We start from the raw sequence: 114,273 nt of genomic DNA on the forward strand, positions 1-114,273 counted from the left end.
AAACAAGGAGCAGAGCAAATTGAAGCGATTCTTGCTTCCTTCAGACAAAATCCGCCTCAGAAAATGGCGGGCAAACAGGTTGTCACAGCAGAAGATTACGCTGTAAGCAAACGGACGCTTCTGACTGAAAGCAAAGAAGAAGCCATCGACTTGCCAAAATCAAATGTATTGAAATACTTCCTTGAAGACGGGTCTTGGTTCTGTCTTCGTCCTTCAGGAACTGAGCCGAAGGTGAAATTTTATTTCGCCGTAAAAGGGTCATCTTTGGAAGACAGTGAACAGCGTCTTGCCGCCCTTTCTGAAGATGTAATGAAGACGGTGGATGAAATTGTTGAGTCGACAGCAAAATAATTCAAGTATGAGCTGGGTCATTGTAAATGATCCGGCTTTTTCTTTTTCTCATCCAAAAGTCTGAAAGAAAATCATCCTACAAGTGAAGTAATGAAATACAAAAAACTGGTATAATCTTAAATACAAGATCAATGCCGGAGTGAGAAACGTGAGCAAAACGAGGATGGAAAAATTAAAAACGCTGAAAACGATTGCGGAAACCTTAAATCAAGGGCACGATATCAAAGCAACACTGGATGAGGTTTTAAAAGAGTTGCTGAGTCTGACAAACCTTCAATCCGGATGGATTTTTCTGATCGAAGAAGATGGATCTTATACGTTAGCGGCCGACGCTTATCTGCCCCCGGCTTTAAGCCGCAAGGAAAAAGTGCTGATGTGTGAAGGCGAGTGTTACTGCCTGACGAAATTTAATAACGGAGGGCTTAGAAAGGCTGCAAATATCATGAACTGCAAACGCATCGAGTCAGCAGAAAACCTGCATTGTTTTGACACAGAAGGGATTACGCATCATGCAACTGTGCCTTTAGAAGACGGGGACAGAAGATTCGGATTGTTAAATGTAGCGGCGGCCGGAAAAACCATGTTTGATGAGGAAGAGCTGCATTTACTCGAGTCTGTCGCCTTTCAGATCGGAACGGCAATCCAGCGTATGAGGCTTTCTGAATATCAACAAAAAAATGCTCTTTTAATGGAGCGTAACCGCCTCGCTCAGGAGCTTCACGATTCAGTCAATCAAATGCTGTTTTCCGTCAGTTTAACTGCCAAAGCTGCGAAGACACTAACAAAAGATGAAAATTTACAGCAGATGATTGATTTCATCCAAAACCTATCACAGGACGCGCTCGCAGAAATGAAAGCGTTAATTTGGCAGCTTCGCCCCGGAGGATTGGAAAAAGGGCTGGCTGAAGCCATTAAAAGCTATGGTGCGCTCATTGGATTGAAGATCATTTTTACACAAAAAGGCTGTCCTGTTCTGACTGATGAGCAGGAGCATATGCTATGGCGTGTCGTACAGGAAGCTTTAAATAACTGCAAAAAGCATGCCGGAACGGATACGGCGTATGTTAGTCTGACTGCTTCTTTGTGCCATGCGGAGCTGGATATCATCGATCATGGGGCAGGATTTCGCTATGAAGCGCATGCCGGTCTGCCTTCACTTGGCATCAAGGGTATGAAAGAACGAGCGGAAAAAGCCGGAGCTAAGTTTTGGATTGAGTCAGCGCTTGGAACTGGAACAAAGCTGTCCATCAGGCTTCCGCTAACAAGCCGAAAAGGAGGGGCGGTATGAAAATTGTCATTGCTGATGATCATCATGTTGTCAGAAAGGGTCTGCGTTTTTTCTTTGCCACCCAGGATGATATTGAAGTTGTCGGAGAAGCTGCAACTGGAATAGAAGCTCTCCGTGTCATCGAAGAGACAAAGCCGGATCTTGTGCTAATGGATCTGTCTATGCCCGAGATGGACGGCATTCAAGCCATTAAAAAAGCAGTACAGCAATTTCCGGAGACGAATATCATTGTGCTGACGAGCTACTCTGATCAGGAGCACGTCATCCCCGCGCTTCAGGCAGGCGCGAAGGCGTATCAATTAAAGGATACGGAGCCCGAGGAATTAGTGAAAACACTAAGACAAGTGCATGGTGGCGAATACAAGCTTTCTACAGCTATTATGCCCCATGTGCTGACACATATGAAAAATCAGCACGACCCGGAAAAAGAAAAATACTATCAATTAACTAGAAGGGAAAAAGACGTTCTGACTGAAATAGCGAACGGGAAAAGCAATAAAGAAATTGCAGCATCCTTGTTTATTTCAGAAAAAACAGTAAAAACCCATGTATCGAATCTTTTAGCAAAACTTGAAGTGGCCGATCGCACGCAAGCAGCGCTTTTTGCAGTGAAATATAACCTGAATGGAGAGATCTTAAAATGAACATGTTAGTCATAAATGGCACGCCTAGAAAACATGGCAGAACAAGAATTGCAGCATCCTATATTGCAGCTCTGTATCACACGGATTTGATTGATCTAAGCGAGTTTGTATTGCCGGTTTTTAACGGTGAAGCGGATCAATCTGAACTGTTGAAGGTACAGGAGCTTAAGCAACGCGTTACGAAAGCGGATGCGATTGTATTATTATCGCCTGAATATCACAGCGGCATGAGCGGCGCTTTAAAAAATGCATTGGATTTTCTAAGCAGCGAACAATTCAAATATAAGCCCGTTGCATTATTGGCAGTAGCGGGAGGCGGAAAAGGCGGCATCAATGCGCTGAACAATATGAGAACTGTGATGCGGGGTGTCTACGCCAATGTCATTCCGAAGCAGCTGGTGCTTGATCCGGTGCATATTGATGTTGAAAATGCTACAGTGGCTGAAAACATTAAGGAAAGCTTAAAAGAGCTTGTCGAAGAACTCAGCATGTTCGCAAAAGCAGGAAATCCCGGCGTCTAAACGCCGGGATTTGTTTATGTGAGAAGGGCTATTTGATCTTCATAAGTCAGCTCTGTGGCATGATCAATATAACGGAGAAGGGAATACAGCATCTTTTCTAAAACGGCGTAATCCTGTTCAAAATGATACGCATGCAGAAAATGCTCAATTCGTTTTGATAACAAATCGTCCTCTGTACGCACCATTAAAATTAATAAATTATCCCATTGAGAACGATGGGTGTAATAAAGCGCTTTATCGTAATCGGCATAATCCATGAATCGCTTCTCCTTTCTTGGGTGAGAAGTTCATGATTAGTTTATGCCGCATCTTCTGTTATTGACGGGGCAAAACTTGCCGTCTGCGTCAGTAAAGGGGTAGCAATATGAGGGAGACATAAAATCAAAATGCCTGAATGAAGATATCGCTTTTGGTAAACCTATGAGGGAACATATTCTGGGTACAGGAGACTGAAAAAATGAAATCTCTGCCGTATACCATTGCGCTTCTTTTTTGCGGATTGATTATCGTGTCAATGGCTGCAAAAGGTCATTCAACGGACACAAACGAGTCCGTTCAAAAGTGGGAACAGCTTGCCTGGAGCAAAATTCAGGATGAATATAAGGGCGCTTCATTTTCTGATTATGCTTATATGGGGCGTACAGAGGTGAATGATCAGCAGACGAAAGATGTCTTTCGGGTGACAGTCAGACAGAAAGATGACACTTTTTCTGTTCGGGCCGAAGTCTATTTTCATCCGGTGACAAATCATATGATCAGCATCAACGTCTTTAGGCTCTAATAAAAAACTGTACAGCCGTTAAGGCCGCACAGTTTCTGTTTTTAGAAATATCGTTTTGCACCGAGATAGCGCTGTTTCCAGTAAGAGTTATTCATATTGGAAATGACAACTCCGGAATCGTTGGCATTTATGAATTCCCCGTTGCCTAGGTAAATTCCGACGTGGGAAGGGCCGGCTTTATATGTTGTAAAGAAAACGAAATCTCCGACAGCAGGCTGGCTAACTGATTTCATTGTGTTCCAATATCCTGCTGCCGTTAATCTAGATACGGATGTGACTTTGTTCAGTACATAGTAAATGAATCCGCTGCAGTCAAACCCGGACGGTGTCGTGCCTCCCCAGCGATACGGAACCCCAAGCTGCGCTTTAGCGGCCGAAATCATTGTGTTAATCTTCGCACTCGTTGAGCTGGTGGTGTTTGAAGAACCGGATGAAGACGATGATGAAGCTTTTCCGGAAATGACCAGCTTTTGGCCAACCTGCAAGACATCCGTTTTTAAATTGTTTTTCTCACGAATCTGCTGAGCTGTTACATTAAATTTTTGAGCAATCACCCATAAGGAATCACCGCTTTTCACCGTGTATGTAGTCGTCGTGCCGGAGCTTGCATTTGACGAAGAAGACGACGATGATGAAGAGCCTGAAGATGCTTTACCTGTCAGCTTTAATACTTGTCCAACGTACAGCACATCTGATTTCAGATTGTTGATATTACGGATTTGCTGTACAGTCAGGTTATAGTTATTTGCGATCTTCCAAAGTGAATCACCGCTTTTAACGGTATATTTAGTTGTTGCTGAAGTTTGGTTCGATTTGGATGAATTGTCTTTAGAAGACGTATCAGAGCCGCTTGATTTTGTTTTCAACACCTGATTCACGTAAATGGTGTCTGATTTTAAGTTGTTCAAGACCTTCAATTCAGCGATGGACATATTGACTTTGTTTGCAATTTTCCAAAGTGAATCTCCAAGCTGCACCTTATATGTTCCCGTAGAAGATGAAGAACTTGAACTCTTATTAGTACTGCTTTTTGAACTGGAGCTTGAACTCTTATTGGAACTGCTTTTTGTACTGGAACTTGAAGAAACAGTACCGGACACCTTTAATTTCTGCCCAGCACGAATTAAATCGCTGCTTAGTCCGTTTAATTTTTTCAGTTCCTGCACCGTCATTTTAAACTCATTTGCGATCAGCCAAAGTGAATCACCGCTTTTCACTGTGTAAACAGAACTTCCGCTCTTCTTGGTTGTTGAGCTTGAAGTAGATGAAGAAGTGCTGGAATTGCTGCCTGGAATAGTAAGCGTCTGGCCGATCGACAGAACAGTAGTCGAAAGATGATTGGCGGATGTGAGGGCCGCCACACTTGTGTTATAGGTTTGGGCCAGTTTCCATAAAGAATCTCCGCTTTTGACCTTAATCGTTGCTGCTTCAGCTGGTGTCACTACTAAAGTTGTGCCGACAATCGCAGATGCTGTCAGCCCTGCTGCTAATTTCTTTTTCATCTTAGCTCTCCTTTTTCCCCCAATGATTTTGCATTTGCTGTTTCTTTTTTATATCGGCACATTTGTCTCATCGTTTTGCCTTTTTATAAAAATAGCCAAATTATCTTAACAATAAGGGGGAAAAAGGGCATAAAAAAAGAAGGAATCTTGATCTATTCCTTCATTTTTAAAAGCTTCATGATATCTTCTTTGTTTTTGACGAGGTCGCGCAGTGTGTATTTGTCTAAAACTGCGAGGTAGGCCAAAAGCGCTTCATTCAGCACATGTTTTAAGCCGCAAACCGGGGAAATAACGCAGAGATTCTTGTTCGCATCAAAACATTCAACAATATTAAAATCGTCCTCCGTTTTTCTGACAACCTCACCGATGTTGATGTCTTCAGGTTCCATGCCTAATCGTATGCCGCCGCCCCGTCCGCGTATCGTTTCTACGTAGCCGAGCTGGCCGAGCCTGTATATGACTTTCATGAGATGATTTTTTGAAATAGAATACGTTTCGGCAATCTGTTTTATATTTGAAAGTTCTCCGGGACGCTCTGCAGCCAGAAAAATCAACACTCTTAATGAATAATCTGTATAATTGGTTAACTTCATAATAAGACCTCAGAATAAGACATTTTCTATATCTTATCATAATCGATTGAAAAATGAAAAAAAAGGAATTAAAAAACATGCACCCAGCTGGGTGCATGTTTTTTGCTTACATGTCATTCGGCGGATTTTGGTTTTTACGGTTTTTTTCGATTTCTGTGTTTTGCATTTTGCGTTCAAATGTAGACAGATAACGTGATGCAAAATCCTTACCGCCAAGGCCGAAGGATAAACCAAAAGCGAGTGCGAAGCCGCTAAGTACGATGATGAACGCGGAATTGACGATTGTCGCAGCGACACCAAGCTGATCCAGGGCCATAAAGAAAGCAAGTGCGATAATCGTATATTTAGCAATAGGTGCTAAAGACTTGAATTCCTGACCTTTTATCATGCTTGCGAGCACTTTTCTCACCAATTCTCCTGCGTAAAGGCCGAGTCCGAGAATGAATACTGCGACAAGGACATTCGGCAGATACGCGATGATGCCGGTGGCAATTTCTACGAGGAAGTGCAGCCGAACAATTTGAAGCGCCTCAGCTGTAAAGAGCAGAATGACAATGATTTGCGCAATCATACCGACAACTTGAGACAAGGACAGCTTTGCAGGCGTTCCGGCTTCCATGCCCATTTTCCCTAAGACAGAATCAAAGCCTGCGCGATGGAGCAGTCCGGACACCATGGATTTCACCCATTTTCCTGCCCAGATACCCGCTAATACAAGCACGATGGCAATCATGATGTTCGGAAGCATGTTTAAAATCGTATTCAGCATAGAGACAGCTGGTTTTGAAATGCCGGCGACATCCAGCTGATCAAGCGCTGAAATGACCACCGGAATCATAATGAGCACATAAGCGATTGTTCCGATGACTGCTGAAAGGCTTGTGTCTTTTAAGTAAATTGATAAACCCATACGTGCCGCGAATCTTTCCGTGCCGATGCTTGCAAGGAAATTCGTAATGATATCACGGACAAGGCGGGCAACAAGCCAGCCGATTAATACGATAAGCGCCGCTGCAAATAATTTCGGCAGAAAAGCGAGCACGCTTTCCATCATATTTGTAAAAGGACCTGAAATGCCGCTGATTTTCAAAGAAGATAAGACCCCTGGCAGAAAAACAAGCAGCACGAGATAAAAGACAATTTGTGAAGCGGTATTGACAGCCTGGTGAATATCTTTTCCTTCAGACACCAAATTCCACTTGCGCAGTTTGTCACTCGTGTTCAGCTTCATCCCGATTTTTTTGACAAGGAAGCTCAAAACAGAGGCTGCAGCCCATCCTAACAGCAGAATGAGTCCGGCTTTCAGCACGCTTGGGATCGCAGCTGCAATCGCCGAAAGCATACTGACAAACGGCGATGCCACTGTTGTCAGGTGCAAAATGTTAAAGAATAAAATAAAGACGATGATCAATGCGATAAAATAAACGACCTTGCTTATGACTTTTTCCGAGGAATAGCGTGAAGGCTTTTTCCCAGCAAAGAGCTTGTCGTCGATTTTTGTTTTGCTGAGTCCTTTGTATACCGCTTTTTCAATGATTTTAGCAATAGCCCAGCCGATTAATAAGACGAGTAAAGCAATGATTACGTTTGGCAGCTTACTGAGATAAGAAGAAAGCACGTCTGCTACATTCAATTGGTATCGCTCCTTTTTCGTAGTATGGTGTGTGTTTACCCACTGATCCAATAAGCAAACAGATGAATGTGCCGGGGGAATTTTTTCTTGCCCGAGTGAGACTATCATCTTTTGTATGGCGGGCTCATACATTATAGATAAGTCCAAGTAGGGGGGATTCGGTTGAACGCGGAGGAGAAGAAGGGATTACAGCGGGCAATTGAGGAAATTACCGAAATTGCAAAAGGATTCGGCCTTGATTTCTACCCGATGAGATATGAAATCTGCCCGGCTGAAATTATTTATACATTTGGCGCGTACGGGATGCCGACAAGATTCAGCCACTGGAGCTTCGGCAAGCAGTTTCATAAGATGAAGCTGCACTATGATCTAGGGTTAAGTAAGATCTATGAGCTGGTCATTAACTCAGATCCATGCTACGCTTTTTTGCTGGACAGCAACTCACTGATCCAAAATAAATTGATTGTCGCACACGTTCTTGCCCATTGCGATTTCTTCAAAAACAACTGCCGTTTCCAAAACACGAAGCGCGATATGGTGGAAAGCATGGCGGCAACGGCTGAACGGATAAAACACTATGAGCAGGTTCACGGGATTAAAGAAGTGGAATCTTTTTTAGATGCGATCCTTTCGATTCAGGAGCATATCGATCCGTCGTTGGTCCGACCAAAGCTCCAATGGAGTGTGGATGATGAGGAAGAGGAGATTGAAGAGGCAGCCACGCCTTACGATGATCTATGGTCTTTGGATGAAAAGAAACCGAAAAAACAAGTGAAAAAATCGAAAAAACCGTTCCCGCCTCGGCCTGAAAAAGATATCCTGCTTTTTATCGAGGAGCATTCCCGAGAGCTGGAGCCATGGCAGCGTGATATATTAACGATGATGAGAGAGGAAATGCTTTATTTCTGGCCTCAGCTGGAAACCAAGATTATGAATGAGGGCTGGGCTTCCTATTGGCACCAGCGAATTATACGTGAGCTTGATTTAACCTCTGATGAAGCGATCGAGTTCGCCAAGCTGAATGCAGGTGTCGTTCAGCCGTCCAAAACAGGCATTAATCCTTATTATTTAGGGCTAAAAATATTTGAAGACATTGAGGAGAGGTACAACAACCCGACGGAGGAAATGAAGAAAATGGGCGTGCAGCCTGACTCCGGCCGGGAGAAAATGTTTGAGGTCAGGGAGATTGAATCCGATATCTCTTTCATCCGCAATTATTTAACCAAAGAATTAGTTATGCGCGAGGATCTTTATTTGTTTCAAAAACAGGGCCGAGATTATAAAATCATCGATAAACAGTGGAAGTCGGTACGCGACCAGCTCGTAAGCATGCGGGTAAATGGCGGTTTTCCATATTTGACAGTAAACGACGGCGATTATATGAAAAATAACGAGCTCTATATTAAGCATTGGTATGAAGGAATAGAGTTAGATTTGAAATATTTGGAGAAAGTGCTCCCTTATTTATTCCAGCTTTGGGGAAGAAGCGTGCACATTGAGTCTGTGCTTGAGGATAAGGAAGTCATGTTTTCGTACGACGGAAAAGGTGTTCACCGCAGATATTTATAAAAAAGAGGATGCAGCGTTCTGCATCCTTTTTATTTTCCAGTTTTTAAAATCTTAAATATGATGTTTGCCTGGTCCGTATTGTTAATCAATCCGCGGAATTTTTCTTTTCCGGGGCCGTACGCGTATACCGGTACTTCTTCGCCGGTATGATCGGTACTCGTCCATCCGCTGTTGGAGCGAGTATTAAAAATCTTGATGATGGCTTTGTAGGCCCCTTTGCTTTTGTCAGCCTGTGCAGCTGCTTCAACGCTTTTGATTTCTTCAGATGTGACTTTCAGATTGCCATAGCGGGCGAGCACATCTTTAACCGGCTTGCCTTCACTGATTTTTTTGGCCATGAATTCAGGTGTTTTCTTAGCGGAGAGAATCGGTTCTGCGTGCCAATTCTTTTCCCCGTTTGCGCCAATGGTAAAGCCGCCGGTTGTATGGTCAGCAGTTGCAATCACAAGTGTATGTTTGTCTTTTTTCGCAAATTCAATCGCGGCTTTATAGGCCTGTTCAAAATCTTTAACCTCGCTCATGGCTCCTACTGTATCATTGTCATGGGCCGCCCAGTCAATCTGGCTCCCTTCGACCATCAAGAAAAATCCTTTTTTATTTTGGTTCAAGCGATCAATCGCTGAAACAGTCATTTCTTTGAGAGACGGTGTTTTGCTGTCACGGTCGAGCGCTTTAGCAAGCCCTCCATCTGCGAAAAGCCCGAGCACCTGTTGATCTTTATTTTTTTTCAATGCTTGTTTCGTTGTCACATAGCTGTAGCCGGCTTGTTTGAATTCCTTTGTCAAGTTTCTGTCCTTGCGGTTAAAATAAGATTTTCCGCCGCCGAGCAGCACGTCTATTTTATGTTTGCCTTTTATTTTGTCATCCATATAGCTGTTGGCGATTTGGTCCATGTTTTTCCGTGATTCATTGTGGGCGCCATATGCGGCTGGAGTGGCGTGGTTAATTTCAGACGTGGCGACAAGCCCTGTTGACTTGCCTTGCTGTTTGGCCTCTTCAAGTACAGATTTCACTTTTTCCCCGTTTTTATCGACGCCAATTGCATTGTTATATGTCTTAACGCCTGTTGCTAATGCTGTTCCGGCTGCTGCTGAATCTGTAATATTATAGTCAGGGTCATCCGGATGCGTCATCATCATGCCTGTCAGGTTCCGGTCAAATTCTGTTAACTTCGGGTTATTCGGTGTGTCACCGTTATTTTTCATGGAACGGTAGGCTCTTATGTAAGGCGTCCCCATGCCGTCGCCTATCATCACAATGACATTTCTGATCTCAGCTTTGTCTTGTTTTTTGGCGCTGGCCTTTTCTGTTTGCTGCAGCTCAGCTCCGGCAAAGATTCCAGCTGTAAGGACAGAAACAGCGGCGATTGGCAGAAGTTTTGATTTCATATTTTGAAACAAACTCATTTTTTTCATGCCTCCTTTAATGTATTCCGTTTATCATATTAGGGAAATTTTGTTAAATGCGGCTGTTGATCATGTAAACAATAAGTAAAGCCTTGTAAGGAAATGAAAAAACGCTTTTCGTTATCTTTCCTTATTTGATGTAAAGCATTCATTTTTCAGAAAAATCTTTACCTCTCTGTCTTTGCATGATATGTTTGTTTAAATAAAAAAACTGCGGATAACCGCAGCTCTCCTCGAATATTCTTTATCACTCATTTTTCCGATATGTGAGCCGACCCCGAAAGTTTTTCATTTATTTCCTTTATGTTGAAAAACATCCCATAAAACATGACAAAAGCACTCGTTTTTTGTCACCTTTGCAACGAAAATGAAATATTTAATACCCTTAAAAACTTTTTTTTTAGAACGAATAATTAAGAAATTTGTCACATGAAGTCAAGACTATTTCTGATGGGAATCTATCCTTATAATAGAAATCAATAAGATTAATTTAAAAAAAGAGATACATATATAGAGAGTTAACATTTGGGGAGGAAAATATGAAAAAGCAAATCATTACAGCTACGACAGCAGTTGTTTTAGGATCGACGTTATTTGCAGGAGCGGCATCTGCACAAAGCATTAAGGTGAAAAAAGGCGACACGTTATGGGATCTTTCAAGAAAATACGACACAACGATCAGTAAAATTAAATCAGAGAACCACCTTCGTTCAGACATTATTTATGTGGGACAAACTTTATCGATTAACGGCAAATCTACAAGTTCAAAAAGCAGCAGTTCTTCTTCCTCTTCCTCTACATACAAAGTAAAGAGCGGGGACAGCCTTTGGAAAATTTCAAAAAAATACGGCATGACAATCAATGAACTGAAGAAGCTGAATGGCTTAAAATCAGATTTGCTTCGTGTTGGACAAGTCCTGAAACTGAAAGGTTCAACTAGTTCAAGCAGCTCCAGCTCATCAAAAGTGTCATCGTCTTCAACGTCTACTTATAAAGTGAAGAGCGGAGACAGCCTTTCTAAAATTGCGAGCAAATACGGCACTACGGTTAGCAAATTAAAAAGCTTAAACGGCTTAAAATCAGATGTAATCTATGTCAACCAAGTATTGAAGGTGAAAGGAACAAGCACAAGCAGCTCAAAACCTGCTTCATCTTCATCATCTTCAAGCAGCAAAACGTCATCTACATCACTTAATGTGAGCAAACTGGTTTCTGATGCAAAAGCGTTAGTCGGAACGCCATATAAATGGGGCGGAACGACAACTTCCGGCTTTGACTGCAGCGGATTCATTTGGTACGTACTGAATAAACAAACAAGTGTGGGCAGAACAAGCACTGCAGGATACTGGAGTTCTATGAAGAGCATTGCCAGCCCGTCTGTTGGTGATTTCGTCTTCTTCACAACATATAAATCCGGCCCTTCTCACATGGGGATTTACATTGGAAACAACAGTTTCATTCATGCAGGATCTGACGGCGTACAAATCAGCAGCCTGAACAACAGCTACTGGAAGCCTCGTTACCTCGGTGCGAAAAGATTCTAATTTTTAGAGAAAACCCGTTCATTGGAACGGGTTTTTTTCATTAGACGGAGCACAGGCGTTTTGGTTGCTCCTAAAAATGAAAATGTGATAAAAAATCCAAGAATTTTTTTTCTTTCTTATTTTCATAAAGGGCAATCGCGTAAGCGCCGGCATAGGGCAGCTGTACAGACTGATAAGGAATTCTGATCATCTGTTTCTCTGCTAACTCACGCTTTACTGTAGATAAAGGCAGAAATGAAACTCCGAGTCCTTCCTTGATAAACCGTTTCGTTATATGTGTTTGAGTGACCTTCATTGTTCTCACAAATGGAAATGTCATTCTGACTTGACGGAGCAAGTCGTCCCAGTAATCAGGATGATTGTGGGTCAAAAGCAGGTATTGTTCGAGCACCTCTTTGGCATCAATTTCGTTGTCTTCTATGAAACGCTTATCGGGCGGGGCAACAAGGACGACAGGGTCTTTGTATAAGCAGTGGCAGCTTAAAGAAGAAGACTGTACCTTTAAACAGCTTAGTCCGATATCTGCTTCCCCGGCTTTAATCAGTGACGCGATTTCCGCTGATTCGAAAATCGTAACCGCCATTTCTGTTTCCGTATTCATTGCTGTGTACCGCTTCATGACAGAAGGAAGCACTGTATCTGCAATAAGCGGAGAAACCGCGAGCTGTAAGGTTTGAGAGTAGCCTTGTCTCACTCTGTGAAGCTCTGCCATGCTGTTTTCATAATCATCAAGAAGCCTGAGCGCATACGGCAAATACGCCCTGCCTTCATCAGTCAGCTGGATTTGCCTGCCTTTACGTTCGAACAGCTTGCAGCTGATTTCTTTTTCTAATTGCTTGATATGTACGGTCACAGTGGGCTGAGATAAGAAAAGCGTTTCCGCCGTTTTTCGGAAGTTTTCATATTTTGCAGCGGTCACAAAGGTGTGAAGCCATTTGAAATCCATTTCTATTCTCCCTCTGATTAATATTTTTAATTAATTCCCTTTAAAATATTCATTATTTTTTAAATATTATATTTACTATAATAACAGAAAAGGATAGGGGGAATACAAATGGTACATTACGGATTAAAGGGAATTACATGTGTGGAAACATCCATCAGCCATATTGATGGTGAAAAAGGGCGTCTGATTTACAGAGGACATCATGCAAAAGACATCGCACTGAATCACAGCTTTGAAGAAGCGGCTTATTTGATTTTATTTGGAAAACTGCCTTCAACTGAAGAATTGCAGGTATTTAAAGATAAGCTGGCTGCGGAACGGAACCTTCCGGAACACATTGAGCGTTTGATTCAATCACTGCCAAACAACATGGACGATATGTCGGTGCTGAGAACGGTTGTTTCAGCATTGGGGGAAAATACGTACACATTCCATCCGAAAACAGAAGAAGCAATCCGGCTGATTGCAATCACGCCTTCCATCATTGCATACAGAAAAAGATGGACGCGCGGTGAACAAGCAATTGCACCTTCTTCCCAGTACGGACATGTCGAAAACTACTATTATATGCTCACAGGTGAACAGCCTTCAGAGGCAAAAAAGAAAGCGCTTGAAACCTATATGATTCTGGCCATGGAGCACGGCATGAACGCATCCACTTTTTCAGCACGAGTCACGTTATCTACAGAGAGTGATTTAGTGTCAGCCGTCACGGCTGCTCTCGGCACGATGAAAGGTCCGCTGCACGGAGGCGCTCCTTCTGCGGTGACAAAAATGCTTGAAGACATTGGAGAAAAAGAACATGCTGAAGCATATCTGAAAGAAAAACTCGAAAAAGGAGAGCGCTTGATGGGATTCGGCCACAGGGTGTACAAAACAAAAGACCCGCGGGCAGAAGCTTTGAGACAGAAAGCAGAACAGGTGGCCGGCAATGACCGTGATCTTGATCTTGCGCTGCATGTAGAAGCAGAAGCGATTCGTTTGCTTGAAATCTACAAACCGGGACGAAAGCTGTACACAAATGTTGAATTTTACGCGGCTGCAGTGATGAAGGCCATCGATTTTGACGATGAATTGTTTACTCCGACCTTTTCAGCAAGCCGAATGGTAGGGTGGTGCGCCCATGTGCTGGAACAGGCAGAAAACAACATGATTTTCCGCCCGTCAGCGAAATATACCGGTGCCATTCCCGAGGAAGTTCTTTCATAACATATTTTGGCGTTTATTCATTTCTGTCGTGTGGTAACGTTCAGTATCAACCACATGTCTAGGAGTGATGAATGTGAACCCAATGGACAGACAAACAGAAGGACAAGAACCGCAGCATCAGGACAGACAGCCGGGCATTGAGTCAAAAATGAATCCGCTGCCGCTGTCAGAGGACGAGGATTATCGAGGAAGCGGAAAACTGAAAGGAAAAGTCGCGATCATTACTGGAGGCGACAGCGGAATAGGGAGAGCAGCAGCTATTGCCTTTGCTAAAGAGGGGGCTGATATCTCCATTCTATACTTAGACGAGCATTCGGACGCAGAGGAAACACGTAAACGGATCGAAAAGGAGAATGTCCGCTGCCTGCTTATCCCGGGAGATGTCGGGGACGAGAACCATTGTGAACAAGCTGTGCAGCAAACAGTGGACCATTTTGGTAAACTCGATATCTTAGTGAACAACGCCGCTGAACAGCATCCCCAGGACAGCATTCTTAATATTTCAACAGAACAGCTGGAAAAAACCTTTCGCACAAATATTTTTTCCATGTTTCATATGACGAAGAAAGCTTTGCCTCACCTGCAAGAGGGGAGTGCCATTATTAATACGACATCGATTACCGCTTATGAAGGGGATACGGCGTTAATTGATTATTCCAGCACAAAGGGTGCGATTGTCTCCTTTACGCGTTCCATGGCGAAGTCGCTTGCAGATAAAGGCATCAGAGTGAATGCGGTGGCGCCCGGTCCGATTTGGACACCGCTTATTCCGGCGACATTCCCTGAGGAAAAAGTGAAACAGCACGGCTTGGATACCCCAATGGGAAGACCGGGACAGCCGGTTGAGCATGCAGGCGCCTATGTTCTGCTTGCGTCTGACGAATCTTCCTATATGACAGGGCAGACCATTCATGTGAATGGCGGCCGTTTTATTTCAACGTAATCAACGAAAAACCAGCTCTAGAGCTGGTTTTTTTGTGTGGTAAAAAAATTCAAAATAAAAAATTTGTCGATTTTTCTAACAATTTTGTTTTCATTTTTGCAATTTTATATATAATATTGAGTAGGAGAAAGGAATGATTTGCGACCAGTACAAATATAGTAGAAAAACAGAAAAATGACCATTGTTGCTCATGAATTCAGAAAATTCAAATAAAATATATAAAAATAGATGATCGGGAGTTGAAGGGGAATGAAAGGGAGCGTATTTAGAAAGAAAAGCATTCAGGATTTAATCGCTGCGACGAGCGGTGAAAAGTCTTTAAAAAGAGAATTAGGGGCATTTGATTTAACGTTGCTTGGAATCGGCGCCATTATTGGTACAGGAATTTTTGTTCTGACGGGAACAGGTGCAGTCACGGCAGGTCCCGGACTGACCATTTCATTTGTTGTGGCGGCGCTGGCTTGTTTATTCGCCGCCCTGTCTTACGCGGAATTTGCGTCAAGTGTGCCTGTTTCAGGTTCGGTGTATACATTCACTTATGCGACATTGGGAGAGCTTATGGCCTTTATTATCGGGTGGGATTTAATTTTAGAATACATGCTGGCGGTAAGTGCAGTGTCGGTCGGCTGGTCTGGTTATTTCCAATCGTTTTTATCAGGGCTCGGCATTCATCTTCCGGTTGCTTTAACAGCGGCACCGGGCGCAGTGAAAGGCACTTTTACCCTGTTTAATCTTCCTGCATTCGTCATTGTAATGGCAATCACATATTTGCTTTATTTAGGCATCAAAGAATCAAAAAGAGTCAACAATATCATGGTTATCTTGAAGGTACTGGTTGTTCTGCTGTTTATCGCGGTGGCAGCCGTTTACGTGAAGCCGCACAACTGGCAGCCGTTTATGCCGATGGGCTTTGGCGGCGTGTTCAGTGCAGCGGCGCTCGTATTCTTTGCTTTTATCGGATTTGACGCTGTTTCCTCTGCTGCGGAAGAGACGAAAAATCCCGCGAAAGATCTGCCAAAAGGCATTATTTTCTCTTTATTGGTCTGCACGATTTTATATGTCACCGTATCAGCAATCATGACTGGGGTTATCCCGTTTGCTCAATTTGCGGGTGTGGATCATCCGGTTTCTCTAGTTCTTCAAAGCGCAGGGCAAAACTGGGTGGCTGGCATCATTGATATTGGCGCCGTGCTGGGAATGACAACAGTTATGCTCGTGATGCTTTACGGGCAGACACGCGTCATGTTTGCCATGTCGCGTGACGGACTTGTGCCGGGCTCACTTTCTAAAGTGCATCCAAAGCACAAAACACCTTATGTAGCCACTTGGTTTTTCGGAACGATGTCGGCGCTTCTCGGCTCACTTGTTCCGCTGGATGAACTTGCAAAGCTGGTAAACATCGGGACGCTGTCGGCATTTGTCCTGATTTCTGTGGCAGTTATCGTTTTGAGAAAGAAACAGCCTGATCTTCCGAGAGCTTTTAAATGCCCGGGAGTTCCCGTGATCCCAGGCCTGGCGATTCTGTTCTGCCTGTTCTTGATTTTAAATCTGGGATGGGTGACGATTGTCCGCTTCCTAGTGTGGCTGTTAATCGGTTTGGTAATTTATTTCCTGTATTCAAGAAAGCATTCAAAATTAAATCAATGAATAACCTTTTGATAAAGAGAGCGGCCATACAGGCCGCTCTCTTTTCTGTTCCTGGCAAATGAATCTATAGAAATGAAGACAAAAATAAGAGATAATATAGGCTGGAAAGGAAGTGACGTTTATTGTCTGAGCAAAAACCAGTCCAATGGACTTCGAAAATCGGTTTCGTCATGGCAGCGGCCGGCTCGGCTATCGGCTTGGGCGCGATTTGGAAGTTCCCTTACGTAGCGGGGACCAATGGGGGAGGAGCCTTTTTTCTTATCTTCGTGTTATTTACCATCCTCTTAGGCTATCCGCTTTTGGTGGGGGAATTTATTTTTGGAAGACGGAACCAGACGAATGCCATTGATGCATATAAAAAAGAAGCGCCGCGATCAGCTTGGTTTCTTACGGGGTGGATCGGCGTAGCCGCGTGTTTCTTAGTGCTGTCGTTTTACAGTGTAATCGGGGGATGGATTTTGCTGTATATCGTAAAAACGGCGTCAGGCTCACTGTCCGGGCTTTCTCAAGCACAGTATGGCGCTCTTTTTGCTTCTATTATCCAAAATCCGGTGCAGACGCTCGCGGCTCAGCTTGTCTTTATGGTACTTACTGTCATCGTTGTCGCAAGAGGGGTTCAAAAAGGGATTGAACGGGTAAGCGCGGTGATGATGCCGATTTTGTTTTTATTGTTTATTCTGCTCGTTCTTCGGTCTCTTACGCTTAATGGTGCAATGGAGGGCGTAAAGTTTCTGCTTGTGCCTCATTTCGGCGATCTGACTCCGGAATCCATATTATTCGCGCTGGGACAGGCCTTCTTTACGTTAACACTGGGGGTTTCGGTGATGGTGACCTACAGCTCCTATTTGCCGAAAACACAAAATATCCCTCGTTCGGCAGCCTCCATTGTCTTGATGAATATCATTGTGACACTCTTGGCAGGTTTGGCTATTTTTCCGGCGGTTTTTTCATTCGGTTTTCAGCCAAATGAAGGACCGACACTGCTGTTTACAGTGCTTCCGGCCGTTTTTGAACAGCTTCCGTTCGGCACGTTGTTTTTTATCGGTTTTCTCGTTGCGTTTTTATTTGCAGCCTTAACCTCAGCATTTTCGATGGTTGAAATTATCGTTGCCACAATCGGAAAAGGGGACGAAAAAAAGAGAAAAAAACTGTCATGGACGAGCGGGCTTTTGATCTTTTTGGTCGGAATCCCATGCTGCTTGTCTTATGGCGTTTTGAGTGATGTTCACCTATTTGGCAAAACGTTTTTTGATATTGCCGACTTTACCGTCAGCAATGTTTTGATGCCTTCAGGCGCTCTGTTAATTTCTCTATTTATCCCGCTGAAAATTTCGAAAAGCGAACTCTTGGCTGAAATGCGAAATGGATCAAATGCAGGTAAAGCATTCTTTTACACATGGTTTTATTTGCTTCGTTTTATCGTGCCGCTTGCCATTATTATCGTGTTCTTAAATTTAATCGGAATTTTATCATTTTAAAAAAACAGGCTCCGTTTCCGGGGCCTGTTTTTTATTTAATAAGATGATATCAACGGTGCCCATGCCGTTTTCAGTTTTTGGATGCCGAGCCTGATGTCCTCTTCTGACAAACCGCCATAACCGATTAAGACAGAAGCAAAAGGCGTCTGTTCTTTATATGAGGGAGACACGGGATAGATGGTTACACCGTGGTCTGCGGCTGCTTGTATTGCTTCTTCCTCACTTGCTGGAAACAAAAGGCGCAGCAGAATGTGAAGCCCCGAGTTCTTACCGAGAATCTCAACGGTGTTTCCCAGTTCAGAGCGAATGGCTTCTAACAGGATAGCGTGTTTTTTTCGGTATAAGCTTCTCATTCTATTTATGTGTTTCTGCCACTCTCCGGTTTCGATGAAGTCTGCCAGTGCCAATTGCGAGTGGGCAGAAACGGTCTGCTTCATTAACTGAGCATTGTTTTGGATCGGTTCCATGAGTTCAGGGGGCACAATCATGAAGCTGAGCCGCAAGGAAGGCAGAAGTGACTTTGAAAAAGTGCCCAGATATATGACTCTGCCATTCGGATCAAGACCCTGTAAAGACGGAATGGGATGGCCGCTGTAGCGAAATTCTCCATCGTAATCATCTTCTATAATGAATGAATTTGTTTCTGCCGCCCATGCCAGCAGCTCCTGTCTGCGGGTAATCGTCATAATGGTCCCAATCGGAAACTGATGCGAAGGAGTCGTATACATGAGATAAGGATTCTGACGGTAGAGCTCATCCGGCAGGGCGCCTTCTGCATCAGAACAAATCGGAGTGACATCCATGTGATTTGCTTCAAACATCCTTCTTGAACGGTGAAAGCCTGGTTCTTCAAAACCGATTTTTGTACCTGGCTTTAGCGAAAGGCAAAGAATTTGCAGAAGCACGGTGGTTCCTGCGCCGATGATAATCTGGCCGGGTTCGCAATTTACTCCCCGAGACAGCCTGACGAATCGGGCAATCATGTGCCTGAGTTCGTATTCTCCTTGAGGGTCGCCAGAGGTGTGAAACGATCCGGAATAGCGATCAAGACTTTTTACTATGCTTTTTCTCCATGCGTTAAAGGGAAAGAGGGTCGGATCAACGCTGCCCTGATGGAAGTCAATAGCAGGTGCGTTCTTTTCATATAATCCCGGCTGTACAGACTGCTGAAAAGGCTCAGGAGCTGTCGGGAATCCTGGTTCTACTTCCGCCGCGAACCAGCCGATTTTCGGCTTGCTTTTGACATAGCCCTCAGCAGTTAATTGCTCATAAGCCCGTTCTATAGTTGCCGTGCTGACATCGAGCAAGCTGGAGAGCCTGCGTTTTGACGGAAGTCTTGTTCCCTTTGTGATTCGCGCATGTGAAATTTCTTGTTTAAAAAAGGTATAAAGCTGTTCATACAGCGGTGTTTTGCTCTTTTTATCAAGAAACGGCGTAATATCCATCTCATGTCTCCTTTGTAGCTGGCATGGTCATTTTTTCTGATATTGGCTATTTGGCAAATGCCATTTATTAGCTATGATCATTGTAACGAAAGGAAAGGGGATTGGGAAGATGATCCATATGAAACAATTAACCTCGAAAGAAGAATGGGCTGAGTCGTATCCGATTATGAGTGAATTGAGAACAGAACTGGATATAGAGACGTATTTACAAAGGCTTGAAGCCTGTGTGCAGAAAGAATCGTATATGCTGTTTGCCTTATATGAAAATACAGCAATCAGAGCGCTGTGCGGGGCTCAGCCGAGAGTTTCCATTCATAAAGGAGAGCACTTGTGGATTGCGGATCTTGTTACAACGGCACCTTGCCGATCAAAGGGATACGGCAAAATGCTTTTGGATTATGCCTCAGACTGGGCAAGAAAAGCCGGACTCGGTTTTGTCAGTCTTTCATCTGGCCTTCAGCGTAAAGACGCACATCGATTTTATACAGATAAAATGGGTTTTACTATAGAAAGTTATTTGTTCCGAAAACCGGTATAACGAAAAAAAAGACGCCTGAAAAGGCGTCTTTTTTAAAAGCCAAACTGTAAATTCGTATCTACAGATACAATGGTATACACACAAATAATCACAAAGAGATTAAGGATAACGCCGAGCAGGCCTGGACCTGTGCGCCCTCTCTTGATGAAGAGTTCAACAACGCCGAACGGAACGGCAGCCATGGCGAACGGAAGCATTTGATAGGAATAAAACGTGACGTTGCTGATAATGGCCAAATTCAGCAACAGCAGGGACAGAACCGCTGTCCCGACAGAGATCCAGCCGAATACATTGTGTTCTTTAAAAATTCTTACCAGTTCCATAATTCCACCTCGCCGACATTCGCTGATTTTACAGATTTATTTTTCAGCATGCGCTGGATTTCCTTGGTTGGCCCTGTAACGACCGAACCGTATACATTGACACCGTTTTTCTCTACATAATCTAATCGGTTATCTACATTCAGGTCTTTCCGTTTTGAAATGACCTGAGCCCATTTTTCGTGTTTGGACATGAATTTCAGGGCGTTGATAAACTGATCGCCATTCGACTTGCCTTTTGTATTAAGGGCGGCCAAGAACTTTGAATCCTTTCCAGGATAGCCAAGAGGTTCTGTGGAAGCTGTCTTATTTGTGTTTTTCTCTGTTTCGATTGCGTTCCACAAAAAGCTCACATCATAGCCTTTGAATTTGTTATACACGTCTTTTGTCGGATATGCACGGTCATATGAAAGGTAGACCTCTGAAACCGTTCCTTCAGGCAATGTGCTTAACGTTTTTTCTGCTTTTGCGGTCGTTTGTTCAGACTTGTTTGAAGGATGTGTAAAGTAATGGCCGGTTTTATTCACTTCTAAGTCATAGTAGTTTACTGCCGGCGCTTTTACTTTGTTATAAAACATTTCAACCCGTTCATTCCCTACGGCAGCCGTCTTCGTGCCAATCTGCTTTTGCAGCGGGAATTCCGTATTCATTCCAAATAGCTTCACTTGGCTTTTCAGTCCGGAAGTATCAACAAGAACATTCGGCATGGTCAGGGCTACAGTGACTGCGGCAGTTTCCATAAACTCATTGCCGGTGCTGTGTTTCCCACCCATACCGTAATAGAGGTAGCTTCCCAGCGTACAAAGCGGCAAAATCATCAATGTCGAAATGACGGCAAGCACAGAAATTCGCAAATAAGACTTGCGTTTGCCGTAGGCTAAAATCGCTTTTTGTTTTTCAGGACTGATGCTGAGATCCCAATCGTTATCGTCCTCTAGTTCGCTGTCAATCAGTTCCTGATATACTTCGAGCTTCTCAAGTTCTTCCTCAAATGCAGTCATTTCCTGGTCGCTCATTTCCCCATTTTTATATTGATCAAAACGCTTTTTAAATTCTTCATTCATCATTAACACCTCTATTATAAAGTGCTTTCAGCCGCTGTCTGGCACGAAATAAAACACTTTTAAAATTCGCCTCTGAAATATTCATAATATGGGATGCTTCTTTGTAGTTTAACTCTTTTAAATAATATAGCGTTAAGGCCTCCCGATAATTATCGGGGAGCTCGGACATATAACCAGTCAGCACTTCCTTTATCTCTACCTGATGGGCAGGACTTTGAACAGCATTTTGAAAGAGGCTTCCGATTAAGTCATCAGAAATGGTTACCTCTTTCTTATGTTTTCTGACGTAATCAATGAAGGCGTTTCGCGCCACTTGAAAAAGCCAGGGCTTTACTTTGCTGTGATCATAGGAGTGAATGTGTATGTATGCCCGCATAAAGGTTTCCTGCAGCAAGTCTTCAGCAAGATGCTTGTCTTTTGTCATGGAGAGCAGGAACCTGTAAACATCATTCATGTACATTTGGTAAATTTCATCGATCGTCACTGCCTTTTCTCCCCTCTATGTTATACACGCATAAGAAAGGTTTAAAGTTGCACATTACATGCAAACGGCTTTTTTATACCTAATCAAACACCATTACTATATAGTACCCAAAAATGGCCCCAAAAGATAGTGCGGAGAAATGTTTAACATTTTTTCCAGAGGCGAAAAGATAGTGAAAAAGTGAAGGAGTGGCACAATGGAATATACCAGTATAGCAGATACAGGAATAGAAGCCTCCAGAATCGGCCTCGGCACATGGGCCATTGGCGGAACGATGTGGGGAGGCACTGACGAAAAAACATCGATTGAAACAATCCGCGCCGCTCTTGATCAGGGGATTACACTGATTGACACCGCGCCGGCTTACGGCTTCGGGCAGTCCGAGGAAATCGTCGGAAAGGCAATCAAAGAGTACGGCAAAAGAGACCAGGTGATTCTCGCAACGAAAACGGCTCTGGACTGGAAGAACAACCAGCTGTTCCGCCATGCGAACAGAGCGAGAATTGTAGAGGAAGTTGAGAATTCTTTGAAGCGGCTTCAAACAGACTATATTGATCTTTATCAGGTGCATTGGCCCGATCCGCTTGTGCCAATTGAAGAAACGGCTGAAGTCATGAAGGAATTATATGATGCGGGAAAAATCCGGGCGATTGGCGTCAGCAATTTTTCAATTGAGCAAATGGATACATTTCGCGCCGTCGCACCTCTCCATACGATTCAGCCTCCATATAATCTGTTTGAAAGAGAGATGGAAGAGAGTGTCCTTCCTTATGCGAAAGATAACAAGATGACAACATTATTATACGGCAGTTTATGCAGAGGGCTGTTAACAGGCAAAATGACTGAAGAATATACATTTGAGGGCGATGATCTGCGTAATCACGATCCAAAATTCCAGAAGCCCCGCTTTAAAGAGTATCTTTCTGCTGTCAATCAATTGGATAAGCTGGCGAAGACACGTTATGGAAAATCAGTGATTCACTTGGCTGTCAGATGGATCTTAGATCAGCCGGGAGCGGATATCGCTCTTTGGGGAGCAAGAAAGCCTGGGCAGCTTGAGGCCCTATCTGAGATTACAGGCTGGACGCTGAACAGTGAAGATCAGAAAGATATCAATACTATATTGGAAAATACGATATCAGACCCTGTCGGACCGGAGTTTATGGCCCCGCCGACCAGAGAGGAAATATAACAAAAGCTGAGGGCGAATCCTCAGCTTTTTGGCGTTTTAACGGGAGAAATCTTAAAAATTAGTACCAGGTAATAAAAAATGTTGTTATAATAGATGACAGAAAGAATCATTGATTACGACAAAGGAAGTGCGATATGTATAAGTTTTGTGCAAATGCTTTAAAAGTTATTCTTTCTCTTCGCGGAGGAGTGAAGGTGTATAACAAAGAAAACCTTCCGGCCGATTCAGGTTTTGTCATCGCGTGTACACATTCCGGCTGGGTTGATGTGATTACACTCGGAGTCGGGATTCTTCCTTATCAAATACACTACATGGCGAAAAAAGAGCTTTTTCAAAATAAATGGATCGGTTCGTTTCTGAAGAAAATTCATGCCTTTCCGGTAGATCGGGAAAATCCCGGGCCAAGCAGTATTAAAACGCCGATTAAGCTGCTGAAAGAAGGAGAGATCGTCGGTATCTTCCCAAGCGGAACAAGAACCTCTGAGGATGTGCCTTTGAAAAGAGGTGCGGTGACGATTGCGCAAATGGGGAAAGCGCCGCTTGTCCCCGCTGCATATCAGGGCCCTTCAAGCGGAAAAGAATTATTCAAAAAAGGAAAAATGAAGCTGATTATCGGTGAGCCTCTTCACCAGGCTGATTTTGCCCACCTGCCTTCAAAGGAAAGACTTGCAGCAATGACAGAGGCTTTGAATCAGCGGATTAAAGAACTAGAGAATAAACTTGATCAGCTATAAGGCGTTCTGAGAGATTGCCCTGAAACTGTGAAAATAAGAAAAGCACCTTATACAAGGTGCTTTTCTTATTATGCTTCCTGCTGGTTAGCTGTCTCCAGAAGTTCTTCTTCTTGAAGCTTTTTCACTTCAATATATGCGACGTGGTGGCCGTCAATTTCATTAATGATGAATTCGCAGCCCTCTTCGATGATGGAATCATCTTTTTCAACATCGTATTTTTGAGTAAGGAACCAGCCGCCGATTGTATCGACTTCTTCGTTCTCTAAATGAATGCCTAGCAGGTCGTTTACTTGGTCAATTAACACTTTTCCGTCAAGAATATAATGGCCTTCGCCGATTTTGCGGATTTCGCTAATTTCATCAATATCAAATTCGTCGCGGATTTCGCCGACAATTTCCTCAATGATGTCCTCAACCGTCACAAGCCCGGCAGTACCGCCGTATTCATCAGACAAAATGGCCATGTGGACCCTCTCTTTTTGCATTTTGACAAGCAGGTCTTGGATCGGCGCAGATTCAATGACATGAATGATAGGGTTGACGAATTGAGAAATGGTGGAATCAACAGATACCTCACCGCTGATGCAGGCGGTCAGCACTTCTTTAATGTTAATAACCCCGATAATGTTATCTTTATCGCCCTCTTCCACAGGGTAGCGGGTATATTTTTCAATCTGAATGATGTCCATCATTTCAGAAATCTTGATATCATGCGGAAGGCTGACAATTTCGGTCCGCGGAATCATAATTTCTTTCGCGAGCCTGTCGTCAAATTCAAAGATTTTATTCACATATTTAAACTCTGATTGGTTGATTTCACCGCTTTTATAGCTTTCAGACAAAATGATTCGCAGCTCTTCTTCTGAGTGTGCCAGTTCGTTTTCTGAAACGGTCTCCAGGCCAAATGCTTTGGTCAATAACCGTGCGGAATTGTTCAAAAGCCAAATGAATGGGAACGCGATGCGGTAAAACCAAATCAGCGGTTTCGCAAACAGCATAGACACTGCTTCCGCCTTTTGGATAGCGACTGTCTTAGGTGCAAGTTCTCCGACAACAACGTGTAAGAACGTGATAATGGCATACGCAAAAATAAACGATATGACATGTGAAAGGGAACCTGGAACGTTCATTTGGACGAAAAGCGGGTGAAGCAGCCTTTCGATCGTTGATTCACCTAAAACCCCTAATCCGATGGAAGTCAATGTAATTCCGAGCTGACACGCAGATAAATATTCATCAAGATGCGTGGTCACTTTTTTTACGGCTATTGCTGCTTTATTTCCTTCCGCGATCAGCTGATCGATCCGTGAGCCTCTGATTCTGATAATGGCAAACTCAGATGCCACGAAAAATGCCGTCAGGGCGATTAAAACAGCAACTAAAATCAAATTCACTATGTCCAATTAGAACCTTCACTCTAGCAATGAGAATGAAGGTAACACCTCCTGTTAGATAAAATGGTTTTAACTTAACAGCAGCATAAATGATTGGAACACGGCGAGCTTTTCAGGCGGGAGTTTGCTTTTCAGCTTGTCACGATCCTCGGGCTTCAGCCGTTCAAACCGATGCAAGATTCCGGAGATGTTTTGATTCATATGATCAATTTCTAATGCCAGATTTCCAATTTCATCATCAAGTTTAGCTGAAGAGGGAAACTGGTTCTCCAGTCGATCTTTAATATCGGACAGGGCCAATCGCTGCTTCTTGCAATCTACAATAAATATAAGTCGTTTGAGTGCATTTTCGTCGTAGTAACGGTAATTTGAACAGGATCTGGCCGGCGTAAGCAGACCGAGATTCGTATAATAATCAACTGTCCGTTTCGTTACTCCGGCGAGTGCCGCTAGTTCACTGATGCGATAAGTCTCAGCCCCATCTATATCCCTCCCAACCATCACGTTATAGTTATGAGAATAGTTTAATATATGAACGGTGTCTTGCACAAGTTTATTGTTTTTTTCAGACCGGAATTGGAAGTTGTGGAATTCATCATCTGATTGAAGTAACATAGGAAGATAGAATTTTCAAATTTTTATATGCGGAAGGGACAGATGAAATTGGCTGGGTTATCCCGGGAAGTTGAAGAAAATTTAAATAAAGGATCATGGATTCGCAAGCTGTTTGATGAAGGTGCAAGGCTGAAGAAGGAGTTCGGGGAAGACCAGGTATTTGATTTTTCACTCGGCAACCCGATTGTTGAACCGCCTGAAGCTTTTAAGAGAGCGTTAATAGAGGAAGCTGAAAAAGGCAGCCACGGATACATACAAAATCAAGGGCTTCCTGCAGCGAGAGAAAAAGTCGCGCAATTTCTGGGGTCACGTTTTGAAGCTGATTTCTCAGCGGAGCGTATCGTCTTGACGGTGGGTGCGGGAGGCGCTTTGAATGTTGCGTTAAAAAGCATCGTAAACCCTGGGGAAGAGGTCATTATTCTCGCACCTTATTTTGCCGAATATAAGCTGTATATTGAGAACTACGGGGGAAAGGCCGTCAGCTGCCCGTTGACAAGCCGGTTTGAGATCGACATTGAAGCGGTAAGGCAATCGATCACTCCACAGACGAAAGGGCTGATCCTCAATACTCCGCATAACCCCACAGGCACGGTTCTCAGCCAGAAAAATATAGACGATTTAGGCGCTTTATTAAAAGAAATAGAAGAGAAGAGCGGCCAGACGATTTATGTGCTGTTTGATGAACCGTACAGTCAATTAATCTATGATGAAGAGCTTGCAAATCCGTTTCAATCGTACCATCGTGTGATATTGGCCAGCTCATTCAGTAAAGATCTCGGCATAGCCGGGGAGCGGCTGGGGTATATCGGGTTGGACAGCCGAATGCCGAATGCGGACCTTTTGATCAACGCTTTTGTGTATTGTAATCGAACGCTTGGATTTGTGAATGCCCCTGTCATGATGCAGCGGGCTGTGGCACGAATGGATGATTTAAGAGTAGACGCGAGCGCTTATAAAGAGCGCCGGGATTTAATGGTAGACATTTTAAAAGAAGCCGGTTTTGAATTTGAAATGCCAAAGGGAGGTTTCTTTGTTTTTCCAAAATCGCCGATTGAAGATGAAGTTGCATTTTGCGTGCATGCCGCCCAAAAATACAAATTATTAATTGTGCCGAGCAGCGGTTTTGGAATGAGCGGGCATTTCCGATTATCCTTCAGTGTGCCGATCGAGCAGATTAAAAACTCACGGGACATTTTCATTGCTTTATATAAAGATTTTGCTTAAGAAGGCAAAGAAAAGAAAACAGTTTTCAAGGCTGTTTTCTTTTTATATCCGCAAAAACCTTCCTCTTCCAATCCAGACAGGCGCAGAATTGACAAGCAGGCATGCAGTTAAGGCTTTCTTCATGATAAAAGTCTAAAAATTAAAAATCATTTTTGGAATGAGTTGTGTTACAATAAAATATACAATTTATAATCAAACTTTGACTTTTGGAGGTGGTATGATGGGGCCCTCTGCTTAGGCAACAATACACCGCGTACCTCAATGTTAAGGAAAAATGATTATATCAGGAGGTGACTCCTTATCCTTTGTTGAGAGGATAGGGTTAAATGGACGATATTGACAGTCTGATTTTAATTGGCGTGCTCATTGCTTTAACCGCGTTTTTTGTTGCAAGCGAGTTTGCAATTGTTAGAGTAAGGAGATCCAGAATAGATCAGCTTATCACAGAAGGAAACAAACGGGCGATACTCGCAAGGCGTGTCATTACAGATTTGGATGAATATTTATCCGCATCCCAGCTAGGCATTACATTGACCTCAATCGGGCTTGGCGTACTGGGTGAGCCGGCCTTTGAACGGCTGCTGCATCCACTGTTTGAACCGCTCGGCTTGCCGGACTCGGTTTCACATGCAGTCTCTTTTGCAGTCGCGTACGGCTTGATCACGTTCCTGCACGTTGTTGTAGGTGAACTGGCCCCGAAAACGGTCGCGATTCAAAAGGCAGAACAGCTGACTTTACTGATAGCGGGCCCTTTGCGTTTATTCTATTTGCTCCTGTTTCCGTTTATTTGGATCCTCAATGGATCGGCGCGGCTTTTATGCGGGATGTTCGGTTTGAAGCCTGCGTCAGAACATGATGGTTCCCATTCTGAGGAAGAACTCAGGATGCTGTTATCTGAGAGTTTAAAAAACGGAGAGATTAATCCGTCTGAATATAAATATGTGAATAAGATTTTTGAATTTGATAATCGGATCGCCAAAGAAATTATGATACCGCGGAAGGAAATGGCTGCTGTGTCAACTGAGATGACGATGGCCGAGATGCTCGAAGTCATGCTGAAGGAAAAATACACGCGCTGGCCAGTCACAGATGGAGACAAAGACAGTGTGATCGGTTTGGTCAATACGAAGCATTTGTTTTCTGATTTGCTGTTTATGACAGAAGAAGAACGAATGAAGATGACGATCCATCCGTATGTGAGGCCGGTCATCGAAGTGATTGAAACGATCCCGGTTCATGACTTGCTGATTAAAATGCAGCGCGAGCGCATTCATATGGCTATATTGTCGGATGAATACGGAGGAACCTCGGGACTTGTGACGACAGAGGATATTCTTGAGGAAATTGTCGGAGAGATCAGAGATGAATTTGATGAAGATGAACAGCCGCTGATCCAAAAGCTTGGCGACGGCCATTATGTGATGGATGGAAAGGTTCGGATCGATCAGGTGAACAGCCTTCTTGGCGCATCGATTCAAGAAGACGTCGATACGATCGGCGGGCTGATATTAAAAGAAAACATCGATATTGAGGCTGGTGAATCCATTCGCATCGGTTCATATACGATAAAGGTGCTGAAGATGGACGGCCGATTAATCAAGCAAATCGATATAAAAGAAGAAGCCGGCAACACAACCGGGATTACGGCGCACCACAAGCTGCCGCTGACTGAGCCTGTGATGCTGAACAGTGCAACCTTGAGCGAGAAATAAGCTCAAGGTTTTTTTATATTGTGATTGTCCAGCCGCACCAAAATGCCAAAAACGACCCGCAAAGTGTCAGGGCGATGTACAAGATGCTTTCTTTTACACGTTTGGCCATAAGGAGTTGAATACTTTCAACGCTGAAGGTGGAAAAGGTCGTAAAGGCGCCAAAAAACCCCGTGCCAATGATAAGCGAGACCGAAGCATTTGCAACGTGAAGTCCTGTAAATATTCCGAGCCCGAGAGCACCGAGAATATTGACTGTCAGTATGCCAATGGGCAGGCTCAGACCTTTGGTTTTGGCGGTTATGACATTGCCAAGCCAGAAGCGAAGCATTGCGCCAAGTCCGCCCCCTATGAAAATACCCGCTAGTGTCATCTTTCCTGCAGCCCCTTTCTTTGCTGAATGCCTGCTATGCGCCGTCCCGCAAAAACACCAATCAGTGCAAATATGATCCCTGATATCAATGAGGCTGCCACATATAAAAGAGCCAATGAGGGTTGTCCTTGCAAAAGCATCACTGTTTCCTTAGTAAACGTGGACATTGTTGTGAAGCCTCCGCAAAAGCCGGTGCCTAAAAAAGCCGACAGCAGAGGCCGTTTTGCCCCGATCATAAAAAATCCGGTCAAAATGCCTAATAGAAGGCTGCCTGCCGCATTTTCCAGCCAGGTTGACGCCGGGAACTGCCCGTTGTGTATCCATAAGTTTAATCCGTATCGGAGGCAGGCGCCAAGCGCGCCTCCGATAAAAACCGCGCTATATATTTTCATGTTTGCCATCCTTTATGATGAAATCCGGGTAATCTGTAACGATGCCGTCCACGCCCATGGCTTGTAATTTTGCCGCTGTCTTTTGATTGTTGACAGTCCATGCAAATATGTTTAAGCCATTTTTATGGACGGAGCCGATCATCAGACGGTTGAGCCGTGTGTATTTTATATTGACATAGTTTGCAAAAGAGCGGAAGGCCTTCATCTGATTTCTGGACAGCATGCCAAAGTTGGGCCTTGTAATGACCGCTGTCGGAATCGAAGGATAAAGCTCGCGGAACCTTTGGACGGAGCGGAACTGAAAGGATTGAACAATATTATTGATAGAAAAAGAAAATTGCCCTAATAGCTGTCCCACCTCTTCTTCAATTCCGACTTGAGACGGATGGCCTTTTAGTTCAATTAAAAGGCCGATTTTTTTGTGGTAGCGCTTGAGCACCGCTTCCAGGGTCGGAATACGCTCTCCTTGAAAAGCGGGACCGTACCAGCTTCCTGCATCGAGTTTCTGCAATTCCTCCAAGGTAAAATCCTTAACAAAGCCCGATCCGTTTGTTGTTCGGTCAACCCTGTCATCGTGTATCACAACAATCTGCCTGTCTTTTGTAAGCTGGACATCCAGTTCGATCATATCTGCATTCATTTTCACCGCAAGGTCAAATGCGGCAATCGTATTTTCCGGAGCGTAGCCGGATGCTCCGCGATGGGCAATGATGTACAAGCTAAGTCAGCTCCTCGTATGGGCATTTCTGTTATTGTATCAAATCCATATATGCACCGCGATACAAACTGGTGAATTTTTTCTGCCATATCGGAATGGTCCGGGCTGAGGAATGCGTATAACTAAAAAAAGACACTCAGCGTATCAGAACACATTTCGTCAGAAAATTAGGTCTTTCGACATGTTCACAACAAAATATGATCCTTTATAATAGCAAAAAAGGAGGCGAGATCATGGGAAAAGGGAGAATCAGAGTGGAGGAAAGAATTAAAGCCGAAACGGATGCTGAAATGCAAAAAGCAACTCTCCTTGATCAGACACAAACGAAAAAAGGTAAGTGACTGTCCCTATTGAATCTGGCTGATAGATGAATTGAGAAATGACCCCGGCGTTTCGCCGGGGTTTTGTGCTGCAAAAGACATTTAAATGAACATCTTTACGAATATTTTAGTATAATAAACAATTGATTGGGATAGAGGGGAGACAGTCATGCCGGATTATCTGCAGCAGTATTTTACGCTTGATAACATCATACAAATCGGCATCAGCTTGGCGATTTTGCTGGTGTTTCTTATACTTAGAAAATTATTCACAAGATATTTCTTTAACCTGCTTTTTAATTTGACAAACCGGCCGAAAACAGAAATTTTTAAACAGGTGGTTCTGGCGTTTGATAAGCCGGCCAGATGGTTTTTTGTTGCCCTTGGGCTGTTTTTAGCGATCCGGTATTCACCGTTTTTAGATGAGCAAATGCCGGTCATCAGCAAAATATACCGCTCACTGATTGTGGCGCTCTTGTGCTGGGGTCTTTGTAATTTGACCGCAACATCGTCGTTTATCTTCCATAAGGTGAATCAGCGCTTCGAGCTTGACATGGATGACATTCTGGCCCCGTTTTTATCCAAATTGCTCCGTTTTGTGATCATTGCGCTCAGTGTCAGTGTGATCGCTCAGGAATTCAATTATGATGTCAACGGATTTGTAGCGGGCCTAGGTCTTGGCGGACTGGCTTTTGCGCTTGCCGCGAAGGATACCATCAGCAACTTCTTCGGCGGTATTATTATTATTACTGAAAAGCCGTTTACAATTGGTGACTGGGTGGAGACGTCGACAGTAACAGGATCAGTCGAGGATATTACCTTTAGGAGCACGAGATTCAGAACAGCACAGGGGGCGCTTGTAACGGTGCCGAACTCTACGCTGTCGATGGAAGCGATCACGAACTGGACAAGAATGACCAAACGCCAGATTACGTTTTCCATCCATGTGTCCTACGCTACGCCGATTGAGAACCTTGAACGCTCCATTCATTCTCTCAGAACAATGCTCTTAGAGCATGAGGGCGTTGATAATGAAACAATCATGGTCAACTTCGATACGTTTGCCGACAGCTACTACAATTTATTTTTTAACTTCTATACAAAAACGACAGTTTGGGCTGAAAACCTTAATATTAGAGAGGATATCAACTATAAAATTATTGAGATTTTAGGTGCAGAAGGTGTCCAGTTTGCATATCCCGGCCAAATGGTTGTTGTCAAGCAAAAGCACGAAAGCGACCCATTCCAGGTGAATCTAAATAAAGAGGAAAAGGAACGGGCTTAAAAGAGAGACTTCGTCTGACAGAGGCGGAGTCTTTTTCATGGTAAAATAAGAGAAAAAGGCGGTGTTGAGTTGGAAGCATTCAAAAGTATTCTACATGAAGCACAGCGAATTGTTGTGCTGACCGGAGCGGGAATGAGCACAGAATCAGGGATTCCCGACTTTCGTTCAGCAGGGGGCATTTGGACGGAAGATGCCTCAAGAATGGAAGCGATGAGCCTTGATTATTTTTTAAGTCATCCGCGTCTGTTTTGGCCCAAATTCAAAGAATTGTTCCAGATGAAAATGAGCGGCAGCTTTGAACCGAATGAAGGACACTTGCTTTTAGCTGAGCTGGAGAAGCAAGGGAAGCAGGTCGATATTTTCACGCAAAACATTGATGGTCTTCATAAAAAAGCGGGGAGCAGGCATGTATACGAACTGCATGGTTCTATCCAGACAGCAGCTTGTCCGGCATGCGGCGCCCGATATGATCTTCCCCATTTGCTGGAGCGGGAGGTGCCGGAGTGCACGGCGGCCGGAAACAATGGGGACATTTGCGGAACGGTATTAAAAACCGATGTTGTTCTCTTTGGCGACGCCGTCATGCACTTTGACACCCTTTATGAAAAGCTGGATCAAGCAGATCTTTTATTGGTTATCGGCACGTCTCTCGAAGTGGCTCCGGCTAGATTTGTGCCTGAGGATGCAAGTCTGATTCCCGGCATGAAGAAAGTCATCATAAACCTTGAACCAACGTATTGTGACAGCTTGTTTGACATGGTCATCCATCAAAAAATCGGCGAGTTTGCCCGAAGTTTGGGCATAAAAAAGTGAGCCGCCTTATGCGCCTCACTTTTTTATTCATGAACAGGAACCATTGTGTCCTCTAACACTCCGAAGGAATAGCCTTTTTCTTTTAATTTATTGATTAGTACCGGCAGCGCGTTTACGGTAGCGGGAAGATCATGCATGAGAATCACATTCGGGCGGCCTGAAGAGCTGTGTTCCATATTTTCAAGCTGCTCTAACACGGCCGTCACATACTTTGAATTTCGGTATTTCCAGTCCATGCTGTCAATCGTCCAATCCCAGTACACAAAACCGTCTTTCTCAAGATTGCGGATTTGTGAGGGGGTTAGTGACGGCTTGCTTCCGTAGGGCGTTCTGACAAGAGCGGTTTTATATCCTGTAATGTCCTGCAGCGTGTCACGCGCCTCCTGCATTTCTTTTAGCGGAGATGTCGGTGTTTGATAGAACAATCTGTTATTGTGGGTAACGCCATGTAAACCGAGTGCGTGGCCTTCCTTTTCTGCTCTTTTCACAGCTTGTTTGAATTCGTTCATCCGCGGTGACAGCATAAAAAACGTCGCTTTTACATCAGCGCTTTTCAGTACATCGAGCAAGCGGTTTGTAGAGGCTGACGGGCCGTCATCGAAGGTTAAGTAAACCGTTTTATCTCCCATGTCCTGCTTTGTCTGCAGATGTTTTATCAGCAGATCGGGGGAGTCGTTTTTCAGCTTAAGGCTTTCCTTCTCATCTCGAAGCTGTCCGTTAGTTGTGACAGTGACTTCCTTTGCTTTCGTTGAACTGTTGGAATAACCCAAAATCACCATAAGCAAAAGCAGCACACATAAAACTGCTAAACTTGCAAATTTAAAAGCAAGCGAAACTGCAGAAGGAGAAGCTTCTCCTCTCGTTTGTCGCATAACAATCTCTCCATTGGCATAAAATCTCTACATAATGCTGTACAGCAGGCAGCTTATGAAGATGCCTTATGTTTACAACCTATGTATTACCAGTCAAGTATACAGGAATAAAACTGGAAAGCACATAGAAAAGTTGTCGAAATGTCAGATTTTAAGGAAAAAATAAACTCCTTTCCGCTATAGATCTCTTGATCTTTCTGTTTTTCAGCTTGTCCAATATGGTAGAATTAGTGACAATGACAGCTTGAATGACATCAAGGACATCTCGAAAAGGGAGGGCTTTTATGAAGGTTTTAGTCAATGGCCGGCTGATTGGGCGCAGTGAAGCATCAATCGATTTGGAAGATCGCGGTTATCAGTTTGGTGACGGCATCTATGAAGTGATCAGGGTGTACAAAGGAGTATTGTTCGGTTTACGTGAGCATGTAGAGCGTTTTTTCAGAAGTGCTGCTGAAATCGGAATTTCACTGCCATTCAGTATAGAAGATCTCGAGTGGGACCTGCAAAAGCTTGTACAGGAAAATGCGGTCAGTGAGGGAGCGGTATACATTCAGACAACAAGAGGTGTGGCCCCGCGAAAACACCAGTATGAAGCCGGCCTCGAGCCGCAGACTACTGCTTATACGTTTACGGTGAAAAAACCGGAGCAAGAGCAGGCATACGGAGTGGCGGCCATTACAGATCAGGATCTTCGCTGGCTAAGATGTGATATCAAGAGTCTGAATTTACTGTATAATGTCATGACGAAGCAAAAGGCCTATGAAGCGGGAGCATTTGAAGCCATTTTACTTAGGGACGGCGTTGTTACGGAGGGTACATCCTCTAACGTTTATGCCGTTATCAACGGCACGGTGCGAACACATCCGGCTAACCGGCTCATTCTCAATGGAATTACACGGATGAATATTTTAGGACTGATTGAAAAGAATGGGATCAAACTGGATGAGACTCCTGTCAGTGAAGAAGAGTTGAAACAGGCGGAAGAGATCTTTATTTCGTCAACGACGGCAGAAATTATTCCGGTCGTGACGCTCGATGGACAATCGGTCGGAAGCGGGAAACCCGGACCGGTGACCAAACAGCTTCAGGCTGCTTTTCAAGAAAGCATTCAACAGGCTGCTAGCATTTCATAAATGAACGAAGAAAAGAGCCCGCTTTATACAGCGGAGCTCTTTTTATTTTTTAACAAATCCAATCAAAATGGAGATCATCGGCGATATATAGAGGAAGAACGTAAACGGGATGTAGTCTATGACTGGAACACCAAGTGCGCTCGCCATAAATGCGCCGCTGACGCCCCAAGGAATCAATGGGTTAATTAATGTTCCGCCGTCCTCTAATGACCTTGTCAGAAATTTTCGCTGGATGTTTTGTTTGTCATATAAGGATTTAAATGATTGTCCTGGTATTAATATCGATAAATACTGTTCGCCGGTTGCCAAGTTGACGCCGATGCTTGAGCAGACAGTTGCTGCAACAAGACGGCCTTTTGAGCGGATGCCTTTCATGACGCCTTCCAATAGTGCAGAAATCAATCCGATTTTCTCCATCAATCCGCCGAGCGCAAAAGCAATCATAATGAGAGAGACAGAGCCCATCATGGATTGCAGTCCGCCTCTGTTGATAATTTTAGCGGCTGCCTCATTGTCAGTTTCGAAAGTTGTGCCATTTTGCAAAGCTGTCATAAACGCCTGCAGGCTGCTGTCGGGTACAAAAATAGCAGTCAAAATTCCCGAGGAAATAATTCCGGCAGTCAGAACGGGGATTACTGATACCCGTTTCATTGCCAGCAAAACGACTAAGAGCGGAGAAAGAAGGGCCCACGGTGTCACGTTTGCGGCATCTTTTATTCCGGTTATCACCTGCTGAATATTATCGGTTGAAGCAGCGTCCGCTGACACTGATGAACCGAGAAAATAAAACAGAACGACAGTGATGAGCAAAGCTGGAATGGTTGTGCCCATCATATGGCGAATGTGTTCAAAGATCGGTATTTCGCCTATTCCGGCTGCAAAGTTGGTTGTGTCCGACATCGGCGACATTTTATCCCCAAAACAAGCGCCGCATATGACTGCGCCTGCTGTCCATTCAAGCGGAACGCCGGCCGCGCTCGCCACGCCGATCAGCGCTACTCCGATTGTGCTTACAGTTGTCAGGCTTGAGCCAACAAGTGTGCTGATGATCATACATGAAAACAAAGCAGTCAACAGAAGGTGGCTTGGTTCAATAAAGGATAGGGCATAAACTGTCACAGTCGGTATTGCGCCGCTGTACATCCAGGCGCCGATTAAGATGCCGATCAGCGCTAGAACAATAATCGGCTGTACGCCGTTTTTGATCCCATCTACAATCCCTTTTTCAATACTCTTCCAGGAAAATCCAAACCATAAAGCTGCTGCTGAAAGCATGACAACACTTAAAAACAGCGGGATATGAGGTTCTACATGAAGCAAGAATAAGCAAGAAATAATAATGCATAACATGAATATAAATAAACCGACGGCTAACGGAAACGTCAGCTTTTTTTGAGAATCCAAAATAACACCCCATATTTATCTTTAATGCTTTTGTGCTTTTGGGCACGAAAGCATTATAACAGAAAAAAACGAAAATCTATGTTTTTTCACAATTATGAATATAAAAGAAGTGAGCACAGGGCGTGCTCACTTTACAATCAGGACGGGTATATCCGATTTTGCTGAAAGCTTTTCACTTACACTTCCGAATATTAGCTTTTTCAGCCTGTTTTGGTCTCTGCTTCCGGTTACGATCATATCGGCAGAAATGCGGTTTGCATGCTCGATAATTGATTCAGCCGGATCGCCTTCTAATATATCGATATCTCCATCTGCCTGCTGTTCATTCAGCATCATTCTGGCTTCGGCGATGACTTCTTCCGTACGGTCTTCATAGATCATTGGCTCAGGTGATGTTACATCCGATATCAGCGGATCAGGAACACTTGTCATGCCTCCGCTGATATAGCTTGCCTCAGCTGCGGGTCTGGGCGGGTCGATGACGGTCTGATTGTCTTTCATATCATGTGAATGGGCGACGGTAATAGCGGCATTTAAGGTTTTAGCAAGATCAATGGCTGTCTGAAGCGCTTTCTTACTATTTTCACTTCCGTCAAACGCAACAATGATACGGTCAGCATGGAACATCCTTCTCACCCTTTCAAAGCGTCTTACAACACTACTACCCGAATTTGAGCACAATTAACCTTTTCCTATTCAAGTAATGATTGACAATAAAAGGTTTTGTTTATATGATGATAAAAAGATGAAATCAGAATGGAAGGAGGGTTTGCTATGCCAAGGAATTTGCGTGTTTATCAAACAGTTTCATATTGGCGCGGCAAACCTTTTGTTCTGTTTTCGTGAACGGTTTTTTAGGTCGGACCGCGCGCTGAAAAGCGCTGTGCGTAACATATCGGTTAAAAAAGGCATGGAGCTGACGCTTCATGCCTTTTTTATATACAAAATCTAAGGAAAGACAGGTGTATGGGATGTGAAGACCAATACAGAGGCGAGGGCTGTTCGTGCCAAATTGGATGAAAAAAGCTGCAAGGAAAAAATAGAAGGCGGCTGATGAGGAGATGGGGATAGATGTTTTCAGTTTTGAAAAAGCTTGGCTGGTTTTTTAAGGCGTACTGGCTGCGCTATACGATTGCGATTGTCCTTTTATTAGCAGTCAATGTCATTGAAATGTTTCCGCCTAAGCTCTTGGGGAACGCCATAGATGATATGAAAGCAGGGGCATTTACTGCGGAAGGGCTGCTGTTTTATATCGGTATCTTTTTTGTGCTGACGGCGGTCGTGTATATCATGTCTTATTTTTGGATGCATCAGCTGTTTGGCGGAGCGAATCTGATGGAGAAAATTCTTCGTACGAAGCTCATGGGGCATTTGCTGACTATGTCGCCGCCGTTTTATGAAAAAAACCGAACAGGCGATTTAATGGCACGAGGGACAAATGATCTTCAGGCCGTCAGTTTAACCACAGGGTTTGGCATCTTGACGTTAGTTGATTCTACGATGTTTATGATGACGATCTTTTTGACAATGGGGTTTTTGATCAGCTGGAAGCTGACCTTTGCCGCCATTATCCCGCTTCCAGTCATGGCGATTGCAATCAGTCTTTATGGAAGTAAAATTCATGAGCGGTTTACTGAGGCCCAAAACGCGTTCGGGGCGCTGAATGACAGAGTGCTGGAATCTGTTTCAGGCGTGCGGGTGATTCGCGCGTATGTTCAGGAAACAAACGATGTTCGCCGGTTTAATGAAATGACCGCTGATGTTTATCAGAAAAATATGAAAGTGGCTTTTATTGATTCACTGTTTGAGCCGACGGTGAAACTGCTTGTCGGCGCAAGCTATCTGATTGGGCTCGGCTACGGAGCGTTTCTTGTATTCCGGAACGAGCTGACGCTTGGAGAGTTGGTGTCCTTTAACGTTTATCTCGGCATGATGATTTGGCCGATGTTTGCAATCGGTGAACTCATTAACGTGATGCAGCGCGGCAATGCGTCATTAGACCGGGTAAATGAAACTCTTTCTTATGAAACGGATGTGACAGATCCAAAACAGCCCGCTGATCTTAAAGAGCCTGGAGATATCGTTTTCAGTCATGTCAGCTTTACATATCCAAGCTCAACAAGTGACAATCTTCAGGATATTTCATTTACGGTGCGAAAAGGGCAGACTGTCGGGATTGCAGGTAAAACCGGGAGCGGAAAAACGACAATTATTAAGCAGCTTTTGCGCCAGTATCCTCCAGGTGAAGGGAGCATTACATTTTCAGGTGTACCGATTCAGCAAATCCCTCTTGACCGTCTCCGCGGATGGATCGGATATGTGCCTCAGGATCATTTACTGTTTTCACGGACTGTAAAAGAAAATATTTTATACGGAAAACAGGATGCAACTGATAAAGAGGTTCAGCAAGCCATTGCCGAAGCACATTTTGAAAAAGATTTGCACATGCTTCCGTCCGGTCTGGAGACAATGGTCGGTGAAAAAGGCGTGGCACTGTCAGGCGGGCAGAAACAAAGAATTTCGATTGCGAGAGCACTCATGGCGAATCCGGAAATCTTGATCCTGGATGATTCGCTTTCCGCTGTAGATGCCAAAACAGAGGCTGCAATTATCAAGAACATCAGAGAAAACCGCAAAGGAAAAACGACATTTATTTTGACGCACCGATTATCCGCGGTAGAGCACGCTGACCTGATCCTTGTGATGGACGGCGGCGTCATTGCTGAGAGAGGCACGCATCAAGAACTGCTGGCCAATAATGGGTGGTACCGGGAACAATATGAAAGACAGCAGCTGTTCACGGCCGAAGAAGGGGGAGCAGGGGCATGAAAATAGGAAAAACGTTATGGAGATACGCACTTCTTTATCGAAAATTGCTGATCACGGCCGTCCTATTGCTAGCTGTCGCCGTCGGTGCAGAACTGACCGGGCCGTTTATCGGCAAGAAAATGATAGACGACCATATCCTCGGTATTGAGAGAACATGGTATGAAGCTGCGGAAAAAGATAAAAATGCCGTTCAGTTTCACGGCGTCTCATATGTCAGAGAGGACCGAATGCATGAGCCTGTTTCAAAAGCAAAAGAAGCGCATATTTATCAAGTGGGAATGGCGTTCTATTTTGTTGATCAGGCTGTCAGCTTCGACGGGAATAGAACGGTTTCTGACGGGAAGCTGACGATCACAAACGGAGACAAGAGCCGGGCATATGCTGCCGAAAAGCTGACTAAGCAGGAACTTTTCCAGTTCTATCAGCCGGAAATAAAGGGAATGGTGTTACTGATCTGCCTGTATGGGGGCTTGCTTGTGTTTTCGGTATTCTTTCAATACGGACAGCATTATCTGCTGCAGATGAGCGCCAATCGGATTATTCAAAAGATGAGGCAGGACGTGTTTTCTCACATACAGAAAATGCCGATTCGCTATTTTGACAACCTTCCGGCCGGAAAAGTCGTTGCGCGGATTACCAATGATACGGAGGCTATCAGGGATTTATATGTCACAGTGCTTTCAACATTTGTGACAAGCGGAATCTATATGTTCGGGATATTCACGGCTTTGTTTCTGCTTGATGTGAAGCTTGCGTTTGTATGTCTGGCAATTGTGCCGATTATCTGGCTGTGGTCTGTCATATACCGGAGATATGCGTCGTATTACAACCAAAAAATCCGCTCGATCAACAGTGACATTAACGCAAAAATGAATGAATCAATTCAAGGCATGACCATTATTCAGGCTTTCCGCCATCAAAAGGAAACAATGAGAGAATTTGAGGAATTAAATGAATCACATTTTTATTTCCAAAACAGGATGCTGAATTTAAACTCCTTAATGTCCCATAATTTGGTCAATGTCATCCGCAATCTTGCGTTCGTCTGTCTGATCTGGCATTTTGGCGGTGCGAGCCTGAATGCGGCCGGGATTGTTTCTATCGGTGTGCTGTACGCGTTTGTCGATTATTTGAACCGGTTATTTCAGCCGATCACAGGCATCATCAATCAGTTTTCAAAGCTGGAGCTTGCAAGGGTCTCCGCCGGGCGTGTTTTTGAACTGCTTGAAGAAAAGAATACGGAAGAAGCGGGTGAACCGGCGAAGGAGCGCGCGCTGGGGCTGGTTGAATTTCGTGATGTGTCATTTGCGTATCAAGAAGGTGAAGAGGTATTAAAGCATATTTCCTTTACTGCGCAAAAAGGCGAAACCGTAGCGCTCGTCGGCCATACCGGATCAGGAAAAAGCTCGATTTTGAATCTTCTGTTTCGTTTTTATGATGCGCAAAAAGGTGATGTCTTAATTGATGGAAAAAGCATTTACAACATGTCAAGACAGGAACTCAGATCCCATATGGGCATTGTGCTTCAGGACCCGTACTTATTCTCGGGTACAATCGGATCTAACGTAAGTCTGGATGACGAAAGAATGACTGAAGAAGAAATAAAAAATGCACTGCGGCAAGTCGGTGCTGAGCCTCTTCTTAAGAAGCTTCCTAAAGGCATTAATGAGCCCGTGATTGAAAAAGGCAGCACGCTATCCTCTGGAGAGCGGCAGTTAATTTCTTTCGCAAGAGCTTTGGCGTTTGATCCCGCGATCTTGATTTTAGATGAGGCAACGGCGCATATTGATACAGAGACAGAGGCCGTGATCCAGAAGGCGCTTGATGTCGTCAAACAAGGACGCACCACCTTCGTCATCGCTCACCGGCTTTCAACAATTAGAAATGCTGACCAGATTTTGGTTCTTGATAAAGGAGAAATTGTTGAGAGAGGGAACCACGAGGAACTGATGGCATTAGAAGGCCAATATTATCAAATGTATGAACTGCAAAAGGGACAGAAACATTCCATTGCATAACGCTCAAAAAACCCAAAACAATCGTGTTTTGGGTTTTTGGTTTATGTAGTCAATAAGCCAGTCCGACACGGTATCCGACATACTTACCTGTAACAAGCTCACGATATAAAAAGTCCGCAGTATCGCCGACCGAAATGCTTGTGCCGCCCTCAGGCAAAACGTTACGCTCCGTACGATATACGCCGGTTGCTGTTCCGTCCGGGAGGTAAGTGGGGCAGATGATTGTCCAGTCTAATGATGATTCTTTAAGCATTTCGTATACTTTTGCATGCTCCTTGGCTGCGCGGGTCTGCTTTCGTTTCGATTCATTTGTTTCAAACCGGTATTTTCCCGGTTCATATCGGGAATCTAGGATCCCTGCGGTGCCGATCGTAATAAGCCGTTTGATATGCTGTTCCTCCATAGCGGAGAGAATGTGTGCCATAGCAGTTGACAAGGTATCATCACCATCTGTGCCTAGACAGCTGATCACGATTTCAGCATTCTCCATTATTTTTTTCACATCTTCTAAGCGGCGGGCGTTCCCCATGACGGTTCTGTCTTTTGAAAGGGGAAGATCAGCATGTTGAGATCTGATCAGAGCGAAAATATCAAATCTTTCATCTGCTGCAGCTTGTGTTAAAAAGGCTTGTCCGACGCGGCCGCTGGCTCCTAATAAAGCGATTTTCATCAAAAAACCTCCTCGCCTTTCATTATAAAAGGATGTTCTCAGTTTGAACAGCGCGGGAAATAAACAGAACGATGGGAAACATATTCATGAATCATGGATACACTTACGAATTGAACCAGCTCCCAATTCACAATGGTGATGAATGACACCCCGATTCCCTCCCTTTTTTTCTAGGATATGTGGAGCAGGAAAAAAGGGTGACAAAATAAAGAGAGCGCGGAAACCGCGCCCTCTATAGCCATATATTGAATTGTTATTGAACTCTGCCGCCCATTTGCTGCTGAGCGAAAGATACTAAACGTTTTGTGATTTCTCCTCCGACAGAACCGTTAGCGCGAGAAGTTGTGTCCGCTCCAAGGTTAACGCCGAATTCAGAAGCGATTTCAAGTTTCATTTGATCGATAGCCTGAGCTGCGCCAGGAACTAGTAAGTCATTTGAAGAGTTTTGGTTAGCCATGTGTAAAATCTCCTTTTTATTTAGTATGGTTGGGTTAACTGGAGTTGCACCAATCTGTGAACCCTTCTCGGGTGTCACTGCCGCCTCGGCGTAACCCAATGCTTTGCCGGCTTGTTACTACGTATTATGTTAAAATGGCCGGAAACTCATGCGGAGAATTGTGTGGTAAATCTTGAGAAATAAAAAAAGCTTAGCCGTTTAGGCTAAGCTAGTCATAAATATGAAAAAGCATCAGTTCATGTATCTCGTTTGTAAGAGCAGGCTCGTCAGCGCGGGCGGGAAACAAGTCTCCCCATTCAATCTCACCGCTCTTATGATAGATGCCTTCATAATGGGTCCCTTTATAATAAAATGAAATTTTCCATCCGGGCAGCTTTTCTTTTGGGAACAAAGGTTTCCAGCTGAAATGAGAAATCATTACGGCCACGCTCCTTACATTTGGTATCAATTGACCTAAATAAAAACGGCTTATGTTCATTGTATCATTGTTTCAGAACATCATTGAAGAGACCTTAATATGCAGTTTGTCCCAGCTTTGGATAAAGATAAGCCCGCTTTATTAAAAAAGCGGACAGGTTACGAAGGCCACAATGCTTCAGGAGATGTGATTGCCTTCTCAGATAAATATGACGCGTATTCAAAGCTTCTTCGTTTTGTAAGAGAATCAACATGATGCAAATTTGGATGAGAAAAAATGCTTCGGCCTGGGCGCGAATTCGCTTCAAACATCCATACTTTACCGTTCTGATCAATGCCAAAATCGAAACCAATCTCCCCGATAAACCCCTCGATATGATCATGAAGGACATGGCTTGCCGTCAGTGCCGCTGCAGAAAGCTTTTTTATGACCTCAACTCTTTCAGCGGGATCATCGTATACTTCCGCAAGTGTCTTTACAGTGCCGCCGTTAGAAAGATGTGTTGTAATGCTGTTCTTTCCGGAAATTTTTACTGCGATTGCTGTCACTGTCCATTTTCCTTTTCTGTTTTTATTGGTATGGACACGGAAATCCGCTGGTTTGCCTTGAAATTCGATGAGATCAACACCTTGCTGAATAAGAAAGTCGGACGGGTTGTGCTGTTTTTGAAATTCTGCAAGGAATGAGGCGGCATCGGAATAATCAATCGAAGTAAATGTTTTGGCGTCATTCGTATGCTTTACCGTCAGGCCGCCATCTGTTCTTGTCAGCTGATAAATGCCGGTGCCGAGTGCTCCATTTGCCGGTTTGATATAGACTTTTTTGTATGCGCCACAAAGCTCATCTATCAGCTCCACAGACGGTGTCAGCTCGGATCTAGGCAAAAAGGGTGCCGTTCTCGGATCTTTTTCGAGCAATTGATGAACGTTCCATTTATTGAAAAACGTTTTATTAAACCATGGGATCTGATATTCATCGATCAGCCTCTTTTTTGTATGTTGCAAGAGAAGTGAATCTTCAATTTTTCGATTCGGCAAACGGTCATAAACGACGTTCGGCAATGGAACGATTTTTTTCTCCCAGCCGTTTTCCCTGTAAAGGAGGCCTTCAATCGTGCCTTCCTCCCAATTGATTTGGTGCGCGCCAAAAACGAAGCAGTAGCCTCCGGCTTGCTCGTGTAACGTGACAAGCTTAGAAAAAAAGAGGGAACGATCCTTAAATGGACGTTCAAGAGATACAGTAAACCCTGCCGTAAAGATGCCGACTAACGGCCCGATATGCACTGTATGATCATGAATCAGTATATCAGCCCTGCTTCGGTGGGGGAGCAAAAGCTCATGAAACAGATTTTCAGAGAGCAGCACGGTTTGTTCCAGATGCCGTCTGTAAGCAACGTGGCATCTGACAACCTTCGTTCCGAATGCGGCATGCAAAAGTCCGTCTCGCTTCAGCGAAGAGGGCAGAAACAGGGTATTTTCACTGGTTTTGTCTATGCCGATCAAAAACCGTTTAGGATTCACGCGGAAGAACTCCTTTCTGGCTTTGTTCAGAAAACAGATATTGGCAGCGCTTTAGGGGACAAGTGTACAGCTGTTCTTTTTGCTCGGGAGAGACACGCAGGATTGACTTCCTGCCTGGTTTGGAATTGATATCTAAAATCCAAATTCTCCCGTCCTTAGCAAGACATATATCAAGACCGAGTTCAAACAACGGCCCGTAGCGCTCGTCAAGATAATACGGAACCGATTGGGTAATCGAAAACACATCATCTAGTAAAACCACTTGCTGTTTTTTCGGTATATCTTCAAACCAGGAGTCAAATGTCAGCGCATCAGATCCGCCTGACAAATTGGCCAGCAGCCCGTGTTTGTATCCGCGTCTTACTGCCTTTCCGACTGTATTCCATTCACCTGCTTCGTTTTTTTCCATAAACAGACGAATATCACAAGGGTATTGTTCCTTATCTTGAATGTTTAAGTAAGGCTGAAGCAAATATTGATGCTGAAGCACTTTTTTGCACCATGTTTTAAAAGAAGTCTGGTTGGAAAACGTTTTTGTCTGCTTATCCTTTCCGATGTGATAAGTAGCAGTGATGTTTTTCTTGCCCAGCTTCAAAAGAATCACGCCTCTGCCTCCCGCGCCGAATGCCGGTTTAAGGATGCAGGCTTTTTCTTTGGATAAAAAGGATTGAATTTGTTCGTAGCGGTTCACCTTTATCGTTTCGGGAATATAGGGATTGATTACAGAGTGCTGCTGCAAATCGTGAAGGACGGTCCACTTATCGGGAAGACCCCGCCCGATAAATTCCGTTTTCGGATATTTTTTGAGCCACTCAACGATTGGTTTTGCTTTTTGGGAATGTGAATCCTTGCCGTAAAAACAGCGATCATAAATATAATCTGGAATCGCCATTTCAGTTTCGTTCCATGTGCTGCTGGCCGAATGATAGACCGATGCTTTGACACGCAAAGTGTCAGGTAAAATATCAAATGGTGTAAACCGGATCAAACGTATGCCGAATTCGGGTGCTCTTTTGGCCAGTTCTGCGGAATAATCCGCTTCATGCTGGCGGGATAAGGACATAAAACCGAGTGTTATCATGGTGAGACTCCCCCTTTTATTCAAAAGCTGCCGGCGGGTGTCCGCAGCTTTACACTAAATACATGTAAGACGAACGCAGCTGACGGTATTCTACTTTACAGAATACGATTCTTCACCTTGCCCTATTCCAAAAGAACAAGCTGATTTTCTAAGAACAGGAATTTGTCTCCTCGTTTGCTAAGTGATTGCATGAGCCTCTATAATACGTATAGGTACATAATCTATATGAAAAAAGCTGAAGCACAGATGGAGGAAGATGAATAGGAATGGGTATTGCAGGAACCTTTATTTTTATGATCGTGATCGGCGCTGCCATTGGAGCGGTGACCAATCATTTAGCAATTCAAATGCTGTTTAGGCCGTATAAAGCGTACTATTTATTTGGGAAGCGAGTTCCTTTTACGCCCGGGCTGATTCCAAGACGGCGAGATGAACTTGCAAAACAAATGGGACTGATGGTAGTCAATCATCTCTTAACCCCTGAAGGCATTAAAAAGCGGCTCGTCTCTGATGCAGCCAAAACGCAGGCTCTTCGAGTGGGGGAACAGCTGATTCAAAAGCTGTCACTTTCTGAAGTGACAGTAAAAGAAGCGCTTGAAAAAGCCGGGATGAAGCGCCCCGAAAAAGCTGCTGATGCATGGATCAGCAGCTGGACCGATGACAAGCTGAATGAGCTTTTCCGCCAATACGGGGACCAATCGTTAAAAGAGCTGGTGCCTATAGAGGTGCAGGAAAAGCTTGAGGAAAAAATTCCGATGATTTCAGGATATATATTGTCACGGAGTGTCCGTTATTTTGAAAGTGATGAAGGAAAAATCCGTCTTGGCAATATGATTGATGACTTTTTAAAAGAGCGCGGCATGCTTGGAAGCATGGTGCAAATGTTTCTTGGCAATTCAAGCCTTGCGGATCGTGTGCTGCCGGAGCTGCTGAAATTCTTGCGGAATGAGGAAACAAATAAATTGCTTTCTGATCTCTTAAAAAACGAATGGGGCAAGCTGAGGGAGTATACGTTTAATGAAGCAGACGAAAAATGGAATGCAAAGGCTCTCATTTTCAGTTTGAAACGAAGAGTGCTGCAAGCATTTTCGACTGCCCCTTTCTTCGACAATACGATTGGCACGCTTACCGTCCGCTATGAATCTGAGCTGACCCAGCAAATGCTGCCGGCACTGTTAGACAAATTGCTTGAAGGGATTTCGTCCAACCTTGAAAGTGTCTTAAAACGGTTGCGTCTTGAGGAAATCGTCAAGGAGCAAGTGGATCAGTTCCCGGTGGAGCGTCTTGAAGAAATGGTGCTGTCCATTTCAAAAAAAGAATTTAAAATGATTACCTATTTGGGGGGCCTCCTCGGCGGAATGATAGGCGCGATTCAAGCACTGTTTGTCATCCTTTTTTAAGAAGAAATGGTTTTTGATTAATGAAAGGAGCTCCATAGTCTGTTATAGTGGAGTGGTATGTCAAACGGCAATGATGAAAGGAGCTATTTACAATGGCTGTTAATTTTTATGATGTAGCGTATGATCTGGAAAATGCATTACGCGGGAGCGAAGAGTTTACCCGTTTAAAAAACCTTTATGACGAAGTTAACGCAGATGAATCAGCGAAGCGCATGTTCGAAAACTTCCGTGATGTACAGCTTAGACTCCAGCAAAAACAAATGGCAGGAGAAGAGATTACACAAGAAGAAGTGACGCAGGCTCAAAAAACAGTTGCGCTTGTACAGCAGCATGAAAAAATTTCTCAGCTGATGGAAGCGGAGCAGCGCATGAGCATGCTGATTGGTGAATTGAACAAAATCATTATGAAGCCTTTAGAAGAGCTTTACGGCAGTGTTGAAGGCTAATCAGCAAAATCCCTTCTTGGATAAGAAGGGATTTTTTATTCATTCAGCAAACTTGGAAATCCAATGAATCTTTTACCTCTCCATTGATGATCACTGATAATGTATGAATTCCTTTGTAATGCTTTCTGGTGGTTAAATCCTTAAAGGATTGGATTCTTGTGTATGATTTCGTTTCGTTTTTTCGTATATTTGTTTCTGTTATTTTAAATACTTTCTGATGACGCTGGCCTCTTGCTTTTACAAAATCAATTGCGTACTCAATTCTTAACTTTTGATCCCTGTCTGAATGAATATAGAAAGAAAATTCAAGGCTTTCGCCAATAACTATACGTTTGGGCTGGCATGTTAAATCATGTAGTTGTATCGAATCAGCATTTTCATAACCAAAAAGCGCTAAGGCCTGTTTATCACCCTTTTTTAATAAGGTCCGATAGGCGTGTTTGATAATCCAGTCTGTATGGGGATGTGTTCCGTACCATTGATCTGCGACTTTACTCAGTAAATCAGGATGCGTTTTTGATATATCATTAAGGTTGTTGGCCACGCTTTTTCTTACATATAAGGACTCGTCCTGCATCAGCTTCTCAAGGATCGGCAATACGGGGGAAGGGTCCGATTTCAAAGCCGGTATCGATTTTCCCCATGGCAGGCGGGGCCTGCTGCCTTCGCTCGCAAGTCTTCTCACGTGTTCATTTTTATGCTCAGACCATGCAAGCAATTGTGCAATCATCTTTTCTTGATCTAACAGCAAAAAAGGCCTTACAGCAAATTCTGAGGTCGAATATTGCGTAAAGTATTCCAATGCCTTTATTGATTCTTCCCAATGCGCTAACCCGTACTGTTCCACATAATCTGGAAATAAAATTCCGCTGAGTCCTTTAAAATGAGGGGCTGTATCCCGTAAAATTGCGAGCGCTTCAACGTATTGCTTTGGCAAAGTTTCGTATAAAGAAACTGTCATGCGGCGCATCCGCTCTTTTAAAGTGAGTTCAGGCCAGTCCTCCAGCCGTAATGTATCCAAGAATCTGTTTTTGTTAAAATCAGGATAGGATGACCTTACATGATGGATCAACTGAGATATCAGTTCTTCATTATATATTTCTTTTAAATCAGCCATATAAACACCGCTTTTTCGTTTATTATTTATATTGTATGGGAATGTACGTTCTGGATCAAGTGTATAGTCCTAAAAATTAACAACTGATCCTACCACGGATATACAAAAGTTGGTTACTTTTTTTAGTTAAAAAAACCCTTGTCATCGGAAAGGAAAACTGAGATAATAACATTGAAAGCGCCTACACTTACCTATTTCAAATGGATACGGTCGCATATCATGCCGTTATATAGAGGGGATAAGCAACAGAGAGTAAGTGTTCGGAGCGCATCATTGGTCAAACAAGGGGTTCCTGATACATGATTTTTCGTAAATCGAAATAACGATATTAGGGAGAATGGCTGCTTCGATCGTATCCTATCAACAAGCCATACATAAAGTCTGCTGAGCCAGGCTTTTTTTGCTTTAAGAAAAGGTTGTTCTAAACACAGAGACAGGGTCATATCCTATACACAAGTACAGTCATCAAGGAGGGGGACATCTCTGTGTCAAAACAATTGCTTGCCTTAAATATAGATGGAGCGCTGCTTCGGTCGAACGGGAAGATTCATCAGGCAACGAAAGACGCGATTGAATATGTAAAGAAAAAAGGGATTTACGTCACACTTGTGACCAACCGTCATTTTCGCTCAGCACAGAAAATAGCGAAATCGCTAAAGCTTGATGCCAAGCTGATCACCCATAGCGGGGCATATATCGCTGAGAAAATTGACGCCCCGTTTTTTGAAAAAAGAATTTCTGATGATCATACCTTTAACATTGTTCAAGTGCTGGAGAGCTATCAATGTAATATTCGGCTTCTTCACGAAAAGTATTCCATCGGAAACAAGAAAAAGGTGAATTCGAATTTATTGGGGAAAGCACTCATTCATCCGTCTGACCCGATCTTTTATCCAGTCCAGTTCGTTGAATCATTAAGCGATCTCCTCATGGATGAGCCGGTGAGTGCACCCGTCATCGAGGTGTACACGGAGCACGACATTCAGCATGACATTACAGAAACGATTACAAAAGCCTTCCCTGCGGTGGACGTGATTCGCGTAAACGATGAGAAGCTGAATATCGTCCCGAAAGGTGTCTCGAAGGAAGCGGGTTTGGCCCTCGTCGCTTCAGAGCTGGGCCTTAGTATGGATGATGTCGTGGCCATTGGGCATCAGTATGACGATCTGCCGATGATCGAACTTGCCGGTCTTGGGGTAGCGATGGGGAATGCCGTTCCGGAAATTAAGAGAAAGGCAGATTGGGTTACAAGGTCCAATGACGAGCAAGGTGTCGCTTATATGATGAAGGAATATTTCCGAATGCAGCAGCGAAAAGGATTTCTTGATAAGTTCCACATGAAACGTGTGTAAAAAAGCCGCTCGCACCCTGACAGGTGCGGCGGCTTTTTTGCCGGATTGATTTTAGCAGTTTATTTCTGTACACTAAAGAAAGTTTTGAATCTGATAAATTAGGTGATGAAGTTGCAAATTAAAATAGAAGGCATACATGATGACCGCCTGCATCGGCCTCTGCAAAATATTGCAAATTTGTTTTATGAGGAGTGCGAGCTTGCGTATGGCGGAGAGGAGCCCGCAGATTTTGTCATTTCTTTAGCGTTGTCACAAACGGATGAGCATGTGACGGTTTCGGGAGAAGTGAAGGGTACTGGCATAAAGGAACAGCATACAAAAATTTTTTCTCCCGGCATGAATGAAAAAGAAGCTTTTAAGCAAGTGAAAAACACAATTTCTTATGTGTATCTCAATCTTCTTCAGGCGCATACGGGCATTACGCAGAAGTGGGGAATCCTCACAGGAATCCGGCCCACAAAGCTGCTTCATAAAAAACTGCAAAGCGGAATGTCCAAGGAGCAAGCGCATGCTGAGTTGAAAAAAGACTATTTAATTCATGATGAAAAAATCATGCTAATGCAGGAAATTGTTGATCGTCAGCTGGCGGCAGTGCCGGATTTGTACCGAGTAAAGGATGAAGTCAGCATTTATATCGGCATTCCGTTCTGCCCGACAAAATGCGCGTATTGCACATTCCCTGCGTATGCCATCCAAGGACAGGCGGGCAGAGTCGGCTCATTCCTATGGGGACTGCATTACGAAATGCAGAAGATCGGTGAATGGCTGAAGGAGCATGATGTTAAGGTTACAACCATTTACTTTGGCGGCGGGACGCCGACAAGCATTACAGCGGAGGAGATGGATCTGCTGTATGAAGAAATGGTCCGCTCCTTCCCGGATGTGAAAAACATTCGTGAGATTACGGTGGAGGCCGGTCGTCCTGATACGATTACAGAAGAAAAACTCGCCGTTTTAAACAAATATGACATTGATCGGATCAGCATCAATCCGCAATCCTATGAAAACGAAACGCTAAAGGCGATCGGGCGGCACCATACGGTTGAAGAGACCATTGAGAAATATCATCTGTCACGCCAGCACGGCATGAATAATATCAACATGGACTTGATTATTGGTTTGCCTGGGGAAGGCGTGAAGGAGTTTAGGCACAGTCTTTCAGAAACAGAAAAACTGATGCCGGAATCCCTTACCGTTCATACTCTTTCATTTAAACGGGCGTCAGAAATGACGAGAAACAAGCATAAGTACAAAGTTGCCGGCAGGGAAGAGGTTTCTCAAATGATGGAAGACGCGGTAGCCTGGACGAAAGAGCATGGGTACGTGCCTTATTATTTATACCGCCAGAAAAACATTCTTGGAAACCTTGAAAACGTCGGATACTCTTTGCCGGGACAAGAAAGCATCTACAACATTATGATTATGGAAGAGGTGCAGACGATTATCGGTATCGGCTGCGGCGCTGCTAGTAAATTTATTGATCGGGATACAGGGAAAATCACGCATTTTGCGAATCCGAAAGATCCGAAATCGTACAATGAGCGCTTCGAGCACTACACGGACGAAAAAATCAAATATTTAGAGCGGATTTTTGAGAAGACGACAAAGCAGCACTGATCACAGTGCTGCTTTTTTTATCCCTGTTTTTTTGCGGGCTGAACCTCAGGCTTCCATTTAAATACCTTGTTCAGCAAGCGGTAAATTCGTTTTGATTCCTTTGTTACAAGCGGTCCCAAAATCGCCAGAATGAGGACATATAATGCGGCAAACGGCTTTAATGTGGCTGACAGTCCGCCGGCTATTCCGAGATTCGCAACGATAATCGAAAATTCTCCCCGCGATACGATCGTCAGCCCGATATTCGATGAAGCCTTATGAGAAAGCCCTGCGCGTCGTCCTGCCACCATTCCGGCAATAAAATTTCCCAGAATGGTCAAAATCACTGCACCCAACGCAAGCCAAACCGCTTCACCAAGCGAAAACGGATCGATGCTGAGGCCGAAGCTGAAAAAGAACATCGCACCGAAGAAGTCGCGAAACGGAACAACGAGGTGTTCAATCCTATCGGAATGCTCTGTTTCTGAAAAGACCAAACCGAGCAGCAGCGCGCCGATTGCTTCCGCTACATGAATCGTCTCGGAAAACCCGGCGATAAAAAAGAGCGCTGCGAAAATGACGATAATAAACACTTCGTTTGAGCGAATGTCCAACAGTTTGTTCAACAGCGGCGGGAGTTTTCTTGCTGCGATAAAAAACAGCAGCATATAACCGAAGGCGATCAAAATGGACAAGAGCGCACTCCCTACGGATGTCGCATCACCTAGCACAAGCCCGGAAACAACGGACAGATATACGGCAAGGAAAATATCTTCAAACATGATGATGCCGAGAATCAATTCGGTTTCCGGATTGGCGGTTCTTTTTAAATCAACGAGCACTTTTGCGACAATCGCACTTGACGAGATTGTGATGACGCCTGCGAGGATGAGGACTTCCAGAAAGGAAAATCCGGTGATAAACCCGTAAAGCAGTCCGAGGCTGAAGTTAATCAAAATATAAATCGTCCCGCCGACCGCGATTGATTTTCCTGATTTGATTAACTTCCCGACAGAGAATTCGAGTCCGAGATAGAAGAGGAGGAACAGTACGCCCATTCGCCCGAAAAACTCGATGATTTCACTGCTTTGAATAAATGTTAGATCAATAATCCCTATTTTCGGCGCGTGCGGTCCAACAAGCATTCCCAGCACAATCAGAAACGGAATAATCGAAAATTTAATTTTATTGGCGATCACACTGGCGATTGCCACAAGCACAAGTGCAGTTCCGACTTCAAATACAAGATGGTCCATCGGGGCTCACACGCCCTCTCCAGAAAGAAAATCGTGAATCAGTTTCTTCAGATGCTTTCTCTCACCTGAGAGGACAAGGGTGTCATTTTCTTCAATAATCGAATCGGCTCCGGGATTTAGGAGCTTTTCCTGGTTGTGTTTGATAATGGCAATCACAGTGACATCGTAATTCTGGCGGACATCAAGCTCTCCGAGTGTGCGCCCGATCGATTTGGCGCCTTTTTCGACCTTAAACCATTCAATAATCAGATCGCTGAAGGCCATTTCGATGGACTCCAGAGCTTGCGGTTTATAGACCATGCCCCCGAGAATAGCTGCAATTTGCCTTGCTTCAGAATCATCCAATGAAATATTTGAAAGAAGCTCATCCGGGTCCCGGTCATTAAACCGGTAAATTTCCCTTCTTCCGTCATCATGAATGATAATCGTCATTTTTTCGTGGCTTCTTGTTTCGATTTCAAACTTTTTGCCGATGCCCGGCAGATCGTTTTCTTTAATATTCAATGAAAATCCCTCCGAATGTAGTGTTGGCAGTATGGGGTGAGTTACAAATAAAACTTGAGCAAATTATATTCGGAGGTAATTAGACTGGTATTTGACAGGGACGGCCCAAGCCTTTTCCAGCCTGTTTATCAGCGGTTCGTCAAGTGGTTTGACAGAGAGCTGCCTGACAGACTGCGCCAGCGGGCTGTACTCTTTGATCAGCTCAGCCGGGTGCATGCTGCCCGGCGACGGGGTTTTTGCCGATTGTGTTTCCTGCGGATATGAAGTCATAGGCACATAGCTGTCAGTGCTTGCTTCAAACTGGGAAGGCAGAACCACGTCCGAAGGGGGAAAGTACACCATAAATAAACTTAACAGAAAACTGATCAGCAATTTATCCATGTTCCTTTCCTCCCTTCTCATCAAGATATCCCTTCTTTTTCACTATATAAAACTTTATGTTTCCATTCAAACAATATGCATTTTTCAGTATCTATTGACCTTGAAAAATAAAAAGGTTTATTTGAGGATGGCGGGGAATGTATAGGAGAAAGAAAAAAAAGTAAGCGCATACATGGAGGTGCTTTATATGGAGTTTGTTCAATATGCATGTAATGGGGCTGTTGCAGAGATTATCCTGAATCGGCCTGATGCCCATCACGCCCTGAATGAACAGATGCTGTCTGAATTGAAGGAGGCAGTCGAAATGGCGGCTGCAAGCGAGGCGCTCATCGTTCTCCTGAGAGGAAGCGGGAAAGGCTTTTCGGCCGGCGGTGATATCAAGATGATGACATCAGAGCATGACTCTGATCAATTTAAACGGCTGATGGATACGATTGAGGCTGTCACCCTGAATTTATATCAGATGAAGAAAGTGACAATTGCAGCCATTCATGGCGCTGCTGCGGGACTGGGCCTGAGTTTGGCGCTTTGTGCGGACATTGTGCTCGCTGAAAAAAACGCCGTCCTCGCGATGAATTTTATCGGCATTGGGCTTGTTCCGGACGGCGGAGGACATTATTTGCTGAAGAAAAGAATCGGTGAAGCAAAAGCGAAAAAACTGATTTGGAGCGGAAAAAAACTATCTGCCTCAGAAGCTGCCGATATGGGGCTTCTTGATGGGACATTTGCCGGAGACCCTGCCGAAGGCGCAAGACCCATTATCGAAACCCTGTTGGCCTCCCCTCTTTTGGCGATGATCGAAACGAAAGCTATTTTTCAAAGCCTCCAGATTGAAGAACTGAAAAAAGTGCTATCCCTTGAGCGCAACGCCCAAGAGAGAATGAGAAGGACCAAGGATCACCAAGAAGGAATCCGTGCATTTTTAGAAAAACGGGAGCCGAAGTTTCAAGCGTAACAGATCAGCCGGAAAGCTGATCATCTGTGAAACAAAATCAGCTTTCCGGCTGCATTGACTAAACGATGAGTATGACTATGAAGCTCTTTTTCTTTTAAGAGGGCTTCACCATGCGTTTTTGCCGCTTCTTCATGTTCTGCCTCGAATCGCTCGTTTACCAGCGTGTTCCCCGAAGGATCAAATACGGTAAGGAAATAATCAGCCATCAGGTTTCTCCTCCATTTTAAGGTTTATCAGTCTTTCTTCATTTATATTCTAAAAAGGAAATCAAAATCCTTTATTATGCTTTATCCAAAATTAGTATATAATGGGTCAGGGAAGGAGGAGATTCAGTGCTTACAATTGATCACGTAACGAAGACATTTGGAGATTATAAAGCCGTTGACGGATTGGACTTAGATATTCCGGAACAGCAAATGTTCGGTCTGTTAGGCGCAAATGGAGCGGGAAAAACGACGACGTTTCGCATGATCCTAGGATTATTAAGCATTACGGAGGGCTCAATCAGCTGGAAGGGCCGACCTGTGAATTATCATATCAGCAACAAAATCGGTTATTTGCCGGAAGAGCGGGGCCTTTATCCGAAAATGAAGGTAAAGGATCAGCTTGTCTATCTCGCCAGATTAAAAGGGATGGAGAAGCGGGAGGCTGTAAAAGAGCTCGGGACATGGCTTGAACGCTTCAATATTACAGATTACGAGAATAAGAAGGTGGAAGAGCTTTCAAAGGGGAATCAGCAAAAAATCCAATTCATTTCGGCAGTTTTGCATAAGCCGGAGCTGCTTATTCTTGATGAACCTTTCAGCGGCCTGGACCCTGTCAATGTTGAGCTGCTAAAAGAGGCTGTGATCTCGCTGAAAAACAGCGGCGTCTCTATTTTATTTTCAAGCCACCGGATGGAACATGTGGAGGAGCTTTGTGAGAACCTTTGCATATTGCAGAAAGGAAGACCGGTCGTGCAAGGCAAGCTGAAGGAGATCAAGCGCTCCTTTGGCAAAAAGAACGTCACCATTCACTCCGATGACGATCTAAGCTTTTTGCAGTCTCATGAAGGCATTCTACAATGGAAGGAGACGGCCGACGGCGTCAAGCTGCAGATTGCCAATGAAGACATTTCTCAAGAGATTTTTGCGATGCTACAGGGAAAAGGGTTTATCAGAAAGTTTGAGCTTGAAGAGCCGTCACTGCATGATATTTTTATAGAAAAGGTGGGGGCCGTCTATGAATAAATTTTGGATCATGCTTTCTCATACATACAAAAATAAGATTATGGCAAAATCCTTTATTATTTCGACTGTCATCACGGTGCTGCTTGTTTTAGTTGTAACGAATCTGGAGTCGATCATTTCTTTGTTTCAAGGTGACGATGCGAAAGAAAAAATCGCCGTTGTTGATGAAACAAACGAATTATATCCGGTTTTTTCAAAGCAGCTGAAAGCGGTGGATACTGACGGCGATCTTGATGTGAAGCTGTCGAAGCAATCGGAGGATGAGGTCACAAAGCAAGTCAAAGATGAATCACTCGATGGCATGCTCATCATCAAACGAGATGAAAAAGGGACCATTTCAGGAACATATAAAGCGTTAACGATTTCTGATGAAAGCACGTATCAAACGCTGCAGCAGGCGCTGACGCAAACCAAAACAGCTGTCGGAACAGCGGAGCTCGGCGTGTCGCAGGAAACGATTAGCAGCCTTTATGCGCCCGTTACTGTGGGGCAGAAGGCGCTGAAAGAAGGGGCAAAGTCTGAGGAAGAGCTTGGCCAGACGGTAGGGCTTGTTTACATTATGCTGTTCGTCATTTATTTCTCGGTGATTATGTATGCCAGCATGATAGCGATGGAGGTGGCTACAGAAAAATCTTCGCGAGTTATGGAAATCCTGATCTCAAGTATGCCGCCGATCCAGCAAATGTTTGCAAAGCTGCTTGGTATCGGGCTTGTCGGGATCACACAGCTTGCTATTATTATAGGAGCCGGCTCTCTGTCGCTTAAGCTGAACCAAAAGAGCGAAACGGCTTCATCTGTCGGCGGATTCCTTAATCTGACCGACGTATCTGCAACCACTGTCATCTATGCTGTCATTTTCTTTTTGCTCGGATACTTTTTGTACGCGACACTTGCCGCGTTTCTCGGCAGTGTCGTCAGCAGAATAGAGGACGTGCAGCAAACGATCACGCCGATGACGCTTTTGGTTGTCGCCGGTTTTATGATCGCGATGTTCGGTTTGAATGCGCCTGACGCAGGATTTATTACGGTAACTTCGTTTATTCCGTTCTTTACGCCAATGATTATGTTCCTGCGCGTCGGCATGCTTGATATTCCGTTCTGGCAGGCGGCTGTCGGAATCGGAATCACACTGCTCACCATTGTCATACTGGCCGTTATCGGCGCCAGAATTTATAAAGGCGGTGTATTAATTTACGGCAATTCAAGCGCGTTCAAAGCGATCAAACAAGCGCTTCGTTTAGCGAAAAACTGATTGGAAAACAGCCTGGGGATTCTCAGGCTGTTTCTTTATTGACAGAACGTGCATTCGCAAGAATTCGGTGCTAAAATAAGGGTACTTCATCCTGGAAAGGAGCAGAATCTTGACTGATCTAACCTTTATTCATGCGGCAGATCTTCATCTTGACAGCCCGTTTTACGGGATATTGCATCTGCCGGAGCCGATTTTTGCTCGGATTAAAGAAAGCACGTTTGCAAGCGTGAGACATATGATAGACGCTGCAGTGAGAGAGCACGTTGATTTCATTTTGCTGGCGGGAGATCTGTTTGATGAAGCCAATCGAAGCTTAAAGGCTCAGCTCTTTTTGAAAAAACAGTTTGAAAGACTCAGAGAGTGCGGGATTTCGGTATACGTCATCTTTGGGAATCACGATCATCTTGGCGGGGAGTGGACACCGATAGAATGGCCTGAGAATGTCCATATTTTTTCGTCCGCTGTTCCAGAAGAAAAATCGTTTTTTAAAGAAGGCAGGCGCATAGCAAGCATTTACGGCTTCAGCTATCAAGCCAGAGCAGTGACGGAAAACCAAGCTGCCCGCTATCGGAGATCAACTGACGCACCGTTTCATATCGGCATGCTCCACGGCACGCTGTCAGGATCTGAAGGACACGATCCGTATTGCCCGTTTACACATGACGACCTCGTGAAAAGCGGGATGGATTATTGGGCGCTTGGCCATATACATAAACGCCAGGTTCTATCTGCCGAGCATCCGGCAGTCATTTACCCGGGAAACACGCAAGCGCGCCATATAAAGGAGACGGGAGATAAAGGCTATTATCTCGTTCATGTGACAAACGGAGATATATCTTATGAATTTCAGAGAGCGCATGATGTCCTGTGGGAAAAAGCGGCGGTTGATGTGACGGAGGCAAAGAATATGACCGCTCTCTTCCAAATGGTGGAGGACACGTTTTCGAAGCTGCGGAAAAAGGGGAGCCCTGTTTGTGTAAGGCTTGTTTTACAAGGGACGGCGCCGGAATGGCTGCTGGAGGCGCCAAAAGGCACCTTGGATGAGTTTCTTGAAGCTCTTCAGGAACAAGAAGCGGAAGAGGAACATTTCGTTTGGCCTCTTAGATTGGACGATGAGACAGAAAACGAAGCAAACCTAACAAACCTTGATCCTTTTTTTGGCGGTTTATTTGAAGACATTGATCGCAGCGATCTGTCAGACGTGCTGGACGGGCTTGAGCGGCATTCAGTGTATAGAAGGCACGCGGACCGGTTTAGCCAAGAGGAGGTAAAGGAAATAAAAGAACAGGCACAGATTTTATTGAAAAAGCAGCTTAAGGTGCTTGATACATGAGGCGGTGACAGCTTTGCGAATTATATCCTTACATATCTACCAATACGGAAAATTTTCCAATCGGACCTTTCACTTTTCCGCCTCTCCTGTCCAAGTCATCTACGGATTAAATGAGGCAGGAAAAACGACGATGATGTCATTCATTGAAAGCATGCTGTTCGGTTTTCCGAAAACGAAAAAATATGAACCGAAAACAGGCGGTGTCTACGGCGGTGTTCTTGAAGCTGAACATCCTGAGTATGGAGTGCTGAAGATCGAACGGACGAAAGGGACTGCCGAAAAACTAAGCGTGTACACAGAAAAGGGCGAAGTAAAGCAGGGAGATGTTTTAAAGCAGCTGTTCCAGGGCACAGACAGGTCGTTGTACAAAGCCATATATTCGTTCGACGTATTCGGGCTGCAGGAAATTCACGCCTTTAATCGGGACAAGATAGGGGAATTTTTGCTCTTTTCCAGCTTGTTTGGTGCTGAAGCCGTATCAAAGCTTGATTCAAGGCTGACGAAGGAAAGCGAAAGGCTCTATAAACCAAATGGGCGAAACCCTCAATTGAATCAGGAGCTGGAAACGCTTAAGCAGCTGGCAGTGAAGCTAAAACAGGCTGAAGCAGAGGAAGCGGGCTATCATCAGCTTCTCGGGGAAAAACGAATGCTTGAAGCCCGCCTTGCAGCCGCGGAAACTGAATTGAAAGAGACGGCGGGACATATCCGAATGATTGAGGGAGCGATTGAGCGAAAACCATTGCTAAATGAAAAAGCGACACTCGAACAGGTGATTGCAGAATTTCCGGAACATGCAGGACAATTTCCTGCTGACGGCCTGCATCAGCTGGAAAAATATGAATCCCATCTTCACCCGAAATCAGCACAGCTTGAGGCGCTTCGGGTGAAGATGGCGGAGTTGGACAAACAGAGGCAAAAGCTTATCCCCGATAAAGAACTATTGGTGAAAGAAACGCTGATACAAGAGCTTTCGGCAGCGTTTCATATGTACCAATCCTGGGGAGAACAACTGGCAGCCATTCAGGCACAGCTGCGCCAGACGTCTGTGCAGACAGCGGCAGGGCTGGAACAGCTCAATAAAACGGATGAAAATGAGCTCCTGAATATGAACACCTCATATGATTATGAATGGCAGCTTCAGCAAGCGGTGCAGCAATATGTACAGGCAAGAGACAGAAAACGGCAGCTTGACGAGACGTTTGAACTTGCCCGGCAAGAGCTGGAAGACGCGGAAAAGGCCGTTCATGCCGCTTCGTCCGCGATTCTTGAAAACAGCCAAAGAAAAGATAAAGAAGCAGCTCTTAGAGCATATGATGAAACACAGGGGCAGCACCAAGAGCAAGCGAAGCTAAGAGAACAGCTGAAGTTTTTTGAAAGACAGCAGGCTAAACAGAAAAAGACTGTTATTGCAGCTGGTATGTTGTTCATCGTTCTCTTTTCTCTGCTGCAGCAATGGATTCCCGCCATAAGTTTCGGCGCTGCACTTATTGTGTATTGGCTTGTATCAGGAAAACCGTCTTCTCGAAACAGCCGAGAGACAAGACAGCCCATGATGGATATTCCACCAGCAGAAGCTGAAATGCTTAGAGAAGCGTTATGGGAGGATGACCGCAATAAGCAGCACCTTCTCACACAGCGTGCAGCGCTCCAGCAAAAAGAGGCGGCGTATGAAAGGGTCATCCAGCAGTTTGAACAGTGGGAAGCCGAAATGGCGCCGTCCTTTACACAGGTTGAGCGTTTTATGAATGAGCTCGGATTTAAGGAAGATCCATCATTTTTGCTTGATGCTTACAGCTTAATGAAGGATGTTAAAAAAGAAGTGAAGAAAAAGCATGAGCTGACCATTGAAGCAGGCAGGCTGAAAAAGCACCGGAGAACATTCGAAGAACGCGTCAGTATGCTTCTCCCCGTGAATCAGAGTCAGGATATCTCCATTTCGGACGCCCTTCACACATTGCGGAAAAACATTGAACGTGAAAAAGAAATTGAGAAGCAAAAAAAGGAAATTGAAACAGATATTCATTATACAAAGGAACAGATGCTTGAACTTGAGCAAGAAATACAGTATTTCCACGCACAGATTGAACAGTTATTTGCCGCGGCTGCTGCAAAAGACAGAGATGCGTTTTTTGCCATAGCCGACATCAGCAGGCAATTGAAGGATACGGAGAACAAGCTTCATCACGTAAACGCACAGCTTCAAGGCGGGCACCCGGAGGAACTTGAACTGGCCGATTCCAATACGCTTTCTGAATTGAAAGATAAGCAATTTGTTGAGAATGAAAGAAAAGAGCGGCTGACTGAGGAGATCGAGCAGCTCCGCAGCCAAATCGCACTGCTCTCAGTCAAACAGGAACAATTAGAGGCTTCGGGATTGGTCTCAGACCTAAAGCTTCAAACCGAAATGCAAAAAGAACGTGTGAAAGAAACGGCTAAAAAATGGGCCTCCATACAAATGGTCAAACAGGTGATCAAAAACAAATTGGAGCGGCATAAAAAAATCGAGCTTCCGCGCCTTCTGGAGACGGCAGGAGAATTTTTCCGCCCTCTGACTGACGGAAACTACCAAACCATTTATTTTTCCGAAACGGATGATTCGATCATGGTTATGCATCGCGATGGAACTGTCTATCATGCGGAAGAGCTGTCACAAGGGACATGTGAACAGCTGTATACAGCGATCCGATTTGCTTTGGCTGTTACGCGCCAGGATGGGTCAATGCTTCCGTTCCAGCTTGACGACAGTTTTGTTCATTTTGATCAGGAAAGGCTGAAACGTGTATTACATGTTCTGTATGATTTATCTGAAGGCGGTAGGCAGATTTTGTATTTTACATGCCATGAGCACGTAAAAGATGCATTTCATAGCAGCCAAATCATCCATTTGGTGTCATAAAAGAGGTTCTATAGCTGAAAATCGGTATGTGATATACTGGTATTATGTAAGATACGGAGGGAGCTTTAATAGAATGGCTAAAGGGATTATGCTACATGAGGTTGGCGAACAGGTGGACCAGTATCTATTGATTAAATCCTCGACGAAAGGGATTGCAAGCAATGGAAAACCGTTTCTGACGCTGATGCTGCAAGACCAGTCAGGCGATATTGAAGCGAAGCTGTGGGATGCCAAGCAAAGTGATGAAGTGACCTATGCGCCGCAGACGATTGTCAAGGTCGTCGGCGATGTTCATCATTATCGCGGGCGCACCCAGCTGAAGCTAAGAAATATCAGACCGGTAAGCGAGCAAGAAAACGTCAATATTGATGATTTTTTAGAAACCGCGCCGATTCCGAAAAATGAAATGATGGATACCATCACTCAATATATATTTGAAATGAAAAATCCGAATATCCAGCGAATCACAAGGTTTTTGGTTAAAAAACACGAAGCTGAGTTTATGGATTATCCGGCGGCTACGAAAAACCACCATGAGTTTGTCTCAGGTTTGGCGTATCATGTTGTCTCTATGCTGAACCTGGCGAAGGCAATAGCAGATTTATATCCGTCTCTTGATCGTGATCTGCTTTACGCCGGTGTCATCCTGCATGATCTTGGAAAAGTGAAGGAGCTGTCCGGCCCTGTTTCCACTTCATATACGGTTGAAGGCAATTTGCTTGGCCATATTTCCATCATGGTGACAGAGCTTTCAAAAGCGGCTGAGGAGCTTCAAATCGATTCTGAAGAGGTGTTAATTCTTCAGCATTTGATTTTGAGTCACCACGGCAAAGCAGAATGGGGCAGCCCGAAACCGCCGATGGTGAAAGAAGCGGAAATTCTTCACTATATAGACAATCTGGATGCAAAAATGAATATGATGGACAGAGCGCTTGAGCGCGTGAAGCCGGGCGAGTATACTGAACGTGTATTTGCACTGGAAAACCGTTCCTTTTATAAACCGACATTTCATAAATAACGTAAAAAGGACTGATGCTGACATATTCAGCTCAGTCCTTTTTGATGCGTCTTTCCCGCACATAACTCGTCTCATTCCCGCATATGTTTAAGAATAAAGAATCTATGCAAAGGGGGAGGAGCCCGTGTTATTTTTTCCGTGGTGGGTGTATCTTTGTATTGTAGGCATTATTTTCAGCGCATATAAACTTGTGGCGGCAGCCAAAGAGGAAGAAAAAGTAGACCAGGCTTTTATTGAAAAAGAAGGGCAGATTTATATGGAGAGGATGGAAAAGGAGCGAGAACGCCGCAGTTCTCAGCAGCATGAAGAAGAAAATCAAAACCATTCCATCGCATAAAAAAAGCCGTGCGGCTCAATGAGCCGCACAGCTTTTTTATTATTTAGAACTGCTTGAAGACGAAGAAGTGCTGTTGCTTGTTGAAGATGTATTAAATGTGTCTTTCAGATCTTTATCTTTTACTTCGATGTCAGCTTTCTTCATGACTTTTTGAACAGCTTCCTGAACAGCTGCGTTGTCATTTAATTTTTGTTCAAGCACTTCAGATTTCAGTTCTTTTTTCATATCATCATATTTGCCGCGTTCTTCTGTCTTTTTAATGATATGGTAGCCGTATTGCGTTTTGACAGGATCACTGACTTCACCTGTTTTTAATTTGAACGCAGCTTTGCTGAATGTTTCGTCCATTTGGCCTTCTTTTGCGAACCAGCCAAGATCCCCGCCTTTTGAAGCAGAGCTGTCTGTTGAGTATTCTTTCGCAAGGTCTTCAAACTTCTCGCCTTTTTTCAGCTTTTTCTCTACTTCTTCAGCTGTCTTTTTATCAGCAACAAGGATGTGGCTTGCACGGATTTTGCCTTTTAACCCTTCCCAGTACTCTTTGATATCGGCGTCTGTTACTTTGATGTTATCTTTAGCCGCTTTTTGTGTCAGCAATTCATATTTTACTTGTTCTTTCAGGTAATCTTTGCCATATTGCTTTTCGAGGGCAGTATATTGATCGCCAAGCTGCGTTTTGTATTCCTTCAGCTTGTTGTCAATTTCTTTATCCGAAACTTTATACTTCTTGTCCAATACTTTTTCTTGCACTAGCTGTGTCAGTACGCTTGCGCCAGCTGTTTTCTTCATGTTTGTGTAAAGCTCGCCTTTTGTTACATCGCCTGCGTCTGTTTTTGCGATGACTTCTTTGTCGCCGCTGCTGCAAGCACTGAGAGCGAGGATGCTTGTAGCAGTGATAGCTGCTATTGCGATTTTCTTCATTGTTTTCAAACACTCCTAATCATTCCAAATTAAATTACCTATGCGTATCATAACATATTGTGGCTTTCTGTAAAAAGATTTTAAATAAAGGGCATTCGTCTAGTCAAACTTTTGCTGATGACATACTTATATATTGATCAAGAAAAGGAGGTATGTAACATGAGCGGAGGATACTCTAACGGATTCGCGTTGCTCGTAGTACTGTTCATTTTGCTTATCATCGTAGGTGCAGCTTACATCTACTAAGCAGACCGAGGATCGCTTGCAACATAAGCGATCCTTTATTTTCACTAGCGCCTAATCGTTTCAAACATGAATTGCATAACATGTAATTGGTAAATAAAGCTTATTACAGGAGGTGCTTTTTAAGATGGGTGAAGTATTTGCAGGCGGATTCGCTTTATTGGTTGTGTTATTTATTTTATTGATTATCATCGGCGCTTCTTGGCTGTACTAATCAACATAAAAAAGCATAGCTGCTTCATCAGCAGCTATGCTTTCTTTCGTATTTACACTGTAAAGGAGATCTCCACAAACGAAGAGATCAGTAAAATTAATATAGATACATTAATAAATCGGAATACCTTATCTTGCCGCTCTTCAGGAATCTCTCTGACAAGGCATAATGTATTGGTGAGCCTGTTTATGAAATATAAAATAAACACGGCAGCCACGATAAAATAGAATAAAATGATGGGAGATTCCCCCTCTCTCTGAACTGTCCCATATTACATTACCAAATATTTATTAAAAAAGATAGAATGCAAATTGAAAAATCGCCACCAGCACCAGGGTTTGACTACTTTTCAACAAGAATATCCAAGCCGTCTGCTTCCTGATCAATAAAAGCGGTTTTCGGTGCTTTTATCAGCTTGAGAGCCAGCAGGAAATCAGGCAGACAGTAGCCGGCGTGAATGCCCGAGATCATGCAGAAATAATGAGCATGATTCGGAAATGCCAGTGCTGCGTAAAACAATACCGGTGTAATCAGCAAGAACGGGCTGACGAGTGAAATGAGCATTGTTGTTTTTGGTATACGTTTCCATGTGCGCATGCGCAATATGTAAAACTTTTTTTCTATTTTTCTTTTTTTGCAGATGATTGGCAGGACATGGATGACTTTATGTACAAATAAAATAACGACGAGCAAACCGCCGAATAAAGATACATATTCATCGCTTAAGCTTGTGCCAGGCCGCAGCAGCTCAAAAGCTAAAAAGGTAGATATAAAAACCAAAATCATAAAACATACAGCAGTTAATATTATGCGAACGGCGCCATAATCCTTCATGAGATTTATGGTCTTCCAGCAATTCATCAAAGTCATCCTTCCATACATCTTGAATAGAATCTCAAAATAATTTACTCCTCCCAAGAGAAAAAATCAATGCTTTTTTAAGAAAAAATATCATCCGGCAGGTATTTTTTTGAAACAAGCAAACAAACTGCGAAATATGGGGTTAGAACTTTCTTCTCAGTGAATTATCAGCTAAAATAAGATTAAAGATAGAAAGAAGTGGTGTGGATGGATTCGATGGATCATCGCATTGAGCGATTAGAATATTACATACAATTATTAGTGAAAACAGTAGATATGGACAGGTACCCCTTCTATGCGCTACTCATTGACAAAGGGCTGAGCAAGGAAGAAGGGGAAGCGGTTATGAGGATATGCGATGAATTGTCGGAAGAGCTGGCAACACAAAAAGCGCAAGGATTTGTAACCTTTGATAAGCTCCTTGCGCTTTTTGCCGGACAGCTGAATGAAAAATTAGATGTTCATGAAACGATTTTTGCCCTGTATGAGCAGGGGCTTTATCAAGAGCTGATGGAAGTCTTTATCGACATCATGAAGCATTTTGATTAACTGTTTACAGGTTCGAGCTCTTCAGCCGGTTCATCCGCCGCACTGTCCTTTGCTTTTTTCTTCAGTTTTCCGTTTACGCTTTCAAAGTCATTGTCAATATTGGTGAGTGACGTTTCGAAAATTTCCATAAAATCATCGCCGTAGATATGGCGTATCATACACATCATTTCTGCCACTTCAGGAAATTTTCCGAATAAATGATACAAAGGCTGTGACCCTTTAAAAACAGCGTTGCGTGTCGGATCAAATTCCTCAAGCAAGCTCCAGAATACCTCGGTACCTTCCTCAGTCAATTGGACATATGTGTTCCTTTTATCATTCAGCCGTTTGGAGAACCTTAAATATCCCCGTTCTTCCAGCTTTTTTGAAAAGTTGAATGCGGTTGATACGTGCATGACCCCGAACTTCGCGATTTCAGAAATGGAAGCTCCATTCAATTGATACGCAATCCATAAAATATGATGCTCATTAATATTTAGGTCATACGGTTTGAGCCATTGCTGCCAATCCTTCTCGATCGATTTCCAAAGAGCCTTGCTAAGCTGAGCCATTTTCTGGGTGAAGACTAGAGCTTCTTTCACATCATAGGGCGGTTCCACTCGATTCATTACGTCACCTGCTTCTCTTTTTCTTTTTCTCTATTATGCCAATAAAATAAAGATTAATAAAGATGAAAATGTAAGAATTTTTTAATAAATTCACAAACCATTGCGGCGGAAGGGTTTTTCGGCCAAAAAAAATACGGGTCCAATTTTGGCCCGCATTTTTTTCTTTTGAATAGGATATTAGTTTTGTAAGGTTTTCTCCAGCTGTCTGATTTTCTCTTCGATATCGGCAATTTCTTTTTGCAGATCCTGCTGGTGAGGCTTAATCTCTTCCTGCCATTTTTTAATTGACGTTTGGAGCTCGCCGCCCACGTCTTTAATAACATCCGTGCTTTCTTTTGCCGCTTTGATCAGCTGGTCTTTTAATGCAAGCCCGTCTGACTTTAAGCGTTTGATTGTTTCTTCAAAAGAATCATAATTGGTTTTCATTTTTTCACGCAGCTGCTTTCCTGAGGAAGGTGCAGTAAGAAGAACCGCTGCTCCTCCGATGATGCCGCCTACGAATAGTCCTGTTAATAGAGAACGTCCGCTCGCCATTACAATCACCCCGTCTTTTTCTTCAAATAGGATTCATTCAGCATTTTTCATTTTTGTTGAAAGCCTGAACTTCTATACATAGCTTGCTTTATTTTAGCATATTTTTTAAGTGAAAAGGAGGGAGAAGGTTGTCTGTCTTTTTGATTGTGTTATCCTGCATCACTCTTGCCTTCGCTTCAGGCGCTGTTTACTATATCAGACTTCTCAGCCAGGCTGCTTCTTATCCGCCCAAGAAAGTCATCCGGCAGAAAGCGCTTGTTTGTTCAACCGGAACCGCCTTTACACTATGTCTTATCTTTTTCACAAAACTCCTCGCTTAAAACATGCTGACATGCTGCGGGCGCTCTGTTTTAAAAAAACCTCTCCCGGAAGCGGAAGAGGTTTTGTGTGACAATTATTTAGCAGCTTCCATAAAGCTTGAACGTCTTAAAATGGTTTGCACAATCGGATAAATAATAATCATTGAGATTGTATTCAGCACAGCGGCCGGCAGAACAACAGCCGCGAACAATGCGGCGAAACCGCCCGGTAAACCGACGATCAATAAAGCTGACGATAGAAACACAATTCCTGATAAGATGGTCCCGATCACTGTCAGCACAGCGGCTGCACCTGTTTTTCGGCTCTTTCTGAACAAAAGAAACAGGGAGAAGAACAGAAACGCTGATACCGGTTTATCAATGATGTTAGGGATCTGTCCAGCTGGAAACGCGGTTGTAAGCGCGGAAATGATTCCGGTCACGATCCCGATGACGAGTACATTTTGCACCCGCGGGAACAGCAGAATGCCCATGAACATCATGATCAGCATCATATCTGGTTTCATGCCGCCTAAAAAGGGCGGAATAATGGAATGAAGCGCTGCGCCGATTGCGGCAAACAGAGCCATAATGACTAACTCTTTTGTTTTCATAACTATGCTCTCCTCTGCTAAGCTTTTTGCCCTCCAATAATATGCTCATCATTTATTGCGAAGGCTTTACAGAATGTGTTATGCAAACAGTATACCAAACGGACGGTTTGCATAGCCAGACTTTTTACTCATTTTCCTGCTGGAATTTCTTCATGAACGCAGCTAATTTTTCACAGTCTTCGAGAGAGACCGCGTTATAAATAGAAGCGCGGCAGCCTCCCACCGAACGGTGTCCGCCAAGGCCGATCATCTTCGCATCTTTTGCTTTCTGGACGAATGTTTTCGTTAATTCGTCATCCCGAAGCGTGAAGGTGACATTCATGCGTGAGCGGCTGTCCTTTCTGGCATGTCCTTTATAGAAGCCGTTGCTTTCATCAATACAGCTGTAGAGAACCTGCGCTTTTTGTTCATTGCGCTGTTCAACAGCTTCCACACCGCCGTTTTCCTTGAGCCATTCCAGAACAAGGCTCAGCATATAAATCGCAAATGTCGGCGGAGTGTTGTAGAGTGAATCCGCTTTGACATGCGTGGAATATTTCAGGATTTTTGGGACGTTCGCATTTTCATTTTTCAGCCAGCTTTTTTTCATGATGACTACAGTCACGCCGGAAGGGCCGAGGTTCTTTTGGGCGCCTCCGTAGATCACGTCAAATTTAGACACATCGATTTTTCTGCTTAAAATATCGCTGGACATGTCGGCTACGAGCGGAATTGGAGAATTCGGAAACTCCTGCCACTGAGTGCCGAAAATTGTATTGTTGGATGTGATATGTAAATATGCGCCGTCTTTTACATTCGTAAGGTCAACCTCTGGAATATAGCTGTAATTGTCTGTTTCACTAGTAGCGGTGATAGACGTGTTCCCGAACAGTTTCGTTTCTGCCAGTGCTTTTTCAGACCAAGCGCCTGTCATGACAAAATGTGCGGTTTTTTCAGGTGTTAAAAAGTTCATCGGAAGCATTGAGAATTGAAGGCTTGCCCCGCCTTGAAGAAACAAGATATCGTAATCTTCCGGAATGCCCATCAGTTCGATTAAGAGGCTTTTCGCTTTTTGGTGCACCGCTTCATACTCTTTGCTGCGGTGGGAAAGCTCCATAACAGACATGCCGGATTCGTTAAAATCAATAAATTCTTTCTGTGCTTTTTGCAGAACTTCCAGTGGCAGCGCTGCAGGACCTGCGTTAAAATTCGTTGTACGTTCCATTATGATCTCTCCCTGTTTTCCACGTTAATGTATAAAATAATACAATTATCCTATCACAAAAATTCAGTTTTTTGATAAAAAATTAGAATTATCAAAAGAAATTGACGGATGTTTGCGAAATGTTCACAAAATAAAATAACCTCATCTTATGATGAGGCCAGGCGTTTTGCGATAGAGGAAGAGATGTTCTGCAGATCCTCCGGTTTATAATCATCAGCATGGGTTTTCCAAACCGCTCCGAATCCATCTCCTTTTCCGTAGCGAGGGATAATATGCATATGGTAGTGGAACACAGATTGTCCAGCTTTTTCGCCGTTATTGTTCAGCGTATTTAAGCCGATCGGTTCAAATTCATCCCGGATAGCGCGGGCGATTTTTGGAACAGCATGGAAATATTTTTTTGCTAATTCATCTGTAAATTCATATACATTCTCAATATGTGTTTTCGGAATGACAAGCGTATGGCCTTTTGTCACTTGGCTGATATCAAGAAAGGCAAGTACATGTTCATCTTCATACACCTTCGCGGATGGAATGTCGCCGGCAATAATTTTACAAAAGATACAATTCTCTGCACAATGCATGAGGGTTCCTCCTTATGAAATTGTTTAGTATGTATACATTCATCGTACCACAGAAATGCAGAAAATAGAAAACAGGATGAACGGCGAGCGTTCACCCTGAATGCAGAGGAAGAGCTTATATGAAGAAAATGTGTTATGCCTTTGGTAAGCACCTCATTTGTCAATAAAATGAAGACTTGTTTAATGCCTAACGATTCCTGCGATAAACACCTCATTTGACAATTTGCTTCATACATGAAGAATTCATCAATTCAGTGAAGAGAAATGGTTTGAGCATTGGACATGTTTATTTTCTATCCAACTGTTTCTAAGACGTCTTTGACAAACACCTCATTTTTCAGTTGATATGCTTTTCCTCTACAACTATTATGATGTCCAGAACCCTGTCTCTTTATGACAGCAAATTCATCATTTGTTAAAAGGGAATTGTTTCAAATCAGGCCTTGTTTTTGGTACTATGAAGAAAAACACTATAAGGGGAGAAACTATGTCTCTGCTATCGGTAAAAGACTTGACCGGCGGATATACAAGGAATCCGGTTTTAAAAAACGTATCATTCACCCTTGAACCGAATCAAATTGTCGGCTTAATCGGGCTGAATGGTGCTGGTAAAAGTACAACAATCAGACATATCATCGGGCTGATGGACCCGCATAAAGGTTCAATCGAATTAAACGGTAAAACGTTTGCTGAGGATCCGGAAGGCTACCGTTCACAATTTACCTATATACCTGAAACACCTGTTTTATACGAAGAATTGACGCTGATGGAGCATCTTGAACTAACAGCCATGGCATATGGACTGTCAAAAGAAACGATGGAGAAAAGGCTGCCTCCGCTTTTAAAGGAATTCCGAATGGAAAAGAGGCTGAAGTGGTTCCCGGCCCATTTTTCTAAAGGAATGAAGCAGAAGGTTATGATTATGTGCGCATTTTTGGCAGAGCCTGCGCTCTACATTATTGATGAGCCTTTTCTAGGGCTTGATCCGCTTGCCATTAACGCGCTGCTTGAACGGATGAATGAAGCGAAAAAAGGCGGGGCGAGCGTGCTGATGTCAACACACATTTTGGCAACGGCAGAACGCTATTGCGATTCGTTTATTATTTTACATAACGGCGAGGTGCGGGCGCGCGGCACGCTGTCAGAGCTCAGAGAGCAGTTTGGAATGAAGGACGCGGCGCTGGACGATTTGTATCTTGAGCTTACAAAGGAAGACGCTGGCCATGAATAATATGCTTGATATTTGGCAGTCGCGGCTGCAGGAGCATATCAAAGAAACAAGAACATACATGAAATATATGCTCAACGATCACCTCGTCATTGTTTTGATTTTTTTTCTAGCGGGCGCTGCAAGCTGGTACAGCAAATGGATACGGGACATTCCCGCTCACTTTCCATCCTTTTGGGTGATGGCCGTGCTGTTTTCGCTCGTGTTGACAAGCTCTTATGTGCGAACGCTTTTGAAGGAGGCTGACCTTGTTTTCTTATTGCCTCTTGAAGCAAAAATGGAGCCTTACTTGAAGCAGGCGTTTGTCTACAGCTATGTGTCTCAGCTGTTTCCGCTTATTGCGCTGAGCATCGTTGCGATGCCGCTTTATTTCGCAGTCACACCGGGGGCTTCGCTCGTATCGTATGCCGCGGTCTTTGTCCAACTGTTGCTGCTGAAAGCGTGGAATCAGGTAATGGAATGGCGCACGACTTTCCAAAACGACCGCAGTATGAAACGGATGGACGTCATCATTCAATTTGCGGCGAATACACTCGTTCTTTATTTTGTTTTCCAATCTGTTTATATGTATGCGCTTCTCGTCTATGTCATTATGGCTGTTCTTTATCTGTATATGTCTTCCGCAGCAAAACGGAAAACATTTAAATGGGAAAGCCATATTGAGTCCGAATTGAGACGAAAGCAGCGTTTCTATCGGATTGCCAACCTGTTTACTGATGTGCCGCATTTGCGAAAGCAAGCCAAACGCAGAGCTTATCTAGACTTTTTGCTGCGGCTTGTGCCGTTTGAACAGCGCAAAACATTTGCCTATATGTTCACCCGCGCCTTTTTGCGTTCGAGTGATTATTTGGGCATTCTTGTCAGATTAACGATCGTTTTCGCGCTGATCATTATGTATGTCTCAGCTAGCCCGCTGATTGCAGCGGTTTTGACTGTGTTTGCCATTTTCATTACGGGCATTCAGCTTCTGCCGCTCTTCGGCCACTTTGACCATCTGGCGCTTCAAGAGCTGTACCCTGTGAAAAAAGAAACAAAGCTGAAAAGCTATTTCTCTCTATTAAAAACTTCACTTAGTATTCAAGCGCTGCTGATGTCTGTTGCGTCTGCCTATGCAGCCGGCTTGACCGGTTTTCTGTACGCGCTGATCGGTTCTGCCGTTCTGATTTTTGTTGTTTTGCCTTCTTATATGACAACCAGGCTGAAAAAGCACGGAAAGCTGTGAACTGAAAAGGGGTAATCAAATGACAGATAATCAGCTGCTGATGCAGGAAGCTTTGCAATGGAAAATGCATTTTTTGCGAAAGGGTTCCATGTTTGAACGCTTTTCGAAGCGTGTGCAGACGAAGGTGAATGAACGGATTCCTGAAAAAATCCATACGGTCGTCACCGAGAGTGTGAAAAAAATGGTAGAAGCGACAATGGCCGGCTCCAATATCATCACTTATAAAAAGGATACAAGCGCACTGTCGCTCAGTGAAAAAAACGAATTGGCGAAAAAAACGATTGTTTCTTATCAGAAAGTGGCAGCTGCTGAGGGAGTCGGCACCGGAGCGGGCGGCATTTTTTTAGGCATTGCTGATTTTCCGCTGCTGCTTTCAATTAAGATGAAGTGTTTATTTACCTTGTCTTCCATTTACGGCTTTGATGTCAAGGATGCACAAGAAAGGATGTTCTTGCTGCTCGTGTTTCAGCTTGCGTTTTCGAGTGATGATGGCCGTAAATCGCTTTTTTCTGTCATCGAAAATTGGGAGACGGAGAAAAAGAGCATCGACTGGAGAGTGTTCCAGCAGGAATATCGCGATTATATCGACGTCGTGAAGCTTTTTCAGCTTTTGCCGGGTATAGGAGCGGCAGTCGGCGGAATTGCCAATTATAAGCTGCTTGCTCAGCTTGGAGAAACGGCAAGACATGTTTTTCATCTGAGGATATTAAAGGAAACAGCCGGAGAATAAACACTCCGGCTGTTTTTTTATAGCTGATGATAGGTGATCGCAGCGCCGGCAAGGACCTTTGCCGCTGTCAGCATGGCTTTTTCGTTGATATCAAATTTCGGATGGTGGTGGGAATAAACTCGATCTGGCTGTTCGGGAGCGGCACCTGTAAAGAAAAAAGTGCCTTTCACGTTTTGTAAGTAATAAGCAAAATCCTCGCCGCCCATTTGCGGTTCACCGTCAATGACCTGCTGAACGCCCTCGGTATTCTTTGCGGTGCTCACCAAGTGGTTCGTTTCGGCAGTATGGTTCACAACCGCCGGATAACCCTGTTCATAGGTGTACTCATAGGACGCGCCGTGCATGCTGCATATTCCTTTTACAACCGCTTCAATTTCTTTCTCCAGAATGTCCCGGACATTTTCATCAAAAGAACGCGCTGTGCCGATGAGTACTGCTTGGTCTGCGATGACATTAAACGGATTGTCGGCGATGAAGGAGCCTGTCGAAATGACGGCGGATTGAATCGGATTGACTTTGCGGCTGACAATGTGCTGCAAAGAGGAAACGATTTGCGAACCGATCAGGACTGCGTCTTTAGTATCATGCGGATGAGCGCCGTGGCCGCCCTTTCCGAAGACTTTAATCGTAAATCGGTCTGCCGCCGCCATTACGGCGCCGGGGCGGCAGAGAATAGTTCCGAGCGGCTCAGTTGCCCAAAGATGAGTGCCGAATATCACATCCGCGTTTTCGAGACAGCCGTCATCAATCATTGGCTTTGCGCCTCCCGGATAATATTCTTCTGCATGCTGGTGGATCATCACAAATGTTCCCTTCAGTTCATGTCTGTTTTGGTGAAGGACCTTGGCCACTGCGAGAAGAGCTGCGGTGTGGCCGTCGTGGCCGCATGCATGCATGACACCAGGCACTTTGGAGGCGTAAGGGACATCTTTTTCATCTTGAATGGGGAGAGCGTCAAAGTCGGCCCGCAAAGCGACTGTAGGGCCGGGTTCGCTTCCTTCTATATATGCTAAAACCCCTCTGCCGCCAACGTTTGTGCGGATTGGGACTCCTAACGATTCATAATAGGAAGCAATAAATGCGGCGGTTTTTTCTTCTTGAAATGAAAGCTCAGGATACATATGAAAATGGCGCCTGATCTCAACCATTTCTTCAAAACAGCCGTCGAGCTGTTTGTTTATCTCTTTCTGCAGTGTGGATATGGACAAAGCCGCTTCCCCCTTTTCTATGTTTTCCATGATTGTATAGAAAAAGTCTGAATATTTCAACTCATGCTGTTTTAAAGCATCATCACAGCTGCGAGGGTTGTCACCAAAAGGCCAATCGCAACGGGAATGAAGTTTTTTCTGGCAAGCTCAAAAGGATCAACTTTGCAAATGGCTGCGGCGGGAATCAACGCCCATGGGACCAGTGTTCCTCCGCCCACCCAGATGGCAGAGATTTGTCCGAGCGCGGTCAGAACGGCGGGATCGGCATGGAGAGCGGACGAAAAGAGCTTTGCGATGGAGCCGGCGAGAGAAATGCCGGAAAATCCTGAGCCGTCAAGGCCTGTTATGGCTCCAGCGGCAGTTAATGCAGCGGCGGCAAGCTCCTTTGACATAGGCATCATATGGGATAAAGCAATGCCAAGATCGTTGACAATGCCGTGGGAACCTTTAGGGAGTGAAGTGCCCAGTATGCTTTCATAGCCTGAGTCGCCAAGATAAAAGAAAGCGGCAATCGGGATGACGGGGCCGAAAACCTTAAAACCGAACTTAAATCCGTCAATAAAATAGCCGGTGATTTTTTCAAGCCCTTTATGCTTATACACGAAAAAATGAACGGTAAGGAGGATACAAATTGCAGACCCGCCAACTAACGCGGTTGCATCATTTCCTTGTAGGTTAAACAAGAGCATGCAGGCGATATCTGCAAGAAAGGCAAGCGGAATCAAAAAAGCCAGTATGGACCGCAGGCGTTTTGGCAAGTACAGCGAGTTGTCTTGTTCGCCGGAAAGAACGGGGGAAAAAGAAGCGGGATGCTCCTGTTTTTTGCGTTCGCGCTGAATCATGATAAAGGCAGCGGTTGTTGTAGTCACACCCATAATCAGCACAAGCGGAATGCTGGCCGAGACGACATCACCGACTGGAATGCCTGCTGCATCTGCAGTCAGCTTTGGCGCCGCCTGAATGACAAAGTCTCCTGACAGGGCAAAACCGTGTCCGAATAAGTTCATGGCCATGGCCGCGGCAAGAGGCGTCAAACCGGCACGTGCGACTGCGGGGAGCAGGACGGCGCCGATTAAAGCGACACCTGGAGAAGGCCAGAAGAAGAGAGAAATGGCGAACATCAGGCCCCCAATCAGCCAATAGGCAGTCACAGGCCCTCTCACAAGGCTTGCAAAGGGAGAAATCATCGCTTCATTTATCCCTGTTTTTGTTAACAAATCACTCATTGAAACGATAAAGCAAATGATGAAAATCGTGGGCAGCAGTTCGCCGGCCGCATAGATAAAGCTGTGGAATAAACTGCTGACAGAAGCTGAAAGTGAATGGCTGGCCCATAGCGATATGATAAAAATGCCGAATAGAGAAATAAATGTCGTGTCTTTTCTCAGCAGCATAAATAGGATAATTGCACCGATAAAAAACACATACAGAACATGGACAGACAAAATCCCGACTTCCATCATCAATCACTCCTTCCGCTTACAGATTATTCATAGGCGGGCGGAAGGTGCCGGGACAGAGGGAGGGTTATGATGGAAGATGAACATTGATCTGTTTCAGCTGCTCAATCGATGATGCCTTAATACTCTATTCGCTTTTTGCAGATGTTTTGGGAAGCATTCAGGAGAAAAAATGACGCACCCTTCAGCAAGCCAGTTTTTTCTATAGGCGATGATGCTTTCCGATGGCTCTAAATATGAATCATCCTCGTGTTGCATCTCCGTAATCATCAAATCCGAACTGAAAACCGCAGCACGGGCAGATTTCATGAGAATGATTGCCTTCATGATCATATGGCGGTTCAGCCAATCTCTTAAACCCGCAGACTGGGCAAGTATGCTTCATTTTGCTTTCCTCCCAATAAAATAAGCTGCCGGACATGCCGGCAGCTATTCGACAGCGAAATATGTGGTGACATAGGAAGGCCGGGAGAAGATCGACGTTGTGTCAATCCCGGCAGATGTATCGCGTTTTTTGTGGGCTTCTTTGTAAGAACCGGACTGCTGCCAGTCTTGAAAGGCGCTTTCCGTTTCCCACAAGGTCAGAATGACATAGGTGTCACTGTCAAGCGGACGGAGCACTCGAATTGCTTCAAAGCCAGGCTCGTTTTCGACTTTTCCCGCTCTGTTTTTAAATCTGTTTTCAAACAGCGGACGCCCTTCCTGAGTAACGGCAATATTGTTCAATACTGCAAAACCGGGATGTTTGATCTCTCCGACTTGGTCAATGACTTCATAAGCGTGTGGTGCCTGGAAAACGGTATCACCGTTTGTTTCATGAATCAAAATGGCGTTTTCCTGCCCCTGCATCAAAAGGATATTTTCTGAGGGATGCTTCTGTACGATCGTTTTTAAAAAATCGGCTGTCCCATATGTAATATAAACCTTCATATCAGCCACCTCCTGCTTGCTAGTATATCAAAACAATGGTATAAGTTTCTATTGGCGAGTGCTTCGAACATAATTCCAAACAATTTTTCCCATACTACCTTTAGAAAGGCGAGGTGAGTTCATGTTTAAGATAAAGAAAAAGAAACTTTTTATACCTATCATTATTTTAGTGTTAACTGCTTTTCTCGCTTTAATAGGATATATTTCAATTATTTTTCTCGGCCATTATGTCATAGATGAAAAAAAGCTTATTCTTCATGCTTCTTCAAAAATTGTTGATCAAAACGGAGATGAGGTTGCAAGCCTGTATACAGAAAATCGCGAGCCGGTCTCGATCAATGAGATTCCGAAGCAGGTCAGAGAAGCGTTTATCGCTGTTGAGGATAAAAGGTTCTATGAGCATCACGGCATTGATGCGAAATCTGTCGGAAGGGCAGTGTACCGCGATATATTAGCAGGCGGAAAGGTGGAAGGCGGAAGCACAATCACCCAGCAGCTTGCCAAAAATATTTTTCTGACACATGACAAAACGTTTCTAAGAAAAACAAAAGAAGTGATCATTGCGATCAATCTTGAACGGGATTACAGCAAGGACAAGCTGCTTGAAATGTATTTGAACCAGCTTTACTTCGGACACGGGGTCTACGGCATACAAGCGGCGTCCCACTATTATTTTAATAAAGAAGTAAAAGATTTGACTGTATCTGAAGGCGCTGTTTTGGCCGCTATTCCGAAGGCACCTTCTACGTACTCTCCGATTTTGCACCCTGATAAAAATAAGGAGCGGCGTGATACAATTCTAGGTATGATGAATGACCAAGGCTATATTAGTGCGAAAGAGGCTGTCACCGCACAGGGCCGGACGCTTGGGCTGCACGTGAAGAAACAGTCGGAAACACCTTGGTTTGACAGCTACATTGACCTTGTGATCAAAGAGGCGGAAGACAAGTATTCCATTTCCGGAGAGCAGCTTCTTCAAGGCGGATACACGATCAAGGTGCCGCTCGATTCGAAGCTGCAGAAGACGGCTTACCAGGTGATGAAAGAGGGAGGCTATTATCCCGGAACAGATCAGAATGCCGAGGGAAGCGCGGTCTTTATTAATAACAAGACAGGCGGTGTAGAAGCGGCCATCGGCGGAAGGGATTACACATCCAAAGGATATAACCGTGTCACAGCTGTCCGCCAGCCGGGTTCCACATTTAAGCCGCTTGCCGTATACGGACCGGCGATGCAGGAAAAGAAATTTAAGCCATATTCTCTATTGAAGGATGAGTTGCAGTCCTACGGAGATTATACGCCGAAAAACTACGACAGCCGGTATGAGGGCGAAGTCACTATGTCTGACGCCATTACGTACAGCAAAAACGCGCCGGCTGTCTGGACGCTGAATGAGATCGGCGTCGAAACAGGAAAATCTTATTTGAAAGCAAACGGCATTGATATCCCTGATGAAGGCCTTGCTCTTGCTCTAGGCGGCTTGGAAAAAGGCGTTTCGCCGCTCCAGCTTGCCGGCGCGTTTCATACATTTGCCGCGAATGGAACGTATACTGAACCCTTCTTTATCTCGAGCATAATAGATGAAGACGGAGAAACAATAGCCGATCATAAAGAAGAAGGAAAGCGGGTTTTCAGCAAGCAGACGTCTTGGAATATGACGAGAATGCTGCAGCAGGTAGTCAAAAAGGGAACGGCCACGTCCGGCACCTATCACGGCGACCTGGCGGGAAAAACAGGTTCTACATCTTATACAGGCGTCTCCGGCGCGACAAAGGACGCCTGGTTTGCAGGCTACACGCCGAAAATAACCGGGGCAGTCTGGATGGGCTATGACAAAACGGATCAAAACCATTATTTGAAAGCCGGGAGCTCATACCCGACGCGGCTGTTTAAGGATATTTTGACACAGGCAGGAGAAACCGGTCATGTGTTCACAAAGCCTAAAAACATTAAAGACCTGGAAAGCCCGATTGAGCTGAAGCCGGTCAAAACACTCACAGCCGATTACACATTTAAAGCAGCGGGGCTCTTTACAATTGAATTAAAGTGGGACGCTCAAGAGGATGATCGGGCTGTATACAGAATTTATGTAAACAAGGACGGCGAGGAGACGCTTCTTGATTCGGTTGAAGGGAAGGGAAGCTATGAAATTCCTTATGCCAACTTATTTTCGGGCGCGTCTTATAAAATTGTGCCTTATAATACACAGACAAAAAGAGAAGGGGAAGGAACCGATTACGTTCAGCCAAAATTGTTTTCCTCTTAATGGAATTCGGCGATTTTTTGAACTTTGAGCTACATTTCTATACCATTTGCCTAAAACAAGGTATAGTGTAATAAGTCAAGAAATACGAACGTATGGTTGCCGTATGAAAGGTGGAAATCAGATGAGTAAACGAGAAACGTTTAACGAGACGTTTTTAAAAGCTGCGCGGGGAGAAAAAGCGGATCACACGCCTGTGTGGTATATGAGGCAAGCAGGGCGCTCACAGCCGGAATACCGCAAGCTGAAGGAAAAGTACGGATTGTTTGAGATCACACATCAGCCCGAACTTTGTGCGTATGTCACAAGACTGCCGGTTGAGCAATACGGAGTCGATGCTGCAATCCTTTATAAAGATATCATGACGCCGCTGCCGTCAATCGGTGTGGATGTTGAAATCAAAAACGGGATCGGTCCTGTGATTGATCAGCCAATCCGGTCTCTGGCGGACATTGAAAAACTCGGCCAAATTGATCCGGAACAGGACGTGCCGTACGTGCTTGAGACAATTAAACTGCTTGTCAATGAGCAGCTGAACGTCCCGCTCATCGGTTTCTCAGGTGCGCCTTTTACGCTTGCAAGCTATATGATCGAAGGCGGCCCGTCGAAAAACTACAATAAAACAAAAGCTTTCATGTACAGCATGCCAGATGCATGGAATCTGCTGATGTCCAAGCTTGCCGACATGATCATCGTGTATGTGAAAGCGCAGATTAAAGCAGGCGCAAAAGCGATTCAAATCTTTGATTCGTGGGTCGGCGCGCTGAATCAGGCAGATTACAGAACATACATCAAACCCGTAATGAACCGGATTTTTTCAGAGCTCGCAAAGGAGAATGTGCCGCTGATCATGTTTGGCGTCGGCGCAAGCCATCTTGCAGGTGATTGGCATGATCTTCCTCTCGATGTTGTCGGGCTTGACTGGAGACTCGGCATTGCTGAAGCCAGATCAAAAGGAATTACTAAAACAGTGCAGGGCAACCTGGACCCGTCCATTTTGCTTGCGCCATGGGAAGTGATTGAGAAGAAAACAAAGGAAATACTTGATCAGGGTATGAAATCAGACGGCTTCATTTTCAATCTTGGCCATGGGGTATTTCCTGATGTCAGCCCCGAGGTTTTGAAAAAACTGACAGCATTTGTCCATGAATATTCACAAAACAAAAAAATGGGTCAATATTCCTAAGCATATCTTTTGGTATCTTAATGATATCCTGTCAAAATGTTTGTATCAGATCATTAAAGAGGGTGTAAACAGTGAGTAGAAAGAAAATGGGGCTTCTCGTGATGGCGTACGGCACGCCTTATAAGGAAGAAGATATTGAACGTTATTATACACATATCAGAAGAGGCAGAAAGCCTGAACCTGAAATGCTTCAAGATTTGAAAGACAGATACGAAGCGATTGGCGGCATTTCACCGCTTGCCAAAATCACAGAAGAGCAGGCGCATAATCTGGAACAGCACTTGAATGAAATTCAGGATGAGATTACGTTTAAAGCGTATATCGGACTGAAGCATATCGAGCCGTTTATTGAAGACGCCGTAGCAGAGATGCATAAGGATGGCATTACAGAAGCAGTCAGCATCGTGCTGGCGCCGCATTTCTCCACGTTCAGCGTTCAGTCCTACAACAAACGCGCCAAAGAAGAGGCTGAAAAACTCGGCGGCTTAACGATTACGTCAGTTGAAAGCTGGTACGATGAACCGAAGTTCGTGAAATATTGGGTTGACCGAGTGAAGGAAACATATGCGTCAATGCCTGAGGATGAAAGAGAAAACGCGATGCTCATCGTATCCGCACACAGCCTGCCGGAAAAAATCAAAGAATTTGGAGACCCGTACCCGGACCAGCTGCATGAATCGGCGAAATTAATTGCTGAAGGCGCAGGCGTTTCCGGATATGCTGTCGGCTGGCAAAGTGAAGGGAACACGCCTGATCCTTGGCTCGGACCCGATGTTCAGGATTTAACACGTGATTTATTCGAACAAAAAGGCTATCAAGCATTTGTATATGTTCCTGTTGGATTTGTCGCGGATCACTTAGAAGTGCTTTATGATAATGATTATGAATGCAAAGTGGTTACTGACGATATCGGCGCAAGCTATTACCGGCCGGAAATGCCAAATGCCAAGCCTGAATTTATTGATGCTTTGGCAACAGTCGTATTAAAAAAATTAGGACGTTAAAGAAGGCGATGAACATGAGTGACGGCAAAAAACATGTAGTCATCATCGGCGGCGGCATTACCGGTTTAGCCGCCGCCTTCTATATGGAAAAAGAAATCAAAGAAAAGAATCTGCCGCTTGAACTGACGCTTGTTGAGGCAAGTCCGAGAGTCGGCGGAAAAATCCAGACTGTCAAGAAGGACGGCTATATCATCGAAAGAGGGCCAGACTCATTTCTGGAACGAAAGAAAAGCGCCCCGCAGCTTGTTAAAGACTTAGGTCTTGAGCATTTGCTTGTCAACAATGCGACCGGACAATCCTATGTGCTTGTAAACCGCACTCTGCATCCAATGCCGAAGGGCGCTGTAATGGGGATACCGACAAAAATTGCGCCGTTTGTTTCTACGGGTCTGTTTTCTTTGTCTGGGAAGGCGAGAGCTGCTATGGATTTCATCCTGCCTGCTAGCAAAACAAAGGATGATCAGTCATTGGGAGAATTCTTCCGCAGACGTGTCGGAGATGAAGTGGTCGAGAACTTAATCGAGCCGCTTCTATCAGGGATCTACGCAGGCGACATTGACAAGCTCAGCCTGATGTCGACATTCCCGCAATTTTACCAGACGGAACAAAAGCATAGAAGCCTGATTCTCGGCATGAAAAAAACAAGGCCTCAAGGCTCAGGCCAGCAGCTGACGGCAAAAAAACAAGGGCAGTTCCAGACTCTGTCAACCGGTTTGCAGACCCTTGTAGAAGAGATCGAAAAGCAGTTAAAGCTGACGAAGGTGTATAAAGGCACAAAAGTGACCAAGCTCAGCCATAGCTGCTCTGGCTATTCGCTCGAACTTGATAACGGCGTCACATTTTATGCTGATTCAGTAATTGTGACTGCTCCGCATAAAGCGGCTGCGGGAATGCTTTCTGAGCTTCCTGCCATTTCTCATTTGAAAAATATGCACTCCACATCCGTGGCAAACGTCGCTTTAGGTTTCCCTGAAGGCTCCGTCCAAATGGAGCATGAGGGCACGGGTTTTGTCATTTCAAGAAACAGTGACTTTGCGATCACAGCCTGTACGTGGACGAATAAAAAATGGCCGCACGCAGCGCCGGAAGGCAAAACGCTGCTTCGGGCATATGTCGGAAAAGCCGGAGACGAATCCATTGTCGATCTATCAGATAATGACATTATCAACATTGTGTTAGAAGACTTAAAGAAAGTCATGAACATAAACGGCGTGCCGGAAATGACATGTGTCACCCGATGGCATGAAAGCATGCCGCAGTACCATGTCGGCCATAAGCAGCGTATCAAGGAGCTGCGTGAAGCACTTGCATCTGCGTATCCGGGTGTTTATATGACAGGCGCTTCTTTCGAAGGTGTCGGCATTCCCGACTGCATTGATCAAGGAAAAGCTGCCGTGTCTGACGCGCTTACCTATTTATTCAGCTAAAACCTCCGCTTTATCGCGGAGGTTTTTGATGTGCAATGGCAATATTGTGTAAAAAATGATTGAATTGAACGGCAGGTTATGATACATTTGCATATGTACTTAATGACTAAAATGTTCAAACGGTCAGTTTCGAGGTGAATACAATGTCAATAGATCGAAAAAAGCTCATTTTGGAGGCGGCTACAAAGTCTTTCACGCAGTTCGGGTATAAAGCGACGACAATGGATCTTGTCGCAAAACTTGCGAACGTGGGGAAGGGAACCATTTATACTTTTTTCAAAAACAAAGAAGAGCTGTTTGACGAGATTTTCACTACTTTATTAAAGGAAATGAAGCAAAAAGCGGATGAAGCGATGGAGCCGAACCTTCCGTTCCATGAAAATGTGCACAGAGCGCTGTTTGCCATTCTGGAGTTCAGGAAAACACATCAGCTGACGATTAAAATTTTCCAAGAGAATGCCGAGATTGGTACAATGGCAGTTCAGGAAGTGATCCAGAAAATGGAGCGAGCCATACTGTCTTATATCAAAAGTAAGATTGAAGACGGGATCAAAAGCGGCGCAATCAAGCCGTGCGACCCTGAGCTGACAGCCTTTGTGATGCTGAAGCTTTATATCGCGCTCATTTTTGACTGGGAAAAACAACACCCCCCGCTTGATAAAGAGACAATTGCGGGACTGCTTGAATTGTATGTTGTCAAAGGATTGTCAGCGAACTAGATAATCCTTTCTCTTTGCAAGAAAATGACCATTTTTCATGATGAGTCAGTTTTAGAATGGAGGCATCAGGATGAACACAATACGAAGTCAGTGGAAAGACATCGTAACAAGTAAAAAATTATTGATTCCCATCATTGCCATTTTGTTTGTCCCGCTTATTTACAGCGGCGTATTCTTAAAGGCTTATTGGGACCCGTACGGCACAGTTGACCAGCTGCCTGTCGTTGTCGTCAACCAAGACAAGGGAGCAACGTATGAAGGAGAAAAACTTCAAATCGGTGATGATCTGGTCAAAGAATTAAAGGATAATAACAACTTTGATTGGCATTTTACCAATGATCTCGACCAATCGTTAAAGGACTTATTGAATCAAAAATATTATTTAGTTGTCGAGATTCCTGAGGATTTTTCTAAGAATGCCAGCACTGTATTAGACAAAAATCCGAAAAAATTGGATCTGAAATACCATACAAATGCAGGGTCCAACTATGTAGGGGCAACGATCGGCGAAAAAGCGATTGATAAACTGAAAGCCTCTGTTTCAAAAGAAGTGACCGAGCAATATACGAAAGTTATTTTTGATAACTTTAAAGATATCGCAAAAGGTTTGAGCGACGCGAGCAGCGGCGCGAAAAAAATTGATGACGGCACAAAGGATGCGAAAAACGGAAGCGCCCAGCTGAAAGAAAATCTGGCGAAGCTGAAGGAAAGCACCGCTACCATCAGTGACAAAACAGCGCAGCTTGCAGATGGAGCGGCTCAGGTGACGAGCGGCATCCAATCACTTGACAGCTCGCTTGGGAAATTCCAGGACAGCAGCAACCAGATTTATGATAAATCTAGTCAACTTGCAGCAGGATCAGGCGAGCTGACAAGCAAGATGAATGAACTTCTTGCCGGACTTCAAAATGTGCAGAAGGGTGCGCCTAATCTGACTAACGGGCTGGATCAGCTTAACAGTAAAGCCCAAGAAGGTTCTGAGAAAGCAGCAAAAGCGGAAAAGCTCATTAATGCGCTCGATTTAACGAAGCTTGAAACTGCTGTAAACAATCTGGAAAAGTCAGAAACTGCAATGAAAGAATTCAAAAAACAGCTGACTGACTTTGAAAACAGTTTGAAAAACCGTGATCAGACATTTAAAAATGTCATCAATTCGAGTGATTTCTTAACAGCAGAGCAAAAAAGCCAGCTGATTAATTCTGTTGAGAAAAAGCTTTCGCAAGTTGATACGCCTGATTTTGATCAAATATTAAGCCAGCTACCTGCAGCTGATCAGCTGCCTGACATCGCAACGATAAAAAGCTCTCTTGAAGACGTGAAAGCGCAGGTGGCGCAGGTGAAAGCCATGCCGGAAGCTACATCTAAGCTTTATAACGGCGCAAAAACAATCCAAGATGCAATTGACAGATTAACTGAGGGAGCTGATAAGATATACAATGGTTCACAGAAGCTGACAGATGGCCAAACTAAACTGACAGCGGGCATCGGTGAATATAATAAGCAGTTCGCAAAAGCAAAAGCGGGCTCAGAGCAATTGGTGACAGGAAGCAGCCAAGTATCCGGCGGATTGTTTAAGCTGTTAGACGGGTCTAAACAGGTCCAAAGCGGATCATCAAAACTTGCAGACGGATCTGCATCACTTGATACAGGTTTAGGCAAGCTGTTGGACGGCACAGGAGAGCTGTCTAGTAAGTTGAAGGATGCGGCTGACCAAACAGGAGATATCGATGCTGATGATCAAACATATGGCATGTTTGCAGATCCAGTTAAAACCAAAGATGATGCCATTCATTCCGTTCCTAACTACGGTACAGGGCTGACACCTTATATCCTGTCAATGGGCTTATATGTCGGCGGCATCATGCTGACGGTTGTCTTCCCGCTGAAGGAAGCGTCAGGACGTCCGAGAAACGGTTTTGAGTGGTTCTTCAGCAAATTCAATGTCATGATGCTTGTAGGAATCATTCAATCATTGATTGTGGCGACGGTTCTGCTATTGGGAATTGGTCTCGAGGTAGAGAGCACGTGGAGATTTTACGTGTTTACGATCATTACGAGTCTCGCTTTCCTGGCGATAATTCAATTTTTGGCTACAACGATGGGCAACCCGGGGCGATTTATCGCAGTCATTATTTTAGTGCTGCAGCTGGGAGCGAGCGGAGGAACCTTCCCGCTTGAATTGCTTCCGAATTTCTATCAAGTCATCCATGGCGCATTGCCGATGACCTACAGCATTAACGGATTCAGAGCAGTCATTTCAAACGGTGACTTTGGCTACATGTGGCAGATGGCCGGCGTCTTAATCGGCATCGCCCTCGTCATGATTGCACTAAGCATTACTTACTTTACAATGTTAAGCCGGAAGGAAGAATCATCAGAAGAACAGCCGGCTTCATAAAGAAAAAGAACTTGTTTCCTTGGAAACAAGTTCTTTTTTTTGTTACATTCCCCATTTAATAAGCAATCCTGTATAGGTTAATCCGCCGCCAAATCCGAAAAGCAAAACGATTTGATCTTTTTTCAGCTTCCCGGCTTTCACTGCGAGATCGAGCGCCAAAACAATTGAAACCGAAGACGTGTTTCCGTAGTGCTCAACACTAGTGAGCGTTTTTTCAATCGGGAACGGTGTTTTTTCACAAATTGACTCGATCATGCGCAAGTTGGCGCTGTGAGGAACAAACCAATCGAGATCATCAGAGCTGAGTCCTGCTTTATGTAAAAGCCGTTCAAATTCGCCAGGGACGGTTCTTGCGGCCCATTTATATACCTCGCGTCCGTTTTGCACCATTTTTCCAGAACCGACAAGCTGCACACCGTTTATTTCATTTCGCAGTCCGGCACGATACAAAATATCGCCGCCGTTCCCGCTTGTTCCTTGTACAGACGCAAGAAATCCCGGCGTCTCTTCATCTCGTTCCACTAACAGCGCACCCGCGGCATCGCCGAACAGAACGCATGTCGTTCGATCGGTATAATCCGTTACCTTTGATAACGTCTCTCCGGCGATCACGAGAATTTTTTGATGAAGGCTAGATGTGATCAATCCATTTGCCAAATGGAGGCCGTAAGTCAGCCCGGCGCATGTCGCATTAATATCCAGCGCGCCGGTGCTTTCCCAGCCGAAATATTCCTGTACGCGGCATGCCGTACTCGGAAAGGCGTAATCGGATGTGGTTGTGGCAACGAGGATCATATCGACATCATCAAGTGTTCCTTTATAACGGCTCTTGAGATTCTTCACCGCTTCTATGCATAAATCAGAGGTAAATTGATGTTCATCCGCAATCCGGCGTTCTCTCATTCCTGTGCGCTGAACGATCCATTCATCAGAGGTATCAACGATCTTTTCTAAATCTGCATTGGTTAAACGTCTGCTCGGCGCATAGGTGCCGATAGCTGTAATTTTTGCTTTTGACATATGAATCACTCCTTATGGTCAGATTATAACACTAGATATTAGTATCTGGTACTAAAAAGAAGGTTTTTTTACAAAAAAAGAGAAGTGTAGAATAGGGAATCTATGAAAAAGAAAAAGGAGGCTGAAAAATGGTCAGTCAAGAAGCAGTAGTCTTTTTGGCATTATCCGGGGCTATTGCGTTTCTGTTGCCAATCGGGCTGATTGTATGGTTTAAGCGAAAGTATGGCGCCTCGCTTAAAGTGTTTTTTATTGGCGCTCTCACGTTTTTTGTCTTCGCTCAGCTGCTGGAAGGCGGCGTTCATGTTTATGTACTGCAAGTGAATGAAATGACGAAAGAAGCGATGCAACATCCATTATGGTATGGCATTTACGGCTGCTTGATGGCCGGAATTTTTGAGGAGTGCGGAAGGTATATGATGATGCGATTTTTTATGAAGCGCCATCATACCTGGGCGGATGGTCTGGCTTTCGGGGCAGGCCATGGCGGGCTTGAAGCCATCCTGATTACAGGTTTGTCCTCTATCTCACTTATTGTATACGCATTTGCAATCAATAGCGGGACGTTTGAACAGCTTTTAGTCAATGGCGACGTCAAACAGGCGCTTTTGCCGATACAGGAGCAGCTGCTGCATACTCCTTCGTATGAATGGATGCTGGGCGGAATAGAAAGAATCAGTGCCATTGCCGTCCAAATTGGGCTGTCTCTGCTTGTTTTGTACGCGGTTAAAAGCCGCCGGCCGCTGTTTTTGCTGTATTCTATTCTTTTACATGCGCTCTTTAATGTACCGGCGGTTTTATATCAGAGAGGAATCATAGAGCATGCTGCAGCTGTTGAAATCATTATTGCTCTTATAGCGGCTTTATCAGTTTATTGGATTGTAAAAGCAAAAAGGGTGTTTCAATAAAAGGTCCAAGCAGCAGCAATGCCCGCTTGGAAACATGTGAATGGAAATATTCATTAAGCATGGGTCATCAGAATATTTCTGATTCAGTCTTTAGCAATGACAGCAAGAATGTCTGTGTTTTTTACAAGAGAAACAATGGTGTTTCTTTTTCTTCTTCTCGCAAGGGTCATGGCATTCTTTCTTTTTCTTGCAATGGTCGTGGAAATCTTTATCGAACCACTCGTCAAAGAACCAAAAATCATCGAACCAATCGTGACAACGACATTTCTGTTCATGTGAATGACGACAGCACATAGAAATCCCTCCTCTTCCCATGCTCTCTACAGCATATGAGAGATTGATAGGAAAAGATTGGACGGGTCCCTCGGGAAAAGAGTATATTTTAAGTAGAAAATAAAAGGAGGAATGCCCTATGACGTCTGTACGTAAAACGATGGAGCTCATTAAAGAACTGGTATCAATCCCAAGCCCGACAGGAAATACATATGAGGTGATCAATTATATTGAAAGCCTTTTAAAAGAATGGAAGGTAGAAACGGTTCGGAACCACAAGGGCGGCTTAATAGCAACGCTTCCAGGACTCGAGACATCCCGGCATCGCATGCTGACAGCGCACGTTGACACCCTCGGCGCTATGGTGAAGGAGATTAAAGCGGACGGCCGGCTGAAAATTGACTTAATCGGCGGGTTCCGCTACAACTCAATTGAGGGGGAGTATTGCCAAATTGAAACCGCCTCGGGAAAAACGTACACAGGCACAATTTTAATGCATCAAACGTCTGTGCACGTATACAAAGACGCGGGAAAGGCTGAGCGAAATCAAGAGAATATGGAGATCCGCCTAGATGAACCTGTTCACTGCCGGAAAGATACGGAGGAGCTTGGCATTGGCGTCGGAGACTTTGTGTCGTTTGATCCACGTGTCGAGATCACATCAAGCGGATTTATTAAATCGCGCCATTTGGATGACAAAGCAAGCGTCGCCTTATTGCTCCGCTTAATTCATGAAATTCAAACAGAAGACATTGAGCTGCCGTATACAACCCATTTTCTTATTTCCAATAATGAAGAAATCGGTTACGGCGGGAATTCGAATATTCCTCCTGAAACAGTTGAATATTTGGCGGTTGATATGGGCGCTATCGGTGACGGGCAGGCGACAGATGAATATTCAGTATCAATCTGTGTGAAGGATGCGAGCGGGCCGTATCATTATCAGCTCAGAAAGCATTTAGTTCAATTAGCCGAGAAGCATCATATTGACTATAAGCTTGATATATATCCGTACTACGGGTCTGATGCTTCAGCAGCGATCAAATCCGGGCATGATATTGTGCATGGCCTCATAGGGCCGGGAATTGACGCTTCCCATGCATTTGAACGCACCCATAAATCATCTCTTCGCCATACCGCTAAGCTTCTGTATTACTATGTACAGTCACCAATGGTATAAGGGGGGGGACCAATGAAGATTTATAAGCTGAAAAGCACATTCGGCTGGGAAGGTGATGACGGGTTGGGAGAACAGCTGATTCAGCAGATCCTTGCCGGAGAAAAAACCGCCACGTGCGCGCCGAAATCATTGTATTCAAAAGATGAATTGAGGGACGTTTATCAAACAGCGGGTCAGCTTGTTACCGTTTATGATAAACATGACAATCCAAGATGCAATATAAAAGTAACAGATGTCTTTGAAACCACCTTTGGTGCTCCTGATATGAGGTTAGTCAAAGGAGAGGGCAATGGAGACCGAATTGAGGAGTTTCAAGAGGATCATCAGATGGCATGGGCGGAACTGATCAAAAGCGGTGAACTGGAGCTGAATGAGGATACTGTTTTGATTACAGAACTGTTTGTGCTTGTTAAAGATTAAAAAAAGCCTGCGGGGCAAGAACCCCGCAGGCTTTTCATTAACCAGAAATGGTTGCGTTTTGTTCTGTTTTCGATTGGGACATAACAGTTTCTGCTTTCGCAGGATTAAACATGCCTTCCCATTTAGACATCACAACGGCAGCAAGCGCGTTACCAGTCAGGTTGACAACTGTACGTGCCATATCCATGATGCGGTCTACGCCGGCAATAAAGGCAAGTCCTTCAGCCGGAACGCCGATGGTGCCAAGCGTTGCAAGCAAGACAACAAAAGATGTACCAGGCACGGCAGCCATCCCTTTAGATGTCACCATTAAGACGAGCACAAGCGTAATTTGGTGCCAAATCGTCAAATCAATGCCATATACCTGTGCTAAAAAGAGTGCGGCAATAGATTGATAGAGAACGGAACCGTCTAAGTTAAACGTGTAACCGATCGGAATAACAAAGGAAACAATGCCTTTCGGACATCCGATTTTCTCCATTTTTTCCATAATGCGCGGAAGAACCGTTTCAGAGCTGGACGTACTGAACGCCAGTAAGATTTCGTCCTTCATGTAAGCAAGGAACTTGAAGATGCTGATGCCGGCAATTTTTGCGACAATCCCGAAAATAACAATTAAGAAGAAAGCAAGCGCGACATAAACCAATCCGACGAGCTTTCCGAGAGAGATAAGAGAACCGAGTCCGAATTTAGACACAGTCACTCCGATAAGAGCGAAAACGCCGAATGGCGCCACTTTCATCACAAGGTTTACAACGTGGAACATGGCATGGGATACACCTTCAAAAAAGGCTAATACAGGCTTGCCTCTTTCACCGATCGCGGAAATACCCAATGCAAATAGTACTGTAAAGCAGATGATGGCTAGAAGATCCCCTTCGACCAATGACTGGAAGAAGTTTGTCGGCACAATATGGAGGAACGTTTCCGCCACTGATTTATTACTTTGTTCTTTTTCAGTTTCAACATATTGACTGATGTCCGATTTTTGAGCTTCGTGTATATTAACTCCTGTACCCGGATGGAAGATGTTTGCAAGGGCTAGTCCGAGAATAATGGCAAAAGTCGTGATGATCTCGAAGTACAGAATCGTTCTGAAGCCTAATTTACCGACTTGCTTTCCATTTCCTGCACCGGCTACACCGATGATTAAGCTGGAGACAACAATAGGAATCACTATCATTTTGATTAAGCGTAAAAAGAGATCCCCGATTGGCTGCAGGTAAGTAGGCAATGCTGGGTTGCCATACCAAATGACGCCAACAATGACACCTAGAATAAGTCCAACGAATATTTGTGTGGCTAATCCAAACCTAATTCTTTTCATAGATTACCTCCCAAAAAACAAAGTATCAACATATATCATGAATAGACATATATTTAATCTCACTATTAGATCAAATTATAATAGATAAGAAATCAATTCGTCTATAGTAAATTATATTTCGAAAATAAAGAATATTCAATGACATTATGATAATCACCAGAATTATCTAAAAACAGGTGAGCTTTGACCTAACCTGACTATTATTTCAAAATTAAGAGATATGTGAAAAAATAAGAAAATCCCACGCGTAAGGCGCGGGATTTTCGCTCATTACAAATCGTTTACTTTTATACAGTCATTGCAGATATTACCATAACACTCATGCTGCTCTTCTATCTTTTTTCCGCATTCCGCACACTTTTTCGAAGGCAGGTTTCTAAAAAATTCTGTGATTTTCCCCAGCATAACCAATCCCTCTTTCCCCTTTGTAGTGATCTCATTGTAATATAACAGATTACAAAAATCAATAACTGTTTTGATACAATGTTTAAAACATGCTTTTTTCAAGAAAAATGGGTATATTGAAGGAGGATCAATTTTTTTGAAAAGATAGGAGGACATTATGAAAGTTACAGTTATCGGATGCTATGGCGGTTTTCCGGCCGCAAATGAAGCGACGTCAGGCTATTTGTTTCAGTCAGGTGATTACTCTCTGCTTGTTGATTGCGGCAGTGCCGTTTTGTCTAAGCTGTTCGGATATGTGCCGGCGGAAAAGCTGGATGCGGTCGTTCTGTCTCATTATCACCATGACCATATCGCTGATATCGGGCCGCTGCAATTTGCCAAGCAAGTCGGTTCGTTTCTCGGCAAAGGAGATCATACGCTTCCGATTTACGGACATGATGCTGATATAGAACAGTTTCAAAAGCTTACATATAAAACACATACGAAAGGGATCGCCTATCAGCCGGATCAGCCGTTGACTGCCGGTCCGTTTACGATCACCTTTTTAAAAACGATTCACCCGGTGACGTGCTATGCCATGCGGATTACTGACGGCAGCCACACTGTCGTTTATACTGCTGATTCCAGCTATCAGGATTCATTTATACCGTTTTCGAAAGATGCTGATTTATTGATCTCAGAATGCAATTTTTATGCCGATCAAGACGGAACAAGTGCAGGCCATATGAACAGCCTGGAAGCCGGGCGCATTGCAAAAGAAGCGGGAGCGGGAGAACTGCTGCTGACCCATTTGCCGCATTTTGGCGTGCATGACAACCTTCGCAAAGAAGCGAAAACCGTTTTTAACGGAGAAGTGAATATTGCGAAATCAGGTTTTGTGTGGGAAGGATAAAGGAGGAGCACCATGTTATTTATAGACAATCAAAATATCAATGATCCGCGGATCAATCTTGCTATCGAGGAGTACTGTGTAAAGCATTTAGACCCTGAACAGCAATATTTGCTCTTTTATGTGAATCAACCGTCTATTATCATTGGAAAAAACCAAAATACAATAGAAGAAATCAATACAAAATATGTTGAGGAAAACGGGATTATCGTCGTCCGCCGTTTATCAGGCGGGGGCGCTGTGTACCATGATCTGGGGAACTTGAACTTCAGCTTTATTACCAAGGATGACGGTGACAGCTTTCATAACTTTAAAAAATTCACTGAGCCGGTGATTCAGGCGTTACATCAGCTTGGGGTTGAAGCTGAATTAAGCGGCCGGAACGACATTGTAGTGGATGGCCGGAAAATATCCGGAAACGCTCAGTTTGCAACGAAAGGCCGTATTTTCAGCCACGGCACCCTCATGTTTGATTCAGCCATTGATCATGTTGTATCAGCATTAAAGGTGAAAAAGGATAAAATTGAATCAAAAGGCATCAAATCGATCAGAAGCCGAGTGGCAAACATCAGTGAGTTTCTCGATGATAAAATGACCACCGAAGAATTCCGCAGCCATTTGCTTCGCCATATTTTTAACACAAACGACATTGGAAACGTGCCGGAGTATAAGCTGACGGAAAAAGATTGGGAGACCATTCATCAAATTTCGAAAGAGCGCTATCAGAATTGGGATTGGAACTACGGCCGCTCACCAAAATTTAACCTTAATCATTCGAAACGTTATCCGGTTGGATCGATCGATTTGCGCCTGGAAGTCAAGAAAGGCAAAATCGAGGACTGCAAAATCTTCGGAGATTTCTTCGGTGTCGGTGATGTATCTGAAATTGAAAACCTGCTGGTCGGAAAACAATACGAACGCAGCGTCATCGCTGATGTGCTCGAAGGTGTGAATCTCAAGCATTACTTTGGGAACATTACGAAAGAGGATTTCCTTGATCTGATTTATTAAGGCAAAACACATCGTTTGAAAGAGCGGTTGTGTTTTTGAAATAATGGAGGCAGGAGGGATTCACATGAAAGTGTTTTTAATCGGAGCGAACGGACAAATCGGGCAAAGACTCGTCTCTTTATTCCAAGATAATCCTGATCATTCCATCAGAGCGATGGTCAGAAAAGAAGAACAGAAAGCGTCTCTTGAAGCTGCCGGTGCAGAAGCTGTGCTTGCGAATCTGGAGGGCAGCCCGGAAGAAATCGCCGCTGCGGCAAAAGGCTGTGACGCGATCATTTTCACAGCTGGTTCCGGCGGCAGCACAGGCTATGATAAAACACTGCTGGTGGATCTCGATGGAGCGGCGAAAGCCATTGAAGCTGCGGACATTGCCGGTATCAAACGGTTTATTATGGTCAGCGCCCTGCAAGCCCATAACCGTGAAAATTGGAATGAGGCACTCAAGCCTTATTATGTGGCCAAGCATTATGCTGATAAAATTCTGGAAGCGAGCGGTTTAACCTATACGATTATCCGTCCGGGAGGCCTTCGCAATGAGCCTGGAACGGGAACTGTTTCAGCAGCGAAGGATCTGGAGCGGGGATTTATTTCTCGTGATGACGTTGCAAAAACGGTCATTGCCTCTTTAGATGAGAAGAATACGGAAAATCGGGCCTTTGATCTGACAGAAGGAGATACGCCGATTGCCGAAGCATTGAAGAAACTATGACAGTACTGACACTCAGGGCTTTTTGCTCTTGAGTGTTTTTTTCTGTTTCTCTATAATGGAGGAGAAAGCTTGGCTTCAATAATGAATGACTATTCATTCACTTTAAGGGGTGGGAGAATGAATCTTGTTTCAAAATTGGAAGAAACAGCATCTGAGAAGCCCGACAGCATCGCATGCAGGTTTAAAGATCACATGATGACGTATCAAGAGCTGAATGAATATATTCAGCGATTTGCGGACGGCCTTCAGGAAGCCGGTATGGAGAAAGGGGACCATTTAGCTTTGCTGCTTGGCAATTCGCCTGATTTTATCATCGCGTTTTTTGGCGCTTTAAAAGCTGGGATCGTGGTTGTTCCCATCAATCCGTTGTACACGCCGACAGAAATTGGTTATATGCTGACAAATGGCGATGTAAAGGCAATCGTGGGCGTTAGCCAGCTTTTGCCGCTTTATGAGAGCATGCATGAGTCGCTGCCAAAGGTTGAGCTCGTCATTTTATGCCAGACGGGGGAGGAGGAGCCGGAAGCTGCGGACCCAGAGGTCAGGATGAAAATGACAACGTTTGCAAAAATATTGCGGCCGACATCTGCCGCTAAACAAAACCAAGAACTTGTCCCTGATGATACCGCGGTTATTTTATATACGTCAGGAACGACTGGAAAACCGAAAGGCGCGATGCTGACTCATCAGAATTTGTACAGCAATGCCAACGATGTTGCAGGCTATTTGGGAATGGATGAGAGGGACAATGTGGTCTGCGCTCTTCCCATGTTTCACGTGTTTTGTTTAACTGTCTGCATGAATGCACCGCTGATGAGCGGCGCAACTGTCTTGATTGAGCCTCAATTCAGTCCGGCATCTGTTTTTAAGCTTGTTAAGCAGCAGCAGGCTACCATTTTTGCCGGTGTGCCTACAATGTATAACTACTTGTTTCAGCATGAAAACGGAAAGAAAGATGATTTTTCTTCCATCCGGCTGTGCATTTCGGGAGGCGCGGCCATGCCAGTCGCGTTGCTGACGGCGTTTGAAGAAAAATTCGGTGTTACCATTTTGGAAGGCTACGGGCTCTCGGAAGCATCACCCGTCACGTGCTTTAACCCGTTTGACAGGGGCAGAAAGCCGGGCTCCATCGGGACAAGTATCTTACATGTCGAAAACAAGGTCGTAGATCCGCTCGGACGCGAGCTTCCCGCTCACCAGGTCGGCGAATTGATCGTGAAAGGCCCCAATGTGATGAAGGGCTATTATAAAATGCCGATGGAAACAGAGCATGCATTAAAAGACGGGTGGCTTTATACGGGGGACTTGGCAAGACGGGATGAGGACGGCTATTTTTACATTGTTGACCGGAAAAAAGACATGATCATTGTAGGAGGATACAATGTGTATCCGCGGGAGGTAGAGGAGGTGCTGTACAGCCATCCGGACGTCAAGGAGGCGGTTGTCATCGGCGTGCCGGACCCCCAAAGCGGGGAAGCGGTAAAGGGATATGTGGTGCCGAAACGCTCTGGGGTAACAGAAGAGGATATCATGCAGCACTGTGAAAAGCATCTGGCAAAGTACAAGCGGCCTGCTGCCATTACGTTTCTTGACGATATTCCGAAAAATGCGACGGGGAAAATGCTCAGACGGGCACTGAGAGATATTTTGCCCCAATAAAATGGAAAAAGCGAAGCGGTTAGCTTCGCTTTTTCATTTTCAATCCTTTGCTTCTTTTTTCATAATATTTAGCAGCGCCTTTGTATCATTTTTGCTTAATTTGTAGTATGTGCCATCCTTCAAAAAAACGGCTTGCTGGCTGCCGTCAATCCATAGTCTGAATGAGTCATACCGGTCTTTATGAAACTTGATTGTCCCTTCGTAATCAGGGGCTGATGTTTTTTCTGTCTTCACCTGTTTTCCCTGATTCATAATATCCAGCATATCTTTGACGTGCTGTCTTTTTTCAATCTCGATATCTTCCTGGCCGCTTGAAGACAGTGTGATCAAATCCGCGTCTACCGATTGATACACATCGCCTGATCGGCTGTAAAGATAAAAAAATGCTATAAACACAAGACCGATTACCACGATGGCTGCCACTATTTTTTTCATTTGCATCACTCCAAACATTGTTAGTTTTCCCAGCGATCGGGCTTTCCATGCTTAAAAGGGTGGAAAAGTGCGGAACACAGCTTGGTTCTAAGAATTTGAATTTATGATTACAATAGAAGTAACGGGTTGATGTGAGGAGTGAGGCGTTATGCGCAAGTGGATTGCGGCAGCAGGACTTGCTTACGTGCTGTACGGGCTGTTTTTTTATTGGTATTTTTTCCTGTCGGGTGATTCCGCAATACCGGAAGCCGTAAAAGGGACGCAGGCTGATCCGGCTTCTTTCATGAAGCCGTCTGAGTTGGCAGTGGCCGAGCAGTATTCGAATGTCAAGAATTTTTTATTTTTTATCGGGGTACCACTTGATTGGTTTCTGTTTTTTGTTCTGCTGGTCAGCGGTGTTTCAAAGAAAATCAAGAAATGGATGGAAGCGGCCGTGCCTTTTCGCTTTTTGCAGACCGTTGGTTTTGTGTTTGTGCTTTCGCTGATTACAACATTGGTGACGCTGCCTTTAGATTGGATAGGCTATCAAGTATCGCTTGACTATAACATTTCCACACAGACTACGGCCAGCTGGGCTAAGGATCAGGTTATCAGCTTTTGGATCAGCTTTCCAATCTTTACGCTTTGCGTTCTCGTATTTTATTGGCTGATCAAAAGGCATGAAAAAAAATGGTGGTTATACGCCTGGCTGTTAACAGTGCCGTTTTCGCTGTTTCTGTTTTTTATTCAGCCGGTCATTATCGATCCTTTATACAATGATTTTTATCCGCTGAAAAACAAAGAGCTTGAAAGCAAAATTTTAGAGCTGGCAGATGAAGCCAATATTCCGGCTGACCATGTATATGAAGTGAACATGTCAGAAAAAACAAATGCGCTGAATGCCTATGTTACAGGAATTGGGGCCAATAAACGGATTGTATTGTGGGATACGACGCTGAACAAACTTGACGATTCAGAAATTCTGTTTATTATGGGCCACGAAATGGGCCATTATGTCATGAAGCACGTTTACATCGGTCTGGCTGGCTATTTGCTCGTGTCGCTCGCCGGATTTTATGTCATTGATAAGCTTTACAAGCGGACGGTTCGCCTAACCCGCAGCATGTTTCATTTAGAAGGGCGGCATGATCTTGCGGCACTTCCGCTGTTATTGCTTTTGTTTTCTGTTTTGAGCTTTGCGGTTACGCCTTTTTCTAATGCTGTCTCGCGTTATCAGGAGAATAAGGCTGACCAGTATGGGATCGAGTTGACAGAGAACAGAGAAGCCGCTGTTAAAACGTTTCAGGATTTGGCCGTGACGGGGCTGAGCCAGGTTGATCCTCCGGTGCTTGTGAAGATTTTCAGAGGCAGCCATCCTTCGATCATGGAACGGATTCAACATGCGGAGAAAGAAGAGAATGCGCCGGAACATCAGGATGCTGACAAATAAAAAGAAGCAGGTATGGAGGAACCTGCTTCTTTTTACTATTATTGTGCAGCTGCTTGTACGTTGATTAACCCTTTTCCATAGTAGAAAGAGTTTCCAAGGTATGTTGCAGTGCTTTCTAAACGATCACGGACTTGCGCGTTAGTCCAAGTCGGGTGCTTAGAAAGAATTAACGCTGCTGCTCCGGCAACGTGAGGAGTCGCCATGGACGTGCCGTTGTAAGCACCGTAAGTGCCTCCAGGAAGTGTGCTTTGGATGGATACGCCAGGAGCCATCACATCAAGCTCAGAACCTGCGCTTGAGAATGAAGCTCTTTGGTTGCTGCTGTTTACCGCACCTACCGCAATAGTGGAAGGATATTTTGCAGGGTAGCCGACTGTGCTTGAGCTTCCGGACGAACCTTCGTTTCCGGCAGCGGCAGCAACGACGATACCGCTGGAAACGGCTTTATCAACGACTGTTTTCAGCGCTGTAGAACCAGAAGGTCCGCCAAGGCTCATGTTAATAACATCCATATTGTTGGAAATGGCCCATTCAATGCCGTTAATAATCCAGCTGTATTGGCCGCTTCCTGTTGAATCAAGCACTTTTACTGCATATAATGATGCGCTTGGCGCTACGCCCAGAACACCGATTGAGTTATTAAGAGCGGCAATCGTACCGGCTACATGCGTACCGTGAGAACTGCCGTCCTGGTATGGGTTTGTTTCAGAAGGTACGAAGCTTGCTCCGCCTCTGACGTTTAAGTCAGGATGAGAAGAGTCAATTCCGCTGTCGATAACAGCTACTTTTACGTTAGAGCCTGTGTAGCCTTGAGAGTGAAGAGCCGGCGCTTTAATTTGAGAAATGCCATAAGGAACAGATTGCGCATATTCATGTGCAATATGATCTTCTTCCACATATGCAACGCTCGGATCTTTTTTCAATTCTTTTACAGCTTTTTCATCCAATGTTGCTGCGGCCGCGTTAACATACTTAAATTGCTTTTGAACCTTTCCGCCTTTTTCAGAAATAACATCCTTTTTCTTGGCGGAACTCATGGCACTCATTGTCTGCTTAAATCCGACAATGTATTTCTTTTCTGTACTGCTTTTTCCGGCAGCCTGCGCAGACATGTTGCTGAACGCCATCGTAAAGATTAACGTTAACGCAAACAACAAGCTGATCCACAATTTTTTGCTTCTCACTCTTTACCCTCTCCTTTTAAAAAATTCAGAGTAGACTTACTTAAAAGACTATTCTGTGAATTTATTGTAATAGATGGAATAATATTTTAGTAGACCCATTTTTTTGAGATGATTTTATCTCTATTTAGGTATATCATCTCTCGCTATTTCCGTAGAGACTCGAAATAACTATTTTCATACAGAAAAGAACGAAAATAGACATGAGTAAATGTTCATTATGCTGAAATGTCATGCTTTTTTAGGTTAAATGCTCCTGAGTCCCGGCAAATTTCTGTCGAAAAAATTCGTTCAAATGACCTGCATATGCTTCCGTGAGAACAATGGATATTATCGTGATATTTTTTCAAAGCATGATGATAAAAGTATTCTGAAAAATAAACTTTACAGAAAAGGGATAGAATGAAAAAATTATTGAGAGGGAGGAAGAAATGAGATGAACATTCGCCAAGCAAAGACATCAGATGCGGTCGCCATTGCGCCGTTGTTTAACCAATATCGGGAATTTTATAGACAGGCATCTGATTTGCAAGAGGCAGAGGCTTTTTTGAAAGCTCGTTTGGAAAATCACGAGTCTGTTATTTTGATAGCAGAAGAAAATGGAGAATTCATAGGCTTTACCCAGCTCTATCCAACGTTTTCTTCTGTGTCAATGAAAAGGATCTACATATTAAATGACTTATTTGTCGTTCCTCAGGCGCGTACAAAGGGAGCCGGTGGCCGGCTGCTTTATGCAGGGGGGCAAAATGTTTAGCACTTCAGACTGAGCACCACAACCGGAAGGCAAGAAGCTTGTATGAGCAAAACGGCTATGAAGAGGATACCGGATTTGTCCATTATCGTCTGAATGTGCCGGCGAAGTGAAAATGGCGGCTTGATGATTTGGTTTTTTGAACGTTCTTCGGTTACGATAGAAATGAAAAGGAGTGTGCCGAATGTCAACGTTATTTCAAGCATTGCAGGCTGAAAAAAATGCCGATGATGTTTCAGTCCATGTGAAAACCATATCAACAGAGGATTTGCCGAAGGATGGTGTCTTGATTAAAGTTGCTTATTCCGGCATCAATTACAAAGATGGTCTGGCCGGAAAAGCAGGAGGCAATATTGTCAGAGAGTATCCGCTTATTTTAGGCATCGATGCTGCGGGTACGGTCGTCTCTTCCAATCATCCGCGTTTTGCGGAGGGGGATGAGGTGATCGCGACAAGCTATGAGCTCGGTGTCTCACGTGATGGCGGATTAAGTGAATACGCTTCGGTGCCTGGTGACTGGCTGGTGCCTTTGCCACAGAATCTTTCGTTAAAAGAAGCGATGGTGTACGGAACGGCGGGATTTACTGCGGCGTTATCAGTGCATCGGCTTGAACAGAACGGTCTGTCTCCGGAAAAAGGCAGCGTCCTAGTCACAGGAGCAACCGGCGGTGTCGGCGGAATTGCGGTATCGATGCTGAACAAGCGGGGCTATGATGTGGTGGCAAGCACCGGAAACCGGGAGGCGGCTGATTATTTGAAACAGCTCGGTGCAAGCGAAGTAATCAGCAGGGAAGATGTCTATGACGGAACGCTTAAGGCGCTGTCCAAGCAGCAATGGCAGGGAGCGGTTGATCCAGTCGGCGGAAAACAGCTTGCCTCGCTTTTAAGCAAAATTCAATACGGCGGATCTGTCGCAGTGAGCGGCTTAACCGGCGGAGGAGAAGTTCCGGCAACGGTGTATCCTTTTATTCTTCGCGGAGTAAGCCTGCTCGGAATCGATTCAGTATACTGTCCGATGGACGTCAGAGCCGCTGTTTGGGAGCGCATGTCTTCTGATCTCAAGCCTGATCAGCTGCTGACCATCGTGGACAGGGAAGTATCATTGGAAGAAACGCCGGGTGCGTTAAAAGATATTTTGCAAAATCGCATTCAAGGAAGAGTGATTGTGAAGCTTTAACAGGATCAGCTTGCAGAGAATGTTATTTTTCTGCAAGCTTTTTTGTGGACAGGATGATCAGCTGCTGAACTGCTGTGTCGTGAAACAAGATTTTCCTGTAAGCCGAACTTTCTCTTCTCATTTAAAAAATAATTGGTGATAATGATTCTCATTCCGTGTTATACTACTCTTGGACATCTTAACCATAGAAACTACCAACAGGAGAGACTGGAACATATGAAAAAAACACTGATTATTCTTACAGTTTTACTTCTTTCTGTCTTAACGGCTGCTTGCTCGTCTTCAAGCGGCAATCAAAACAGTAAAGAACATAAAGTGGCGGTAACACATGATTTAGGGAAGACAAATGTACCTAAGCATCCGAAGCGGGTTGTTGTTCTTGAGCTAGGTTTTATTGATACACTGCTTGATCTCGGCATTACGCCTGTCGGGGTTGCCGATGACAACAAAGCGAAGCAGCTGATCAACAAGGATGTGCTGAAGAAAATTGACGGCTACACATCTGTCGGCACTCGCTCACAGCCAAGCATGGAAAAAATCGCTTCATTAAAACCCGATTTAATTATTGCTGACACGACTCGGCATAAGAAGGTGTACGATCAGCTGAAAAAAATAGCGCCGACGATTGCGCTTAATAATTTAAATGCTGATTATCAGGATACAATTGACGCTTCGCTTACGATTGCAAAAGCAGTCGGCAAGGAGAAGGAAATGGAGAAAAAGCTGACGGCGCATGAAGAAAAGCTTAGCGAGACAAAGCAGAAAATCAGCGCGAACAGCCAGTCCGTGCTTTTGATCGGAAATACAAATGATACGATTATGGCCAGGGATGAAAACTTCTTTACATCAAGACTTTTAACACAGGTCGGCTATCGTTATGCAATCAGTACGTCAGGCAATAGCGATTCAAGCAATGGCGGCGACTCTGTGAATATGAAAATGACACTGGAGCAGCTGCTGAAAACAGATCCGGATGTGATCATCCTGATGACAGGAAAAACAGATGACCTCGACGCCGACGGTAAACGCCCGATCGAAAAAAATGTCCTTTGGAAAAAACTGAAGGCAGTGAAAAACGGGCATGTATACCACGTGGACCGTGCGGTGTGGTCTCTGCGCCGCAGTGTAGACGGGGCGAATGCCATTTTGGACGAGCTTCAAAAAGAGATGCCGGCTGCTCAGAAATAAAAGAAAAGACAGGCAAACTGGTCTTACCCCTGTCAAGTAGACAGCCATAAAAAGCCTAAGCAACCAGTGTGTTACGGTATTCTACCGGAGCACACTGGTTTAATTTTTTCTGGAATCGTTCGTGATTATAGAACTGGATGTAATCTTTAATGCTTTTGTGGAGCTCTTTTTCAGTTTGGCATGAAGAAAAGTATGTATTCTCTGTTTTGAGGTGCGAGAAAAATGATTCGATACAGGCGTTATCCAGGCAGTTTCCCTTACGGGAATGGCTGCCCTTCAAACCAACGGTTTCAAGTCGCTTTTGATATGCTTTTGTTGTGTATTGGAATCCTTGATCAGAGTGGAGAATGGCCCCTTGGACATCCCGTTGAGTTGTTAAACTTTCCACTGTTTTCATCACCAGTTCAAGATCATTTCGCTTTGACAGTTTCCATGCGACAACCTCATTGTTGTAAAGATCTTGTACTGCAGAAAGATAATAGAATCGTTGTCCGCAAGCAATATAGGTAATATCGGTTACATATAACTGATTAGGCTGATTGGTTTGAAATTCTCGGTTAAGCCGGTTTGGCAGGACAACCGATGCCTTTCTTCCAAAATAACGACGCTTTTTTCGAATAATCGAGTGGATGTTCATCTCTCTCATCAATCTGTAAACACGCTTATGGTTGACGCAGAAACCTTCTTTCTTTAAAGCGACAGTAATCCGAGGATAGCCATAGAAAGGGCGTGAATGATGAATCGCCATGATGTGCTCTTTTATGATCTGATCTCTCTGTTGCCTTGCCATTCGAAACCTTTGAGCCTTGCGCCATTTATAGTACCCTGACCGTGACACTTTGGCGATACATACCAGCCACGTAATCGGATAACGGTCCTTCAATTCGTGAACAGCTTCAAATCGTGCTGCCTTCAAAATCCGTCCTCCCCATGCAGATTTGGATAGCGCTTTTTTAGGTATTCGACCTGTGCCTTTAAATAATCTCGTTCTTCCTCAACACTTTTAAACGTTGTTTTAGGGCGTCCAATAAAAGGATTGTCTGACTTTGTATCTTTTCCCCTTTGATCATCAAAAGACTTGCCTTCCCGATATGTTTTCACCCAATTTTTGAGCTGGGTTGAACTTCGAAGCCCTAATTCTTCAGCTAACGTGTTATAGCTTTTGTTTCCTTCCTCGTACATTTTGACAGCTTTCATCTTAAATTCTTTCGTATAGTTTTGAAAGTGTTGCCCTTTTCTCGCCATAAAAAATCCCCTCCACGTATAGTGTAACAGCCACTTTTGAAAAGCGGGCTTTTTACACTGTCTACTTAGAGGGGATAATATCAAACGCCTGTCTTTTTCTTATTTGATAAAGCCGGATAAGTGGCTGTTGATATTATAGTCTTTTATCAGCCATTTTTCTTCTGCAAATTCAATGTTGCTGAGGCAGGCGTTGACGAGACGGGTGCTTTGAAGCTCCGGGTCACCGCCGGATATTTCTGTCAGCAGGGCGTGAATTGCCGCACCGTGCGCCACGATCAGCACCTTCTTGTTTGGATACGCCTGGTTCACTTTTGCCAAACCGCCCATCAGCCTGTCAGTGAGTTCTTCTAAGGTTTCCATATTCGGATAGATGTTATCTGGATAGCGCTTTGTCCGTTCCTCCAGCGGCATGCCCTCCGCGTCGCCGTAATCGCGTTCCTTAAAATCATCCATCTCGACTATCGGAAGATGCAGATATTCATTAATAATTTCCGCGGTTCTTTTCGCTCTTTTCAGCGGGCTCGTCACAATAATATCCCAAGAAAAGTCCTTTACATATTCTCCGGTTTCTCTTGCTTGGCGTTCACCTGTTGCGTTTAGCGGGATATCGGTTTTGCCTTGGCATTTTTGCTGCAGGTTCCAATCGGTTTCTCCATGTCTTACTAAACAAACGGCTGTCATAAAATCCCCTTCCTGACTTTATTCATATCGCTATTATACTAAATCGAAAGCGTGTGTCCTATGAAAAAGCCTATGCAAGAACTTCAAATAATAAAGCCAGTCCAATTCCGCCGCCGGTTCCGATGGCTGCAACCACATATTGACAGTCTGTCCGTCTTTTCGCTTCATAAAACAATCTGGTTACCAGAGCTGCACCTGATGCACCGTACGGGTGGCCAAGAGCTAAGGCGCCGCCGCGCACATTGATTTTTGAAAAGGGAATGCCGAGTTCTTGCGAGCAGACACAAATTTTGACGGCAAAGGCTTCATTGATTTCAAATAAACCGATATCCTTAGGTGTTACATCGTGTGTATGTAAGAGGTTACGGATCGCATCAACCGGTGCCGCGGGCGGATAGTTGGGGTGAATCCCACTGACTGCGCTGCCGATAAACCGGAGCACAGGCTTAAGTCCCAGGGCTGCCGCTTTTTCTTCTTCCATTACCAAAAGAGCGGCTGCTCCGTCTGCTATGCCACTGCTGTTGGCTGCTGTGACTGTTCCGGAGCTGGTGTCGAAAACCGGCTTTGCACGGGGAATAATCGCTTCTATCGGCCGCGTTTTCAAAAATGCTTCGTCCGTCTCCAATTCCCCGAGAGGAACAATTTCTTCACGGTAAAATCCTTCATCATGCGCGTTCCTGCTGCGTTGATGGCTGAGAAGCGCGTACTCATCCTGCATGCTTCTGCTGATGGAATAGCGTGCAGCCGTATATTCTGCTGCAATGCCCATGTCTGGATCGCCTATCGCATCTGGAGAAAAGCGGGCCCGTTCTGAAAAAGGGGATTGGCTGCTGCTTTCTGAGCCGCCTGCGATATACATCGTGCCGGCTCCCGCTTGAATAAGGCTGCAGGCATAGCGCACAGCTTCAAGGCCTGAGCCGCACTGTCTGTCAATTGTAATTCCGGGAACCGATAAAGGCAGTCCGGCTTGAAGGGCTGACAGTCTGGCCAGGTTGCCGCCTCTGCCAGTAGCGTTTCCGAGAATGACCTCGTCAACTTGATCCTCTAGCTTTCGGCTGAGACAGCGGATGATGGGAGCCGCCAAATCCTCCGGCAGGAAGGGCTTCAGCAGTCCGTTTTGATTTCCAAAGATCGTTCGTTTTGCATCAACAATAACCGCATTCATTTATACTGTATACTCTCTTCCAGCCATTTTTTCACTCTGGAACGGGCAATTTTTCCGCTGCTCGTTTCCGGCAAGCTGTCTGCAAACACCCATTTTTTCGGAATTTTATAGGAGGCTAATTTCTGTTTACACCAGGCTTTCAGTGTTCTGGCATTAGCGTTTCCAAGAATGACAGCTACAGCGATTTCTCCCCAATACTCGTCGGGAATGCCAACGACAGCCGCGCTTTCAACCTCTGGGCAGGCGAGAAGCACACGTTCAATTTCTTCTGAGAAAATATTTAATCCTCCGTACACGATCATCCCGTTTTCTCTTCCTGATATGTATAGAAAGCCCTCTTCATCAACATAGCCCATATCATCTACTGTCATCCATTCATCTGGTGTGCTGCCGTTCACATAGCCGGAAAACCTCATCGGGCTTTTGACAAATATTTTTCCGATTTCTCCTGGCTGGCAGCGTTCTCCTCCAGCGTTGAGGATTTCAATCCGGACATTATGAAAAGGGCGGCCCGCTGAATGCGGCTTCCGTTTGCTGTCTTCCGGTGAAGAAAACGTCACAAAACTAAGCTCTGATGTGCCGTAAAAATCGTACAGCTTGAGATGAGGCCATGCAGCGGCAAGCTTCTCCTTGGATTCTGCCGGCCAGTCTGCGCCGGATGAAATGATTTTGACGGGACTGTCGGGAAAACCCTCAATCCTTGCGAGGGCGTCTGTCATCGTCGGTACGGTATAGAGAACACTGATGGATTCACGGCACAGCCATTCCTTCGCTTTGGCAGGAGAAAACTTTTTCAGCAAACAAACGGTTCCTCCAAGAAACAAAGTGCTGACTGCCCCGTATAAGAAGTGAGAGGACATTAACGTCCCGGGAATCAATACCGTGTCATTTGATGAAATCGAAAAATCTGTTTCTGTACAGGTAAAACTCTCTATCCATGAGCGGTGAGATCGCGTAAAGGCCTTCGGTTTTCCTGTCGAGCCCGACGTAAATCCCATATAAAAAGGGTGCTCCGGATCAATGGTAGGCAAGGGATCAGCGGTTGCTTCAGAAATATCTGCCATACAGTTATCCAGCAAAACAACAGGTGTCTGGCTATCTGTCAGTTTGTTTTTGAAAAAGGCTAAAGTAACCACAAGATCCGCATTGCTTATGGACAGCCGCTCCTTACATTCAGCCGGGCTCCAGCGTGTGTCGATGGGAATGGCTGTGCATCCAGCTGCTGCGGCTCCGGCAAACAGCTGTAAAAACGCCAGACTATTTGGGAGCAGGATCGCCACACGATTCGGCATGCTCGGCTGTGACCGCAGCCAATTTGCGGTTTGAGAGACAAGCCGATCCCAATCATGGTACGTGATTTGCTCCGATTCAGTCTGGATCGCTACACGGCCGGGCGATGTTTCGGCAGTAGATGAATAGGTATGAGTAATTGTCATGTAGTGTCATCCTCCTTTTGTAAACATCGTATCAGAAAGAGACAAGGCTTGAGTGATTTTTATCGCCAGAAATGCAGATACAGCCGCTTTTATCAAATCACCAGGCACATATGCAAGGCTCATGAAGGCGGCCTGTGACAAATCAATATGCATGATAAAAGCTTGTACCGGTATACCAAGCAGATAAATAAAGATGATGCCGAATACGATATGAGTGAAAAAGAGACGCAGTACTGTCACCTTCCGCAGCCTGTTAGCGGCTAAACTGATCAGCCATGAAGCGAGGGGATAAGCAATCAAAAAGCCTGCGCTCGGTCCGAAAAACACACCAAAACCGCCTCGTCCGCCGGGCAACAGCGGCGCTCCGAAGGCGACGAGCAGCAAAAAGACAAGCTGGCTTAAGAAAGCAGACTTTGGCCTGAGAATGCTGCCTGCCAACATGACACCAAGTGTTTGCAATGTAATCGGAACGGGTGTAAAGGATAAGAAGAGAGGGGGCATAAAGCCGAGCACTGCCATCAGCGCGGTGAAAATCGCAATATGCATCATGTCGATTAATTTCAGCATGTGAAATCCTCCAAACATTAATCAAATATGGTTATACAATAAATGCAGGTAATTATTATGTCAACTTATTTTTAATTTAAGTTTACATAATGAACGCAAAAAAACCGGCCGTATGGCAGACCGGTTTTTGATGGTTATTCTTCTGTCAGGATGACAAGCGAATCAACGGAAGCGGCCACATGGGAAACGGCGCGGCTGACTTCCTGAAGCCCTCCAAGAAAGGCTTGCAGATCGACGTCGATTTTGCCTGATTGCTCTTTGCTGATTTTCATGCTGTGGACGATTTCATCGAATAAGCGGTTAATTTGCGTCATTTTTTCTTTACTTTCGCTGACTAGCTCATTCACGTCTTTGATATGCTTGGATACAATGTTGATTTGTGTATTCGTATTGTTCACAAGCTCAGAAACAGTAGAGACGGTTTTTTTCGTATCCTCAGAAAGCTTCCGCACTTCATTTGCCACGACAGCAAAGCCTTTGCCGTGTTCTCCGGCGCGGGCGGATTCAATAGATGCATTGAGCGAGAGAAGGTTTGTTTGTTCAGCTATGCCTGTGACGATGCCGAAGATTTTTTCAATTTGCTGCGCGATTTCATCCAGCTTGACCATTTCTTTTTCGATTTGGATAAGGCTTGTGTCAATTTTGTTCATCTGTTTTTGCTGGACTTCTAGCTCTTTTTTTCCGCCGATCGACTTTTCTTCAACAGTGCTGGATGTTACAGTGCCGGCTTTGGATGCTTGAGAAATGCCCTCAGATTTGTCCACAAGCTCTTGAACTGATCTGCTTGTTTCTGAAAACAGATTGGCAATCGATCCAGAGGTTTCTTGAATTTTCTGATGAAGAAGGTTTTTCTTTTCTTCTTGTTCATCACGGGTCTGGTTATATTCGCTTTGAAATGCTTCAAGGACAAGTTGCTGTTCTAAGTTCAAGATTTTGGTTGTTGCTTTAATGGCTTTTAGCAGTTCTTGCTGATTTGTAATGGACGCTTCATAAATGTCAATCATTGACAAAAGAAGCTCTTGAAACGCACCCATATACCATTTTGGCAAAAGGCCGATTCTTAAATGGATGGAGGCGATTCGGTTACGCTTTTCAATAAATTCATCATCGATAACGCCTGCAAACATTTCCTGAATATGCCGTTTTAACGTTTGTTTTAAGCGGTCAACTGAGCTGTGATCATTAATGATATCCATCAATGAGCTTTCATGGTCAAGGTTTTTATAAAACGCATCAACGATATTTACGATATTTTCTTGAATGAGTGGCTGAAGCTGCTCTAACACGTAAAGCTCAGCATCTCCCAACCTGACCATTTTGAGCTGTTTTTTGACATCTGCATGTTTGTTTGTGAGCTGAATGCGGTTTTTTTGCTGTCTGTTTGAATCTGAAAAGTAAGCTGTTTCTTGTTTTCTGTCTTTTTTAAATAACAATACAATGATCCCCCTTGGGAAAAATATAATTTTTACTTTTTGGCTTTTTAAGCCTTTTTCTTTTTTATCGGCCAAGGGAAACATGAATGAAGCTGCAGATGAAAAATATTTGAAAAACCGTTCATTAAAATGAACGGTTTATTCGAGATCTATTTGTTTTAATGGTTTAATGGCCGGACCCTCTACAACTTCGCCAGATGGCTTAAAGCGTGATCCGTGGCACGGACAATCCCACGTATGCTCACTGTCGTTCCACTCGACCTCGCAGCCTAAATGGGTACAAGTCGTATCAACGAGATGGAGGCAGCCTGTCTCATCCCGAAATGCTCCCGCTCGCCTGCCGTTTATGGTGACGGCTTTCCCTTCTCCTGGCGAAATGTCTTCAAATTGGACATCAGGCTTTTCAAGCTTTCCTTTAATCAAATGCTTGGCGACATCGGCATTGTAGGAAATCACTTTCTGCAACCCGGGATTCAGATGGAAACGGGACGGAGTGAAAATGCTTTCGTATGGATTGTCTTTTTTCTCTACAAGGTCTGACAATAGAGTGGCTGCGACTGCTGAGGACGTCATGCCCCATTTTTTGAACCCGGTCGCTACTAGAATATTGTCCTCATTTTCCGACATCGGCCCGATAAACGGGATTTTGTCGATCGTCACTAGATCTTGTGTGGACCAATAATATGGAATGCTTTCGATGCCGATGGAGCTTTCGGCCAGTTGTCTCAGTGTTTCATAATGTGTAGACATGGCTTTTCCCTGGCCTGTTTTATGGCTTACTCCGCTGAAGAGAATCAGCTTTTCACCGTTTACAACCGTATAGCGGAGCGCCACTGACGGCTGATCGATACTCAAATACATGCCCTCGGGATACTCGATCTTCGGCTTGATGGCAAGGACATAAGATCTGTCGGAGTACATTCTCGCAGCATATAATCCGCCTCCGTCATAAAAAGGGAAGTGGGAACAGCATATGATAAAGCGGCTCTTAATGGCGTGCCGGCTTTTTGTTACCACTTCGGGCCTTTCGCCTTTTTTGATATCAAGCGCAACGGTCTCTTCATAAATTCGGCCGCCTTTTTGAACAATTTGCTCCAGAAGCGCTTTTAAGTATTGAAGCGGATGAAATTGAGCTTGATTCTTCATGACAAGCGCCAGCTTAGAACCTAAGGGAATTGGAAGATCCTTGATAAGGTCTCTTTCAATTCCCAGCTTTGTGTATGCCTCATGCTCGGTGCGGATTTTTTGAACAGCGTTTTCATTTGCCGTATAAAGATATGCGTCTTGCTCGATCCATTCACAATCAATTTGATGTTCATCCACAATGCCTTTTATGTAATCAATTGCGTTTTGGTTTGCTTCATAATAAAGCCTCGCATGGTTTAATCCGAAATGGCGGATAAATTCGTCGTATATCATGTCATGCTGTGCGGTAACTTTAGCAGTTGTATGCGCAGTGGTTCCGTTAAGAACCTGATTTGCTTCAATCAAAACGACACGGAAGCCTCTCTTCGTAAGTTCATATGCCGTTGTGATTCCCGTAATCCCGCCTCCGATAATGGTGACGTCACATTCAGTGTCCTCTTGAAGCGCAGGAAAAGAAGGCAGGTCAGTTGATGTTTTCCAGTATGTTTCAGGTGCTTCCTTTGCAAAATGTTGATTAGCCAAGCCGTTATACCTCCAATCAGATTTATTCTTAATTTTTCCATATTCTATCTTTTCATACATAGGAAGCAGGCATTGTTCATAACATAATAAGGTTGAAAAGGAGTGATTTCATTGGCGAATCAAAAAAAGAAAACATTACCGCCTCAGCACCAGAACCAGCAGCCTGGTTTTGAATATCTGATGGACCCGCGTCCGGTTTTTGATAAGCCGAAGAAAGCGAAAAAATTAGAGGGCAAAACCGCTATTATTACTGGAGGAGACAGCGGGATTGGACGCGCTGTCTCGGTGTTATTCGCAAAAGAAGGGGCTAATGTGGTCATTGTGTATTTGAATGAACATCAGGACGCCGAGGAAACAAAGCAGTATGTAGAAAAGGAAGGGGTAAAATGCCTGCTGATTGCAGGAGATGTCGGGGATGAAGCGTTTTGCAATGATGTGGTCGGGCAGGCAAGCCAAGTGTTTCCATCTATTGATATATTGGTTAACAATGCAGCTGAGCAGCATGTCCAGCCCAGCATTGAAAAAATCACCAGTCACCAGCTGATCAGAACCTTCCAAACAAACATTTTTTCCATGTTTTACTTAACAAAGGCAGTGCTGCCTCATTTAAAAAAAGGAAGCTCTATTATTAATACCGCTTCAATTACCGCCTATAAAGGCAATAAAACGCTGATCGATTATTCAGCTACAAAAGGCGCGATCGTTACGTTTACAAGGTCCCTTTCCCAGTCGCTTGTTCAGCAGGGCATACGGGTCAATGCAGTGGCACCGGGTCCCATTTGGACACCGCTTATCCCGGCCAGCTTTGCCGCAAAAGACGTGGAAGTGTTTGGTTCAGACGTGCCGATGGAACGCCCGGGACAGCCGGTCGAAGTGGCGCCAAGCTATCTATACCTTGCCAGCGACGATTCCACATACGTCACAGGGCAGACGATTCACGTCAATGGCGGAACAATTGTGAACGGATAATAAAAAGCCAATCCTTGAAGGATTGGCTTATTCGCTCTGCTTGAGCGCTGCATATTCTTTAGAGAGCGTAAGAAACGCATCTTTATCTTTTTCGTCCAAGGCTTTGTTAATTTGGTCCGTCAGCATGGCAAGCCGACGGTTATACAAGGATTCATCGAGCACCATTTGAATGTAAATATCCGTCATTGTGACATCGAATTCTTTTGTTTTTTGCGTGTTGCGGGACTTCATGAGCTCAGTGTACGATTTTTTCTCTTTCATAAAGAATCCCCCCAATGCCTTTTTTATAGTATATGGATAACGGTCGAAAAAATCAATAAATTTTTATAATTTTTAGACAACTAATACTTGGCAATCTATCGACATATCCTGCAAAATGCCGTAAACCGGCAAGTCTTATGAAAGTAAAATCGGTTTATTACTAGTCATTTAGTACCATTAAATATCATTAAAAGATGATTTTATCTTAAATGTTAAAAAAACCTGTCGTTTTACAAAAACAGATGATAGATTATTAGTATAAATTTTGCAGAAAAAGGATGGAGGCCATAATATGAGTCAGAAAACAGACGCACCTTTAGAATCGTATGAAGTGAACGGCGCAACAATTGCCGTGCTGCCAGAAGAAATAGACGGCAAAATCTGTTCCAAAATTATTGAAAAAGATTGCGTGTTTTATGTCAACATGAAGCCGCTGCAAATTGTAGACAGAAGCTGCCGATTTTTTGGATCAAGCTATGCGGGAAGAAAAGCAGGAACTTATGAAGTGACAAAAATTTCACACAAGCCGCCAATCATGGTGGACCCTTCGAACCAAATCTTTTTATTCCCTACACTTTCTTCGACAAGACCCCAATGCGGCTGGATTTCCCATGTGCATGTAAAAGAATTCAAAGCGACTGAATTCGACGATACGGAAGTGACGTTTTCGAATGGGAAAACGATGGAGCTGCCGATTTCCTATAATTCGTTCGAGAACCAGGTATATCGAACAGCGTGGCTCAGAACCAAATTCCAAGACAGAATCGACCACCGCGTTCCGAAAAGACAGGAATTTATGCTGTACCCGAAAGAAGAGCGGACGAAGATGATTTATGATTTTATTTTGCGTGAGCTCGGGGAACGGTATTAGAAAAATAGGAAGGAGCTGACCGAACAGGGCAGCTCCTTTCATAAAGCTATGCCGTCGGAATTCCTCCGGTGATGCCATATACCTGAGATGTCACATAGCTTGAATTCTCTGAAGCTAGAAATACATAAACATCGGCCAATTCCACTGGCTGTCCAGCGCGATTTAATGGAGCTGGCGGCGTGCCTTGTCCGAATTTCGGGATGTTTTCCGTCGGCTGTCCGCCGGAAATTTGCAGCGGTGTCCAAATTGGTCCGGGCGCAACTGAATTTACTCTGATGCCTTTGGAAGCAAGCTGTTTTCCCAGTCCGACGGTAAAGCCGATAATGGCGTTTTTCGTTGCTGCGTAATCTAACAGCATCGGGCTTGGATTATAGCCTTCAACTGAGGTAGTTGTGATAATTGAACCTCCCTCCGGCAAATACGGAAGCGCCGCTTTTACAACCCAGTAAAGGGAAAAGACGTTCACTTCAAAGGTTTTATAGATTTGTTCAGTAGGCAGATCTTCGATGTTTTCGACCGCTTGCTGTTTGCCTGCAACAAGTGCTAGCACATCAAGTCCGCCGAGTTCGTGATGCGACTGTTTGACTAGATCTTGGCAAAAGGATTCGTCGCTCAAGTCTCCGGGGATCAGCACTGCTTTTCGGCCTTCTGCTTCAATCAGCTCTTTTACCTCTTCAGCATCTGGCTGTTCCTCGGGCAAGTAGTTAATGGCCACATCGGCACCTTCTCTGGCGTAGGCAATCGCGGCAGCGCGGCCGATACCGGAATCGCCGCCCGTGACAAGCGCTTTTCGACCCGTTAGTTTACCGGATCCTTTGTAGCTTTTTTCTCCGCAATCAGGGACAGGCTTCATGTTCTTTTGCAGGCCTGGCGGCTCTTGATATTGTTCGGGAAATTCATCATGAAAAAATGCTTTTACAGGATTCGTAAGATTTGAATCAGACATCAGAAACGCTCCTTTTCTGTTTGGTGTACATTCGTATGTGTACCCCTGAGCATAAGCAGAAAAACATGTTTTGGCAGTTTGAATAGTGAAGGAAAAAGAAAACAAGAAAAAACAAACCCTTCTTCCATATTTATCTTGTCAAATAAGACTATATGAATTATGATAAATTCGAGCTATAAATCAACTAAATATTGGGTGTTGGGGGAGTGAATCGTCATGAAAAAAGCGGCGGCGGTTTTGCTGTCACTCGGTCTCGTTTTCGGTTTTTCATACGGAGCTGACCATGTGGCGGAAGCCAAAACAAAGGTGAAGGTCTATAAGAACTGCAAGGAGCTAAACAAAGTATACAAAGGCGGAGTGGCCCGCACATCGAAGGTGAAAAACAAAGGCGGAAAAACGAAGTACAAGCCTTACGTTTCTAAGGCGCTTTACGATGCCAATAAAAACAAAGACCGCGATAAAGATCTTATCGCCTGTGAACGGTAAATAAGAAAAAGCAATCTGGTGTCCAGATTGCTCAGCTTGTAGAGAAAACGGTGTTTTTTTCTACAAGCTTTTTTGTTGTGTGCTGTTTCTTTAGGTATTCAGCTGATTTCAATAATAGAAAAAGAGCTCCCACATACCTAGCTTTGCTTGGCTAGGTATGTGGCAATCTTCTTCATGTTTTGGCATGCGGCTGTGAGGAGAACTTGTTCGCTCACATTCCGTTTTCCCCTCAACCTGCAATAGCGAAGCCCGTGCAGTTGTTTTGAATCTGCAAAGCTTCGCTCTATTTTTTCTTTTCTTTTTTTGTAGAGGTTTTTTCCTGAAACAGACAAGCGATTTTGTCTGACCTTTTCTTTATGATCTTCCCATACATGCCGAGTAATCACTTTCTGCTGATTCTTTGATTTTGTACAGTTTTTAAGCAGCGGGCATGAGGAACATATTTCAGGATTTGATTTGTATGACCGGTAGCCTTTTCGGTCAGTTGTTGAGTATGTAAGTGTTTGGTGATTTGGACAAATGTATCTGTCTTGTTCACTGTCATAATGAAATTTCCATTTTGGAAACAACCCTCGGGTAGGGTGATAACGTCTATGTGCGATGACACCAAAGATTTGTCGGTCAGATAATCCTTTACAGATCGGAGTCGTTAAATATCCGGAATCAAGGGCGACGGCTTCTACTTGAAAACCAAATCGTGCGATTTGGTGATCCAATCGGTCAAGATAGGGCACAGAATCATGGACATTTCCGGGTGTGACATAGGCATCGGTGATAATGTTGAATTTCATATCTGTTGTACGGTGATCTAAATAGAAAAAACCTTCTGGTTTGTTTTCACGATACAGATAGCCACTTTCCGGATCGGTTGTACTGTGGCGGATCTCTTTTTCAGCTTTCACCTCCTCTTTGGCTGTTAATGGCTTTTTTCCGTGTTCCTCCCGATCCTCTTGAATGGCTTCATTTAAATCCTTGATATAGTTTTGGGTATCCTGCGCAATTGTTTTTCTTGTGTATTTATGCCTGTTGGCATTGGCTTTAAGGTGTGTGGAGTCAGTGAATAGGACTCGTCCGCCCACCATGTCGTGGTTGATGGCCTGAAGAACGATCTCATCAAAGATGTCTTGGAAGATGGTTGTATCTTTAAAGCGTGTGCGTCTGTTCCAGCTGATGGTGGAGTGGTGCGGAACTGGATCATTTATGTTCAATCCAAGAAACCATCTGTACGCCATATTGTAGTAAATTTCTTTTTCAAGTTGTCTTTCTGAACGGATACCATAGAGGTATCCGATAAACATCATTTTAAATAAAATAAGCGGATCAAGTGAGGGGCGGCCTTTATTTTCACTGTAGTAAGGTTTAACCTTTTCAATGATGAAAGAGAAGTCTATGTATTGATCAATTTTTCGAAGCAGGTGATCCTCTTCGACGAGTTGGTCAAGCAGAACAAATTCGGCTGTGTTTTGAGAAGAATTTCTTGTGTGGAACATGGGAAAGACACCGTCCTTTTGAAGTCTTTCTTTTATTTTATTACAGAAGAATGGATATTTTAAGAAAAAATAAAGGCTGTCGAGATTTTCTCGACAGCCTGAGCAATCTGGTGTCCAGATTGCTTTTTCTATTGCTTAAGCCGCCTGATCGGCCGCAGCGCTTTTCGCCTTCCTTGTCATAAGGCTGACTGCCATCATGACCGTGATATTCAAAAGCAGGGCGACGATGCCTACATTCAAGTCTTTTGCGGCTTGCGGCAGAGCCGGAAATAAAGTGCCGATCGTCGTTTCCGTCATTGTAATATAAGTAACTGCTCCGACACCTGCAATAATGCCGGCGAATGCTCCTTGCTTTGTCACCATATTATGCTTGAACAGGCTGAACAAAAGGGCGGGGAATAGCTGTGTGACAAGGCTGTAGCCCATCAAAAGCAACGTAACGATGGTATTCCCGCCTTTGAAGGTAAAATACACCGAAATCAACGCAATCACCGGCACTAAAAACTTAGCAAGAGCCGATACCTGTTGTTCTGTCGTGCGGGGC

117 protein-coding genes and 2 pseudogenes (2 of these 119 running past the window's edge) are annotated in these 114,273 nt (G+C 44.3%); 62 read left to right on the forward strand and 57 right to left on the reverse strand.

The window, feature by feature from the left end:
* From pgcA to yhdA, 4 genes are all read left to right on the forward strand, one after another.
* Positions 1 to 351 carry the 3' portion of a phosphoglucomutase gene (pgcA, locus tag NYE53_RS05145; protein WP_339247587.1) on the forward strand. 1,395 nt of this gene lie to the left of the window's left edge, so 351 of the gene's 1,746 nt are visible here — the last part of the coding sequence; its start codon lies off the left edge, out of view; it ends in the stop codon at positions 349 to 351.
* A gap of 148 nt (positions 352 to 499) precedes the next feature.
* Positions 500 to 1,639 (forward strand): two-component system sensor histidine kinase YhcY, encoded by a 1,140-nt coding sequence (gene yhcY / locus NYE53_RS05150; protein ID WP_021479676.1) that lies wholly within the window; start codon positions 500 to 502, stop codon positions 1,637 to 1,639.
* Positions 1,636 to 2,283, forward strand: coding sequence for a two-component system response regulator YhcZ (gene yhcZ, locus NYE53_RS05155; RefSeq protein ID WP_339247589.1), 648 nt, complete (start codon positions 1,636 to 1,638; stop codon positions 2,281 to 2,283). Before yhcY ends, yhcZ begins: the two co-directional genes overlap by 4 nt.
* Positions 2,280 to 2,804: an FMN-dependent NADPH-azoreductase gene (gene yhdA, locus NYE53_RS05160; protein WP_251188505.1), complete on the forward strand. Its 525-nt coding sequence runs from the start codon at positions 2,280 to 2,282 to the stop codon at positions 2,802 to 2,804. Before yhcZ ends, yhdA begins: the two co-directional genes overlap by 4 nt.
* Positions 2,805 to 2,818: 14 nt before the next feature.
* Here the strand turns inward: yhdA and NYE53_RS05165 are convergent, their stop codons facing one another.
* Positions 2,819 to 3,061 (reverse strand): YhdB family protein, encoded by a 243-nt coding sequence (locus NYE53_RS05165; RefSeq protein ID WP_003233373.1) that lies wholly within the window; start codon positions 3,059 to 3,061, stop codon positions 2,819 to 2,821.
* 200 nt (positions 3,062 to 3,261) lie between these two features.
* Here NYE53_RS05165 and NYE53_RS05170 point away from each other — a divergent pair, with 200 nt between their 5' ends.
* Positions 3,262 to 3,585, forward strand: a complete 324-nt coding sequence (locus NYE53_RS05170; RefSeq protein WP_014476269.1) for a YqzG/YhdC family protein — start codon at positions 3,262 to 3,264, stop codon at positions 3,583 to 3,585.
* A 41-nt stretch (positions 3,586 to 3,626) separates the two neighbouring features.
* On the opposite strand, the gene lytF is transcribed toward NYE53_RS05170, so the two are convergent.
* The 3 genes from lytF to NYE53_RS05185 form a co-directional block, all read right to left on the reverse strand.
* A complete protein-coding gene (gene lytF, locus NYE53_RS05175) occupies positions 3,627 to 5,087 on the reverse strand; it encodes a peptidoglycan endopeptidase LytF (protein ID WP_339247593.1) in 1,461 nt (486 codons plus the stop codon).
* Between the two features lie 152 nt (positions 5,088 to 5,239).
* Positions 5,240 to 5,680, reverse strand: coding sequence for a nitric oxide-sensing transcriptional repressor NsrR (gene nsrR / locus NYE53_RS05180; RefSeq protein WP_014479293.1), 441 nt, complete (start codon positions 5,678 to 5,680; stop codon positions 5,240 to 5,242).
* 106 nt (positions 5,681 to 5,786) lie between these two features.
* Positions 5,787 to 7,445 carry a mechanosensitive ion channel gene (locus tag NYE53_RS05185; protein WP_223497616.1) on the reverse strand — a complete coding sequence of 553 codons (1,659 nt, stop codon included), beginning with the start codon at positions 7,443 to 7,445 and terminating at the stop codon, positions 5,787 to 5,789.
* Positions 7,446 to 7,475: 30 nt separating this feature from the next.
* On the opposite strand from NYE53_RS05185, the gene spoVR reads away from it, so the two are divergent.
* The gene (gene spoVR, locus NYE53_RS05190; protein ID WP_014479295.1) at positions 7,476 to 8,882 is read left to right on the forward strand and encodes a stage V sporulation protein SpoVR; all 1,407 of its coding nucleotides are present in this window, start codon (positions 7,476 to 7,478) and stop codon (positions 8,880 to 8,882) included.
* Positions 8,883 to 8,911: 29 nt separating this feature from the next.
* Here the strand turns inward: spoVR and phoA are convergent, their stop codons facing one another.
* Entirely contained in the window at positions 8,912 to 10,297 is a 1,386-nt protein-coding gene (gene phoA / locus NYE53_RS05195) for an alkaline phosphatase PhoA (RefSeq protein ID WP_339247598.1), read from the reverse strand.
* 530 nt (positions 10,298 to 10,827) lie between these two features.
* Between phoA and lytE the strand changes: the two genes are divergently transcribed.
* Entirely contained in the window at positions 10,828 to 11,832 is a 1,005-nt protein-coding gene (gene lytE / locus NYE53_RS05200; RefSeq protein WP_003244816.1) for a peptidoglycan endopeptidase LytE, read from the forward strand.
* 70 nt (positions 11,833 to 11,902) lie between these two features.
* On the opposite strand, the gene citR is transcribed toward lytE, so the two are convergent.
* Positions 11,903 to 12,778, reverse strand: a complete 876-nt coding sequence (gene citR / locus NYE53_RS05205) for a transcriptional regulator CitR (protein WP_003233357.1) — start codon at positions 12,776 to 12,778, stop codon at positions 11,903 to 11,905.
* Positions 12,779 to 12,886: 108 nt separating this feature from the next.
* Between citR and citA the strand changes: the two genes are divergently transcribed.
* The 4 genes from citA to NYE53_RS05225 all read left to right on the forward strand — a co-directional run bounded on the left by citA (position 12,887) and on the right by NYE53_RS05225 (position 18,055).
* Positions 12,887 to 13,987: a citrate synthase CitA gene (gene citA, locus NYE53_RS05210; RefSeq protein ID WP_047182345.1), complete on the forward strand. Its 1,101-nt coding sequence runs from the start codon at positions 12,887 to 12,889 to the stop codon at positions 13,985 to 13,987.
* Positions 13,988 to 14,060: 73 nt separating this feature from the next.
* A complete protein-coding gene (locus NYE53_RS05215) occupies positions 14,061 to 14,930 on the forward strand; it encodes an SDR family oxidoreductase (RefSeq protein WP_015483011.1) in 870 nt (289 codons plus the stop codon).
* 249 nt (positions 14,931 to 15,179) lie between these two features.
* Complete coding sequence (gene bcaP / locus NYE53_RS05220) at positions 15,180 to 16,577, forward strand: branched-chain amino acid transporter BcaP (RefSeq protein WP_047182346.1); 1,398 nt, start codon at positions 15,180 to 15,182, stop codon at positions 16,575 to 16,577.
* Positions 16,578 to 16,699: 122 nt separating this feature from the next.
* On the forward strand, positions 16,700 to 18,055 hold the full coding sequence (locus NYE53_RS05225; protein ID WP_339247602.1) for a sodium-dependent transporter: 1,356 nt from the start codon (positions 16,700 to 16,702) through the stop codon (positions 18,053 to 18,055).
* A gap of 35 nt (positions 18,056 to 18,090) precedes the next feature.
* Here the strand turns inward: NYE53_RS05225 and NYE53_RS05230 are convergent, their stop codons facing one another.
* Positions 18,091 to 19,500 (reverse strand): PLP-dependent aminotransferase family protein, encoded by a 1,410-nt coding sequence (locus NYE53_RS05230; RefSeq protein WP_339247605.1) that lies wholly within the window; start codon positions 19,498 to 19,500, stop codon positions 18,091 to 18,093.
* Positions 19,501 to 19,609: 109 nt separating this feature from the next.
* On the opposite strand from NYE53_RS05230, the gene NYE53_RS05235 reads away from it, so the two are divergent.
* A complete protein-coding gene (locus NYE53_RS05235) occupies positions 19,610 to 20,038 on the forward strand; it encodes a GNAT family N-acetyltransferase (RefSeq protein ID WP_339247607.1) in 429 nt (142 codons plus the stop codon).
* A gap of 32 nt (positions 20,039 to 20,070) precedes the next feature.
* Here the strand turns inward: NYE53_RS05235 and NYE53_RS05240 are convergent, their stop codons facing one another.
* Genes NYE53_RS05240 through sigM form a run of 3 tightly spaced genes read right to left on the reverse strand, consistent with a single transcriptional unit; the run spans position 20,071 to position 21,906 of the window.
* The gene (locus tag NYE53_RS05240; RefSeq protein WP_003233341.1) at positions 20,071 to 20,361 is read right to left on the reverse strand and encodes an anti-sigma-M factor; all 291 of its coding nucleotides are present in this window, start codon (positions 20,359 to 20,361) and stop codon (positions 20,071 to 20,073) included.
* Positions 20,349 to 21,425 (reverse strand): anti-sigma factor, encoded by a 1,077-nt coding sequence (locus tag NYE53_RS05245; protein WP_010886459.1) that lies wholly within the window; start codon positions 21,423 to 21,425, stop codon positions 20,349 to 20,351. The genes NYE53_RS05240 and NYE53_RS05245 overlap by 13 nt, the downstream gene beginning before the upstream one ends.
* Complete coding sequence (sigM, locus tag NYE53_RS05250) at positions 21,415 to 21,906, reverse strand: RNA polymerase sigma factor SigM (RefSeq protein WP_003224177.1); 492 nt, start codon at positions 21,904 to 21,906, stop codon at positions 21,415 to 21,417. The genes NYE53_RS05245 and sigM overlap by 11 nt, the downstream gene beginning before the upstream one ends.
* 196 nt (positions 21,907 to 22,102) lie before the next feature.
* On the opposite strand from sigM, the gene akrN reads away from it, so the two are divergent.
* Positions 22,103 to 23,098 carry an aldo/keto reductase AkrN gene (akrN, locus tag NYE53_RS05255; RefSeq protein WP_327829065.1) on the forward strand — a complete coding sequence of 332 codons (996 nt, stop codon included), beginning with the start codon at positions 22,103 to 22,105 and terminating at the stop codon, positions 23,096 to 23,098.
* A gap of 134 nt (positions 23,099 to 23,232) precedes the next feature.
* Positions 23,233 to 23,832, forward strand: a complete 600-nt coding sequence (locus NYE53_RS05260; RefSeq protein ID WP_003233335.1) for a 1-acylglycerol-3-phosphate O-acyltransferase — start codon at positions 23,233 to 23,235, stop codon at positions 23,830 to 23,832.
* 68 nt (positions 23,833 to 23,900) lie between these two features.
* Here NYE53_RS05260 and NYE53_RS05265 read toward each other — a convergent pair whose 3' ends face one another.
* Positions 23,901 to 25,235 carry a hemolysin family protein gene (locus tag NYE53_RS05265; RefSeq protein WP_009966903.1) on the reverse strand — a complete coding sequence of 445 codons (1,335 nt, stop codon included), beginning with the start codon at positions 25,233 to 25,235 and terminating at the stop codon, positions 23,901 to 23,903.
* Between the two features lie 60 nt (positions 25,236 to 25,295).
* Entirely contained in the window at positions 25,296 to 25,727 is a 432-nt protein-coding gene (gene cueR / locus NYE53_RS05270; RefSeq protein ID WP_010886460.1) for a Cu(I)-responsive transcriptional regulator, read from the reverse strand.
* 156 nt (positions 25,728 to 25,883) lie between these two features.
* Here cueR and NYE53_RS05275 point away from each other — a divergent pair, with 156 nt between their 5' ends.
* Together NYE53_RS05275 and NYE53_RS05280 are read left to right on the forward strand one after the other, a co-directional pair.
* Complete coding sequence (locus NYE53_RS05275; RefSeq protein ID WP_339247610.1) at positions 25,884 to 27,065, forward strand: pyridoxal phosphate-dependent aminotransferase; 1,182 nt, start codon at positions 25,884 to 25,886, stop codon at positions 27,063 to 27,065.
* A gap of 326 nt (positions 27,066 to 27,391) precedes the next feature.
* On the forward strand, positions 27,392 to 28,777 hold the full coding sequence (locus NYE53_RS05280) for a hemolysin family protein (protein ID WP_251186854.1): 1,386 nt from the start codon (positions 27,392 to 27,394) through the stop codon (positions 28,775 to 28,777).
* A 13-nt stretch (positions 28,778 to 28,790) separates the two neighbouring features.
* Here the strand turns inward: NYE53_RS05280 and crcB are convergent, their stop codons facing one another.
* Genes crcB through NYE53_RS05295 form a run of 3 tightly spaced genes read right to left on the reverse strand, consistent with a single transcriptional unit; the run spans position 28,791 to position 30,257 of the window.
* Complete coding sequence (crcB, locus tag NYE53_RS05285; protein WP_339247615.1) at positions 28,791 to 29,147, reverse strand: fluoride efflux transporter CrcB; 357 nt, start codon at positions 29,145 to 29,147, stop codon at positions 28,791 to 28,793.
* A complete protein-coding gene (locus NYE53_RS05290) occupies positions 29,144 to 29,539 on the reverse strand; it encodes a CrcB family protein (protein WP_339247616.1) in 396 nt (131 codons plus the stop codon). Before NYE53_RS05290 ends, crcB begins: the two co-directional genes overlap by 4 nt.
* Positions 29,526 to 30,257 carry a glycerophosphodiester phosphodiesterase family protein gene (locus tag NYE53_RS05295; protein WP_014479309.1) on the reverse strand — a complete coding sequence of 244 codons (732 nt, stop codon included), beginning with the start codon at positions 30,255 to 30,257 and terminating at the stop codon, positions 29,526 to 29,528. Before NYE53_RS05295 ends, NYE53_RS05290 begins: the two co-directional genes overlap by 14 nt.
* A gap of 233 nt (positions 30,258 to 30,490) precedes the next feature.
* Here NYE53_RS05295 and NYE53_RS05300 point away from each other — a divergent pair, with 233 nt between their 5' ends.
* The 3 genes from NYE53_RS05300 to srtN all read left to right on the forward strand — a co-directional run bounded on the left by NYE53_RS05300 (position 30,491) and on the right by srtN (position 32,675).
* Positions 30,491 to 30,598 carry a YhdX family protein gene (locus NYE53_RS05300; RefSeq protein WP_009966908.1) on the forward strand — a complete coding sequence of 36 codons (108 nt, stop codon included), beginning with the start codon at positions 30,491 to 30,493 and terminating at the stop codon, positions 30,596 to 30,598.
* Between the two features lie 148 nt (positions 30,599 to 30,746).
* Entirely contained in the window at positions 30,747 to 31,862 is a 1,116-nt protein-coding gene (mscY, locus tag NYE53_RS05305) for a small-conductance mechanosensitive channel protein MscY (protein WP_015252461.1), read from the forward strand.
* Positions 31,863 to 31,931: 69 nt separating this feature from the next.
* Entirely contained in the window at positions 31,932 to 32,675 is a 744-nt protein-coding gene (gene srtN / locus NYE53_RS05310) for a sirtuin NAD-dependent deacetylase (protein ID WP_014476294.1), read from the forward strand.
* A 23-nt stretch (positions 32,676 to 32,698) separates the two neighbouring features.
* Here srtN and NYE53_RS05315 read toward each other — a convergent pair whose 3' ends face one another.
* Positions 32,699 to 33,547, reverse strand: coding sequence for a polysaccharide deacetylase family protein (locus NYE53_RS05315; protein ID WP_339247618.1), 849 nt, complete (start codon positions 33,545 to 33,547; stop codon positions 32,699 to 32,701).
* A 284-nt stretch (positions 33,548 to 33,831) separates the two neighbouring features.
* Here NYE53_RS05315 and dat point away from each other — a divergent pair, with 284 nt between their 5' ends.
* Positions 33,832 to 34,680 (forward strand): D-amino-acid transaminase, encoded by an 849-nt coding sequence (gene dat / locus NYE53_RS05320; protein WP_339247621.1) that lies wholly within the window; start codon positions 33,832 to 33,834, stop codon positions 34,678 to 34,680.
* A gap of 42 nt (positions 34,681 to 34,722) precedes the next feature.
* On the opposite strand, the gene nhaC is transcribed toward dat, so the two are convergent.
* Entirely contained in the window at positions 34,723 to 36,084 is a 1,362-nt protein-coding gene (gene nhaC / locus NYE53_RS05325; protein ID WP_015252457.1) for a Na+/H+ antiporter NhaC, read from the reverse strand.
* Positions 36,085 to 36,210: 126 nt separating this feature from the next.
* Positions 36,211 to 36,711, reverse strand: a complete 501-nt coding sequence (locus NYE53_RS05330; protein WP_106073766.1) for a universal stress protein — start codon at positions 36,709 to 36,711, stop codon at positions 36,211 to 36,213.
* Positions 36,712 to 36,874: 163 nt separating this feature from the next.
* On the opposite strand from NYE53_RS05330, the gene NYE53_RS05335 reads away from it, so the two are divergent.
* The 3 genes from NYE53_RS05335 to bmrD all read left to right on the forward strand — a co-directional run bounded on the left by NYE53_RS05335 (position 36,875) and on the right by bmrD (position 40,931).
* The gene (locus tag NYE53_RS05335) at positions 36,875 to 37,036 is read left to right on the forward strand and encodes a hypothetical protein (protein ID WP_010886461.1); all 162 of its coding nucleotides are present in this window, start codon (positions 36,875 to 36,877) and stop codon (positions 37,034 to 37,036) included.
* Positions 37,037 to 37,155: 119 nt separating this feature from the next.
* Positions 37,156 to 38,913, forward strand: coding sequence for a multidrug ABC transporter ATP-binding protein BmrC (gene bmrC / locus NYE53_RS05340; RefSeq protein WP_038829269.1), 1,758 nt, complete (start codon positions 37,156 to 37,158; stop codon positions 38,911 to 38,913).
* Positions 38,910 to 40,931 (forward strand): multidrug resistance ABC transporter ATP-binding protein/permease BmrD, encoded by a 2,022-nt coding sequence (gene bmrD / locus NYE53_RS05345; RefSeq protein WP_339247626.1) that lies wholly within the window; start codon positions 38,910 to 38,912, stop codon positions 40,929 to 40,931. Before bmrC ends, bmrD begins: the two co-directional genes overlap by 4 nt.
* A gap of 49 nt (positions 40,932 to 40,980) precedes the next feature.
* On the opposite strand, the gene NYE53_RS05350 is transcribed toward bmrD, so the two are convergent.
* The 6 genes from NYE53_RS05350 to spaC form a co-directional block, all read right to left on the reverse strand.
* Complete coding sequence (locus NYE53_RS05350) at positions 40,981 to 41,601, reverse strand: SDR family oxidoreductase (protein WP_160221462.1); 621 nt, start codon at positions 41,599 to 41,601, stop codon at positions 40,981 to 40,983.
* Between the two features lie 38 nt (positions 41,602 to 41,639).
* Positions 41,640 to 41,750, reverse strand: a complete 111-nt coding sequence (locus tag NYE53_RS05355) for a hypothetical protein (protein WP_336156121.1) — start codon at positions 41,748 to 41,750, stop codon at positions 41,640 to 41,642.
* 104 nt (positions 41,751 to 41,854) lie between these two features.
* A complete protein-coding gene (gene sspB, locus NYE53_RS05360) occupies positions 41,855 to 42,058 on the reverse strand; it encodes a beta type acid-soluble spore protein SspB (RefSeq protein WP_003233287.1) in 204 nt (67 codons plus the stop codon).
* Positions 42,059 to 42,266: 208 nt separating this feature from the next.
* Positions 42,267 to 42,485 (reverse strand): YheE family protein, encoded by a 219-nt coding sequence (locus NYE53_RS05365; RefSeq protein WP_010886462.1) that lies wholly within the window; start codon positions 42,483 to 42,485, stop codon positions 42,267 to 42,269.
* A gap of 149 nt (positions 42,486 to 42,634) precedes the next feature.
* Complete coding sequence (gene yheD, locus NYE53_RS05370) at positions 42,635 to 43,996, reverse strand: spore coat associated protein YheD (protein ID WP_339247630.1); 1,362 nt, start codon at positions 43,994 to 43,996, stop codon at positions 42,635 to 42,637.
* The gene (gene spaC / locus NYE53_RS05375) at positions 43,986 to 45,077 is read right to left on the reverse strand and encodes a spore coat associated protein SpaC (RefSeq protein WP_339247633.1); all 1,092 of its coding nucleotides are present in this window, start codon (positions 45,075 to 45,077) and stop codon (positions 43,986 to 43,988) included. Before spaC ends, yheD begins: the two co-directional genes overlap by 11 nt.
* Before the next feature lie 266 nt (positions 45,078 to 45,343).
* Here spaC and NYE53_RS05380 point away from each other — a divergent pair, with 266 nt between their 5' ends.
* Together NYE53_RS05380 and NYE53_RS05385 are read left to right on the forward strand one after the other, a co-directional pair.
* Entirely contained in the window at positions 45,344 to 46,477 is a 1,134-nt protein-coding gene (locus NYE53_RS05380; RefSeq protein WP_047182357.1) for a DUF445 domain-containing protein, read from the forward strand.
* 92 nt (positions 46,478 to 46,569) lie between these two features.
* On the forward strand, positions 46,570 to 46,923 hold the full coding sequence (locus NYE53_RS05385) for a YlbF family regulator (protein WP_003224239.1): 354 nt from the start codon (positions 46,570 to 46,572) through the stop codon (positions 46,921 to 46,923).
* Positions 46,924 to 46,966: 43 nt separating this feature from the next.
* Here NYE53_RS05385 and NYE53_RS05390 read toward each other — a convergent pair whose 3' ends face one another.
* On the reverse strand, positions 46,967 to 48,040 hold the full coding sequence (locus NYE53_RS05390) for a DNA alkylation repair protein (RefSeq protein WP_339247635.1): 1,074 nt from the start codon (positions 48,038 to 48,040) through the stop codon (positions 46,967 to 46,969).
* A 485-nt stretch (positions 48,041 to 48,525) separates the two neighbouring features.
* On the opposite strand from NYE53_RS05390, the gene NYE53_RS05395 reads away from it, so the two are divergent.
* A complete protein-coding gene (locus NYE53_RS05395) occupies positions 48,526 to 49,392 on the forward strand; it encodes a Cof-type HAD-IIB family hydrolase (protein WP_003233277.1) in 867 nt (288 codons plus the stop codon).
* Positions 49,393 to 49,503: 111 nt separating this feature from the next.
* Positions 49,504 to 51,009 carry a coproporphyrinogen III oxidase gene (locus tag NYE53_RS05400; RefSeq protein WP_339247636.1) on the forward strand — a complete coding sequence of 502 codons (1,506 nt, stop codon included), beginning with the start codon at positions 49,504 to 49,506 and terminating at the stop codon, positions 51,007 to 51,009.
* A 17-nt stretch (positions 51,010 to 51,026) separates the two neighbouring features.
* Here NYE53_RS05400 and khtU read toward each other — a convergent pair whose 3' ends face one another.
* The 3 genes from khtU to khtS form a co-directional block, all read right to left on the reverse strand.
* A complete protein-coding gene (gene khtU / locus NYE53_RS05405) occupies positions 51,027 to 52,244 on the reverse strand; it encodes a K(+)/H(+) antiporter subunit KhtU (RefSeq protein ID WP_063334972.1) in 1,218 nt (405 codons plus the stop codon).
* Between the two features lie 6 nt (positions 52,245 to 52,250).
* Positions 52,251 to 52,748: a K(+)/H(+) antiporter subunit KhtT gene (gene khtT / locus NYE53_RS05410; RefSeq protein ID WP_003233269.1), complete on the reverse strand. Its 498-nt coding sequence runs from the start codon at positions 52,746 to 52,748 to the stop codon at positions 52,251 to 52,253.
* A gap of 63 nt (positions 52,749 to 52,811) precedes the next feature.
* Positions 52,812 to 53,150, reverse strand: coding sequence for a K(+)/H(+) antiporter modulator KhtS (gene khtS, locus NYE53_RS05415; RefSeq protein ID WP_080286178.1), 339 nt, complete (start codon positions 53,148 to 53,150; stop codon positions 52,812 to 52,814).
* 166 nt (positions 53,151 to 53,316) lie between these two features.
* Between khtS and NYE53_RS05420 the strand changes: the two genes are divergently transcribed.
* On the forward strand, positions 53,317 to 54,084 hold the full coding sequence (locus NYE53_RS05420) for an enoyl-CoA hydratase (protein ID WP_339247640.1): 768 nt from the start codon (positions 53,317 to 53,319) through the stop codon (positions 54,082 to 54,084).
* Positions 54,085 to 54,104: 20 nt separating this feature from the next.
* On the opposite strand, the gene NYE53_RS05425 is transcribed toward NYE53_RS05420, so the two are convergent.
* On the reverse strand, positions 54,105 to 54,290 hold the full coding sequence (locus NYE53_RS05425; protein ID WP_015715596.1) for a YhzD family protein: 186 nt from the start codon (positions 54,288 to 54,290) through the stop codon (positions 54,105 to 54,107).
* Between the two features lie 126 nt (positions 54,291 to 54,416).
* On the opposite strand from NYE53_RS05425, the gene NYE53_RS05430 reads away from it, so the two are divergent.
* The 6 genes from NYE53_RS05430 (at position 54,417) to yhaL (ending at position 62,149) form a co-directional block, all read left to right on the forward strand.
* On the forward strand, positions 54,417 to 55,313 hold the full coding sequence (locus tag NYE53_RS05430; RefSeq protein ID WP_032725309.1) for an ABC transporter ATP-binding protein: 897 nt from the start codon (positions 54,417 to 54,419) through the stop codon (positions 55,311 to 55,313).
* Positions 55,306 to 56,565: an ABC transporter permease gene (locus NYE53_RS05435; RefSeq protein WP_003244912.1), complete on the forward strand. Its 1,260-nt coding sequence runs from the start codon at positions 55,306 to 55,308 to the stop codon at positions 56,563 to 56,565. The genes NYE53_RS05430 and NYE53_RS05435 overlap by 8 nt, the downstream gene beginning before the upstream one ends.
* A gap of 106 nt (positions 56,566 to 56,671) precedes the next feature.
* Positions 56,672 to 57,898 (forward strand): exonuclease SbcCD subunit D, encoded by a 1,227-nt coding sequence (locus NYE53_RS05440; protein WP_339248489.1) that lies wholly within the window; start codon positions 56,672 to 56,674, stop codon positions 57,896 to 57,898.
* Between the two features lie 4 nt (positions 57,899 to 57,902).
* Positions 57,903 to 60,794 carry a DNA repair/recombination ATPase SbcE gene (gene sbcE / locus NYE53_RS05445; protein ID WP_339248492.1) on the forward strand — a complete coding sequence of 964 codons (2,892 nt, stop codon included), beginning with the start codon at positions 57,903 to 57,905 and terminating at the stop codon, positions 60,792 to 60,794.
* Positions 60,795 to 60,867: 73 nt separating this feature from the next.
* Positions 60,868 to 61,812, forward strand: coding sequence for a 3'-5' exoribonuclease YhaM (gene yhaM, locus NYE53_RS05450; RefSeq protein ID WP_003245698.1), 945 nt, complete (start codon positions 60,868 to 60,870; stop codon positions 61,810 to 61,812).
* A gap of 124 nt (positions 61,813 to 61,936) precedes the next feature.
* Positions 61,937 to 62,149 carry a sporulation protein YhaL gene (gene yhaL, locus NYE53_RS05455; protein ID WP_003233252.1) on the forward strand — a complete coding sequence of 71 codons (213 nt, stop codon included), beginning with the start codon at positions 61,937 to 61,939 and terminating at the stop codon, positions 62,147 to 62,149.
* Positions 62,150 to 62,188: 39 nt separating this feature from the next.
* Here the strand turns inward: yhaL and prsA are convergent, their stop codons facing one another.
* Positions 62,189 to 63,067 carry a peptidylprolyl isomerase PrsA gene (gene prsA, locus NYE53_RS05460; RefSeq protein ID WP_014476317.1) on the reverse strand — a complete coding sequence of 293 codons (879 nt, stop codon included), beginning with the start codon at positions 63,065 to 63,067 and terminating at the stop codon, positions 62,189 to 62,191.
* Positions 63,068 to 63,226: 159 nt separating this feature from the next.
* Between prsA and yhzE1 the strand changes: the two genes are divergently transcribed.
* Both yhzE1 and yhzE2 read left to right on the forward strand, forming a co-directional pair.
* Entirely contained in the window at positions 63,227 to 63,313 is an 87-nt protein-coding gene (gene yhzE1 / locus NYE53_RS05465; RefSeq protein WP_003327753.1) for a sporulation protein YhzE1, read from the forward strand.
* Positions 63,314 to 63,437: 124 nt separating this feature from the next.
* Positions 63,438 to 63,524, forward strand: coding sequence for a sporulation protein YhzE2 (gene yhzE2, locus NYE53_RS05470; protein ID WP_003155248.1), 87 nt, complete (start codon positions 63,438 to 63,440; stop codon positions 63,522 to 63,524).
* Positions 63,525 to 63,576: 52 nt separating this feature from the next.
* On the opposite strand, the gene NYE53_RS05475 is transcribed toward yhzE2, so the two are convergent.
* Together NYE53_RS05475 and NYE53_RS05480 are read right to left on the reverse strand one after the other, a co-directional pair.
* Positions 63,577 to 63,759, reverse strand: a complete 183-nt coding sequence (locus tag NYE53_RS05475) for a hypothetical protein (RefSeq protein WP_024571667.1) — start codon at positions 63,757 to 63,759, stop codon at positions 63,577 to 63,579.
* A 107-nt stretch (positions 63,760 to 63,866) separates the two neighbouring features.
* Positions 63,867 to 64,385, reverse strand: coding sequence for a DUF3267 domain-containing protein (locus NYE53_RS05480; protein WP_003245590.1), 519 nt, complete (start codon positions 64,383 to 64,385; stop codon positions 63,867 to 63,869).
* A gap of 207 nt (positions 64,386 to 64,592) precedes the next feature.
* Between NYE53_RS05480 and NYE53_RS05485 the strand changes: the two genes are divergently transcribed.
* Positions 64,593 to 64,934, forward strand: coding sequence for a YhaI family protein (locus tag NYE53_RS05485; protein WP_009966921.1), 342 nt, complete (start codon positions 64,593 to 64,595; stop codon positions 64,932 to 64,934).
* Here NYE53_RS05485 and NYE53_RS05490 read toward each other — a convergent pair.
* A complete protein-coding gene (locus tag NYE53_RS05490; protein ID WP_003239501.1) occupies positions 64,931 to 65,542 on the reverse strand; it encodes an HTH-type transcriptional regulator Hpr in 612 nt (203 codons plus the stop codon). The genes NYE53_RS05485 and NYE53_RS05490 overlap by 4 nt on opposite strands.
* Positions 65,543 to 65,719: 177 nt before the next feature.
* Positions 65,720 to 66,076: a YtxH domain-containing protein gene (locus NYE53_RS05495; protein ID WP_003245875.1), complete on the reverse strand. Its 357-nt coding sequence runs from the start codon at positions 66,074 to 66,076 to the stop codon at positions 65,720 to 65,722.
* 128 nt (positions 66,077 to 66,204) lie between these two features.
* On the opposite strand from NYE53_RS05495, the gene NYE53_RS05500 reads away from it, so the two are divergent.
* Entirely contained in the window at positions 66,205 to 66,396 is a 192-nt protein-coding gene (locus tag NYE53_RS05500) for a hypothetical protein (protein ID WP_014476318.1), read from the forward strand.
* A gap of 74 nt (positions 66,397 to 66,470) precedes the next feature.
* Here NYE53_RS05500 and trpP read toward each other — a convergent pair whose 3' ends face one another.
* From trpP to NYE53_RS05515, 3 genes are all read right to left on the reverse strand, one after another.
* Positions 66,471 to 66,989 (reverse strand): tryptophan transporter TrpP, encoded by a 519-nt coding sequence (gene trpP / locus NYE53_RS05505; RefSeq protein ID WP_003233236.1) that lies wholly within the window; start codon positions 66,987 to 66,989, stop codon positions 66,471 to 66,473.
* Positions 66,990 to 67,113: 124 nt separating this feature from the next.
* Positions 67,114 to 68,193 carry a 3-phosphoserine/phosphohydroxythreonine transaminase gene (serC, locus tag NYE53_RS05510; protein ID WP_339247641.1) on the reverse strand — a complete coding sequence of 360 codons (1,080 nt, stop codon included), beginning with the start codon at positions 68,191 to 68,193 and terminating at the stop codon, positions 67,114 to 67,116.
* 146 nt (positions 68,194 to 68,339) lie between these two features.
* Positions 68,340 to 68,777 (reverse strand): HIT family protein, encoded by a 438-nt coding sequence (locus tag NYE53_RS05515; RefSeq protein ID WP_339247642.1) that lies wholly within the window; start codon positions 68,775 to 68,777, stop codon positions 68,340 to 68,342.
* Between the two features lie 487 nt (positions 68,778 to 69,264).
* Here NYE53_RS05515 and ecsA point away from each other — a divergent pair, with 487 nt between their 5' ends.
* Genes ecsA through NYE53_RS05530 form a run of 3 tightly spaced genes read left to right on the forward strand, consistent with a single transcriptional unit; the run spans position 69,265 to position 71,957 of the window.
* Positions 69,265 to 70,008, forward strand: a complete 744-nt coding sequence (gene ecsA / locus NYE53_RS05520) for an ABC transporter ATP-binding protein EcsA (RefSeq protein ID WP_003233230.1) — start codon at positions 69,265 to 69,267, stop codon at positions 70,006 to 70,008.
* Positions 70,001 to 71,227: an ABC transporter permease EcsB gene (gene ecsB / locus NYE53_RS05525; protein ID WP_339247643.1), complete on the forward strand. Its 1,227-nt coding sequence runs from the start codon at positions 70,001 to 70,003 to the stop codon at positions 71,225 to 71,227. Before ecsA ends, ecsB begins: the two co-directional genes overlap by 8 nt.
* A gap of 19 nt (positions 71,228 to 71,246) precedes the next feature.
* Positions 71,247 to 71,957, forward strand: coding sequence for an EcsC family protein (locus NYE53_RS05530; RefSeq protein WP_339247644.1), 711 nt, complete (start codon positions 71,247 to 71,249; stop codon positions 71,955 to 71,957).
* A 17-nt stretch (positions 71,958 to 71,974) separates the two neighbouring features.
* Here NYE53_RS05530 and sndC read toward each other — a convergent pair whose 3' ends face one another.
* The 4 genes and pseudogenes from sndC to hmoB form a co-directional block, all read right to left on the reverse strand.
* Entirely contained in the window at positions 71,975 to 73,165 is a 1,191-nt protein-coding gene (sndC, locus tag NYE53_RS05535) for an N-acetyl amino acid acetylase SndC (RefSeq protein ID WP_339247646.1), read from the reverse strand.
* 71 nt (positions 73,166 to 73,236) lie between these two features.
* Positions 73,237 to 74,628: a hypothetical protein gene (locus NYE53_RS05540; RefSeq protein WP_339247649.1), complete on the reverse strand. Its 1,392-nt coding sequence runs from the start codon at positions 74,626 to 74,628 to the stop codon at positions 73,237 to 73,239.
* Between the two features lie 64 nt (positions 74,629 to 74,692).
* Positions 74,693 to 75,010 (reverse strand): annotated as a pseudogene (locus NYE53_RS05545) (hypothetical protein).
* Between the two features lie 44 nt (positions 75,011 to 75,054).
* Complete coding sequence (hmoB, locus tag NYE53_RS05550; protein WP_003244748.1) at positions 75,055 to 75,555, reverse strand: heme-degrading oxygenase HmoB; 501 nt, start codon at positions 75,553 to 75,555, stop codon at positions 75,055 to 75,057.
* 121 nt (positions 75,556 to 75,676) lie between these two features.
* Between hmoB and NYE53_RS05555 the strand changes: the two genes are divergently transcribed.
* From NYE53_RS05555 to NYE53_RS05580, 6 genes are all read left to right on the forward strand, one after another.
* Complete coding sequence (locus NYE53_RS05555; RefSeq protein WP_251186881.1) at positions 75,677 to 77,821, forward strand: transglycosylase domain-containing protein; 2,145 nt, start codon at positions 75,677 to 75,679, stop codon at positions 77,819 to 77,821.
* 121 nt (positions 77,822 to 77,942) lie between these two features.
* The gene (gene hemE, locus NYE53_RS05560; protein ID WP_251186882.1) at positions 77,943 to 79,004 is read left to right on the forward strand and encodes a uroporphyrinogen decarboxylase; all 1,062 of its coding nucleotides are present in this window, start codon (positions 77,943 to 77,945) and stop codon (positions 79,002 to 79,004) included.
* Positions 79,005 to 79,075: 71 nt separating this feature from the next.
* Positions 79,076 to 80,008: a ferrochelatase gene (gene hemH / locus NYE53_RS05565; protein WP_339247653.1), complete on the forward strand. Its 933-nt coding sequence runs from the start codon at positions 79,076 to 79,078 to the stop codon at positions 80,006 to 80,008.
* 14 nt (positions 80,009 to 80,022) lie between these two features.
* Positions 80,023 to 81,435 carry a protoporphyrinogen oxidase gene (gene hemY, locus NYE53_RS05570; RefSeq protein WP_339247654.1) on the forward strand — a complete coding sequence of 471 codons (1,413 nt, stop codon included), beginning with the start codon at positions 80,023 to 80,025 and terminating at the stop codon, positions 81,433 to 81,435.
* 143 nt (positions 81,436 to 81,578) lie between these two features.
* The gene (locus NYE53_RS05575) at positions 81,579 to 82,154 is read left to right on the forward strand and encodes a TetR/AcrR family transcriptional regulator (protein WP_014479348.1); all 576 of its coding nucleotides are present in this window, start codon (positions 81,579 to 81,581) and stop codon (positions 82,152 to 82,154) included.
* Positions 82,155 to 82,224: 70 nt separating this feature from the next.
* Complete coding sequence (locus NYE53_RS05580; protein WP_339247656.1) at positions 82,225 to 84,552, forward strand: YhgE/Pip domain-containing protein; 2,328 nt, start codon at positions 82,225 to 82,227, stop codon at positions 84,550 to 84,552.
* 42 nt (positions 84,553 to 84,594) lie between these two features.
* Here NYE53_RS05580 and fabHB read toward each other — a convergent pair whose 3' ends face one another.
* Positions 84,595 to 85,572 carry a beta-ketoacyl-ACP synthase III FabHB gene (gene fabHB / locus NYE53_RS05585; RefSeq protein ID WP_251186884.1) on the reverse strand — a complete coding sequence of 326 codons (978 nt, stop codon included), beginning with the start codon at positions 85,570 to 85,572 and terminating at the stop codon, positions 84,595 to 84,597.
* A gap of 128 nt (positions 85,573 to 85,700) precedes the next feature.
* On the opposite strand from fabHB, the gene NYE53_RS05590 reads away from it, so the two are divergent.
* From NYE53_RS05590 to NYE53_RS05605, 4 genes are all read left to right on the forward strand, one after another.
* Positions 85,701 to 86,477: a YhfC family intramembrane metalloprotease gene (locus NYE53_RS05590; protein WP_072173858.1), complete on the forward strand. Its 777-nt coding sequence runs from the start codon at positions 85,701 to 85,703 to the stop codon at positions 86,475 to 86,477.
* A gap of 114 nt (positions 86,478 to 86,591) precedes the next feature.
* Positions 86,592 to 86,756 (forward strand): hypothetical protein, encoded by a 165-nt coding sequence (locus NYE53_RS05595; RefSeq protein ID WP_170295641.1) that lies wholly within the window; start codon positions 86,592 to 86,594, stop codon positions 86,754 to 86,756.
* Positions 86,757 to 86,889: 133 nt separating this feature from the next.
* On the forward strand, positions 86,890 to 87,930 hold the full coding sequence (locus NYE53_RS05600) for a M42 family metallopeptidase (RefSeq protein ID WP_339247660.1): 1,041 nt from the start codon (positions 86,890 to 86,892) through the stop codon (positions 87,928 to 87,930).
* A 12-nt stretch (positions 87,931 to 87,942) separates the two neighbouring features.
* Entirely contained in the window at positions 87,943 to 88,350 is a 408-nt protein-coding gene (locus tag NYE53_RS05605; RefSeq protein ID WP_047182373.1) for an ASCH domain-containing protein, read from the forward strand.
* Between the two features lie 37 nt (positions 88,351 to 88,387).
* Here NYE53_RS05605 and gltT read toward each other — a convergent pair whose 3' ends face one another.
* Positions 88,388 to 89,677, reverse strand: coding sequence for a glutamate/proton symporter GltT (gene gltT, locus NYE53_RS05610; RefSeq protein WP_339247664.1), 1,290 nt, complete (start codon positions 89,675 to 89,677; stop codon positions 88,388 to 88,390).
* A gap of 270 nt (positions 89,678 to 89,947) precedes the next feature.
* The gene (gene yhfH, locus NYE53_RS05615; protein WP_003244802.1) at positions 89,948 to 90,082 is read right to left on the reverse strand and encodes a protein YhfH; all 135 of its coding nucleotides are present in this window, start codon (positions 90,080 to 90,082) and stop codon (positions 89,948 to 89,950) included.
* Positions 90,083 to 90,239: 157 nt separating this feature from the next.
* On the opposite strand from yhfH, the gene NYE53_RS05620 reads away from it, so the two are divergent.
* The 4 genes from NYE53_RS05620 (at position 90,240) to lcfB (ending at position 94,350) form a co-directional block, all read left to right on the forward strand.
* Positions 90,240 to 90,974: an MBL fold metallo-hydrolase gene (locus NYE53_RS05620; RefSeq protein ID WP_103803947.1), complete on the forward strand. Its 735-nt coding sequence runs from the start codon at positions 90,240 to 90,242 to the stop codon at positions 90,972 to 90,974.
* A 12-nt stretch (positions 90,975 to 90,986) separates the two neighbouring features.
* Positions 90,987 to 91,982, forward strand: coding sequence for a lipoate--protein ligase LplJ (gene lplJ / locus NYE53_RS05625; protein ID WP_014479356.1), 996 nt, complete (start codon positions 90,987 to 90,989; stop codon positions 91,980 to 91,982).
* A gap of 64 nt (positions 91,983 to 92,046) precedes the next feature.
* On the forward strand, positions 92,047 to 92,691 hold the full coding sequence (locus NYE53_RS05630) for an SDR family oxidoreductase (RefSeq protein ID WP_049140680.1): 645 nt from the start codon (positions 92,047 to 92,049) through the stop codon (positions 92,689 to 92,691).
* Between the two features lie 117 nt (positions 92,692 to 92,808).
* Positions 92,809 to 94,350 carry a long-chain-fatty-acid--CoA ligase LcfB gene (gene lcfB, locus NYE53_RS05635; protein ID WP_339247667.1) on the forward strand — a complete coding sequence of 514 codons (1,542 nt, stop codon included), beginning with the start codon at positions 92,809 to 92,811 and terminating at the stop codon, positions 94,348 to 94,350.
* A 39-nt stretch (positions 94,351 to 94,389) separates the two neighbouring features.
* On the opposite strand, the gene NYE53_RS05640 is transcribed toward lcfB, so the two are convergent.
* Entirely contained in the window at positions 94,390 to 94,785 is a 396-nt protein-coding gene (locus NYE53_RS05640) for a hypothetical protein (protein ID WP_332276384.1), read from the reverse strand.
* 148 nt (positions 94,786 to 94,933) lie between these two features.
* Between NYE53_RS05640 and NYE53_RS05645 the strand changes: the two genes are divergently transcribed.
* On the forward strand, positions 94,934 to 96,214 hold the full coding sequence (locus NYE53_RS05645; RefSeq protein WP_086343660.1) for a M48 family metallopeptidase: 1,281 nt from the start codon (positions 94,934 to 94,936) through the stop codon (positions 96,212 to 96,214).
* A gap of 38 nt (positions 96,215 to 96,252) precedes the next feature.
* Here NYE53_RS05645 and aprE read toward each other — a convergent pair whose 3' ends face one another.
* A complete protein-coding gene (aprE, locus tag NYE53_RS05650; RefSeq protein WP_015715621.1) occupies positions 96,253 to 97,398 on the reverse strand; it encodes a subtilisin AprE in 1,146 nt (381 codons plus the stop codon).
* Positions 97,399 to 97,831: 433 nt separating this feature from the next.
* Between aprE and NYE53_RS05655 the strand changes: the two are divergent.
* From NYE53_RS05655 to NYE53_RS05665, 3 genes and pseudogenes are all read left to right on the forward strand, one after another.
* Positions 97,832 to 98,259 (forward strand): annotated as a pseudogene (locus tag NYE53_RS05655) (GNAT family N-acetyltransferase).
* A 71-nt stretch (positions 98,260 to 98,330) separates the two neighbouring features.
* Positions 98,331 to 99,323, forward strand: coding sequence for an acryloyl-CoA reductase (locus NYE53_RS05660; RefSeq protein WP_339247670.1), 993 nt, complete (start codon positions 98,331 to 98,333; stop codon positions 99,321 to 99,323).
* A 216-nt stretch (positions 99,324 to 99,539) separates the two neighbouring features.
* Positions 99,540 to 100,511 carry an ABC transporter substrate-binding protein gene (locus NYE53_RS05665; RefSeq protein ID WP_339247673.1) on the forward strand — a complete coding sequence of 324 codons (972 nt, stop codon included), beginning with the start codon at positions 99,540 to 99,542 and terminating at the stop codon, positions 100,509 to 100,511.
* A 55-nt stretch (positions 100,512 to 100,566) separates the two neighbouring features.
* Here the strand turns inward: NYE53_RS05665 and NYE53_RS05670 are convergent.
* The 7 genes from NYE53_RS05670 to NYE53_RS05700 all read right to left on the reverse strand — a co-directional run bounded on the left by NYE53_RS05670 (position 100,567) and on the right by NYE53_RS05700 (position 108,706).
* Positions 100,567 to 101,756, reverse strand: a protein-coding gene (locus tag NYE53_RS05670) for an IS3 family transposase (protein ID WP_339245518.1) whose coding sequence is annotated in 2 segments (ribosomal slippage) — positions 100,567 to 101,456 and positions 101,456 to 101,756 — 1,191 coding nt in all. Because the reading frame shifts where the segments join, the coding sequence is not laid out codon by codon here.
* Between the two features lie 99 nt (positions 101,757 to 101,855).
* The gene (gene phoE, locus NYE53_RS05675; protein ID WP_032725340.1) at positions 101,856 to 102,437 is read right to left on the reverse strand and encodes a phosphatase PhoE; all 582 of its coding nucleotides are present in this window, start codon (positions 102,435 to 102,437) and stop codon (positions 101,856 to 101,858) included.
* A gap of 70 nt (positions 102,438 to 102,507) precedes the next feature.
* On the reverse strand, positions 102,508 to 103,602 hold the full coding sequence (locus tag NYE53_RS05680) for an acetyl-CoA C-acyltransferase (protein WP_339247676.1): 1,095 nt from the start codon (positions 103,600 to 103,602) through the stop codon (positions 102,508 to 102,510).
* On the reverse strand, positions 103,599 to 105,038 hold the full coding sequence (locus NYE53_RS05685; RefSeq protein WP_339247679.1) for an acyl-CoA synthetase: 1,440 nt from the start codon (positions 105,036 to 105,038) through the stop codon (positions 103,599 to 103,601). Before NYE53_RS05685 ends, NYE53_RS05680 begins: the two co-directional genes overlap by 4 nt.
* Before the next feature lie 6 nt (positions 105,039 to 105,044).
* A complete protein-coding gene (locus NYE53_RS05690) occupies positions 105,045 to 105,605 on the reverse strand; it encodes a biotin transporter BioY (RefSeq protein WP_003233151.1) in 561 nt (186 codons plus the stop codon).
* A gap of 134 nt (positions 105,606 to 105,739) precedes the next feature.
* Positions 105,740 to 107,038 carry a heme-based aerotactic transducer HemAT gene (gene hemAT / locus NYE53_RS05695; RefSeq protein WP_339247681.1) on the reverse strand — a complete coding sequence of 433 codons (1,299 nt, stop codon included), beginning with the start codon at positions 107,036 to 107,038 and terminating at the stop codon, positions 105,740 to 105,742.
* Positions 107,039 to 107,176: 138 nt separating this feature from the next.
* Positions 107,177 to 108,706: an FAD-dependent oxidoreductase gene (locus NYE53_RS05700; RefSeq protein ID WP_172861554.1), complete on the reverse strand. Its 1,530-nt coding sequence runs from the start codon at positions 108,704 to 108,706 to the stop codon at positions 107,177 to 107,179.
* Positions 108,707 to 108,817: 111 nt separating this feature from the next.
* Here NYE53_RS05700 and NYE53_RS05705 point away from each other — a divergent pair, with 111 nt between their 5' ends.
* On the forward strand, positions 108,818 to 109,675 hold the full coding sequence (locus NYE53_RS05705) for an SDR family oxidoreductase (RefSeq protein WP_003245662.1): 858 nt from the start codon (positions 108,818 to 108,820) through the stop codon (positions 109,673 to 109,675).
* Positions 109,676 to 109,702: 27 nt separating this feature from the next.
* Here the strand turns inward: NYE53_RS05705 and NYE53_RS05710 are convergent, their stop codons facing one another.
* Positions 109,703 to 109,936 carry an IDEAL domain-containing protein gene (locus NYE53_RS05710; protein WP_003233142.1) on the reverse strand — a complete coding sequence of 78 codons (234 nt, stop codon included), beginning with the start codon at positions 109,934 to 109,936 and terminating at the stop codon, positions 109,703 to 109,705.
* Between the two features lie 292 nt (positions 109,937 to 110,228).
* On the opposite strand from NYE53_RS05710, the gene comK reads away from it, so the two are divergent.
* Positions 110,229 to 110,807, forward strand: coding sequence for a competence transcription factor ComK (gene comK / locus NYE53_RS05715; protein WP_003245329.1), 579 nt, complete (start codon positions 110,229 to 110,231; stop codon positions 110,805 to 110,807).
* Between the two features lie 46 nt (positions 110,808 to 110,853).
* On the opposite strand, the gene NYE53_RS05720 is transcribed toward comK, so the two are convergent.
* A complete protein-coding gene (locus NYE53_RS05720; RefSeq protein ID WP_339247687.1) occupies positions 110,854 to 111,753 on the reverse strand; it encodes an SDR family oxidoreductase in 900 nt (299 codons plus the stop codon).
* A 216-nt stretch (positions 111,754 to 111,969) separates the two neighbouring features.
* On the opposite strand from NYE53_RS05720, the gene NYE53_RS05725 reads away from it, so the two are divergent.
* On the forward strand, positions 111,970 to 112,239 hold the full coding sequence (locus NYE53_RS05725) for an excalibur calcium-binding domain-containing protein (protein WP_021479615.1): 270 nt from the start codon (positions 111,970 to 111,972) through the stop codon (positions 112,237 to 112,239).
* Between the two features lie 137 nt (positions 112,240 to 112,376).
* Here the strand turns inward: NYE53_RS05725 and NYE53_RS05730 are convergent, their stop codons facing one another.
* Both NYE53_RS05730 and NYE53_RS05735 read right to left on the reverse strand, forming a co-directional pair.
* Positions 112,377 to 113,729: an IS1182 family transposase gene (locus NYE53_RS05730; protein ID WP_339247688.1), complete on the reverse strand. Its 1,353-nt coding sequence runs from the start codon at positions 113,727 to 113,729 to the stop codon at positions 112,377 to 112,379.
* Between the two features lie 135 nt (positions 113,730 to 113,864).
* Positions 113,865 to 114,273: the 3' end of a sodium:solute symporter gene (locus NYE53_RS05735; RefSeq protein WP_262119611.1), read on the reverse strand. The gene runs 1,061 nt beyond the window's last position; the window shows 409 of its 1,470 coding nt (coding positions 1,062–1,470); the start codon falls outside the window, past its right edge; it ends in the stop codon at positions 113,865 to 113,867.

Source organism: Bacillus sp. FSL R5-0523 (assembly GCF_037975295.1).
GTDB classification, from domain to species: domain Bacteria; phylum Bacillota; class Bacilli; order Bacillales; family Bacillaceae; genus Bacillus; species Bacillus subtilis.

Excerpts from the sequence above, each read along its gene's own strand:
- NYE53_RS05630 (WP_049140680.1), top strand. The coding sequence starts at position 92,047 with ATGAAAGTGTTTTTAATCGGAGCGAACGGACAAATCGGGCAAAGACTC.
- NYE53_RS05640 (WP_332276384.1), bottom strand. The coding sequence starts at position 94,785 with ATGAAAAAAATAGTGGCAGCCATCGTGGTAATCGGTCTTGTGTTTATA.
- NYE53_RS05300 (WP_009966908.1), top strand. The coding sequence starts at position 30,491 with ATGGGAAAAGGGAGAATCAGAGTGGAGGAAAGAATTAAAGCCGAAACG.
- NYE53_RS05230 (WP_339247605.1), bottom strand. The coding sequence starts at position 19,500 with ATGGATATTACGCCGTTTCTTGATAAAAAGAGCAAAACACCGCTGTAT.
- lplJ (WP_014479356.1), top strand. The coding sequence starts at position 90,987 with ATGTTATTTATAGACAATCAAAATATCAATGATCCGCGGATCAATCTT.
- NYE53_RS05315 (WP_339247618.1), bottom strand. The coding sequence starts at position 33,547 with ATGCGACAAACGAGAGGAGAAGCTTCTCCTTCTGCAGTTTCGCTTGCT.
- NYE53_RS05235 (WP_339247607.1), top strand. The coding sequence starts at position 19,610 with ATGATCCATATGAAACAATTAACCTCGAAAGAAGAATGGGCTGAGTCG.
- yhzE1 (WP_003327753.1), top strand. The coding sequence starts at position 63,227 with ATGAGCGGAGGATACTCTAACGGATTCGCGTTGCTCGTAGTACTGTTC.
- NYE53_RS05350 (WP_160221462.1), bottom strand. The coding sequence starts at position 41,601 with ATGAAAATCGCTTTATTAGGAGCCAGCGGCCGCGTCGGACAAGCCTTT.
- NYE53_RS05730 (WP_339247688.1), bottom strand. The coding sequence starts at position 113,729 with ATGTTCCACACAAGAAATTCTTCTCAAAACACAGCCGAATTTGTTCTG.
- nsrR (WP_014479293.1), bottom strand. The coding sequence starts at position 5,680 with ATGAAGTTAACCAATTATACAGATTATTCATTAAGAGTGTTGATTTTT.
- NYE53_RS05240 (WP_003233341.1), bottom strand. The coding sequence starts at position 20,361 with ATGGAACTGGTAAGAATTTTTAAAGAACACAATGTATTCGGCTGGATC.
- hemE (WP_251186882.1), top strand. The coding sequence starts at position 77,943 with ATGAGTAAACGAGAAACGTTTAACGAGACGTTTTTAAAAGCTGCGCGG.
- NYE53_RS05485 (WP_009966921.1), top strand. The coding sequence starts at position 64,593 with ATGGATTCGATGGATCATCGCATTGAGCGATTAGAATATTACATACAA.
- NYE53_RS05490 (WP_003239501.1), bottom strand. The coding sequence starts at position 65,542 with ATGAATCGAGTGGAACCGCCCTATGATGTGAAAGAAGCTCTAGTCTTC.
- sspB (WP_003233287.1), bottom strand. The coding sequence starts at position 42,058 with ATGGCTAACCAAAACTCTTCAAATGACTTACTAGTTCCTGGCGCAGCT.
- lytF (WP_339247593.1), bottom strand. The coding sequence starts at position 5,087 with ATGAAAAAGAAATTAGCAGCAGGGCTGACAGCATCTGCGATTGTCGGC.
- NYE53_RS05425 (WP_015715596.1), bottom strand. The coding sequence starts at position 54,290 with ATGGCTGATTATTTCCTTACCGTATTTGATCCTTCGGGGAACACGCTG.
- NYE53_RS05390 (WP_339247635.1), bottom strand. The coding sequence starts at position 48,040 with ATGGCTGATTTAAAAGAAATATATAATGAAGAACTGATATCTCAGTTG.
- ecsA (WP_003233230.1), top strand. The coding sequence starts at position 69,265 with ATGTCTCTGCTATCGGTAAAAGACTTGACCGGCGGATATACAAGGAAT.
- citR (WP_003233357.1), bottom strand. The coding sequence starts at position 12,778 with ATGGATTTCAAATGGCTTCACACCTTTGTGACCGCTGCAAAATATGAA.
- mscY (WP_015252461.1), top strand. The coding sequence starts at position 30,747 with ATGCCGGATTATCTGCAGCAGTATTTTACGCTTGATAACATCATACAA.
- NYE53_RS05680 (WP_339247676.1), bottom strand. The coding sequence starts at position 103,602 with ATGAATGCGGTTATTGTTGATGCAAAACGAACGATCTTTGGAAATCAA.
- NYE53_RS05605 (WP_047182373.1), top strand. The coding sequence starts at position 87,943 with ATGAAGATTTATAAGCTGAAAAGCACATTCGGCTGGGAAGGTGATGAC.
- NYE53_RS05645 (WP_086343660.1), top strand. The coding sequence starts at position 94,934 with ATGCGCAAGTGGATTGCGGCAGCAGGACTTGCTTACGTGCTGTACGGG.
- NYE53_RS05435 (WP_003244912.1), top strand. The coding sequence starts at position 55,306 with ATGAATAAATTTTGGATCATGCTTTCTCATACATACAAAAATAAGATT.
- NYE53_RS05685 (WP_339247679.1), bottom strand. The coding sequence starts at position 105,038 with ATGACAATTACTCATACCTATTCATCTACTGCCGAAACATCGCCCGGC.
- NYE53_RS05725 (WP_021479615.1), top strand. The coding sequence starts at position 111,970 with ATGAAAAAAGCGGCGGCGGTTTTGCTGTCACTCGGTCTCGTTTTCGGT.
- NYE53_RS05590 (WP_072173858.1), top strand. The coding sequence starts at position 85,701 with ATGGTCAGTCAAGAAGCAGTAGTCTTTTTGGCATTATCCGGGGCTATT.
- NYE53_RS05280 (WP_251186854.1), top strand. The coding sequence starts at position 27,392 with ATGGACGATATTGACAGTCTGATTTTAATTGGCGTGCTCATTGCTTTA.
- NYE53_RS05260 (WP_003233335.1), top strand. The coding sequence starts at position 23,233 with ATGTATAAGTTTTGTGCAAATGCTTTAAAAGTTATTCTTTCTCTTCGC.
- NYE53_RS05580 (WP_339247656.1), top strand. The coding sequence starts at position 82,225 with ATGAACACAATACGAAGTCAGTGGAAAGACATCGTAACAAGTAAAAAA.
- NYE53_RS05515 (WP_339247642.1), bottom strand. The coding sequence starts at position 68,777 with ATGCATTGTGCAGAGAATTGTATCTTTTGTAAAATTATTGCCGGCGAC.
- bmrC (WP_038829269.1), top strand. The coding sequence starts at position 37,156 with ATGTTTTCAGTTTTGAAAAAGCTTGGCTGGTTTTTTAAGGCGTACTGG.
- akrN (WP_327829065.1), top strand. The coding sequence starts at position 22,103 with ATGGAATATACCAGTATAGCAGATACAGGAATAGAAGCCTCCAGAATC.
- NYE53_RS05530 (WP_339247644.1), top strand. The coding sequence starts at position 71,247 with ATGACAGATAATCAGCTGCTGATGCAGGAAGCTTTGCAATGGAAAATG.
- hmoB (WP_003244748.1), bottom strand. The coding sequence starts at position 75,555 with ATGAAGGTTTATATTACATATGGGACAGCCGATTTTTTAAAAACGATC.
- gltT (WP_339247664.1), bottom strand. The coding sequence starts at position 89,677 with ATGAAAAGAATTAGGTTTGGATTAGCCACACAAATATTCGTTGGACTT.
- crcB (WP_339247615.1), bottom strand. The coding sequence starts at position 29,147 with ATGACACTAGCGGGTATTTTCATAGGGGGCGGACTTGGCGCAATGCTT.
- NYE53_RS05620 (WP_103803947.1), top strand. The coding sequence starts at position 90,240 with ATGAAAGTTACAGTTATCGGATGCTATGGCGGTTTTCCGGCCGCAAAT.
- NYE53_RS05665 (WP_339247673.1), top strand. The coding sequence starts at position 99,540 with ATGAAAAAAACACTGATTATTCTTACAGTTTTACTTCTTTCTGTCTTA.
- lcfB (WP_339247667.1), top strand. The coding sequence starts at position 92,809 with ATGAATCTTGTTTCAAAATTGGAAGAAACAGCATCTGAGAAGCCCGAC.
- NYE53_RS05600 (WP_339247660.1), top strand. The coding sequence starts at position 86,890 with ATGACGTCTGTACGTAAAACGATGGAGCTCATTAAAGAACTGGTATCA.
- dat (WP_339247621.1), top strand. The coding sequence starts at position 33,832 with ATGAAGGTTTTAGTCAATGGCCGGCTGATTGGGCGCAGTGAAGCATCA.
- lytE (WP_003244816.1), top strand. The coding sequence starts at position 10,828 with ATGAAAAAGCAAATCATTACAGCTACGACAGCAGTTGTTTTAGGATCG.
- NYE53_RS05165 (WP_003233373.1), bottom strand. The coding sequence starts at position 3,061 with ATGGATTATGCCGATTACGATAAAGCGCTTTATTACACCCATCGTTCT.
- NYE53_RS05690 (WP_003233151.1), bottom strand. The coding sequence starts at position 105,605 with ATGCTGAAATTAATCGACATGATGCATATTGCGATTTTCACCGCGCTG.
- NYE53_RS05480 (WP_003245590.1), bottom strand. The coding sequence starts at position 64,385 with ATGAATTGCTGGAAGACCATAAATCTCATGAAGGATTATGGCGCCGTT.
- NYE53_RS05380 (WP_047182357.1), top strand. The coding sequence starts at position 45,344 with ATGGGTATTGCAGGAACCTTTATTTTTATGATCGTGATCGGCGCTGCC.
- fabHB (WP_251186884.1), bottom strand. The coding sequence starts at position 85,572 with ATGTCAAAAGCAAAAATTACAGCTATCGGCACCTATGCGCCGAGCAGA.
- NYE53_RS05290 (WP_339247616.1), bottom strand. The coding sequence starts at position 29,539 with ATGAAAATATATAGCGCGGTTTTTATCGGAGGCGCGCTTGGCGCCTGC.
- phoA (WP_339247598.1), bottom strand. The coding sequence starts at position 10,297 with ATGAAAAAAATGAGTTTGTTTCAAAATATGAAATCAAAACTTCTGCCA.
- khtS (WP_080286178.1), bottom strand. The coding sequence starts at position 53,150 with ATGAGAAGGGAGGAAAGGAACATGGATAAATTGCTGATCAGTTTTCTG.
- NYE53_RS05245 (WP_010886459.1), bottom strand. The coding sequence starts at position 21,425 with ATGATGAATGAAGAATTTAAAAAGCGTTTTGATCAATATAAAAATGGG.
- NYE53_RS05720 (WP_339247687.1), bottom strand. The coding sequence starts at position 111,753 with ATGTCTGATTCAAATCTTACGAATCCTGTAAAAGCATTTTTTCATGAT.
- hemY (WP_339247654.1), top strand. The coding sequence starts at position 80,023 with ATGAGTGACGGCAAAAAACATGTAGTCATCATCGGCGGCGGCATTACC.
- phoE (WP_032725340.1), bottom strand. The coding sequence starts at position 102,437 with ATGACAGCCGTTTGTTTAGTAAGACATGGAGAAACCGATTGGAACCTG.
- NYE53_RS05420 (WP_339247640.1), top strand. The coding sequence starts at position 53,317 with ATGGAGTTTGTTCAATATGCATGTAATGGGGCTGTTGCAGAGATTATC.
- yhfH (WP_003244802.1), bottom strand. The coding sequence starts at position 90,082 with ATGCTGGGGAAAATCACAGAATTTTTTAGAAACCTGCCTTCGAAAAAG.
- NYE53_RS05385 (WP_003224239.1), top strand. The coding sequence starts at position 46,570 with ATGGCTGTTAATTTTTATGATGTAGCGTATGATCTGGAAAATGCATTA.
- NYE53_RS05540 (WP_339247649.1), bottom strand. The coding sequence starts at position 74,628 with ATGATGGAAGTCGGGATTTTGTCTGTCCATGTTCTGTATGTGTTTTTT.
- trpP (WP_003233236.1), bottom strand. The coding sequence starts at position 66,989 with ATGAAAACAAAAGAGTTAGTCATTATGGCTCTGTTTGCCGCAATCGGC.
- NYE53_RS05575 (WP_014479348.1), top strand. The coding sequence starts at position 81,579 with ATGTCAATAGATCGAAAAAAGCTCATTTTGGAGGCGGCTACAAAGTCT.
- bmrD (WP_339247626.1), top strand. The coding sequence starts at position 38,910 with ATGAAAATAGGAAAAACGTTATGGAGATACGCACTTCTTTATCGAAAA.
- citA (WP_047182345.1), top strand. The coding sequence starts at position 12,887 with ATGGTACATTACGGATTAAAGGGAATTACATGTGTGGAAACATCCATC.
- NYE53_RS05710 (WP_003233142.1), bottom strand. The coding sequence starts at position 109,936 with ATGAAAGAGAAAAAATCGTACACTGAGCTCATGAAGTCCCGCAACACG.
- bcaP (WP_047182346.1), top strand. The coding sequence starts at position 15,180 with ATGAAAGGGAGCGTATTTAGAAAGAAAAGCATTCAGGATTTAATCGCT.
- comK (WP_003245329.1), top strand. The coding sequence starts at position 110,229 with ATGAGTCAGAAAACAGACGCACCTTTAGAATCGTATGAAGTGAACGGC.
- serC (WP_339247641.1), bottom strand. The coding sequence starts at position 68,193 with ATGGAACGTACAACGAATTTTAACGCAGGTCCTGCAGCGCTGCCACTG.
- khtU (WP_063334972.1), bottom strand. The coding sequence starts at position 52,244 with ATGGACCATCTTGTATTTGAAGTCGGAACTGCACTTGTGCTTGTGGCA.
- NYE53_RS05170 (WP_014476269.1), top strand. The coding sequence starts at position 3,262 with ATGAAATCTCTGCCGTATACCATTGCGCTTCTTTTTTGCGGATTGATT.
- NYE53_RS05495 (WP_003245875.1), bottom strand. The coding sequence starts at position 66,076 with ATGGCGAGCGGACGTTCTCTATTAACAGGACTATTCGTAGGCGGCATC.
- prsA (WP_014476317.1), bottom strand. The coding sequence starts at position 63,067 with ATGAAGAAAATCGCAATAGCAGCTATCACTGCTACAAGCATCCTCGCT.
- cueR (WP_010886460.1), bottom strand. The coding sequence starts at position 25,727 with ATGGTTGGGAGGGATATAGATGGGGCTGAGACTTATCGCATCAGTGAA.
- NYE53_RS05555 (WP_251186881.1), top strand. The coding sequence starts at position 75,677 with ATGTTTAAGATAAAGAAAAAGAAACTTTTTATACCTATCATTATTTTA.
- NYE53_RS05660 (WP_339247670.1), top strand. The coding sequence starts at position 98,331 with ATGTCAACGTTATTTCAAGCATTGCAGGCTGAAAAAAATGCCGATGAT.
- NYE53_RS05185 (WP_223497616.1), bottom strand. The coding sequence starts at position 7,445 with ATGTATGAGCCCGCCATACAAAAGATGATAGTCTCACTCGGGCAAGAA.
- NYE53_RS05275 (WP_339247610.1), top strand. The coding sequence starts at position 25,884 with ATGAAATTGGCTGGGTTATCCCGGGAAGTTGAAGAAAATTTAAATAAA.
- yhzE2 (WP_003155248.1), top strand. The coding sequence starts at position 63,438 with ATGGGTGAAGTATTTGCAGGCGGATTCGCTTTATTGGTTGTGTTATTT.
- ecsB (WP_339247643.1), top strand. The coding sequence starts at position 70,001 with ATGAATAATATGCTTGATATTTGGCAGTCGCGGCTGCAGGAGCATATC.
- yhaM (WP_003245698.1), top strand. The coding sequence starts at position 60,868 with ATGGCTAAAGGGATTATGCTACATGAGGTTGGCGAACAGGTGGACCAG.
- yhcZ (WP_339247589.1), top strand. The coding sequence starts at position 1,636 with ATGAAAATTGTCATTGCTGATGATCATCATGTTGTCAGAAAGGGTCTG.
- spaC (WP_339247633.1), bottom strand. The coding sequence starts at position 45,077 with ATGATAACACTCGGTTTTATGTCCTTATCCCGCCAGCATGAAGCGGAT.
- yhdA (WP_251188505.1), top strand. The coding sequence starts at position 2,280 with ATGAACATGTTAGTCATAAATGGCACGCCTAGAAAACATGGCAGAACA.
- NYE53_RS05330 (WP_106073766.1), bottom strand. The coding sequence starts at position 36,711 with ATGTTCCATGCTGACCGTATCATTGTTGCGTTTGACGGAAGTGAAAAT.